The organism is Candidatus Portiera aleyrodidarum (assembly GCF_902713745.1).
GTDB classification, from domain to species: domain Bacteria; phylum Pseudomonadota; class Gammaproteobacteria; order Johnevansiales; family Johnevansiaceae; genus Portiera; species Portiera aleyrodidarum_D.
Genome location: NZ_CACTJB010000001.1, coordinates 1 through 115343, shown reverse-complemented (window position 1 = coordinate 115343; position 115343 = coordinate 1). Strand labels below are relative to the sequence as shown.

General features: G+C 27.2%; 71 protein-coding genes, 6 tRNA genes, 3 rRNA genes, 1 other RNA gene and 1 pseudogene. 43 read left to right on the top strand and 39 right to left on the bottom strand.

Annotation, left to right across the window (positions count from 1 at the left end):
* Positions 1 to 2250 precede the first annotated feature (2250 nt).
* The 8 genes and pseudogenes from ilvC (at position 2251) to lysS (ending at position 16913) form a co-directional block, all read left to right on the top strand.
* Complete coding sequence (gene ilvC / locus H7S46_RS00410) at positions 2251 to 3267, top strand: ketol-acid reductoisomerase (RefSeq protein WP_183042930.1); 1017 nt, start codon at positions 2251 to 2253, stop codon at positions 3265 to 3267.
* A gap of 13 nt (positions 3268 to 3280) precedes the next feature.
* Entirely contained in the window at positions 3281 to 3529 is a 249-nt protein-coding gene (rpsP, locus tag H7S46_RS00405) for a 30S ribosomal protein S16 (protein ID WP_183042929.1), read from the top strand.
* Positions 3526 to 3795 (top strand): ribosome maturation factor RimM, encoded by a 270-nt coding sequence (locus H7S46_RS00400; protein WP_259645829.1) that lies wholly within the window; start codon positions 3526 to 3528, stop codon positions 3793 to 3795. The genes rpsP and H7S46_RS00400 overlap by 4 nt, the downstream gene beginning before the upstream one ends.
* A gap of 7225 nt (positions 3796 to 11020) precedes the next feature.
* Entirely contained in the window at positions 11021 to 11380 is a 360-nt protein-coding gene (gene rplS / locus H7S46_RS00395) for a 50S ribosomal protein L19 (RefSeq protein WP_183042876.1), read from the top strand.
* Between the two features lie 5 nt (positions 11381 to 11385).
* Positions 11386 to 12666: a homoserine dehydrogenase gene (locus H7S46_RS00390; protein ID WP_183042875.1), complete on the top strand. Its 1281-nt coding sequence runs from the start codon at positions 11386 to 11388 to the stop codon at positions 12664 to 12666.
* A 22-nt stretch (positions 12667 to 12688) separates the two neighbouring features.
* Entirely contained in the window at positions 12689 to 14077 is a 1389-nt protein-coding gene (gene thrC, locus H7S46_RS00385; RefSeq protein ID WP_183042874.1) for a threonine synthase, read from the top strand.
* Between the two features lie 451 nt (positions 14078 to 14528).
* Positions 14529 to 15419, top strand: a pseudogene (gene prfB / locus H7S46_RS00380) (peptide chain release factor 2); the annotation flags it as partial.
* A complete protein-coding gene (gene lysS, locus H7S46_RS00375) occupies positions 15420 to 16913 on the top strand; it encodes a lysine--tRNA ligase (protein ID WP_183042872.1) in 1494 nt (497 codons plus the stop codon).
* Here the strand turns inward: lysS and rsmD are convergent.
* A complete protein-coding gene (gene rsmD / locus H7S46_RS00370; protein WP_183042871.1) occupies positions 16863 to 17483 on the bottom strand; it encodes a 16S rRNA (guanine(966)-N(2))-methyltransferase RsmD in 621 nt (206 codons plus the stop codon). The genes lysS and rsmD overlap by 51 nt on opposite strands.
* A gap of 61 nt (positions 17484 to 17544) precedes the next feature.
* On the opposite strand from rsmD, the gene rpoH reads away from it, so the two are divergent.
* The 18 genes from rpoH (at position 17545) to H7S46_RS00280 (ending at position 45571) form a co-directional block, all read left to right on the top strand.
* Positions 17545 to 18375, top strand: a complete 831-nt coding sequence (gene rpoH / locus H7S46_RS00365) for an RNA polymerase sigma factor RpoH (protein ID WP_183042870.1) — start codon at positions 17545 to 17547, stop codon at positions 18373 to 18375.
* Positions 18376 to 18397: 22 nt separating this feature from the next.
* A complete protein-coding gene (gene rpmB, locus H7S46_RS00360; protein ID WP_183042869.1) occupies positions 18398 to 18613 on the top strand; it encodes a 50S ribosomal protein L28 in 216 nt (71 codons plus the stop codon).
* A 19-nt stretch (positions 18614 to 18632) separates the two neighbouring features.
* The gene (gene rpmG / locus H7S46_RS00355; protein ID WP_183042868.1) at positions 18633 to 18782 is read left to right on the top strand and encodes a 50S ribosomal protein L33; all 150 of its coding nucleotides are present in this window, start codon (positions 18633 to 18635) and stop codon (positions 18780 to 18782) included.
* 3854 nt (positions 18783 to 22636) lie between these two features.
* Positions 22637 to 24177 (top strand): 16S ribosomal RNA (locus H7S46_RS00350).
* 42 nt (positions 24178 to 24219) lie between these two features.
* A tRNA-Ile gene (locus tag H7S46_RS00345) sits at positions 24220 to 24292 on the top strand.
* 20 nt (positions 24293 to 24312) lie between these two features.
* Positions 24313 to 27189 (top strand): 23S ribosomal RNA (locus H7S46_RS00340).
* 25 nt (positions 27190 to 27214) lie between these two features.
* Positions 27215 to 27331 (top strand): 5S ribosomal RNA (gene rrf, locus H7S46_RS00335).
* Together the 16S, 23S and 5S rRNA genes with 1 tRNA gene alongside form the textbook arrangement of a ribosomal RNA operon.
* A 2533-nt stretch (positions 27332 to 29864) precedes the next feature.
* Entirely contained in the window at positions 29865 to 30077 is a 213-nt protein-coding gene (locus tag H7S46_RS00330; RefSeq protein ID WP_183042867.1) for a hypothetical protein, read from the top strand.
* Entirely contained in the window at positions 30052 to 30279 is a 228-nt protein-coding gene (locus H7S46_RS00325; protein WP_183042866.1) for a hypothetical protein, read from the top strand. The genes H7S46_RS00330 and H7S46_RS00325 overlap by 26 nt, the downstream gene beginning before the upstream one ends.
* Positions 30280 to 30297: 18 nt before the next feature.
* Complete coding sequence (gltX, locus tag H7S46_RS00320; RefSeq protein ID WP_183042865.1) at positions 30298 to 31764, top strand: glutamate--tRNA ligase; 1467 nt, start codon at positions 30298 to 30300, stop codon at positions 31762 to 31764.
* Positions 31761 to 34457: a 2-oxoglutarate dehydrogenase E1 component gene (locus tag H7S46_RS00315; RefSeq protein WP_183042864.1), complete on the top strand. Its 2697-nt coding sequence runs from the start codon at positions 31761 to 31763 to the stop codon at positions 34455 to 34457. The genes gltX and H7S46_RS00315 overlap by 4 nt, the downstream gene beginning before the upstream one ends.
* Positions 34458 to 35561: 1104 nt before the next feature.
* Entirely contained in the window at positions 35562 to 36845 is a 1284-nt protein-coding gene (sucB, locus tag H7S46_RS00310; RefSeq protein ID WP_310888250.1) for a dihydrolipoyllysine-residue succinyltransferase, read from the top strand.
* 20 nt (positions 36846 to 36865) lie between these two features.
* A complete protein-coding gene (gene lpdA, locus H7S46_RS00305; protein WP_183042863.1) occupies positions 36866 to 38281 on the top strand; it encodes a dihydrolipoyl dehydrogenase in 1416 nt (471 codons plus the stop codon).
* A 1645-nt stretch (positions 38282 to 39926) separates the two neighbouring features.
* Positions 39927 to 40070, top strand: a complete 144-nt coding sequence (locus H7S46_RS00300; RefSeq protein WP_183042862.1) for a hypothetical protein — start codon at positions 39927 to 39929, stop codon at positions 40068 to 40070.
* An 809-nt stretch (positions 40071 to 40879) separates the two neighbouring features.
* Complete coding sequence (locus tag H7S46_RS00295) at positions 40880 to 41482, top strand: LysE/ArgO family amino acid transporter (protein WP_183042861.1); 603 nt, start codon at positions 40880 to 40882, stop codon at positions 41480 to 41482.
* Positions 41483 to 41496: 14 nt separating this feature from the next.
* Positions 41497 to 42759 carry a serine--tRNA ligase gene (gene serS, locus H7S46_RS00290; RefSeq protein ID WP_183042860.1) on the top strand — a complete coding sequence of 421 codons (1263 nt, stop codon included), beginning with the start codon at positions 41497 to 41499 and terminating at the stop codon, positions 42757 to 42759.
* A 22-nt stretch (positions 42760 to 42781) separates the two neighbouring features.
* Positions 42782 to 42867: transfer RNA gene (locus tag H7S46_RS00285), tRNA-Leu, on the top strand.
* Between the two features lie 2401 nt (positions 42868 to 45268).
* On the top strand, positions 45269 to 45571 hold the full coding sequence (locus H7S46_RS00280; protein ID WP_183042926.1) for a TusE/DsrC/DsvC family sulfur relay protein: 303 nt from the start codon (positions 45269 to 45271) through the stop codon (positions 45569 to 45571).
* A 5006-nt stretch (positions 45572 to 50577) separates the two neighbouring features.
* On the opposite strand, the gene dnaJ is transcribed toward H7S46_RS00280, so the two are convergent.
* The 3 genes from dnaJ to H7S46_RS00265 form a co-directional block, all read right to left on the bottom strand.
* A complete protein-coding gene (dnaJ, locus tag H7S46_RS00275; protein ID WP_183042859.1) occupies positions 50578 to 51642 on the bottom strand; it encodes a molecular chaperone DnaJ in 1065 nt (354 codons plus the stop codon).
* 21 nt (positions 51643 to 51663) lie between these two features.
* Complete coding sequence (dnaK, locus tag H7S46_RS00270; protein ID WP_183042858.1) at positions 51664 to 53598, bottom strand: molecular chaperone DnaK; 1935 nt, start codon at positions 53596 to 53598, stop codon at positions 51664 to 51666.
* Between the two features lie 564 nt (positions 53599 to 54162).
* Positions 54163 to 54690 carry a nucleotide exchange factor GrpE gene (locus tag H7S46_RS00265; protein ID WP_183042857.1) on the bottom strand — a complete coding sequence of 176 codons (528 nt, stop codon included), beginning with the start codon at positions 54688 to 54690 and terminating at the stop codon, positions 54163 to 54165.
* 104 nt (positions 54691 to 54794) lie between these two features.
* Between H7S46_RS00265 and smpB the strand changes: the two genes are divergently transcribed.
* Entirely contained in the window at positions 54795 to 55244 is a 450-nt protein-coding gene (gene smpB, locus H7S46_RS00260) for an SsrA-binding protein SmpB (RefSeq protein WP_183042856.1), read from the top strand.
* A gap of 12 nt (positions 55245 to 55256) precedes the next feature.
* Positions 55257 to 55629: a transfer-messenger RNA gene (gene ssrA, locus H7S46_RS00255) on the top strand.
* An 11-nt stretch (positions 55630 to 55640) separates the two neighbouring features.
* Here the strand turns inward: ssrA and H7S46_RS00250 are convergent.
* The 3 genes from H7S46_RS00250 to H7S46_RS00240 form a co-directional block, all read right to left on the bottom strand.
* Positions 55641 to 55713: transfer RNA gene (locus H7S46_RS00250), tRNA-Thr, on the bottom strand.
* 11 nt (positions 55714 to 55724) lie between these two features.
* Positions 55725 to 55795, bottom strand: a tRNA-Gln gene (locus tag H7S46_RS00245).
* Positions 55796 to 55812: 17 nt separating this feature from the next.
* Positions 55813 to 55885: transfer RNA gene (locus H7S46_RS00240), tRNA-Phe, on the bottom strand.
* A gap of 55 nt (positions 55886 to 55940) precedes the next feature.
* Between H7S46_RS00240 and H7S46_RS00235 the strand changes: the two genes are divergently transcribed.
* The 6 genes from H7S46_RS00235 (at position 55941) to H7S46_RS00210 (ending at position 64370) form a co-directional block, all read left to right on the top strand.
* On the top strand, positions 55941 to 56534 hold the full coding sequence (locus H7S46_RS00235; protein ID WP_183042855.1) for an imidazoleglycerol-phosphate dehydratase: 594 nt from the start codon (positions 55941 to 55943) through the stop codon (positions 56532 to 56534).
* A gap of 11 nt (positions 56535 to 56545) precedes the next feature.
* The gene (gene hisH, locus H7S46_RS00230; RefSeq protein ID WP_183042854.1) at positions 56546 to 57172 is read left to right on the top strand and encodes an imidazole glycerol phosphate synthase subunit HisH; all 627 of its coding nucleotides are present in this window, start codon (positions 56546 to 56548) and stop codon (positions 57170 to 57172) included.
* 3105 nt (positions 57173 to 60277) lie between these two features.
* Positions 60278 to 61051 carry an imidazole glycerol phosphate synthase subunit HisF gene (gene hisF, locus H7S46_RS00225; protein WP_183042853.1) on the top strand — a complete coding sequence of 258 codons (774 nt, stop codon included), beginning with the start codon at positions 60278 to 60280 and terminating at the stop codon, positions 61049 to 61051.
* A gap of 11 nt (positions 61052 to 61062) precedes the next feature.
* Positions 61063 to 62145, top strand: a complete 1083-nt coding sequence (gene hisC / locus H7S46_RS00220) for a histidinol-phosphate transaminase (RefSeq protein ID WP_183042852.1) — start codon at positions 61063 to 61065, stop codon at positions 62143 to 62145.
* A gap of 73 nt (positions 62146 to 62218) precedes the next feature.
* Positions 62219 to 63334: a phosphotransferase gene (locus H7S46_RS01515; RefSeq protein ID WP_333782459.1), complete on the top strand. Its 1116-nt coding sequence runs from the start codon at positions 62219 to 62221 to the stop codon at positions 63332 to 63334.
* A gap of 31 nt (positions 63335 to 63365) precedes the next feature.
* Positions 63366 to 64370: an AI-2E family transporter gene (locus tag H7S46_RS00210; protein ID WP_183042850.1), complete on the top strand. Its 1005-nt coding sequence runs from the start codon at positions 63366 to 63368 to the stop codon at positions 64368 to 64370.
* A gap of 28 nt (positions 64371 to 64398) precedes the next feature.
* Here H7S46_RS00210 and H7S46_RS00205 read toward each other — a convergent pair.
* Positions 64399 to 64472, bottom strand: a tRNA-Thr gene (locus tag H7S46_RS00205).
* A gap of 38 nt (positions 64473 to 64510) precedes the next feature.
* Here H7S46_RS00205 and H7S46_RS00200 point away from each other — a divergent pair.
* Positions 64511 to 66157, top strand: coding sequence for an argininosuccinate lyase (locus H7S46_RS00200; RefSeq protein WP_183042849.1), 1647 nt, complete (start codon positions 64511 to 64513; stop codon positions 66155 to 66157).
* Positions 66158 to 68646: 2489 nt separating this feature from the next.
* On the opposite strand, the gene H7S46_RS00195 is transcribed toward H7S46_RS00200, so the two are convergent.
* The 16 genes from H7S46_RS00195 to yidC all read right to left on the bottom strand — a co-directional run bounded on the left by H7S46_RS00195 (position 68647) and on the right by yidC (position 86849).
* Positions 68647 to 70038 carry an NADH-quinone oxidoreductase subunit N gene (locus H7S46_RS00195; protein WP_183042848.1) on the bottom strand — a complete coding sequence of 464 codons (1392 nt, stop codon included), beginning with the start codon at positions 70036 to 70038 and terminating at the stop codon, positions 68647 to 68649.
* Between the two features lie 3 nt (positions 70039 to 70041).
* The gene (locus H7S46_RS00190) at positions 70042 to 71523 is read right to left on the bottom strand and encodes a complex I subunit 4 family protein (protein ID WP_183042847.1); all 1482 of its coding nucleotides are present in this window, start codon (positions 71521 to 71523) and stop codon (positions 70042 to 70044) included.
* Complete coding sequence (gene nuoL / locus H7S46_RS00185; protein WP_183042846.1) at positions 71520 to 73409, bottom strand: NADH-quinone oxidoreductase subunit L; 1890 nt, start codon at positions 73407 to 73409, stop codon at positions 71520 to 71522. The genes H7S46_RS00190 and nuoL overlap by 4 nt, the downstream gene beginning before the upstream one ends.
* Complete coding sequence (gene nuoK / locus H7S46_RS00180) at positions 73406 to 73714, bottom strand: NADH-quinone oxidoreductase subunit NuoK (RefSeq protein WP_183042845.1); 309 nt, start codon at positions 73712 to 73714, stop codon at positions 73406 to 73408. The genes nuoL and nuoK overlap by 4 nt, the downstream gene beginning before the upstream one ends.
* Positions 73714 to 74199, bottom strand: coding sequence for an NADH-quinone oxidoreductase subunit J family protein (locus H7S46_RS00175; RefSeq protein ID WP_183042844.1), 486 nt, complete (start codon positions 74197 to 74199; stop codon positions 73714 to 73716). The genes nuoK and H7S46_RS00175 overlap by 1 nt, the downstream gene beginning before the upstream one ends.
* 18 nt (positions 74200 to 74217) lie before the next feature.
* A complete protein-coding gene (nuoI, locus tag H7S46_RS00170; RefSeq protein ID WP_183042843.1) occupies positions 74218 to 74757 on the bottom strand; it encodes an NADH-quinone oxidoreductase subunit NuoI in 540 nt (179 codons plus the stop codon).
* Positions 74758 to 74764: 7 nt separating this feature from the next.
* A complete protein-coding gene (gene nuoH / locus H7S46_RS00165; protein ID WP_183042842.1) occupies positions 74765 to 75709 on the bottom strand; it encodes an NADH-quinone oxidoreductase subunit NuoH in 945 nt (314 codons plus the stop codon).
* Between the two features lie 5 nt (positions 75710 to 75714).
* Positions 75715 to 78396 carry an NADH-quinone oxidoreductase subunit NuoG gene (nuoG, locus tag H7S46_RS00160; RefSeq protein ID WP_183042841.1) on the bottom strand — a complete coding sequence of 894 codons (2682 nt, stop codon included), beginning with the start codon at positions 78394 to 78396 and terminating at the stop codon, positions 75715 to 75717.
* A 2-nt stretch (positions 78397 to 78398) separates the two neighbouring features.
* Positions 78399 to 79703 carry an NADH-quinone oxidoreductase subunit NuoF gene (gene nuoF, locus H7S46_RS00155; RefSeq protein WP_183042840.1) on the bottom strand — a complete coding sequence of 435 codons (1305 nt, stop codon included), beginning with the start codon at positions 79701 to 79703 and terminating at the stop codon, positions 78399 to 78401.
* A complete protein-coding gene (gene nuoE, locus H7S46_RS00150) occupies positions 79703 to 80182 on the bottom strand; it encodes an NADH-quinone oxidoreductase subunit NuoE (RefSeq protein WP_183042925.1) in 480 nt (159 codons plus the stop codon). The genes nuoF and nuoE overlap by 1 nt, the downstream gene beginning before the upstream one ends.
* 35 nt (positions 80183 to 80217) lie before the next feature.
* Positions 80218 to 81999 (bottom strand): NADH-quinone oxidoreductase subunit C/D, encoded by a 1782-nt coding sequence (gene nuoC / locus H7S46_RS00145; RefSeq protein ID WP_416354234.1) that lies wholly within the window; start codon positions 81997 to 81999, stop codon positions 80218 to 80220.
* Positions 81974 to 82615, bottom strand: a complete 642-nt coding sequence (locus tag H7S46_RS00140; protein ID WP_183042839.1) for an NADH-quinone oxidoreductase subunit B — start codon at positions 82613 to 82615, stop codon at positions 81974 to 81976. The genes nuoC and H7S46_RS00140 overlap by 26 nt, the downstream gene beginning before the upstream one ends.
* Before the next feature lie 23 nt (positions 82616 to 82638).
* Positions 82639 to 82980 (bottom strand): NADH-quinone oxidoreductase subunit A, encoded by a 342-nt coding sequence (gene ndhC, locus H7S46_RS00135; protein ID WP_183042838.1) that lies wholly within the window; start codon positions 82978 to 82980, stop codon positions 82639 to 82641.
* Positions 82981 to 83151: 171 nt separating this feature from the next.
* Entirely contained in the window at positions 83152 to 84864 is a 1713-nt protein-coding gene (gene mnmG / locus H7S46_RS00130) for a tRNA uridine-5-carboxymethylaminomethyl(34) synthesis enzyme MnmG (RefSeq protein WP_183042837.1), read from the bottom strand.
* Positions 84865 to 84868: 4 nt separating this feature from the next.
* Positions 84869 to 86227: a tRNA uridine-5-carboxymethylaminomethyl(34) synthesis GTPase MnmE gene (mnmE, locus tag H7S46_RS00125; protein WP_183042836.1), complete on the bottom strand. Its 1359-nt coding sequence runs from the start codon at positions 86225 to 86227 to the stop codon at positions 84869 to 84871.
* Positions 86214 to 86849: a membrane protein insertase YidC gene (yidC, locus tag H7S46_RS00120; protein ID WP_183042835.1), complete on the bottom strand. Its 636-nt coding sequence runs from the start codon at positions 86847 to 86849 to the stop codon at positions 86214 to 86216. Before yidC ends, mnmE begins: the two co-directional genes overlap by 14 nt.
* Positions 86850 to 87679: 830 nt before the next feature.
* On the opposite strand from yidC, the gene rpmH reads away from it, so the two are divergent.
* The 8 genes from rpmH (at position 87680) to H7S46_RS00080 (ending at position 98716) form a co-directional block, all read left to right on the top strand.
* Positions 87680 to 87814: a 50S ribosomal protein L34 gene (gene rpmH, locus H7S46_RS00115; RefSeq protein ID WP_183042923.1), complete on the top strand. Its 135-nt coding sequence runs from the start codon at positions 87680 to 87682 to the stop codon at positions 87812 to 87814.
* 9 nt (positions 87815 to 87823) lie between these two features.
* Positions 87824 to 88162: a ribonuclease P protein component gene (locus tag H7S46_RS00110; protein WP_183042834.1), complete on the top strand. Its 339-nt coding sequence runs from the start codon at positions 87824 to 87826 to the stop codon at positions 88160 to 88162.
* Between the two features lie 524 nt (positions 88163 to 88686).
* The gene (locus tag H7S46_RS00105; protein ID WP_183042833.1) at positions 88687 to 90951 is read left to right on the top strand and encodes a DNA gyrase subunit B; all 2265 of its coding nucleotides are present in this window, start codon (positions 88687 to 88689) and stop codon (positions 90949 to 90951) included.
* 86 nt (positions 90952 to 91037) lie between these two features.
* Positions 91038 to 91382 (top strand): 30S ribosome-binding factor RbfA, encoded by a 345-nt coding sequence (gene rbfA / locus H7S46_RS00100; protein WP_183042832.1) that lies wholly within the window; start codon positions 91038 to 91040, stop codon positions 91380 to 91382.
* 39 nt (positions 91383 to 91421) lie between these two features.
* Complete coding sequence (gene rpsO, locus H7S46_RS00095) at positions 91422 to 91694, top strand: 30S ribosomal protein S15 (protein ID WP_183042831.1); 273 nt, start codon at positions 91422 to 91424, stop codon at positions 91692 to 91694.
* Between the two features lie 25 nt (positions 91695 to 91719).
* A complete protein-coding gene (gene pnp / locus H7S46_RS00090; RefSeq protein WP_183042830.1) occupies positions 91720 to 93840 on the top strand; it encodes a polyribonucleotide nucleotidyltransferase in 2121 nt (706 codons plus the stop codon).
* A gap of 68 nt (positions 93841 to 93908) precedes the next feature.
* Complete coding sequence (locus tag H7S46_RS00085; protein ID WP_259645827.1) at positions 93909 to 94499, top strand: NifU family protein; 591 nt, start codon at positions 93909 to 93911, stop codon at positions 94497 to 94499.
* Between the two features lie 3797 nt (positions 94500 to 98296).
* The gene (locus tag H7S46_RS00080; RefSeq protein WP_183042828.1) at positions 98297 to 98716 is read left to right on the top strand and encodes a SufE family protein; all 420 of its coding nucleotides are present in this window, start codon (positions 98297 to 98299) and stop codon (positions 98714 to 98716) included.
* Here the strand turns inward: H7S46_RS00080 and hisI are convergent.
* The 15 genes from hisI to atpE form a co-directional block, all read right to left on the bottom strand.
* A complete protein-coding gene (gene hisI / locus H7S46_RS00075; RefSeq protein WP_259645826.1) occupies positions 98697 to 99134 on the bottom strand; it encodes a phosphoribosyl-AMP cyclohydrolase in 438 nt (145 codons plus the stop codon). The two genes, H7S46_RS00080 and hisI, sit on opposite strands and share 20 nt — an antisense overlap.
* Positions 99131 to 100033: a protease SohB gene (gene sohB / locus H7S46_RS00070; RefSeq protein ID WP_183042827.1), complete on the bottom strand. Its 903-nt coding sequence runs from the start codon at positions 100031 to 100033 to the stop codon at positions 99131 to 99133. Before sohB ends, hisI begins: the two co-directional genes overlap by 4 nt.
* Positions 100034 to 101975: 1942 nt before the next feature.
* On the bottom strand, positions 101976 to 102137 hold the full coding sequence (locus H7S46_RS00065; protein ID WP_183042826.1) for a hypothetical protein: 162 nt from the start codon (positions 102135 to 102137) through the stop codon (positions 101976 to 101978).
* Entirely contained in the window at positions 102109 to 102942 is an 834-nt protein-coding gene (gene truA / locus H7S46_RS00060; protein WP_183042825.1) for a tRNA pseudouridine(38-40) synthase TruA, read from the bottom strand. The genes H7S46_RS00065 and truA overlap by 29 nt, the downstream gene beginning before the upstream one ends.
* A 3-nt stretch (positions 102943 to 102945) precedes the next feature.
* Positions 102946 to 104037 (bottom strand): aspartate-semialdehyde dehydrogenase, encoded by a 1092-nt coding sequence (gene asd / locus H7S46_RS00055; protein ID WP_183042824.1) that lies wholly within the window; start codon positions 104035 to 104037, stop codon positions 102946 to 102948.
* 36 nt (positions 104038 to 104073) lie between these two features.
* Complete coding sequence (leuB, locus tag H7S46_RS00050; RefSeq protein WP_183042823.1) at positions 104074 to 105159, bottom strand: 3-isopropylmalate dehydrogenase; 1086 nt, start codon at positions 105157 to 105159, stop codon at positions 104074 to 104076.
* A 6-nt stretch (positions 105160 to 105165) separates the two neighbouring features.
* Positions 105166 to 105792: a 3-isopropylmalate dehydratase small subunit gene (leuD, locus tag H7S46_RS00045; protein WP_183042822.1), complete on the bottom strand. Its 627-nt coding sequence runs from the start codon at positions 105790 to 105792 to the stop codon at positions 105166 to 105168.
* 2572 nt (positions 105793 to 108364) lie between these two features.
* Positions 108365 to 109384, bottom strand: a complete 1020-nt coding sequence (gene argF, locus H7S46_RS00040) for an ornithine carbamoyltransferase (RefSeq protein WP_183042821.1) — start codon at positions 109382 to 109384, stop codon at positions 108365 to 108367.
* 14 nt (positions 109385 to 109398) lie between these two features.
* Positions 109399 to 109821 carry an ATP synthase F1 subunit epsilon gene (gene atpC / locus H7S46_RS00035; RefSeq protein WP_183042820.1) on the bottom strand — a complete coding sequence of 141 codons (423 nt, stop codon included), beginning with the start codon at positions 109819 to 109821 and terminating at the stop codon, positions 109399 to 109401.
* A 21-nt stretch (positions 109822 to 109842) separates the two neighbouring features.
* Positions 109843 to 111207, bottom strand: coding sequence for a F0F1 ATP synthase subunit beta (atpD, locus tag H7S46_RS00030; RefSeq protein ID WP_183042819.1), 1365 nt, complete (start codon positions 111205 to 111207; stop codon positions 109843 to 109845).
* Between the two features lie 19 nt (positions 111208 to 111226).
* On the bottom strand, positions 111227 to 112078 hold the full coding sequence (atpG, locus tag H7S46_RS00025) for an ATP synthase F1 subunit gamma (RefSeq protein ID WP_183042818.1): 852 nt from the start codon (positions 112076 to 112078) through the stop codon (positions 111227 to 111229).
* A 4-nt stretch (positions 112079 to 112082) separates the two neighbouring features.
* Positions 112083 to 113615 carry a F0F1 ATP synthase subunit alpha gene (gene atpA / locus H7S46_RS00020; protein ID WP_183042817.1) on the bottom strand — a complete coding sequence of 511 codons (1533 nt, stop codon included), beginning with the start codon at positions 113613 to 113615 and terminating at the stop codon, positions 112083 to 112085.
* Positions 113616 to 113622: 7 nt separating this feature from the next.
* Complete coding sequence (atpH, locus tag H7S46_RS00015) at positions 113623 to 114147, bottom strand: ATP synthase F1 subunit delta (protein ID WP_183042816.1); 525 nt, start codon at positions 114145 to 114147, stop codon at positions 113623 to 113625.
* Positions 114144 to 114614: a F0F1 ATP synthase subunit B gene (gene atpF / locus H7S46_RS00010; protein WP_183042815.1), complete on the bottom strand. Its 471-nt coding sequence runs from the start codon at positions 114612 to 114614 to the stop codon at positions 114144 to 114146. Before atpF ends, atpH begins: the two co-directional genes overlap by 4 nt.
* Before the next feature lie 74 nt (positions 114615 to 114688).
* A complete protein-coding gene (atpE, locus tag H7S46_RS00005) occupies positions 114689 to 114913 on the bottom strand; it encodes a F0F1 ATP synthase subunit C (RefSeq protein WP_014894946.1) in 225 nt (74 codons plus the stop codon).
* Positions 114914 to 115343: the final 430 nt, after the last annotated feature.

The window sequence follows — 115343 nt, the reverse complement described above, 5'->3', positions numbered from 1 at the left end:
TGTTGTGTTGAGATGAGATGAAGTGTGTTGTTGTTGTTGATTTGATTTGAAACGATTTTATTTTATTTTATTTGTTTTAAGTTGTTTTAAATTGTGTTGATATGTTTTGAAACGAATTGTTTTTATTTGTAATGATTTGTTCTGTTCTTTGATTTGTTTTTATTTTATTTTATTTGAAACGTTCAGTGCTGTTATGTTATGTTCTTTTATGTTATTTGAATTGATATGATTTGAAGTGTTGTTATTTGTTGTGTTGTGAAGTGTTCTGAAGTGAAGTGTTGTGTTGTGTTGAAGTGTTATGTGTTGTGTTCTTTGTTCTTTTATTTCTTTTGTTTTGAGTTGTTGTTGAGTTGTTGTTGTTTTGAAGTGTTTTAAATTGTTTTGTAATGTTTTTATTTGTTTTAAGTTATGCTTTAAGTTAAGTTGTTCTGTTCTGTTCTGTTCTGAAGTGTTATGTTATGTTATGTTCTGTTATGTTCTTTGTTCTTTTATTTTATTTGTTTTGAATTGTTGTTGATGTTGTTGTTGATTTGAATTGAGGTTTAGTTGTTTTGTTGAGTTGAGATGATTTAATTTATTTTAATATAAGTTGTTGTGTTCTGTTCTTTGTTCTTTTATTTTATTTGTTGTTGTAGTTGATTTAATTTGTGTTGTGTTGATATGATTTAAGTTGTTTTTATTTGAAGTGTTATGTTATGTGTTAATGTAAGTTTATATAAGTTTGTATTGTATTGTATTGTATTGGGTTTGAATTGTTTTTACATTACATTAAGTTATGTTAGGTTAATGTAAAACACTTCAATTCATTACAAAAAAAAAACAATCAAACACATAAAATAACATAACAACTTAAAAACAAACTCAAACTTACATTGTATTGTATTAAATTACATGTTGTTTAAGTTAGTGTATTTTATTTGTTTTAGTTTAGTGTAAGGTGTTGTGTAAGGTTAAGTTTAAGTTAAGTTATGTTGTGTTGTAATGGTTTACATTAAGTTGGTTTAATTTAATATGTTGAGGTGTTAAGTTTGAGTTGTTATATGTTGAGGTGTTGTTTTTTTGTAATGAATTGAAGTGTTTTAAGTGGTTTGTGTTTTTTTAAGTTGTATTGGTTTAAATTAAAACAAATTACACTACACATAACTAACTTGAATTACAAAACAATTTAAAACACTTCAAAACATATCAATTTAAAACATCACAACTTATTACATTAATCAAAACCTAACCACATTACATTAACTTAATGTTGTGTAAATTAGTGTGTTGTGTTTTGGGTTTGTTTTTGTAATGGATTGTAATGTAATGTAATGTAATGTAATTTAATGATTGGATTGTTTTAAATTAAATTAACTTAACTTGTTATGTAATGTAATGTTTTGAGTTGAATTGTATTAACTTAATGTTGTAGTTAAGTTTTTAAAGTTGTGGTTTTTTAAGTTATGTGGTTTGTGTAATGGTTTGTGTTGTGTTGTGTTGAAGTGTGTTGCTTTGGATTAGTGTAGTGTGTTTGTGTAATGTAATGTGTTTTAAATTGTGTGGTGTTTAAGTTGTTTTGGATTAATTTAATGTAAGTCAACTTAAGTTAGTGTAAGTTAAATTAATGTAATGTGGTGTAATGTAATGTAATGTAATGTAATGTAAGGTTAATATAATATAAGTTGTATATGTTTAGGATTAGTTATGTGTAGTGTAATATAAGGTTAGGTTTGTGTAAGGTTGTTTTAAATTGTTTTAGGTTAATGTAAGTGTGTTTTAAGTTGTTTTGATTGTTTTATGTTGTATTGGTTTGTAATAGTTTAGTTTAGTTTAGTGTAGTGTAATTTATTTTAAGTTGCTTTTAATATAAGTTGTGGTGTGGTGTAATGTGTTGCTTTAATTTAATATAATATAAGTTGTATTTTTTGCTTTGTAATGAGGTGTAATGCTTTAATATAAGTTATGAGGTAAGTTGTTATGTTATGTGTGTTGAATTGTTGTTGAGATGAGATGATATGAATTGAATTGATGTTGTAGTTGATTTGAAGTGTTGTTGAGGTGTTGTGTTATGTTAAGTGTGGGGTTGTTTTAAGTTTGGTTTGTAATGGTTTAGTTATTTTAAGTTGTAATGAGATGAGATGTAAGTTTAATATAAGTTGTTATGTTATGTGTTGAAGTCTTTTGTAATGTAATGTTTTTGGTGTTATGTTTTTGTAATGCTTTGATATGCTTTAGTATAATGATAAGGAAATTTATAAAAGGTAAATGAAAATGAAAATATATTACGACAAAGATTGTAATAGCTCTTTAATTAAACAAAAAAAAGTAGTGGTTTTAGGTTATGGATCACAAGGGAATGCTCACGCTAATAATTTAAAAGATTCAGGAGTAAATATAAAGGTAGCGTTGTATAAAGGCTCACATTCATGGAAAAAAGCTGAAGTAGCTAAATTAAAGGTAGAAGTAATAGCAAAAGCTATTATAGATGCAGATATTGTAGTTATGTTAGTTCCAGATGAATTGCAAAAAAAAATTTATTATCGTTATTTAGAGAAGAATTTAAAAAGTGGTGCAGTCTTAATTTTTGCTCATGGTTTTAATATTCATTATCAACAAATAGAACCTAGGAAAGATTTAGATGTTATTTTAGTAGCACCAAAAGCGCCAGGACATACAGTGCGTACAACCTATAAGCAAGGTGGTGGCGTACCTAGTCTTATTGCTGTTTATAATGATAAATCAGGTAAGGCCAAAGATATAGCTTTATCTTATGCAAGTGCTATTGGAAGTGGTAAAGCAGGTATTATTCAGACTACATTTAAAGAAGAGACTGAAACAGATTTATTTGGAGAACAAGCTGTATTGTGTGGTGGAGTATCATCATTAATATTAGCTGGATTTGAGGTTTTAGTAGAAGCTGGATATTCAGCAGAAATGGCTTATTTTGAGTGTTTGCATGAATTAAAACTTATAGTTGATTTAATATATGAAGGTGGATTGGGGGATATGCGCTATTCTATTTCCAATACCGCAGAATATGGTGATTATGTGACAGGACCCAAAATAATTAATAATGACACTAAAAAAGTTATGAAAAAAGTGTTGGAAGATATACAAAATGGGAAATTTGCTAAAAATTTTATTTTAGAAAAAAAATCAGGATTTACATTGCTTAAAACAAAACGTCGTATTGATTCGGAGCATAAGATTGAAAGAATTGGAAAGAAATTACGTAGTATGATGTCATGGATTTACAAAAATAAAATAATAGATAAGAATAAAAATTAATGGAGTGTGGGTGATGGTTAAAATACGGCTGTCCCGGTGTGGATGTAAAAATAGGCCATTTTATCAGATTTATGTTAAAGATTCTAGAAGTTCTAGAGACGGAAAGTTCATTGAAAAAATAGGTTATTTTAATCCCTTAGTTTTAGATTCTAAAAGATTTAGTGTTAATAGAATTAGATTATATTATTGGAGAAATAAAGGGGCAAAAATTTCAGATAGGGTTTTATCTTTATTAAAACAAAATAAGAAAGATAAAAAGTGAATATAATTATGGGAAGTATATCTAAGTCGTATGGTGTTAAAGGGTGGATAAAAATATCCTCTTATACAAATCCAAGATGCAACATAATTGATTATAGCAGAGTGTGGATTTTAGAATTAAAAGGAAAAAATATTTATTTTAAAGTAAAGCGTATACGATTAGTTAATAGATTTATTATTGTGCAACTGTATGGCATTAAAACATGTGAAAAAGCTAAAGAACTTATTGGATCTTTAATAAAATTACCCCAAAAATATATTACCTAAATTTCCAAAAGCAAAAGAGGAGTATTATTTGTTTCACATTGGTTTAATTTAATTTAAGTTGTGGTGTAATGTAATGTAATGTAATGGTTTTGTTTTACATTAAGTTAATATAAGTTATTTCATTTCAAGTTGTATTGTATTGTATTGTATTGGTTTAATGTAAATTACATTAAATGTGGTTTACAAAACAAAACAAAAAATTAAATTAAGTGTTGTTAAGTTGTGGGGGTTGGTTTGTATTGGTTTGTGTAATGGTTTAATATAAGTTGTAATAGTTTAGTGTGGAAGTGTTTTGGATTGATTGTTTTGTTTGTTTTGTGGTGTTATGTTATGTGGTTTTGATTAAGTTGTTATGAATTGTGTTGGTTTGTAATGGTTTGGAATTGTTTAAGTTAAGTTAATTTAATTTATTTTATTTTATTTTAAGTTGTAATAGTTTAGTTTAGTTTGTAATGGTGTGGTTTACATTAAGTGTGAAGTGAATTGATGTTGTTGTTGAATTTAATGTAAGAGTTTTAATTTAAACAAAGAAAAAATATTTAGGGACGGAAGTATATTTTTGTAAGATCTTAAAAAGATGTTTGTTTTAGTCGTTAAAAATAATATCTGTGTTTTTTTTAACTAAATAGTGTTGTTAATAATGTAAATATAAAAAGGCATACAGAAGAGTTAATGTAATGTTGTTTAAGTTGGATTAGTGTAGTGTAAGGTTAGGTTTGTGTAGTGTAATGTAAGTTGACTTTAAGTTAATGTGGAAGTGTTTAGTTTAGTGGTGTGTAATGGTTTAGTTATGTGGTTTTGAATTGAATTGATTGGTTTGTTTTTTTGTTTGTGGTGTTGTGTTAGTTAATGTAATGTTGGTTTTAACTTAACTTAACTTGTTATGTTATGTGGTATGTAATAGTTTGGTGTAATGTAATGTGGTGTAATGTAATGTAATTTAATTTATATTAATTTAATGTTGTTTAAGTTAGTGTAGTTGTTGTAAGGTTATGAGGTGTTGTTATGTTATGTTATGTGTTAATTTAATTTATTTTGTATTAAGTTGTGTAATGTTAAGTTAATGTGGTGTAATGTGGTTAGGTTTTGTAAGTTGTTGTAAGTTAATTTAATTTTTTTTAATGTTGTGTTGTGTTGTGTTGTGTTGTGTTGAAGTGTGTTAATTTACACTAATTTGTTTTAATTTATTTTATTTTATTTTATTTTAAGTTTGTTTGTTTGTGTTGTGTAGTGTAGTTTGTGTAATGTAATGGTTTGTGTTTGTTTAATGTGTTATGTTTTGTAATGTTGTTTAATATAATATAAGGTTATGTTGTTAGAGGTGTATTAATATTAAGTTAGTTATGTGTAAGTTGTTGTGTTGTAGTGTAAGGTTAAGTTTTTTAAAGTTAATGTAATGGTTTAGTGTGTTGTTTTGTAAGTTGGGTTAAGTTGTGTTAGTTAATGCTTTGTGGTTGTGTAATGTTGGTTTTAACTTAACTTAACTTGTTATGTTATGTGGTTTGTAATGGTTTAATGTAATAAGTTGTGATGTTTTAAATTGTTTTGTTTTGTTTTGTTTTATGTTATGTTGTTTTGAATTGTTTTTGAAGTGGTATGTTTTGGATTGTTTTTGTAATGGTTTAGTTTGTGTATTAGGTTAGTTAGTGTAGTGTTGTAAGTTAGTGTAGGTTAATGTGAGTTGTTATGTTATGTTATGTGTTTGAGTTGAGTTTTCTTTCTTTTGAGTTGAGTTGAGTTGTTGTTGAGTTTGAAGTCTTTTGAATTGATTTGATTGTTTTTTACATTAATGTTGTTTAAGTTAGTGTAGTTTGGTAGTTTGGGTATTTTATTTTGTTTGTGTAGTGCTTTGTAAGGTTAGGTTAAGTTAATGGTGTTTGAGTTGGTGTGGTATGTTTAGTGGGGTGAGTTGTATTGTTTTAATATAAGTTTGAATTGTTTTTGTGGTTTGTTTTAATTTAGTTGTGTTAATGTAATTTAATTTGTATTAAGTTAGTTATTTTGTGTTAGTTTGTATTAAGTTAATGTAATGGTGTGTAAGTTAATGTAATATAAGTTTTGTGGTGTAATGTAAGTTTAGTTTAGTTGTTTTAGTTTAGTTTAGTGTAGTGTGTTTGTTAATGTAATGTAAAACACTTCAAATCAATCCAACTTATGTAGTGTGTTTGTGTAAGGTTAAGTTGTTGTTGTGTAAGTTAGTGTGAGTTACTTTAAGTTGTTTTAGTTATGTGTAGTGTAGTGTAAGTTACACTAATTTAATGTTGTTATGGGTTGTTTTAAGTTAGTGTAGTGTGTTGTAAGTGTAAGTTTATGAAATGTTGTTTAATTTATTTTAAGTTGTTGTTGTTATTTGTTGTGCTGGATTAATTTAAATTAATTTAATGTAAAACAAGTTTAGTGTGTGGTTTATTTTAATGTAATGTGTTGCTTTGTGGTGTTATGTTATGTGGTTTATTTTATGTTTGATTTGAATTGATATCATTTGTTATGTAATGGTATGTTTTGTAATGAATTGTTTTGAATTGAAACGATTTGATTTAAATTGTTTTGTTTTGTTTTGTTTTAAGTTGTTTTGAATTGTTTTTGAAGTGTTTTAAATTAAATTAAGTTGTTTTAAATTGTTTTGTAGTATGTTTTGATTTGAATTGATGTGATTTGAAACGATACGATACGATTTGAAGTGTTTTAAGTTATGCTTTAATATAAGTTAAGTTATGTTATGTTATGTTATGTTGTTCTGTTCTGTTCTGTTATGTTCTGAAGTGTTTTGAAGTGTTATGTTATGTTATGTTATGTTATGTTCTTTGTTCTTTTATTTGATTTTATTTCTTTTGTTTTAAATTGTTTTGATATGTTTTGTTTTGAAGTGTTTTGTAATGGTATGTTTTGTAATGATTGTTTTTGTAATGGATTAATTTGTTTTAAATTGTGTGGTAGTATGTTTTGGATTAACTAAACATACCACAACTTACACTAACTTAACTTGTGTAATGTAATGTAATGTTGTGTTGTTTAATATAATTAAAGTTGTTATGTGTTGAAGTGTGATGAGATGAAGTGTTATGTTATGTTATGTTATGTTATTTTATGTTATGTGGTATGTTGTGTGGTTTTGATTAAGTTGTTTTTGATTGTTATGTTTTGTAGTATGTTTGGTGTAATGTGTTATTTTTTTTAATGTAATGGTTTTATTAAGTTTGTGTAGTGGTGTGTAAGTTAAGTTAATGTTTTGTAAGTTGTGGTTTTTTAAGTTAATGTAATGTTGTGTTGTTATGTGTTTTTTTGTTTTGTTTTAAGTTAGTGTAAAATGTAATGTTGTTATGGTTTAGTTTAAGTTAATGTGGTGTTGTGTTAGTTAATGTAATGTTGGTTTTAACTTAACTTAACTTGTTATGTTATGTGGTATGTAATAGTTTGGTGTAATGTAATTTAATGTAAGTTAAGGTTAGTGTAAGTTGTATTGTGTTAATGTAATTTAATTTAAGTTAGTGTATTTTGTGTAGGTTGTTGTAAGGTAATGTAATGTAATATTGTGTTAATTTAATCAAAAACAAGTTAATTTTTTATTAATTAAATGTGTTATGGTCTATTTTGTAATGGATTAATTAAATTAATGTAATGTAAAACAAATTAAAACAAAACAAAACAATTTAAAACAAAACAAAACAAAACAATTCAATTCAATTCAATTTAATTTAATTTAATTTAAGTAGTGTGTTGTAATGTAAGTTTGTGTAGGTTAAGTTGTGGTGTTATTGTATTAGTGTAGTGTGTTGTAAGTTAATGTGGTTTACATTAAGTTGTTGTAAGTTAATGTAAGTTATTTCATTTCATTTCATTTCAAGTTTTTAAATGTAGTGTAAGTTGTTGTGTAATGGTGTGTAAGTTTTTAATATCAGTTGTGTTATGTTATGTTATGTTGTGTTGTGTTGTGTTGTGTTGTTATGTGTTTAGTTTTTGTTGTTTTGTTTTAAGTTATGTAATGTATTTTAATGTAAGTTTAGTTGTTATGGTCTATGGAAGTGTGTGGTTTTGTAAGTTAATGTGGTATGTTTATTTTATTTTGTTTTGTTTTGTGGTGTGGTAGTGGTGTTGTGTTGTGTTATGTGGTTTTGATTAAGTTGTTTAATTAATGCTTTGTGGTATGTTTGGATTGAAGTGTTTTGTAATGTAATGTTTTTAAATGTAATGTTGTTATGTAATGTTATGTGTTGAAGTCTTTTGTTTTGTTTTGTTTTGTTTTGTTTTAATGGTTTGATGTTGTTATGTGTTATTTTAATTATTTTAAGTTATTTTATTTTGCTTTAAGTTGCTTTGAAGTGTGTTGCTTTGCTTTAAGTTGCTTTGAGTGCTTTAATAAAATATAAGTTGGATTAGTTATGTGTAGTTTGTGTAGTAAGTTGTATTATTTTAATTGAGTTGTGTTAGTGTAGTGTATTTGAGTTAATGTGGTTTTGGTTTGTTTAAATTGTTTGGTTTAATGTAATGTAAGTTGTGGTGTGTGTATTAGTGTAATGTTGTGTTAAGTTTAGTTTTTTTAACTTAAGTTAGTTATGTGTAGTGTAGTTTGTGTAATGTAATGTAATGTAAGGTTAAAGTTGTTGTAATGTAATGCTTTGTTGAGATGAATTGAAGTGTGTTAAGTTGTTGTGATTTAATGTAATGTTTTGTAAGTTAATGTAATGCTTTGAAGTCATTTGTGGTGTAATTTAATGTGGTGTTATGGTTTAATGTTATGTTATGTGGTTTTGATTAAGTTGTTTAATTAATGCTTTGTGGTATGTTTGAAACGAATTGAGATGATTTTATTTTATTTGTTTTAAATTGATATGTTTTGGATTAATGTAATGTTGTGTGTTTTAAATTTTTTTAAGTTGATATAAGTTGTGGTGTGGTGTAATAAGTTGTTGTTGTTTTGATATGTTTTGAAGTGTTTTAAATTGTTTTAATGTGGTGTAATGAGATGAGATGAGATGTAATGGTGTGTAAGTTGTTCTGTTCTGTTCTGTTCTGAAGTGTTATGTTATGTTATGTTATGTTCTTTGTTCTTTTATTTTATTTGTTATGTTATGTTATTGAGGTGTTATGTTTTTGATTTGTTTTTATTTTATTTAAGTTGATATGTTTTTGTAATGAATTGATTTGAAGTGTTTTAATTTGTTTTAACTTAACTTGTTATGTTATGTGGTTTTAAATTGTATTGTAGTATGTTTTGATTACATTAAGTTGTGGTGTTGTGTAATGATATGTTTTTGTAATGGTTTAGTGGTGTTATGTGGTTTATTTTAGTGGTGTAATGTTGTGTAATGAGATGTAAGTTTAGTTTAGTTGTTTAGTTTTTTTTAGTTAGGTTTAGTTAATGTAAGTTTGTGTAGTTGTGTTAAGTTAGTGTAATGCTTTGTAAGGTTAGGTTAAGTTAATATAATATAAGTTAATGCTTTGTAAGTTGTTTTAGTTTGTGTAGTGGAAGGGAAGGTAAGGTTTTTTGTAATGGTTTAAGTTTGTGTAGTGTAAGTTGTGGTTTATAGTTTGTGTAATGTAAGTTTTTAAAGTTAATGTGGTGTATTAAGTTAAGTTAAGTTAAGTTGAGTTGAGTTGAGTTGTGTTAGTGTAGTGTGTTTGAGTTAATGTGTTTGAGTTTGTTTTAAATTGTTTTGAAGTGTTTTTACATTACATTACATTACATTAGGTTAATGTTGTTTAAGTTGTGGTGTTATTGTATTAGTGTAGTGTAATTTAATGTGGTTTAAATTAAAACAATTTGGTTTACAAAACAAAACAAAACAAAACAAAAAATTACATTAATTTAATTTAGTTTGAGGTGTTATGATTATTTTGTAATGGATTAATTTGTTTTGAGTTGCTTTAATAAAATATAAGTTGTGGGGAGTTAATGTAATTGTAGTGTAATGGTTGTAAGTTTTTAAAGTTGTATTGTATTGTATTGGTTTGTGTATTAGTGTAAGTTATTTCATTTCATTTCATTTCATTTCAAGTTGTGGTGTTATGGTTTGAGTTTCTTTGAGTTGGTGTGGTGTGGGGTGAGTTGTTGTTGAGTTGAATTGTTTTTGTATTTTGTTTTTATTTTTGAGTTGTTGTAAGGTTGAGTTGAGTTACTTTGGTTTGAGTTAGTGTAGTGTAATGTAATGTAAGTTGTTATGTTTTTGATTTGTGTTAAATTGTGTTAGTTTAGTTTAGTTTAGTTTGGTTTACATTACAAAAAAACAATTAAAAAAAATTACATTACATTAATATAAATTAAATTACATTACATTACACCACATTACATTACATTACAAAGCATTACATTAAATTACACTAACTTAACTTAAGTTGAGTTGTTGTTTTGTGTAGTGTGTTTTGTAATGTGTTTGTTTGTATTGGATTACATTACACTATTACAACTAAACTTACATTAACTTGTTTTAATTTACATTACATTAAAATTTTGCTTTGTATTAAGTAAGTTGAGGTGCTTTGTTATGTTATGTTATGTTATGTGTTGCTTTGTATTGAGGTTTAGTTAAGTTAATGTTGTGTAATGGTTTTAAATTGTTTAGTTTAGTTTAGTTTGGTTTGTAATGGTTTAATTTAATGTGTTTTTTAAGTTGTGGTGTTGTGTAATGATATGTTTTGTAATGTGTTAGTTTGTGTACTGTTGTAATGCTTTGAGGTGTTGTATTATGTGTTGCTTTGTATTGAGGTGTAGTGTAGTGTAGTGTAGGTTTGTTTTAAGTTGTGGTGTTGTGTAATGGTTTGTTTTTTAAGTTAAGTTTTGTATTTGATTAAGTGGAGTTGTTTTGTAATGGATTACATTACTTTAATATAAGTTGTGTAATGTTGTGTTGTTATGTTATGTTATGTGTTGTAAGTTTTGTTTAAGGTATGTTATTTTATTTTGTAATGGTTTAGTTTTAACTTACACTAACTTAAGTTGTGATTGAGTTGTAATGCTTGACTTTTGTGTTGTGTTGTTGTTGATTTGAGTTAGTGTGTTTTACATTAAGTTAAGTTAAGTTGAGTAGAGTTTAATTTTGGTTTTTTTTTTATCCTTTCCTTAGTTTAGTGGCAGTATCGCATCGTTCTGTTTTGTGGTGTGTTATGTGTGGTTGTTTTCTTTTTTATTACAACATAACAAACCAAAAGACCTCAAAACATAACACCACAAAAAAAGAAACCAACACAAAACGGATAGCGGCAAAAATTTTAAGGAGTGTAAATTAAAATGAGTAAGAATCAATTGATTCAAGCAATAGAATTAACACAAATGAAAAATAAAATAAATCCAAATTTTATAAAGGGAGATACAGTCATTGTACAAGTAAAAGTTATTGAAGGTTCAATTGAGCGGTTACAAGCCTTTGAAGGAATAGTTATTTGCAAACGCAATCGGGGGTTAAATTCTTCTTTTACAGTGCGTAAAACAACTAATGGAATAGGCATCGAACGTACATTTAAGACTTATTCAACAAGTATATTTAGTGTTAAAATTAATCGGAAAGGTAATGTTCGTAAATCTAAACTTTACTATCTTCGGGATCGCAAAGGTAAATCGGCACGTATTAAAGAAAAAATACTAAGGTAAGGAATATGAAATTGATACGTATTGGCATTTGTGGTTTAGGCACTGTAGGTGGTGGGACATTCAATATCTTAAAAAGAAATTATAAAGAAATATTTCGTAGAATAGGTCGTCCAATTATTATAGAGCAGATTGGTACACGCAGTGATAATCCATGCTGTAATTTAAAAGGTGTTAAGGTCACGAGAAATATTTTTGAAGTAGCACGTAATCATAATGTTGATGTAATCGTTGAATTAATAGGGGGATGTAAGGTAGCTAAAAAACTTGTGTTAGAAGCTATTCACAATAAAAAACATGTGGTTACAGCAAATAAAGCAATGATTGCACTATTTGGTGAAGAAATTTTTTGTGCTGCTTCTAAAAGAGGGGTAATGGTATCTTTTGAGGCAGCAGTTGCAGGTGGGATACCCATTGTTAAATGTATACGAGAAGGGTTATGTGCAAATCGCATTAAGAGTATAGCTGGAATTATTAATGGTACGGTAAATTATATACTTACAAATTTGAAAAAGGGGATATCTTGTAAACAAATACTAAATAAAGCTAAATTATTAGGATATGCGGAAGAAGATCCAACATTAGATATAGAAGGGATTGATACTGCACATAAATTAACAATTTTAGCTACTATAGCTTATGGTATTCCTTTACAATTTAAAAAAATTTATATTGAAGGTATTAAATGTATAACTCTAGATGATGTAAAACAAGCAGATAATTTAGGATATAATATAAAACATTTAGGTATTTCTAAACGTACTAAAAAGGGAATAGAATTAAGAGTACATCCTGTGTTGATACCAAAAAAAAGATTAATAGCTAATGTAAATGGAGTAAAAAACGCAATAGAAATAAATGGGGATGCTGTAGGATCGACATTATATTATGGGGTCGGTGCAGGTGCAGAACCCACAGCTTCTGCTATTGTGGCAGATTTATTAGATGTCTCTAAAAATAGTCTTACAAAATATAATTATCGTACTCCTTATTTAGCTTTTAGGAATATTGAAACGTTACCTATTTTACCAATAAATCAAATTATTACAGAATATTATTTGAGATTTATGCTTATTAGTTTTAATATGATAGGACAGGTAGCAAATATTTTTTATAAACAAGGAATTAGAATTAAGCATTTAATCAAAACAAAAACGGTAAGTTCAATTGTTATTATTGTATTAACTTATAGTACAAAAGAATCAAATATGAATTTAACAGTAGGAAAAATAGAATCTACAAATGGGATGCTAGGACATATAAATAGAATTAGGGTTGAAAAATTTTAAAATTAAAATGGGATGGTAAATAATGCGTTACATTAGTACTCGCGGTTTAGCCCCTGTACTTTCTTTTGAAGAAACCGTATTAACTGGTTTAGCAAGTGATGGTGGTTTGTATCTTCCAGAAAGAATACCTAAACTATCTCATAAAGAATTAATAGAATTAAATAATTGTTCATATGCTGATTCAGCATATCGTATAATGCGTCTTTTTATTGATGATATTGAAGAGAAGCCATTAAAAGATTTAATAAAAAAAAGTTATACAAGGTTTTGTAATGATTCAATAGTGCCGATTAAACAAATAAGTAACAATCATTTTTTATTAGATTTATTTACTGGTCCTACATTTGCATTTAAAGATATAGCTTTACAATTAATGGGTAATTTAATTGATTATTTGTTAAAAAAACGTTGTGAAAAAGCAGTTATTATGGGCGCAACGTCAGGAGATACAGGATCAGCTGCAATATCTGGATTTTGTGATTGTAAGAATTTAGACATATTCATTTTACATCCTCATAATATGATATCAGACATTCAAAGAAGACAGATGACTACAATAAAAAAAGATAATATACACAACATAGCAATAAAAGGAACTTTTGATGATGCACAAGCGATAGTTAAAGAAAGTTTTAATAAACGTGGTTTTTTTTTTAAAGGAAGAAGGTTAATTGCTATAAACTCAATAAATTGGGCACGTATTTTAGCACAAACAGTGTATTATATTGTGTCAGCCATTTCAGTTGGTGCTCCATACAGAGAAATAAGTTTTACTGTCCCTTCTGCTAATTTTGGGAATATTTTTGCAGGATACATAGCTTATAAAATGGGTTTACCTATTAAACAATTAGTCGTTGCAAGTAATGTTAATAATATACTTCATCGTATTATAGAATATAATGATTTTTCTAGACGGCAATTGATTAATACTATAGCTCCAGCTATGGACATAGTTGTTTCTTCTAATTTTGAACGTTTATTATTTTATGCTTATGAAAAAGATTCAAATGCTATCAAACATTTATTTGATAAGTTTCATAAGGAACATTACGCTATAATAGACAAAAAACCTTTAAATAAAATAAGAAATTTATTTTATAGTACAAGTGTGCATGATAAAACTATTTTGTCTATAATAAGTCAGATTTATAAACGTAATGGAATTGTAGTAGACCCGCATACAGCTATTGGTTTAATGGCAGCAGAAAGATGTAATAATTCTCCAGAAATACCTATGATAACATTAGCTACAGCTCATCCAGCGAAATTTTATGATACAATTATAAAAGCTGGAATTGAACTACAAATGCCTAATTCACTTAAAGAATTATTACAAAAAGAAGAGAGATACTGTATTTTACCTGCCACGATTAATAAGGTGCATAGTTATATGATTAGTGTGTGTCATTAACAAAAAACATTTTTACATTACATTAATTTAAGTTGATTTAATATCCTGATGTGAAGTCATGAGGTGAATTGAATAGGTATGTAGTAATGATGTTAATATAAAATGAAAAGTATTGAGGATGAAGGAAAGGGAAAAGGCGTTGCGGAGTTAAAATAGTTGAAAAGGAATGGAAAAAGGCTCTAAAGATTGAGAAGGGATGTATAGTCTTGTCTCGTAGATAGAGAGAGGGATTGTGTTGGTGTGGGGTTTAGTTTTTTGTAGGGGTAGGAGTTTACTTATTTTTTATTTCTTAAGCAAAAAAAAAGGGTAAGTTAAGGATAAAATATATTTATGTTGCGATATTATGAAAATGATAAATTACAACTAATAAAAATTAAATTAAAATCTTTATATGACAGTTTTTCTAAAGTTAAGGAATATTTTTGAGGAATATAATTTAAAAAAATTTGTTATAAAAAAATTTAATAAGGAAATATTTAATAATACTGAGTTACTTCAATTAGCTATTATGGAATCAGATAAAAAAACGTTAAGTATAATAAAAGAAGAAATAATAAGATTAGAAAAAGAATTATCGCACTTAGAAAGTATTCGTTTATTTTCAGGAAAAATGGATAAAAATAATGCTTATGTTGAAATTCAAGCTGGATCTGGTGGTATAGAAGCACAAGATTGGTCAAATATGTTAGTACGTATGTATATACGATGGGCTTTAACACATAACTTAAAAACAGAAATAGTAAATTTAAATCTTGGTGAAATAGCTGGTATAAAATCTGCAACCATTCATATCAAAGGGAAATATGCATTTGGTTGGTTACGAACTGAAAAAGGAATTCATCGGTTAGTACGTAAAAGTCCTTTTGATTCAAGTAAACGACGTCACACTTCCTTTTCTTCAGTATTTATTTATCCCGAACTTAAAAAAGCTTTAAATCTTAAAATAAATATAGAAGATTTAAGAATAGATACTTATAGATCGAGTGGTGCAGGGGGTCAGCACGTAAATACAACTGATTCTGCTGTTAGAATAACGCATTTACCTACAAATATAGTAGTGGAATGTCAAACTGAACGGTCTCAACACAGTAACAAAGAACGTGCAATGAAATTATTAAAAACAAAAATATATGAATTTGAAAAACAAAAAAGTGAAAGTGAAAGAAATAAAATAGAAAAAAACAAAGCAGGAATAGGTTGGGGTAATCAAATTAGATCATATATATTAGATGCTCAGAGAATTAAAGATTTACGAACTGGAATAAAAAATAATAAGTGTGAAAAAGTATTAGATGGTGATTTAGATTTATTTCTAGAGGCAAGTATAAAGCAAGGTTTATGAATGATTATAAAAAATTACTTAATAAAAGAGCGTGTTAATAAACTAAAAGTATTGATGGAAAAAGCGAAAAAAAATGGGACAAGAAGTGCATTTCCTAATGATTTTCGTCGGGCTAGTATATCAAGTAATTTGAAAAAACAGTTTGGAAAAAAAAAAAAAGAAGAATTAGTAAAATTAAAATATACAACGTCAGTTGCTGGACGTATAATGCGTAAAAGGGGGCCATTTATAGTTATACAAGATGCAAGTGGTCACATTCAGCTTTATATAACTAAAAAAATAAGTTCTAATGAATTGCATAAAACTATAAAAGATTGGGATATAGGAGACATAATTGGAGTGATAGGGGTAATAAATAAATCTAAAACGGGGGAGCTTTATTTAATAGTAAAAGAAGCCTTTATATTAGTTAAAAACATAAGACCTTTACCAAATAAATTTCATGGTATAAAGGACCCAGAAATTAGATATAGGCGCAGATATTTAGATTTAATTATGAACAAAGAAGTACGTAAAATATTTAAAATTCGTACTTGTGTTATATCGTCAGTTAGAAAATTTTTAAAGGAACTTGATTTTATGGAAGTAGAGACTCCTATCTTACATTCAATTCCAGGGGGAGCATTAGCCAAACCCTTTGTAACTTATAATAATTCGTTAAATATAAAAATGTATTTACGTATTGCGCCTGAACTTTATTTAAAACGTTTGGTTGTGGGTGGCTTGGAGCGTATATTTGAAATCAATAAAAATTTTCGTAACGAAGGTCTTTCAACGTGGCATAATCCTGAGTTTACTATGTTAGAGTTTTATTGGGCTTTTGCAAATTATAAGGACTTGATGGAAATTACAGAAAATATGATTAGATTTGTCGTGAATGAAACTTTAGGTACAACTAAAATTAAAATAGGAAAAAAAATAAATATTGATTTTTCAGAACCTTTTGAAATTTTAAGTATGAGAGAATCTCTCATAAAGCACGGTAAAAACTTTTCAATTATAAACTCTGATTTGGAAAATTTAGAAAACTTGCGGTTTTTATCTAAACGAATTGGGATTATCGTAGATAACTATAATAATTATGGTTTATTACTTAATAAAATTTTTGAATTAATTGTAGAACGTAAATTAATAAAACCAACTTTTATCACTGAATATCCTATTGAAGTTAGTCCTTTAGCACGATGTAAAGATAAAAATCCAAAAATAACAGAAAGATTTGAATTATTTATAGGGGGTAGAGAAATAGCTAATGGGTTTTCTGAATTAAATGATTATGTAGAACAATCTAAAAGATTTAAATTACAAATGAACAAAAAAGATATTAATGATTTGATTTATTATGATAATGAATATATACGTGCCTTAGAATATGGCATGCCCCCTTCAGCTGGACAAGGAATAGGTATTGATCGTCTTATTATGATTCTTGCAAATAAAGATTCAATTCGAGATGTATTGTTTTTTCCTTTGATGCGTAGTCGTATTTTTTAAAAACCGCCTATAAAGAAATATATGAGATTTTCCAAAAGAAAGTTCTTTGTATAAGATCCATGTATTTGGTATAAAGAAGAGGTCTAACTTAGCTTCTACTTCCAAATATATAAAGGAATTATTATTAAGCCAACCATTTGATTCTAATAAGTTAATGCTAGGATATACTAAACCCTTATAAAAAGGTGGATCTATAAAAATTATATCAAATGATTTAAAGGCCAAATTATTAATGTAATTAATCGAATTAGTTTTTATAATATTTACAGAATTTAAAAGTTTTAGTTTGTTTTTATTAATGTATAAGTTTTTAACTAAATATTTTTTGTTTTCAACAAAATATACATGTTTTGCCCCTCTTGATAAAGTTTCAAACCCTAGACACCCACTTCCCGCATATAAATCTAAAATATTTTTATTTTTTATATCATTTGCAATCCAATTAAATAAAGTGTCTCGCGCATTACTTATCGTTGGTCTTACCCCAGACATAGTTATAGATGGAAAGCTAAGGATACTACGTTTTTTACTACCTCCAATTATTCTAATCATAATAAAATAATTAATCATAAATATGATATAATTTCAACTATTATATGTGTGGTGTAAAAATTATTGGAATGAGTAGGCTATGATAAAAATTTATCCAGAAAATAATATAGATGGTTATATTCAAACAGTATTAGGAATACCTTTACTAACATTACAAGAAGAGCATAATTTAGCCATGAAATTAAGAAAGAAAGGAGATTTAGAAGCAGCTCGTTCCTTAGTAATGTCAAATTTACGTTTTGTTGTTCATATAGCTAGTAGTTATTCAGGATATGGGTTACAGAAATCTGATATAATTCAAGAAGGTAATGTAGGTTTAATGAAAGCAGTAAAACGATTTAATCCTGCTCATGGTGTTCGTTTAGTTTCTTTTGCTATACATTGGATTAAAGCTGAAATACATGAATATGTTTTAAGAAATTGGAGAATTATAAAAGTAGCTACTACGAAATCTCAAAGGAAATTATTTTTTAATTTAAGAAGAACTAAAAACAGTTTTAATTGGTTAAATAATGATGAAATCAAATCAATAGCAAACGAGCTTAATGTTAATCCTAATTTAGTTAGAGAAATGGAAGGTAGATTATCATCAATTGATTATGGATTTGATAATAAGTACGCTGAAGAAAAAAATAATTATAAAAATCCTTCTAATTATATAGAAGATTCAAAAATTGATCCTGCTATTCAATTAGAAAAATATGATTTTGAAAGATATTCTTATAGACGTTTATATATCGCTTTAAATAAACTTGATGAACGAGTAAGAGATATTTTAAAGCAACGTTGGTTAAATGAACCAAAAGCAACATTACATGAATTAGCTGATATTTATGGTATATCAGCTGAAAGGATTCGTCAAATTGAAAAAAGTGCAATAAAAAAAATTAAAAATTATATTAACATATAAAAATGCAAATAAGGAATTTCAAATGGCTAAAAGATGTCAAGTAACATATAAAAAGCCAATGCAAGGCAATAATGTTTCTCATTCACATAGAAAAACAAGTAGAAGATTTATGCCAAATTTACAAAAACATAGGTTTTGGATCAAAAATGAGAAACGGTATATAAAATTGCATATTTCTGCTAAAGGCATGCGTATAATAGATAAATATGGTATAGAAAAATTTTTAATTAAAAGATGATTCTTTTGGAGACTTTGTGGTGAAAAAGAAAATAAAGTTAGTTTCTACAAAAGGTACAGGACATTGTTATTCAACTTATAAAAATAAAAGAACTAATCCGAAAAACTTAGAATTAAAAAAATATGATCCAATAATACGTAAACATGTGCTCTATCGGGAATCTAAATGAATAGTGTCATTAATATAGTGTAAAAATTCAAAAAACAAAGCACTACACCAATTACATCACTACAATAACTAAATAAAGGGGTTTTGTTTTATAAAGTTATCCTTACTTTACTTATGGTATGGTAGATAAATCTGATATTTACTATTTAATGCAAATTTGTTTTAGTTTAAAAGTCAACTTCAAATTCATCTCAATACACAACATCTCACATCAAAGCTCAAAACAAAATACAACAACACAAAGCATAACTAAACCTCAACTTAATACAAACCATAACACATTAAACCAATCCAACACATAACAAATTCAACACAACTAAACTTATATTACACTAAAATACACAAACTAACTCAAACCAATTTAAATTAATCCAACACTTCATCTTATATTTTATTAACTTAAAGCAGCATCGAAAACCACAACATAAGTAAAGCTAAGCTCACAACATCGGGGCCGGGGCGGTTATTTACTTTACTTAGTAGCATCACATCAAAGCTCAATTCATTTCAAAACATATCATTACAACATAACTTAAAAAAAAACAATTTAAATCAAAACACTTCAAAACACTTCAAAACATATCAAGTCAAGTCAAAAAAAGTCAAAACAACATAACTTAAAACAAAACAACTTAAAACAATCAAAACAAAACAAATAAAATAAAATCATCTCAAATCGTTTCAAATCAAATAAAAGAACAAATCACTTCAACATCATATCAACAACAACAACTCAAATCAATTCAATTCACACTTAATGTAAACCACACCATTACAAAATAATCCATTACAAAACATAACAAATGACTTCAAATAACAGAACAAATCAACTACAACATCACATCAATTCATATCATCTCAACAAGACCTCATATCAACTCAAAAGAACAACTTAAAACAACAACAACTCAACTCAACTCAAACCATTACAAAGTAACTCAAGTCAATCCAAAAAACAATACAAACTCAACACCAAAACAAACAATTTAAAACATTACACTAAAAAAAACAACAAACTCAACTCAACAACAACTCAATTCAATCCATTACAAAAAACATAACAAACTCAACACCACACCAAAACATTACAACTTAACTTACACCTTACATTAATGTAATCCAAATTAGTGTAAATTAATCAAAATTAATGTAAAAAAAACCCCAAAAAACAAAACCACAATTCAAAACAATCAAATCAATTCAAAAGACTTCAATTCAATTCAACAACAATTCAAACCCAACTTAACTTAAAAAACAAACCCAACCCAAAAACACTTCAAAACAATTCAAAACAATCAATTCAACAACAATTCAAACCCAACCAAACCAAACCCAACCCAACTTAACTTAACCCAAACTAAACTTGAAATAACTTAAAAAAACTAACTTAATACAACTTAAAGCAAACCATTACACTACAACACACTTACAAAAAATCACAACTTATTACATTAATCCAAAACTTAAACCCAACCCCAAAAAAAACAAACAAACAAACAAAACAAAACAAAACAAAACCATTACATTACAACACAATCCAAACAATTTAAACATTACAAACCACATTACAACACACTACACTACACTACACTAAAACAATTCAAAACCATTACATAACACCACAAAAAAAAAACAAGTCAAAACACTTCAAACCACATAACTAAACCAAACATTACAACTTGAATTACAAAACAACTTATTACATTAATCCAAAGCAACACATAACAAAATAACACATAACAACATTACATTACCTTAACTCATTACAACAAAAACAACACCATTACATTAAATTAACTCAACAACATCTCAATTCAATACAACTTACAAAAAACAACACCCAAACATTAATTTAAAACACATTACACCACATTAACACAACTAAACTATTACAAACCTAACTTACACTACACTAACTTAAGTTAACTTAACTTAACTTAACCTTACATTACATAACACAACACAACAACTTATATTAACTTAAAACATTAAACAAACCACACCACAAACATTAACACAAGTCAACACAAAGAAAAAAAACTCAACAACATCTCAACACAACACAAAGCAACTCATTACAACTAAAAGAAACTCAATCCAAAAACAATCCAATCCAAAGTAAAATCCAAAACATTACAACTAACCTAAAACTAAACTCATTTCAAGAACAAAGTAACTCAATTTGAAATTTAAAGAAAAGACAAGAGATATTGCTTTAAAAATTAATAGTATGTTTAAAATATTTTAATAACCAAAAAATAAAAACAAATAAAAGAATATAAAAGGAATATAAATGGCTGAGATTGACAAAATGTATAAAATTATGGCTAAGCTAAACATAACAAAACTATTCCTTTTTTTTACAAAAAACATAATCTGATTTAATGTGTTAACTTAGTTTGTGTTGTAAAGAGGTGTGGGTAGTTTGACTGGATTTGCAGTGCTGTGATTTGAGGCGGTAATATAAGTTATGTTGTAATGTTTTGAGGGAGTTTGAATTGTTTTAATATAAGTTAAATGGGTGGTGTAAGTTAATGTAATGCTTTGTTATTGAGGTGTGTTAAGTTGTGGTGTGGAAGTGTTTAGTGGTGTGGTGTAATGTAATGTAATGTTATGTGTTATTTTGTTATGTGTTTTAATTGAGGTTTAGACTAGACTAGTTTAGTTTAGTTTAGTTGTGTTATTTAAGTTTAGTTTTTTTAACTTAAGTTAGTGTGGTTTAGTTATGTGTTGTAGTGTTTTGTAATGGATTATTTTGTTTTAAATTTTTTTAAGTTGTTTTAATGTAATGTTGTGTGTTTTAGAGTAAGTTGTAATAGTTTGTTTTAAATTGTTTTGTTTTGTTTTGAAGTGTTTTAAATTAATGTGGAAGTGTTTAGTGGTTTGTAATGTAATGAGATGTAATGTAAGTTGTAATTTTTTGTTTTTTAGGTGTTTTGACTTGTTTTGTGTTGTACTGGATTGGTTTTGAATTGTTTTAAATTAGTGTAGTGTAGTGTGTTGTAATGTAATTTAAATTAGTGTTATGTAATGGTTTTTACATTACATTAACTTAAGTTAGTGTAAGTTGGAGTTTTTGAGTTGTGTTGTAGTGTAATGGTTTGTAATGTAATGGTGTGGATTGTTTTTAAGTTGTTTTTGGTTTACAAAACAAAACAAAACAAAAAAAAACATTAATTTAAATTAAAGTTGGTTTGATTGTTTTGAAATGAATTGTTTTAAATTAATATAAGTTATTTCATTTCATTTCATTTCATTTCAAGTTTAGTTGTTATGGTTTGAGGTCTTGTGTGTTGTTGAGTTATGTGGTTGGTGTTGGTGTTGTTGTTGTGTTTTGTTTTTTAATTGAGGTTTAGTTGTGTAATGTAATAAGTGTAGTTGTTATGCTTTGTTATGTGTTGTAATGTTTTGTTATTTTGTTTTAATATAAGTTGGATTAGTTATGTGTAGTGTAGTTTAGTTTGTGTGTTGTAAGTTTAGTGTTGTTGTTTTAATATAAGTTATGTTGAGGTGATTTGTAATGTTTGGTTTTACATTAAATTGTTTTTGATTGTTTTGAGTTTCTTTTAGTTGTAATGGTGTTGCTTTGCATTGTTTTAATATAACTTTTTGAATGCTTTGTATTGAGTTGTTGTGTAGTGTTGTTGAGGTGTAATGTGTTGCTTTGTTATGTTTAGTTGTAATGTTGTGTTGTTGTATTGAGTTGCTTTTAGTTTAGTTTGGTGCTGCTGATTAGAGTTTATGCTTTGAACTTGCGTTGACAAAAATCTATATTAAACATATACTACTTCTTATATAACTTTCACTAAGTGGGTACTTTTTTCTTCATAAAAAAAAATAAAGACCAAAAGGATAAAATTAAAGAGTTTGATCATGGCTCAGATTGAACGCTGGCGGCAGACCTTACACATGCAAGTCGAGCGGCATCATCAAGTTGTGCAAGCGGCGAACTGGTGAGTATAACATGGAAATTTACCTAAAAGAGGGGAATAACGTGTAGAAATGCACGCTAATACCACATAATTCTTACGAGATAAAGCAGGGGATTGATTCAAATCAACCTTGCGCTTTTAGATGATTCCATGCCGGATTAGCTAGTTGGTAGAGTAATAGCCTACCAAGGCAACGATCCGTAGCTGTTCTGAGAGGATGATCAGCCACACTGGGACTGAGATACGGCCCAGACTCCTACGGGAGGCAGCAGTGGGGAATATTGGACAATGGGGGAAACCCTGATCCAGTCATGCCGCGTGTGTGAAGAAGGCCTTTGGGTTGTAAAGCACTTTTAGTGAGGAAGAAAACTTATAAAAGAAAAAGTTATAAATATGACGGTACTCACAGAAGAAGCACCGGCTAACTCCGTGCCAGCAGCCGCGGTAAAACGGAGGGTGCAAGCGTTAATCGGAATTACTGGGCGTAAAGGGCATGTAGGCGGTTTGTTAAGCATTATGTGAAAGCCCTATGCTTAACATAGGAACTGGATAAAGAACTGACAAACTAGAGTGCAGAAGAGGAAGGTAGAATTCCAGGTGTAGCGGTGAAATGCGTAGATATCTGGAGGAATACCAGTGGCGAAGGCGACCTTCTGGTCTGAAACTGACGCTGAGATGCGAAAGCGTGGGGAGCAAACAGGATTAGATACCCTGGTAGTCCACGCTGTAAACGATATCAACTAGCCGTTTGATTCTTAAAGAATTTTGTGGCGTAGTTAACGCGATAAGTTGATCGCCTGGGGAGTACGGTCGCAAGGCTAAAACTCAAATGAATTGACGGGGGCCCGCACAAGCGGTGGAGCATGTGGTTTAATTCGATGCAACGCGAAGAACCTTACCTACTCTTGACATCCAAAGTACTTTCCAGAGATGGAAGGGTGCCTTAGGGAACTTTGAGACAGGTGCTGCATGGCTGTCGTCAGCTCGTGTTGTGAAATGTTGGGTTAAGTCCCGTAACGAGCGCAACCCTTATCCTTAGTTGCCAACGTATAAAGACGGGAACTTTAAGGAGACTGCTGGTGATAAACCGGAGGAAGGTAGGGACGACGTCAAGTCATCATGGCCCTTAAGGGTAGGGCGACACACGTGCTACAATGGCAAATACAAAGGGTCGCAAAATGGTAACATGAAGCTAATCCCAAAAAAATTGTCTAAGTTCGGATTGGAGTCTGAAACTCGACTCCATAAAGTCGGAATCGCTAGTAATCGCGAATCAGAATGTCGCGGTGAATACGTTCTCGGGCCTTGTACACACCGCCCGTCACACCATGGAAGTGAAAGGCACCAGAAGTGGCTAGTTTAACCTGCAGATTACGGAGAACGGTTACTACGGTGTGTTTCATGACTGGGGTGAAGTCGTAACAAGGTAGCTGTAGGGGAACCTGTGGCTGGATCACCTCCTTAAAATACAGTCTTTATGATGAAAGAAGTACTTAAAAAGGTATGGGGTCTGTAGCTCAGGTGGAAGAGCACACCCCTGATAAGGGTGAGGACGGTAGTTCAAGACTACCCAGACCCAAAAGAAAAATAGTATTATATGATAAAGCAAATAAGCGCATATGGTGGATGCCTAGGCAGTCAGAGGCGAAGAAAGACGTGACAGCCTGCGAAAAGCGTCGGGGAAGTGGCAAGTAACTTAGAAGCCGGCGATGTCTGAATAGGGGAACCTACTGAAGGAAAAAAAATTCAGTGTCTGTAAGTGAATATATAAGTTACAGAAGCTAACCAAGGGAACTGAAACATCTAAGTACCTTGAGGAAAAGAAATCAAATGAGATTCCCTCAGTAGTGGCGAGCGAACAGGGACAAGCCCAGAAAGCAATTATATAAGTTAGATTAAACAGATGGAAAGCTGTACCATAGTAGGTGATAGTCCTGTAATTAAAAACTAATTAATTGTGAAATAGATTAGGTCGGGGCACGAGAAACCTTGACTGAATAAGGGGGGACCATCCTCCAAGGCTAAATACTATTGACTGACCGATAGTGAACAAGTACCGTGAGGGAAAGGTGAAAAGAACCCTAGCAAAAGGGAGTGAAATAGATCCTGAAACCATATGCGTACAAGCAGTGGAAGCCTAACAGGTAACTGCGTACCTTTTGTATAATGGGTCAGCGAGTTATTTTCGGTAGCAAGCTTAACCGGATAGGGGAGGCGTAGGGAAACCGAGTCTAAAATGGGCGTTATATAGTTGCCGGGAATAGACCCGAAACCGAGCGATCTATCCATGAGCAGGTTGAAAAATTAAGTAACATTAATTGAAGGACCGAACCGGGGTCTGTTGAAAAAGACTCGGATGACTTGTGGATCGGAGTGAAAGGCTAATCAAGCTCGGAGATAGCTGGTTCTCCTCGAAAGCTATTTAGGTAGCGCCTTATGTATCACCATTGGGGGTAGAGCACTGTTTCGGATATGGAGTCATATAGACTTACTAAACCGATGCAAACTACGAATACCAATGAGTGCAGCATAAGAGACACACTATGGGTGCTAACATCCATAGTGGAAAGGGAAACAACCCAGACCGTCAGATAAGGCCCCAAAATCTTAGTTAAGTGGAAAACGAGGTGGGAAGACTAAGACAGCTAGGAGGTTGGCTTAGAAGCAGCCATCCTTTAAAGAAAGCGTAACAGCTCACTAGTCTAGTTCACCTGCGCGGAAAATATAACGGGGCTAAACTAAGTGCCGAAGCTACGGGTTTATACATACAAAATATAAGCGGTAGAGGAGCGTTGTGTAAGTCTGTGAAGGGATATTGTAAGGTATGCTGGAGATATCACAAGTGCGAATGCTGACATGAGTAACGATAAGGGATGTGAGAAACATCCCCGCCGAAAAACTAAGGTTTTCTGTTCAACGATAATCGGAGCAGAGTTAGTCGGTCCTAAGGTGAGGCTGAAAAGCGTAATCGATGGAAAATGGGTTAATATTCCCGTACCATATGTAATTGCGATGGGGGGACGGAGAAGGCTAGACGAGCCCAGCGTTGGTAGTCTGGGTGAAAGTATGTAGGTTTAGAAATTAGGTAAATCCGATTTCTTAAGAAAACTAAGGTATGAGACGAAATATTGAAGTCGTTGATGTCATGCTTCCAGGAAAAGCCTCTAAGCTTCAGATTACATATGACCGTACCATAAACCGACACAGGTGGTTAGGTAGAGCATACTAAGGCGTTTGAGAGAACTCGGGTGAAGGAACTAGGCAAAATGGCACCGTAACTTCGGGAGAAGGTGCGCCGAATTATTGTATAACCTAGAACAGGGAAAGCAAGAATCGGCCTCAGATACCAGGTGGCTGCAACTGTTTATTAAAAACACAGCACTCTGCTAACGCGCAAGCGGACGTATAGGGTGTGACGCCTGCCCGGTGCTGGAAGGTCAAAAGGAGATGTGCAAGCATTGAATTGAAGCCCCAGTAAACGGCGGCCGTAACTATAACGGTCCTAAGGTAGCGAAATTCCTTGTCGGGTAAGTTCCGACCTGCACGAATGGCGTAATGATGGCCACACTGTCTCCACCCGAGACTCAGTGAAATTGAAATTGCTGTGAAGATGCAGTATACCCGCGGCTAGACGGAAAGACCCCGTGAACCTTTACTATAGCTTCATATTGAAAGTGGGTATTATTTGTGTAGAATAGCTGGGAGACAATGAAGTACAAACGCAAGTTTGTATGGAGTCAGCATTGAAATACCAGCCTAATATTATTTACTTTCTAACTTAATACCGTTATCCGGTGTAAGGACAGTGTGTGGTGGGTAGTTTGACTGGGGCGGTCTCCTCCTAAAGAGTAACGGAGGAGCGCAAAGGTACCCTAAGTACGGTCGGAAATCGTAATTATAGTGTAAGAGCAAAAGGGTGCTTAACTGCGAGACAAACAAGTCGAGCAGATACGAAAGTAGGTTCTAGTGATCCGGTGGTTCTGTATGGAATGGCCATCGCTCAACGAATAAAAGGTACTCCGGGGATAACAGGCTAATACCGCCCAAGAGTTCACATCGACGGCGGTGTTTGGCACCTCGATGTCGGCTCATCACATCCTGGGGCTGAAGCAGGTCCCAAGGGTATGGCTGTTCGCCATTTAAAGTGGTACGCGAGCTGGGTTTAGAACGTCGTGAGACAGTTCGGTCCCTATCTACCGTGGGCGTTGGAAGTTTGAGAAGAGCTGCTCTTAGTACGAGAGGACCGGAGTGGACGAACCTCTGGTGTTCCGGTTGTCATGCCAATGGCATAGCCGGGTAGCTAAGTTCGGAAAGGATAACTGCTGAAAGCATATAAGCGGGAAACCAACTTCAAGACAAGACTTCCCAGGGAAACCCTAAAGGATCCTCGAAGAAGACGAGGTTGATAGGCACGATGTGGAAGAGTGGGAAACACTTTAAGCTAACGTGTACTAATAATCCGTGAGGCTTTATCATACGATTAGTTAAAAAAAAGAAAAAGCTTGACGATTATAGTTGGTGGGACCAACCTGAAAACATTCAGAACTCAGAAGTTAAATCACCTAACGCCTAGGGTAGTATAAGGTTCTCCTTATGTGAGAGTAGGTTATCGTCAGGCTAGATAATATAGTTAAGAATGTGTAGTGTTGTAAAAAAAAGTTTAAAGTAAAAGGTCTAGGTCTTTTAAGTTTTTTTTTTATTATTTCAGCGGTTTGTTTTATTTAAGTTCGGAGCGTGGAAGTACAGTTCAGTGTTAGTAAAACTAAAACAATCCCAAACGTACATGAAATGATGTGGAACAGCTAAGCTAAAGGGTTGTTATGTTGTAGTGTAATATAAGTTAGTGTAGTTTAGTGTTGAGTTAATGTTGTGTAATGAGGTGTTAGTTAGTGTAAGTAAATGTAAGTTAGTTTGAGGGGTTATGTTTTTGGTGTGGTTAAAAAAGTTAATGCTGTTGTTTTTTGAGGTTTTTTGTTTTTGGAATGGTATGTGTTGGATTGTAATAGAAGGTAATGTAATGTGGGGTGGTTTGTAATAGTTTAGTGGTGTAATGTAATATAAGTAAGATGTGATTTTTTGTTTTGTTTTTTTTTTGTGATGTAGAGGTGTTAAGTTGTTATATGTAGAGGTGTGTTGTTGTGTAATGGTTTTGAATTGTTTTATAGTGTAGTGTATTGTATTTTGTAAGAGAAGGGTAGTTAAAAAAGAAGCAGTGACGTACGTTAGGTTCGTTGTGTAGAGGTGTTATGCTTTGAGTTTATTTTATGGGGTGTCGACTTTAAGTTAGTGTGGTGCTGGGATTGGGGTGTTGTTGTGTAATGGTGTGGTTTTGTTGAGGGGAGGTTAGTGTAATGGTTTAGTTTTTTTTTAAGTTGTTGTTATGTGTTGATATGCTTTGTATTGAGGTTTAGTTATGGTATGTGTTGTTATTTTGTTTTAATAAAATATAAGTAAGTTGTGGTATGTTTAGTTTGTTTGTGTTATGGTTTAAAAAATGTAAGTTAGTGTGAGTTGTGTAAGGTTTTGATTGTTTTAAGTTTAGTTGTTATGTAATGTTGAGGTGCTTTGGGTTGCTTTAATGGTTTGTTTTGAATTGTTTTGTATTGTATATAAGTTGTAATGGTTTGTAATGGTTTGTGTTGGTTTGTAATGGTTTATAAGTTGTTATGTTTTAAATGGTTTGTAATGGTTTGGTTTGGTTTGGTTTTGTTTTGTTTTGTTTGGTTTGGTTTGGTTTGGTCTGGTCTGGTCTGTTTGTTTGTTTGGGGTTGAGTTTGTTATGTTTTTTGTAATGGTGTGGTATGTTTAGTGGTATGGTATGGTATGGTGTGGTTTGTTTTATGTTGTTTTGTTTAATATAATATAAGTTTATGCTTTTAGTTTAGTGGTGTTAATTTAATGTAATGGTTTGTAATGTAATTGTTTTTTGTTTGTGTAGTGTAGTGTAAGTTGACTTTAACTTAATAGTGTAGTTTAGTGTTGTAGTGTAAGTGTTATTATTAAGTTAGTTATGTGTAATATAAGTTGTTGTTGTGTTGAATTGTTTTTATTTTATTTTATTTTATTTGTTTTAAATTTTTTTAAGTTGTTTTAAATTGTTTTTGTTTTGGTTTTTGTTTTGATATGATTTGAGGTGTTATGTTTTGTAATGGTGTGGGTTGTGTTGAGGTGTTTGTATTGGTTTGTGTAATGGTTTATGTAGTGTAAAGTTGTAATGTTTTTGGTAACTTAGTGTAGTGTAGTGTAGTGTAGGGTGGTGGGTTTTGTTTTAAGTGTTGTTGTATTGTTTTAAATTATTAACTTAACTTAATGTGGTATGTTTATTTTGTTTAGTGGGGTGGGGTGGGGTTGTGTTGTGTTATGTGGTATGTTTGAATTGATGTGATTTGAAACGATACGATACGATACGATTTAATGTAAGTTGATTTGATTTGTGTTGTTTTTATTTGAAGTCATTTGTTTTGTAATGTAATGTAATGGTTTATGTTTTTGATTGTTAAGTTGTGTTAAGTTAGTGTGGGGCAGTGCTGTGCTTTGTTATGTAATGGTTTAATGTAATGTAATGTAATGTAATTTAATCCAAAACAAGTTAAGTTAGTTTGTGTAAGTTAAGTTGTTGTGTTGTAGTGTGTTGGAAGGGGTTGTGTTGTTATTTGTTGTGTAAGGTTAGGTTAATCCAAAACAAGTTAATGTAATGTAAGTGGTTAGTTAGTGTAGTGTAGTGTAATGTTATGTTGTTTTGTTATGTGTTAAGTTAATAATGTAAGTTGTGGTATGTTTAGTTTTTTGTAATAGTTTAGTTGTTATTAATGTGGTGTAAATTAAAACAAGTTGTATTAGTGTATTTTGTTTTAATGTAATGTAAGTTGTGGTTTGTTTAATGTAATGTAAGTTGTGGAAGTGTTTGGTGGTTTGTTTGTTTTGTGGTTTGTGTATTAAGTTATGTTATTTAAAAGGGATGTTAAATTTTGTTAAAAAGTTTTTAAATTAAAGGTCTAATAAAGTTAAAGGGTTATGAAAATCATTCTACTGTAAACTGAAGAACAACAAATGTGTATGTATGTATGTGGTGTAGTGTGTTTGTTGTTAATTAATTAATTGATTGATTTATTTACCTAGTATTACTCATGTAATTAATAATGATATACCAAATGATAAAGAAGCATACATTTATCGTAGGTACAGGTACAGAGACAGAGACAGAGAAAGAGAAAGAAATCAGGACGACAAAAAAAAGGTACAGCGTCTTATTAGCATTTGAAAAACAAAGAAGTGAAATACGAAAAAATAAAATGTTAGAAAAGAAAAAGGCAAAGCTATTTATTTATTGGACAAAAGATGGAAATAATGGAAATACCAAATGAAAAGGCATTAAGAAATCAGAGGCAGAGTGTTTTTAATAATCGTGTAAATGCAGCAGCTTATAGAAATTATATTCAAAGGGAACGGTATTGGTATTTCATAGTAAAAGAAGAACCTTTGGTAGATAAAGGTTTTAATGGTTCAGAAGTAGAATTAGAAGCAGTAGCAGTAGCAGTATTTTCTTTTTTTACATTTAATTCGTGAAAAGCTCTTCATAACCTTATGAAGAATATACGCACACGTTTTGCTCCCTCACCTACTGGTTTTCCTCATATAGGGACAGCATATATTGCTTTATTAAATTTTTATTTTGCTCGTATAAATAATGGAAAATTAATTCTTCGAATTGAAGATACAGATAGAATGCGATCAAAAAGTAAATTTGAAAAAAAAATTTTAGATTTATTACATTGGTTAGGTATTCAATGGAATGAAGGGCCAGATATTGGAGGAAAATTCGGACCTTATCGGCAAAGTGAACGCCAATATATTTATAATAAATATGTTGAGAAATTAATTAAGTCAGGTAAGGTATTTAAATGTTATCGTACTAGTGAAGAGCTAGAAAAATTGCGGAAATGTAAAGTTGATAAAGCATTAAAAGAAAAAGATTTACAGTTAGATTATAAAGAATTAAAATTTCGTAAAAAAAACAATTGGCCTTATGCAATAAGACTTAAAGTTCCTAAAAAAGGAAAATGCGTATTTTATGATGTATTAAGGGGTAGTATTAAAATGAATTGGGATCAGGTTGATTCACAAATTTTAATAAAATCTGACGGAACACCTACTTATCATTTAGCTAATGTAGTAGACGATTATTTGATGGGAATTACTAATGTAATAAGAGGTGAAGAATGGATAAACTCTACTCCAAAACATAAGTTGATTTATGAATTTTTAGGCTGGAAAACTCCAAATTTTTGTCACTTACCATTGTTACGTAATCCAGATAGATCAAAACTATCTAAGCGCAAACAAAATAATTCAATTGAATATTATCGGAAAATGGGTTATTTGCCCCAAACAATAATCAAGTACTTAGGCAGTTTAGGTGGTGTTAAAACGACTAAGTTTCCTTTTATAAACAAAAAAACTATGAAAGCTAAATTTGATATTAAGAGTATATATTTAGGAGGTCCAATATTTGATTTAGACAAATTGACTTGGTTAAATGGTATTTATATACGCTCAATGAAAAATGAGTCTTTAATTAAAATTATGTATGAATGGGTTAAAGACTATATACACAAGATTTTACCATCAATTAAACCTCGTATAAAAATTTTAACTGATATTATTTCTATATCTGAACAATTTTTTTCTGGATTACCTAAATTAAAAGCAGAAGATTTTGAAGTTATTGGTTTGAAAATCACAATGCAAATTAAAGTACTTAAATTTTTATGGTTGCAGTTAGAATATATAGAAAAATGGGACAAGGCAACTATACTATATAAGGTTAAACAATTATCTAACCATTTTAAAATAAAAATGAAAACAATAATAGCTCCAATTTTTATTGCAATAAATGGAAGATTAATTTCTACATCTGTTATTAACACGATAGCAATAATAGGTAAAGATTTAACGCGAGTACGCCTAAAGCAGGCAATAAATATTTTAGGGGGATTACTTAACACAAGAACAAGAACAAGAACAGGAACAGGAAAGGAAAATAATAAATGAATATTTTTACAATAAGGAATCAAACAAATACGCAAATAGCATTAGATAATGTTAGTTATTTAGAAGAAATATACGAACAATATCATAATAAAGGCAATGTTACTGAAGAATGGCGTCAATATTTTGACTATTTTAAAAAAAAAGAATGCTTGTTTAAAACAAAAGAAACTTCTGAACAAATTCTAAAAGCTCAAATAAGCGTTTTGCAACTTATTAACGATTATCGGTATAGTAGTGGGCATAGAAAGGCAAAGATAGATCCAATAAGCGGTAACAATAAGGTTAAGGCGCTTCAAATGGCATTATACGAATTGAAAAAAGAAGATTTAAATAAAGTCTTTAACGTTGGAGTGGGGAAAAATAAAGCAACATTAAAAGAAATTATTGAAGTTTTGGAGATAACTTACTGCGGAACAATAGGATGTGAAATTAGGCATCTTTGTAATAATGAAGAGAAAGTGTGGTTAGAGCAAAGTTTGGAATCTGTACGTAATAAATATTCACCAACTAAAAAAATAAGTTTGCAGATATTAAAAATAATTACTGCAGCTGAAGAATTAGAAACTTATTTATCTAGCAAATTTCCTGGTACTAAACGTTTTGGTATAGAGGGTGGAGAAACTTTAATTCCTATGTTATATGAATTAATTCAACGTTCTGGTAATTATGGTATTAAAGAAATTTTTATGGGTATGGCTCACAGAGGACGTATAAATGTATTAGTTAATATTTTGAGGAAGAGCCCCGCTGATATAATTAAGGAGTTTGAAGGAAAACAAATATATGAATCATATTCTGGCGACGTTAAATATCATCAGGGTTTTAATTCAAAAATACTGACAAAAGGTGGTGTAGTAAAGTTAAAATTAGCATTTAATCCATCACATCTAGAAATTATTTATCCCATTGTAGAAGGCGCTGTTCGTGCAAGACAAGATTATATGAAGGATATGACAAAAGTAATACCTATTGTTATACATGGGGATACAGCATTTTCTGGACAAGGTGTGGTAATGGAAACATTACAAATGTCAAAAATAAAGGAATATAATACGGGGGGTACTTTACATATTATAATTAATAATCAGATAGGTTTTACTACTTATAGACACAATGCACGATCTACTAAATATTGTAGTGATATTGCTAAAATGTTTCATTATCCTGTTTTCCATGTAAATGGAGATGATCCAGAAGCTGTTCACCATGTAACCAAAATAGCGGTGGATTTTAGGAATAAATTCAAAAAAGATGTGGTAATTGATATGATATGTTATCGGCGTAGGGGCCATAATGAATCAGATGAACCTTCAATAACACAACCAATTATGTACCAAAAAATAAAAAATCATCCAACATTATGGGAAATTTATTCAAAATATTTATTTAAAAAAGGTTTAATATCAAAGAATGAGGTTAAAAATATGGTGGGTTTATATCGCCATAAATTAAAATATGATGCTAATAAGTCATATAAAAAATCAAGTGTAATGTTGTACAAATTTTATGATGATGAATACGATAACACATCCTTTGAGATGAAACGGCTGCGGGAATTAGCTATCAAAATATGCAATGTTGGTGAAATGGAAGTTCAAAGTAATGTTGCTAAAATTTACTCAGATCGTCGTAACATGGTAAGTAGTAATAGTAGAAGTAGGAATATAAATTGGGGCTTTGCGGAAATGTTGTCATATGCTACTTTATTAGATGAAGGCTATGCCATTCGTATAACAGGGCAGGATACAGTAAGAGGAACTTTCTCTCATCGTATGGCAGTAATACATAATCAAAAAGATGGATCTGTTTGGAAACCTATGCAACATATAAAAAAAGGGCAACCAAAGTTCACAATAGTAGATTCTATTCTTTCTGAAGAAGCTGTGCTTGCTTTTGAATATGGTTATTCTATCTCATCACAAAATATGTTCGTTGCATGGGAGGCTCAGTTCGGGGATTTTGCTAATGGAGCCCAGGTAGTTATTGATCAATTTATATCCTCTGGGGAAACTAAGTGGGGAAGTTTATGTGGTCTAACTTTATTGTTGCCGCATGGGTATGAAGGTCAAGGTCCAGAACATTCTTCTGCACGTATTGAACGATTTATTCAGTTATGTGCGGAACAAAATATGCAAGTCTGTGTTCCTACAAATCCTTCACAATTTTTTCATTTAATACGTAGCCAGGTAAAACGCAAAATCCGTAAACCATTAATATTGATGCAACCCAAAAGTTTATTGCGACATAAATATGCTAAGTCAAGTTTGGAAGAATTAGCTAATGGAAGTTTTAAAACGGTGATTGAAGAAACGGAGAATATTGAGCGAGATATAGTGAAAAGAGTTATACTTACATCTGGTAAATTATATTACGATTTAGTTGATTATCGTACAGCAAATAATATTAATGAAACTGCTATATTAAGAATAGAACAGCTTTATCCTTTTCCCTTTAAAAAAATAATAGAAAAATTATCTAGTTACTCTAAGTGTGAATATATTATATGGTGTCAAGAAGAACCTAAAAATCAAGGAGCTTGGTATCAAATTAAGTACTATTTAAATAAGAAGCTTAATCTTAAGTTACAGTTTGTAGGTCGCACTTCATCAGCAGCACCAGCATCAGGTTATTTTGATGTACATTTGAAGCAGCAAGCTAATCTAATAAAAGAAGCCTTTATTACACCAATATAAAGAAAAGAAATAAAAAACATATCAAATAAAAGAACAAATAAAATAACATAACATAACATAACAGAACAACAACACAACACATATCAACACAACTTATATTAAACAACAGAACAAATAAAATAACAGAACAGAACACTTCAAAACACTTCAGAACAGAACAACAACGTTTCAATTCAATTCAAAACAAATAAAATAAAATAAAAACACTTCAAAACAAAACAAATCAAATCATCTCAATTCGTTTCAAATAAAATAAAATAAAAACAAATCAAAACAAATAAAATAAAATAAAAGAACAAATAAAAACAAATCGTTTCAAAACATAACAACTTAATGTAAAAACAAACCAAATCGTTTCAAATCATATCAACTTCAAATAAAATAAAATAAAATAAAATAAAATAAAAGAACAACTTAAAACAAATCGTTTCAATTCAATTCAAAACAAATAAAATAAAATAAAATAAAATCAATTCAATTCATATCAATTCAAAGTAAAGTAAACTCAATTTCACAACATCACATCAATACAACAACAAAGCTCAACTCAACTCACCCCACTAAACTAAACTAAACTAAACTAAACCACACTAAACTATTACAAACCACACCAACTCAAATACAACGTAACGTAACTCAACAACAATCCAATCCAAAAAATAAAAAAAACAACTCAATACAAAACACCAACAACTCAACAACAACTCACCCCACTAAACTAAACTAAACCACACTAAACTATTACAAACCACACCAACTCAAATACAACGTAACGTAACTCCCCAACAACTTAAAGCAACACATTACAACTCATATCAAATCATCTCAACAACAAAGTAAAATCCAAAATATAATAACTTAATACAAATTAATGTAATGTAATGTAATGTAATTTAATTTAATTGTTTTTTTGTAATTTAATTTAAACCACAACTTAAAACAAAACAATTTAAAACAACTCAAATTAATTTAAATTAAGTTAGTTATGTGTAAGTTAATGTAATAATGTAAAACATAACACATTAATCCAACAACACTAAACTTAATCCAAACAAACCAAAACATTACAACACATAACATAACAACTAAACCAAAAACAATCAAATCCAATCCATTACAAAAACACCTCAATCCAAAGCATTACACCTCAACACATCTCAACAACAAAGTAACCAAAGCATCTCAACAGCAGCCTCAAATAATTTAAAAAGGATAATTAAGATTAAATATAAAGAAATAAAAGCTCCTAGCTTTCCTGAATCTGTAAATGAAGGTACGGTTGCTACTTGGCATAAAAAACCTGGTGATAAAATTTTACCATATGAACTTATTGTTGAAGTAGAAACTGATAAAGTATTGCTAGAGGTGATGTCACCATTTGAAGGTATTCTTAAAGAAATAAAAATACAAGAAGGTAAGCCATGCAAATCAGAGCAGTTGCTAGGTATTATTGTTGTAGTAGATAAAGGTTTTAATGGTTCAGAAGTAAAAAAAAAAGTAGGACAAAAAATAAAAATAGAGACAGAAGCAGAAGCAGAAGTAAAAGCAAAAGTAAAAGAAGATATTTATTCACCATCTGTACGTAAAATGATGGCTTCTAAGAATATAGATGTTAAAGCTAAAGCAGCACTTAGTGGTACTGGTGGAGGATGTTTACTAAAAGAAGATGTTTTACGTAGTATTAAGGAAGTCGGAGAAAAAAGGGTACCATTGAGTCGATTACGTCAGACAATGGCTAAACGTATAGTAAAAGCTCAAAAAAAGGCCGCAATGTTAACTACTTTTAATGAAATAGATATGAATCATATAATAGAAATACGAGCACAATATAGAGAGCTATTTAAAAAAATACATGGAACTAAGCTAGGATTAATGGGTTTTTTTGTAAAAGCTTGTACTGTGGCTCTAAAACATTTTAAGAAAGTTAATGCTTTTATTGATGCTAAAGAAATTATTTATCATAATTATCAAGATATAGGAATAGCAGTTTCTACAAAAAGAGGTTTAGTTGTTCCTATATTAAGGAATACTGATTCTATAAAAATCGAAGAAATAGAGAAACAAATTATGGATTTCAGACAACGTGGTATTAACGGTAAATTAACTATTAAAGAACTCACAGGAGGTACTTTTACTATAACTAACGGAGGGATTTTTGGATCTCTTTTCTCTACTCCTATTATTAATCCTCCTCAAACTGCTATTCTGGGAATGCATAAAATTCAAAAACGGCCTGTGGTTTTAAATGGAGAAATAGTTATACGTCCTATGATGTATTTAGCGTTATCTTATGACCATCGGATACTTGATGGCAAGGATGCAGTACAATTTTTAAATTTAATTAAGGAGCTGTTAGAAAACCCTATACGATTTATATTAAACATTTAAATGTAACGAGAGAAATAAATATGGAAGCTAATTTTGATGTAATTGTTATAGGTGCTGGTCCAGCTGGTTACGTTGCAGCTATAAGAGCGGCGCAATTAGGACTAAAAACTGCTTGTGTTGAAAAATGGATTAAAGATGGAAGAATGATTTATGGGGGTACTTGTTTAAATGTTGGGTGTATACCTTCAAAAACATTGTTAGAAATATCACATAATTTTATTGAGGCTAGGGATAAGTTCGAAGAAGTAGGTATAAAAATTGATAAAATTAGTGTCGATGTAAAAAATATGATAAGGCATAAAAATAAAATTGTTTCAAGTTTAATTGATGGAATTGCGGCTTTATTCAGAACTAATGGTGTTAGAGTATTGAAAGGAACTGGTAAGATTTTAAAGGAAAAAAAAGTAGAAGTTTCACACCAAGGTAATAAGAGTATTTTTAAAGCTAATAACATTATTATTGCTTCAGGTTCTCTTCCTTGTTACCTTAAGCATGTACCATTAAATGGAGATACAATAATAGACTCTGCATCTGCATTAAATTTACTGGAGATACCTAATCGATTAGGTATCATAGGAGCAGGTATTATTGGGATCGAATTAGGCTCAGTTTGGTGCAGACTAGGTAGTAAGGTCACTATATTTGAAGCTTTAGATAATTTATTTCCAAGTGTTGATGAAACTTTATCTAAAGAAATATCAGTTATACTAACAAAGCAAGGGTTAAATATTAAATTTAATGTGCGTATTTTAGGTAGCGTAATTAAAAATAAAGAAGTTAAAGTTAATTTTATGGATCAATTTGGTGAGCACAGCTTAAATTTTGATAAGTTGATCATTTGTATAGGCAGGAAACCTTATACACAAAAGCTAATAGAGAAAGAGAGCGGGATAGAATTTGATGACAAAGGTTTTATCAAAGTTGACAATCAATGCAAAACAAGCGTGTCAGGAATTTATGCTGTTGGAGACGTTGTGAGAGGGCCTATGCTAGCACATAAGGCATCGCAAGAAGGTATTATGGTAGCTGAAATTATAGCAGGTAATAATGTACAGTTAAATTATGATACAATTCCTTGGGTCATTTATACAAAACCAGAAATAGCGTGGGTGGGTAAGACTGAACAGCAGCTTAAATTATCAGGTATTAATTATAAAATAGGTGTTTTTCCATTTGCTAACTGTGGAAGAGCTAGGGCAAATAATGCAATACAAGGTCTGGTTAAAATAATTGCAGATGTTAATGATAGAATTTTGGGAGTGCATATAATGGGACAAAATGCTAGTGAATTAATTGCTCAGGGGGTTATTGCAATGGAATTTAGTGCGAGTGCCGAGGATTTGGCTTTAACATGTTTTGCTCATCCTACACTTTCGGAAGCAGTACATGAAGCAGCTTGTGCTACATCTTTAGGAACTACGATTCATAAGATTTAAGATTTAAGATTTAAGATTTACATTGTTTAATTTTCTTTCTCTTGATGCTTTACTTTTTGTTGCTTTGTATTGTTTTAATATAAGTTGTTATATGTTGAGGTGTGTTTAAGTTGTTGATTTGTTCTTTTATTTGTTGTGTTGTGTTGAAGTGAAGTGTGTTGTTATGTTATGTTATGTTATGTGTTGTTGTAGTTGTTCTTTTATTTTATTTGAAGTGTTCTGTTCTGTTATTTGAGTTGTTGTTGTTGTTGTTTTGTTCTTTTATTTGAGGTGTAATGTTTTTTGTATTGAGGTGTTTTTGTAATGTTTTTGATTGTTTTAAGTTGTTGTGTTTTAATATCAGTTGTTTTGTTTTTGATTGTTTTGTAATGGTATGGTATGGTATGGGGTGGTATGTTTAGTGGTATGTTTTGATTAATGTGGTATGGTATGGTATGGTATGGTATGTTTGTTTTGTGGTATGTAATGGTTTTAAATGGTTTGTAATGTTTTTGATTGTTTTAATGTTGTTTTTGAATTGAATTTAACTTCTTTGATATGAATTGATGTTGTAGTTGATTTGGTCTGTTTGTTTGTTTGGTGTTGATTTTTTTGTAATGGTGTGGTTTACATTAAGTTGTTGTGTTATGTTATGTGGTATGTTTGTGTAATGTAATGGTTTATGCTTTATGCTTTGTAATGGTTTAATTTATTTTATGGTGTAATGTAATGTAATGTAATGGTATGGTATGGTTTTGATTAAGTTGTTATGTTCTTTTATTTTATGTGTTATTTTATTTTATTTTAGAGTAAGTTTAGTTGTATTGAATTATTAAGTTAGTGTAGTTTGTGTAATGGTTTATGTAATGGTGTGTAAGGGGTTGTGTTGGTTAAGGTTAGGTTAAGTTGTATTGATTTGAAGTGTGTTAATGTATTTTGAAGTGTTTTAAGTTTGAGTTTGTTTTTTAAGTTAGTTTAAGTTATGGTTTGAAGTGTTTTGTTTTGTTTTGTTTTGTTTTTGATTAAGTTAATGTGGTTTTAAATTGTTTTAACTTAACTTAACTTGTTATGTTATGTGGTTTATTTTAAGTTAGTTATGTGTAGTGTGTTGTGTTGTGTTGTGTTGCTTTGTAATGTATTTTAAGTTGTTATTAGTGCTTTGTAAGGGGTTGTGCTTTGTAAGGTTAAGGTTGTTTTAAATTGTTTTAATGTGTTTTAGGTTAGGTTAAGTTAATATAAGTTAATGTGGTGTAATGTAATGTAATGTAATTTTTTTTAATGGTTTTTTTGTTTGTGTTGAATTTGTTATGTTATGTGTTGAGATGAGATGAGATGAAGTGTGTTGTTATGTTATGTTATTTGTTGTGTTGTTTTAATAAAATATAAGTTAGTTATGTGTTGTGTAGTGTGTTATTTTGTGTTTTGTTTTAGTGTTGTAAGTATTTGTAATGGTTTTGAATTGTTTTTTTGAGGTGTTGTTTTAAGTTTGTTTTGTTTTGTTTTGTTTTGTTTTAATGTTGTTGTTGTTTTTGGTCTGTTTTGAGGTAAGTTGTTATGTTTTTAAGTTGTAATGTTTTGTATTTGATTTGAAATGAAACGAAATGCTTTATTAGATGCTGAAATTTTATCATAAATTCATTTATAAAGACAAAGACAGGATAAAAAATTGAAACAAAAAAAAGAAGAGAAATTTAAAAAAAGTAATTTAAAAATATTATATCCAGTTAATAAAGAATTATTAGCACATAGAGAGAATATAAAGGAACTTAGAAAAAATATAGGTTTTTGTTTATGGGATCGTATAACTTAAAACACATTAACTTACCTAAAAATAAAATAACACAACTTAAAAGACCTCAATCAAAAACAAACAAACTACACATAACAAAGTAACACAACTTAAATTAATCCAAAAAATTTAAAACACTTCAACACAACTTATTAATCAAACCAAACCATTACAAACCATACCAAAACATTACAAACCAAACCAAACCAAAAAACAAAACAACTTAAAACAAAACAAAACAAAACAAACAATTCAAAACCATTACAAACAAAACCAACACAACTTAAATTATATTAAACAACACAACAAATAACATAACATAACAACACTAATACACTTCATCTCATCTCATCTCAACACAATTCATAACAACTTAATCAAAACCATACCATAACATAACATAACATAACACTTCATCTCATCTCAACTCAACACACTTCAACACAACACAACACAACACAAACCATTACACAACACCACAAAAAAAAAACTAAAAGCACAAAGCATTACATTACACCTACACTTAAATTAATGTAATTTAATCCAATCCAAAGCAACACAAACATTACATAACTAAACCTCACAGCACTGCATTACATTAACTCAAAGCAAAAAAAAGTAACACAAAATCATTTACTAATAAGTTAAAAGCATCTCAATTTCACATCATCGAATCATCAAAGCTATAAAAATAGTTTCACATTATGAGTATGCTGTAGTGTTTTATAGAGATATCATAAGGTATACTTTTATTTTTGCTGTAATGGTAATGTAACAAAGCAAATATATTGTTTTATTATGTAATTTAAATAAATAATAGGATATACAAAATGGGATTATTATCTGGATGCAATGGTTTAATATTAGGTGGCGCTTTAATTGTAGTAATAGGAGCGCAAAATGCATTTGTTTTAAATCAAGGGTTTCGTGGTAAATATCCTTGGATGGTGGCTTCAATATGTGCATTATGTGATTTAATATTAATTTCAACAGGTGTTGCAGGATTATCAGTTTTTATTCAAAAACATAAAGATTTTATTGTTATAGCACGTTGTATAGGTATAATATTTTTACTATTTCAATCTATAAAAGCTTTTTTACGTATTCGTAAATCAGAACAATTAAAAGTTATGAAATATTGTTCCAAAGGAAGATTAAGTATTATTTTAAGTACCCTTGCTATTACATTACTTAATCCACATGTTTATTTTGATACGTTATTAATGCTAGGTACTATTGGGGCTTCTCAGGCATGTCCGTATATGTTTGTATTAGGCGCTGGATTAGCTTCTTTTTTATGGTTTTTTAGTTTAATTTTTATAGCGAGAAGGTTGAAAATCTTACTATCATCTTCTAAAATGTGGAGATTCATAGATTTAATTACGGGCATAATTTTGTTAATTGTAGCTTGGCAATTAATAATACCTTTTTAATTTAATTACAATATATGTTAGATCTTAAATTAATTTGTAAGAAATTTAATAATTTTGTAAACAGATTAACAAAACGTGGTTTCGATTTAGATATAAATCACTTTAAAAGTTTGCTAGAATTACGCAATAAAATTAAAAATAAGACTGAAAAGTTACAGAATAAACGTAATTTTATATCTAAAACTATAGGTAATATTAAAAAAACAGGTGGTGGTGGTAATACTAAACATCTAATTTTAGAAGTGAATAAACTAAATAATAAACTTCATAAAAATATTTTTTATTTAGAAGCAACAAACAAGAAAATTTTAAAGTTTTTATTTAAAATACCAAATTTACCACATAAGAGTGTACCAAAGAAAAAAAATATAGAAATAATACGTTGGGGAAATCCTAAAACATTTAATTTTTCACTGCGTGATCATATTAAAATAGGATTAATAAATGGTGATCTTGATTTTGAATTAGCAACTAAACTAACTGGGTCTAGATTTACTTTAATACGTGGCAAATTAGCTAAATTACATCGTGCTTTAATACAATTTATGTTAGATAAGCAAGTTAATATTCATGGTTATGAAGAAATGTATGTGCCATATATAATAAATAGAAATTCTTTGTTAGGCACAGGTCAATTGCCTCAATTTAATAAAAATATTTTTGAACTTGAAGGAGTAAATGAATATTTTCTAATTCCAACAGCTGAAGTTCCTTTAATTAATAGTGTAAGTGGAAAAATTTTAAGCAAAAATGATTTACCAATTAAATTAACAGCACATTCTCCTTGTTTTAGAAATGAACCAGTATCTTATGGAAATGATTCTCGTGGTATTATGAGACAACATCAATTTGATAAAATAGAATTAGTACAAATAGTACATCCTGATAAATCTTATGTTGTGTTAGAAGATATGACAAAACATGCTGAAGAAATTTTAAAAGCATTAAAATTACCATATAGAGTTATGCTTTTATGTGCTGAAGAAATAAGTTTTTGTGCTTCTAAAACCTATGATATAGAGGTGTGGATTCCCAGTCTTAGTAAATATTTAGAAATTTCTTCAATATCTAATTGTGAAGATTTTCAATCAAGAAGAATAAAGACTAGATTTCGTCAATTTAAAGAAAAACCTACTTTGGTACATACACTTAATGGATCTGGATTAGCAGTAGGTCGTTGTTTGTTAGCCATTATGGAAAATTATCAAAACGAAGATGGTTCTATCACAATACCAGACATTTTACAGTCATATATGAGCGGAACTCAGCGTATTTAAATGTAATTATTAATGTACTTGTGCCGAGCTGGTGAAATTGGTATACACGCAGGTTTTAGGTGTCTGTGTCATGCTAATGACTTGGGGGTTCGACTCCCCCGCTCGGTCAATGATAAAAGTTATTTTACGTTACGTTATGTTATGTTATGTTATGTTCAGCTTAGTTATGTAAACTGACACTAAAAAAAACAACAACAGCAACTCAAACCAAAGCACCTCAACAACAACACAAAGCAACACATTACAACTTATATTAAAACAACTCAACAACAACTCACCCCACTAAACTAAACTAAACTAAACTAAACCACACTAAACTATTACAAACCACACCAACTCAAATACAACGTAACGTAACTCAACAACAATCCAATCCCCAACAACTTAAAGCAACACATAAACACAACTTATATTATATTAAAAACATTACACTTAACACCTCAAAACAGACCAATCAAAAACAACTAAACAAAACTTAATACAAAATAAAATAACTAAACTTAACTTAACTTAAAATAACATAACAATTTAAAACCATTACAAAGCATTAACTTAACTTAACTTAACCTAACCTAAACTAAACTAAAACACTTCAAAACATACCACTTCAAAAACAATTCAAAACAACTTAAAACAAAACAAAACAAAACAAAACAACCTTAACACAAAATCAAACCAACTTAATACTAATACACCACAACTTATTAATGTAAACCAATTTAATTTAATGTAATGTAATGTAATTTAATTTATATTAATGTAATTTTTTTTAATTGTTTTTTTGTAATGTAAACCAAACTAAACTAACACAATTTAATTTAATTTAATTTAAACCACATTTAACTTAACACAACTAAACTTACACATAACACAAAGTTAATCCAAAAAAACAACACCCAAACATTAATACAAAACACATTAACCTAACTTACACTACACTACACTACAACACACTACAAAAGCAAAATAACACAACTTTAAAAAAAAAACTTAACTTAAACCAAACCATTACAAACAATTTAATGTAAAACCAATTCAAATCAACTTAAATCACATTAAATCAACATCAACATCAACAACACATAACATAACATAACATAACAACACAACTTAAAACAAAACAAAACAATTTAAAACAAAACAAATTAAATTAAATTAAACAACACTTCAAAAACAAAACAATTCAAACTTCAAATAACAAATAAAAGAACAGAACATAACATAACATAACAGAACAATTCAAAACATATCAAAACATATCATTACAACTAAACTTAAAACAACACAACACATATCAACACAAATCAATTCAATTCAAATAACACTTCAAAACAAATCAACTACAACATCACATCAATTCAAAGCAAAGCAACAACAAAGCTACTCAACTCATATCATATCAACTCACACGAAAATTCAAATTAGTGTAAATTAACACAAATTAAATCAACTACACAACAACATCAATTTAATGTAATTTAAATTAATTTAAACCAAAACAATTTAATCCAAAACATACCATTACATAACAAATGACTTCAAATAAAATAACAGAACACAACACAACACAACACTTCAGAACAGAACAAAACAAATAAAAACAAATCAAATCATATCATCTCATCTCATCTCAACAACAAATAAAAACAATTTAAATCAAATAAAAGAACACAACAGAACACAACACTTCAAAACACTTCAGAACAGAACAAATAACACAACTTAAAAAAATTTAAAACAAATTAAATTAAACAACACATAACATAACATAACATACCATAACAAACCATACCATAACATAACACTTCATCTCATCTCAACAAATAACATATCATAACAAAGCAACACCTTTACAACACTAATACACTCAAACTCAAACTCAAAGCCAAAGCCAAAGCAACACACTTCATCTCATCTCAACACAACATAACATAACAGAACAACAACGTTTCAAATCATTTCAAAAGACTTCAAATCATTTCAAAACATAAAAGAAAATAACAGAACACAACAGAACAGAACACTTCAAAACACTTCAGAACACTTCAGAACAGAACAGAACAGAACAGAACAAATAAAATAAAAACACTTCAAAACATAACATAACATAACATATCAATTTAATTTAAAACAACTTAAATCAATTCAATTCAAATCAAATCAAACATTAAACAACTTAATCAAAACCACACAACAACTTACAACACAACACAACACAACACCACATAACATAACACCACTAAACAATCAAATCAAAAACATTACAAAATAAACATACCACATTAAATGTAAATTAACACACCAAAACAACAACACAAACCATTACAACAACTAAATCAAAAAAAACAACACATTAACAAACTTATATTACAAAACAACTTAATTCAAACCATTACAAAAAACATAACAAACTCAACCCCAAAAAAAACAAACAGACCAAACCAAAACTTATTACATTACACAACAACTCATCAACAACATTACAAAAAGCTTAGGAGTGAGAGTGAAAATGAAAATGAAAATGAAGATGAAGCCTTCTGTAGGGCATTTTTTAGCTTATAAAGAAGGGCGTATTCACAACCATTGCCATTGGGAAATAATATTATTGTTACGTAAATTTTACTGTAAATATAAAATTTCACCTACTATGCTTCCTTTAATTAATGAACTTAAATATTTAAGTTATAAAAAAGGAAATTCTATGTATTTACTTAATTTATTTAACTCTTTATCTTTAGAAAGTCCTGCTATGGTTGCAGTAAGATTAGCAGGATTGCCCAAGCCAAAGTATTGTAATGCTGTTGTGATGTAATCTAATGTACTTTCATATAATGTAATTTATTCTAATGATAAATAAGAAAAAAAAACTTATTCAATAACAGACCGACCTCAAAAACAAAACAAAACAAAACAAAACAAAACCGAACCTCAACAGTACAACCCAAAAAGACCTCAAAACACAACACATTAATGTAAACCAGACCAACTTACACTAATCCAAACCACACCAAAACTTACAACACACTACACTACACTACACTAATTTAATTAATCCACAACTTGAATTACAAAACAAACATTACATTAATACAAAACATATCAACTTATATTAAAACAATTTAAAACACATTAACTTATATTAACTTAACCTAACCTTACAACACACAACACAACACAACACCTTAACCTAAACCTAACCTTACACAACACCTCTACAACACAACAACTTAACTCAACACAACACAACTTAAACAACAAATAACAACACATTACATTACATTACATTACAACACAACAACTTACAACACACTTCATCTCAACACAAAATAACACAACTAAACTCAACAACAAAGCATATCAACACATAACATAACATAACATAACAACTTATATTAAAATACAACACACTAAATTAAGTTAGTGTAATCAAAAACACTTCAAAAAACAATCAAAAACACCTCAATCCAAAACAAACTACACATAACTAACTTAAAACAAATCAACACAATTCATAACAACTTAATCAAAACCATACCATACCATAACATAACATAACATAACACTTCATCTCATCTCACACTCAAACTCAAAGCAACTTAAACAACACCTTACAACACTAATACACTTCATCTCATCTCATCTCATCTCAACACATTACAACTCAACTTAACTTAACTTAACCCAACTTATATTAAAGTAACCTTACACTACACTACACTACAACACACTACACTAACTTAACCACCACAACTCATTAACTTACAAAAACAAAATACACTAACTTGATGTAAACAACACAACATTAATGTAATGTAATTTAAATTAATCCAATCAAACACATTAAAACAATTTAAAACACTTCAAAACTAACTTAAAAAAAAACTTAACTTAACTTAAAGCAAACCATTACAAAAACAACATTACAAACCATACCAAAACATTACATTAAATTAATATAATATAAATTAAATTACATTACATTACATTACATTACAAAGCATTACATTAACTTACACCAAACAATACAAACCACATAACATAACAAGTTAAGTTAAGTTAATCCAAAACAATTTAAAACCACATTAATCAAAAACAACATAAACCACACCACACCACATTAAATGTACATTACAAAGCATTACATTAACTCAACCTAACTTACACTACAACACTAAACTACACTAATTAAAACCTTACACTTAAGTTAAGTTAACAACATTAATTTAAACCAATACAAAACACATACACTAACTTATATTAAAGTCAACTTACACTACACTACACAAACACACTACAACACTTTACATTACACCACATTAACTTTAAAAAACTTAACTACACTAATACAAATTAATCCATTACAAATTAGTGTAAATTACATTAAACAACTTAAACCACACAAAATAACACCACTAAACAACATAACATAACATAACATTAAACCACACCACAAACTACACAACATCTCAACACTAATACACTTCATCTCATCTCATAACAACACACTTCAACACAACATATAACAAAATAACACAACTTATATTATATTAAACAAAACAACACAACATTACATTACATTACATTACACAAGTTAAGTTAGTGTAAGTTGTGGTATGTTTAGTTAATCCAAAAAACACCAAAACAAAGCACTTCAAAGCATATCAATTTAAAACAATTTAATGTAAAACACACAACAACATAACTTACAACACACTTCATCTCATCTCAACACAACATTAAAACAATCAAATAAAAGAACAAATCAAAACAAAACAAAACAAAACCATACCATTACATTACAAAACACTTCAAAAACAATTCAAAACAACTTAAAACAAAACAAAACAAAACAAAACAATTTAAAACAAAAGAAATAAAAGAACAAAGAACATAACATAACATAACATAACACTTCAAAACACTTCAGAACACTTCAGAACAGAACAGAACAGAACAACATAACATAACATAACATAACTTAACTTAACTTAACTTATATTAAAGCATAACTTAAAACAAATCAAATCATTTCAAAACATAACAAAACATTACAAACCAAATGACTTCAAAAGACTTCAAATCATTTCAAAACATAAAAGAAAATAACAGAACACAACAGAACAGAACACTTCAAAACACTTCAGAACAGAACAGAACAGATCAAATAAAATAAAAACAAATCAAATCAATTCAAAACACTTCAAAACAATTTAAAACAACTTAAAACACATTAAAACAATTTAAATCATTTCAAAACACTTCAAAACAAAACAAAACAAAACAACAACAACTTATTACACAACACCACAACTTATTACAACTTAAGTCAAAAGAAATAAAAGAACAGAACACAACACAACAACTTACAACACTAATACACTTCATCTCATCTCAACACAACAGAACACAACACTTCACTTCACTTCACTTCACTTCAGAACAGAACAGAACAGAACAGAACAAATCAACTTACATTAAATCAAATCGTTTCAATTCATTACAAAACATATCAACTTCAAAACACTTCAAAACAAAACAAAACAAACCAAATAAAAGAACAAAACATATCATATCATATCATTACAACTTACATTAAAACAACTTAAATCATATCAATTCAAATCAACAGCAACTACAACATCAAATAAAAGAACAAATCAACTACAACAACACAACTTAAACAACACAACAACTTACAACAAATAACATATCATAACAAAGCAACACCTTTACAACACTAATACACTTCATCTCATCTCACACTCAAACTCAAAGCCAAAGCAACACATAACAACAAACTTAAAACAAAACAAATCAAATAAAATAAAAGAACAAATCAACTACAACAACACATAACATAACATAACAACACAACTTAAAACAAAACAAAACAATTTAAAACAAAACAAATTAAATTAAATTAAACAACACTTCAAAAACAAAACAATTCAAAACAACATAACATAACATAAAACAAAACAAAACAAATCAAAACAATTTAAAACAACTTAAAAAAATTTAAAACACTTCAAAACAAAACAATTTAAAACAAAACAAAACAAAACAAAACAAAACAATTTAAATCAACTCAAATCATCTCAACTCAACTCAATTCGTTTCAAAAACAATTCAAATGACTTCAAAAAATATCAAGTCAAAACAAAAGACTTCATAACATAACAACATAACATAACATAACATAACATAACTTAAAACAAAACAATTCAAAACAATTTAAATCATTTCAAAACACTTCAAAAAATATCAAGTCAAAACAAAAGACTTCATAACAACATAACATAACATAACTTAAAACAAAACAAAACAAATCGTATCGTTTCAAAACATATCATTACAACAACAACTTAAAACAAATCGTTTCAAATCAACAACAACAAATAAAATAAAAGAACATATCAATTCAAATCAACAACAACATCAACATCAATTCGTTTCAATTCAAAACATTACACTTCAACTCACACTCAAAGAAAAGCAACTCACACAAACACAAACACCAACACCAACACCAACATCAATTCAATTCATATCATCTCATCTCAACAACAATTCATATCAATTCACACTTAATGTAAACCACACCAATACAACTCAAACCAAAGCAACTCAAATACAATTCATATCAAAGCAACTCAACTCAACTCAAATACAACTCAAAGAAAAAAAACTCAACTACAACTCACACCACACCACACCACACCACACCAAAGTAACTCAACAAATACAAACAAACAACTTAAATTAAACCATTACAATTCAACAACAACATCAACATCATATCACTTCATATCAACTCAAACATACTACAAAACACTCAAAGCAACTCAAATACAATTCATATCAAACCACAACTTAATGTAAACCAATTCAACTCAAAATAACACCACTAAACTAAACAAAACAAACATACCACACTAAACTAAACTAAACCATTACAAACAACACAATTTAAAACCATTACATAACACCACAAAAACAAACCAACATCAACAACAATTCAAACCATTACAAACCAAACAAAACCAAACTAAACCAAACCATAACACCTAAAAACAATTCAAAACCATTACAAACCACACCAACTTAAAATAACTTAAACCAAAAACAATACAAACTCAACCCCAAAAAAAACAAACAAACAGACCAAACACTTCAAAACATAACAACATAACTTAAAACAAAACAAAACAAAACAAAACAAAACAAACTTAATGTAAACCATAAACACACCACAAAACATAACAAACATTAAACAACTTAATCAAAACCACATAACATAACATAAACCATAACACCACAAGTTAAAACACTTCCACACCACACACATAACAACACAACTTAACATAACACAACACCTCAACAACACAACAACTCAAATACAACGTAACTCAACAACAACACAAAGCAACTCATTACAACTCAACACAACACAACACAACACATAACATAACTTACACTACACTACACTAACCTAACCTAACTTAACTTACACCACATTAAGTAACACAAAGCATAAACCAAAACAATCAAAACACTTCAAACCATAAAACACTTCAAAAAACCAAAACACATTACAACAAATAACAACACCTTACAACACTAATACACTTCATCTCATCTCAACACAAAATAACACAACATCTCAACACTAATACACTTCATCTCAACACACTTCAACACATAACAACTTAAACAACACAACTAAACTAATACATAACACACTAACTCAAACCAGTACAAACTATTACAACACACAGTGTAATACTACAGACAAGAACCGAACCAGACCGGTACAAACTAAAAATATTTTTGATCAAAACTTAAACTTTTTTTAAATTTACGTAATAATTCTTTTTGAGTTTTATTCAGATTGATAGGTGTTTCTATAATTACTTTACACATTAAATCTCCTGGGTAAATACTACGTAGTGATTTAACTCCTTTACCTTTAATTCTAAATTGTTTTCCTGTTTGTGTTTCAGCTGGAATTTTTAATAGAACTTTATTTCCTTCAAGAGTAGGCACTTCTAATATACCTCCTAATGCTGCATCTACAAAATTAATTGGTAATTCACAGTATAAATTCTTGCCTTCTCTAGTAAAAAATTTGTGTGGCTTAATAGATATTTGAACATATAAGTCTCCAGAGGGGCCTCCATTAATACCACCTTCTCCCTCTCCGATAATTCTTATACGATCCCCATTATCTACACCTTGTGGAATTTTAATAGATAATTTTTTTTTGTGATTTATACGACCTTCCCCATTGCATTCACTACAATATTTTTCTATAATTTCACCATTACCATTACAATTGTGGCATGTTTGTTGTATAGAAAAGAAACCTTGGTGCATACGTATCTGACCTACTCCTTTACAACTATGACAATACTTATTTTTATACCCAGGCTCTGATCTATTCCCATTACATCTATTACATTTTACTAATTTTTTTAAATTAATATTTAATTTTGTGCCATAAATAGCTTCTTCAAGTTTAATATTTAAACTATAACGTAAATCAGAACCTTTTTTTGGGGTATTGTTGTTATCTCCAAAAATATCTCCAAAAACATCTCCAAAAATATCACTAAAACCTGTATTAAAATTATTATTTGAAGTTTGACTTTGACTCCCATCTATTCCTGAATGTCCAAATTTATCATAAGCCTTTCTTTTTTCTTTAACGGAGAGTATTTCATGCGCTTCAGAAACTTCACGAAAAACTTTTTCTGCTTGTTTATCGTTAGGATTTCTATCAGGATGATATTTTTGAGCTAATCTACGATATGCTTTTTTTATTTCTTTTTGATCAGCATTTCTATTAACACCTAATACTTCATAATAATCACGTTTGGACATTATTAAATCAAGCCTTTTCCTTTATTTAGTTTTAGTTTTCTTTTTCTTATTAACTTCTTCGTATTCAGCATCCACAACATCTCCTTCTTTTTTATTAGAAGAATCTTCTGGTTCTTTTTGTTGTTGTTCTGAAGGTTTTTCTGTTTTTTTAGCTGAATATATTGTTTGATAAATTTTACTATATTCTTCAGTAAGTTTATTTAGATCCTCTTTGATTTTTTTTATATCATCACTTTTTAATGTTTCTTCTAAATTATTAATTAAAGATTCAATTTTGTTTTTTTCATCTTTATTTTTTATTTCTTTTGAGGTTTTACGGATCGAATGAATCATACCATCCGCTTGATTTCTTATTTGAACTAACTCTTCAAATTTTTTATCTTCTTCTTTATTTGATTCTGCATCTTGAATCATCTTATTTATTTCATTTTCCGAAAGACCGCTAGAAGATTTAATTACTATGGATTGTTCTTTTCCAGTTGCTTTATCTTTTGCTGTAATATTTAATATCCCATTAGCATCTAAATCAAACGCTACTTCTATTTGTGGAGTACCTCTAGGTGCAGGCGGTATATCAGTCAAATCGAAACGACCTAATGATTTATTTTGTAAAGCTTTTTTTCTTTCTCCTTGCAAAGCATGAATAGTAACAGCTGTTTGATTATCTTCTGCAGTTGAAAAAATTTGTGTTTTTTTAGTAGGTATTGTAGTGTTTTTTTCTATTAATGGGGTCATTACACCACCCATAGTTTCTATTCCTAAAGTTAAAGGAGTTACATCTAATAAAAGAACATCTTTAACATCTCCACCTAATACGCCTCCTTGAATTGCTGCGCCCATTGCTACAGCTTCATCTGGATTTACATCTTTTCTAGCTTCTTTACCAAAAAATTCTGCCACTTTTGTTTGAACTAAAGGCATACGGGTTTGACCCCCAACTAATATTATCTCATCAATCTCCTTAGTTGTTAATTTAGCATCATCTATAGCTTTTTTACAAGGTAAAAGCGATCTTTTAATTAAATCTTCAACTAATGACTCTAATTTAGCTCTAGTAATTTTTAGATTAAGATGTTTAGGACCTGTTTTATCTGCAGTTATATAAGGTAAATTAATATCTGTTTGTTGAGAACTAGAAAGTTCTATTTTTCCTTTTTCAGCAGCTTCTTTTAAACGTTGCATTGCTAAAGAATCTCCTGATAAATCAACCCCACTTTCTAATTTAAATTGTTTGACTATATAATTTATTAATTTTAGGTCAAAATCTTCTCCTCCTAAAAAAGTATCCCCATTCGTAGCCATTACCTCAAACTGAGTTTCCCCGTCAACATCAGCAATTTCTATGATTGATATATCAAATGTTCCACCACCTAAATCATAAACAGCTATTTTTTTATCACCTCTATTTTTATCCATGCCATAAGCTAAAGCAGCAGCTGTAGGTTCATTAATTATACGTTTTACTTTAAGCCCTGCGATACGTCCAGCATCTTTAGTGGCTTGTCTTTGTGAATCATTAAAGTAAGCTGGTACTGTAATTACAGCTTCATTTATTTTTTCACCTAAATAATCTTCTGCTGTTTTTTTCATTTTTTTTAATATTTCTGCACTAATTTGAGGGGGTGCTAATTTTTTATTTTTTATTTTTACCCATGCATCTCCATTTTCAGCACTTACAATTTTATATGGCACCATGTTTATATCTTTTTGTACTATATCATCATTAAATTTACGTCCAATAAGACGTTTAATTGCATATAAAGTATTAGAAGGGTTAGTTACAGCTTGCCGTTTTGCGGATTGCCCAACTAATATTTCATTATCATCAGTATATGCAATTATAGAAGGGGTAGTGCGGGCCCCTTCGGAATTTTCTATAACACGACTTTTTCCATTTTCTAACACTGCCACACAAGAGTTAGTAGTGCCTAAATCAATACCTATAATTCTTATCATATTAACTACCTCATAAATCTATTCTATAAAATATGAAAAATCTCATCTATTCCAATTTAATTAATTGGATCCATTAAACACAAACCCCAAAAACTCCAACTCAAAAATAAAAACACACCTTCACAATAATCCACTCCAAAATCTGCACATCCTATCATATACAACACTGCACTTTTACAAAATACAATAATCACTTCACTTTCTTTCTTTCTTTCTTTCTTTGATGTACTGCTACTGACTTTTTTGTTTATACTGCGTTGCGTTGCGTTGCGGTCATACTAACATCTTACCACAAACACCATTAATACAGTAATCATATTTTGTGCACAGCATCTCAAAACAAAAAAGTCAGTTCCAATAAAATAAAGTCAACGCTACAAAGCACAATATAAGCTTAAACATAAACAGCAGAACTTATAAACATCAAAAGAAAAGCAACAAGTCAACACAACAAAGCACAAAATAAAGCGTAGCACAACAAAACAACAAAGAAAATAAAACAAAAGCGTAAGCAATAAAAAACAAGCCAAACATAACGCCATAACACCAAACAAAGCATAAGTTTTAATGATTTTTACTAACTATAACCATAGCAGGCCGTATTAATCGGTCATTAAGAAAATATCCTTTTTGTAAAACGTCTATAATAGTGTTGTTATTCTTATTTAAAGATTTTACAGTAGCAATTGCTTCATGACATAATGGATTAAAAATTTTTCCTATGGGATTAAATTGAATCACACCGAATTTTTTAATAATATTTAATTGCATTTTTAATGTCATTTTTAAACCTTCTATATGATAATTATTTATTTTTTCTTTTTTCATAAGTTCCAAAGCTTTTTCTATTCCATCAAAAGATGGTATTAATTCTTTAATAAATTTTTCTATAGCAAATTTACGTGTTTTTTCAATTTCTTTATCCGCTCTACGTATGTAGTTTTTTGTATCTGCTTTATATTTTAAGTTTTTATTTTTATAAATTTCTAGTTTAATTTCAAGATAAACTATACGTGCTTTTAATTTATCTGTAATTTGTTGTTCTTGAAAAATTAACTTCTTATTTTTTGAATAAATTTTTTCTATAAACATAATTATATTCCTAACATTAACATACCCATATTTTACATATCCGTTAGTTTATGTTAAACTTTAATTAAGTGCGTATATTTAAATTTTCAAGTTAATAAAAAGTTATGCAATTAATATATTTAAATAATAAAGCAAACCATAAATTTTTTGTTTTTGACAAAATTGAAGCAGGAATATCTTTTTTGGGTTGGGAAATAAAAAGTATACGTGGTAAAAAATTTAATTTAAATAATACTTATGTTACAATAAAATATAATGAAGCTTGGTTATTAGGTGCAAAATTTATCCCAATAAATACTACAAATAAATTAAAAAAAAGAAAAAATATAAAAAAACTGTTAATGAAATCAAAAGAAATTTCATATATAAAATCCTATATAAAAATTAAACGATATTCTTGTGTACCTTTAAAGTTTTATTGGAAAAAACACCTTATAAAATGTGAAATAGCCTTAGTTAAAGGTAAGAATTTAATTGATAAACGTGAAATAGAAAAAAAAAGAGATAAAAACAAATTATTTTTAACATTTGACATAAATAATAAGTTTGATTAGTATAATATTTATGGGGGCGTTATGGATTCGACATAAATAAGACTTTTTAAGTTCATGTCGAGATTAACTTCTCTCGTTAATCAAAAGTTAATATATATTATTTGCCAATAATAAACTTTGTTGTGCTCAGAATTTTAGCTTAGCTGCATAATTCAAATTCATATTTTATGTTTACTATTTCATAATAATTGAATTTTGAGCTCTAAATAATAGTATAGTGCTCATTAACGTCTTAGTATTGAGCGTTGATAATATAATAAGACTTAATTTAATAAATCTTGCTCATCAGGTTTGTTAACAAAGTTTTTTAAAGATGAAGCTAAACATGTATAAACTTACTAATTATAGTTTATGGACGTGGGTTCAAATCCCACCGCCTCCAATAAAACTTTTATATGCCGATATCAGGAGTCGAACCTGAGACAACCTGTTTACAAAGCAGATGCTCTACCAACTGAGCTATATCGACTTAATATAATACTGGGGCACCAGGATTCGAACCTGGGATGCCGATACCAAAAACCGGTGCCTTACCACTTGGCTATGCCCCAAAACAAAACAAAAGTAGTGGATAGAGGCGGAATTGAACCGCCGACACAAGGATTTTCAGTCCTCTGCTCTACCAACTGAGCTATCTAACCTAGAATATTTATTATAAAGATATAGAAAAAAAATACAAGAATAGGAATTATTATTATGTCGTTTTATAAGAAAAAAAAATATCGTACGGCTAGTGTATATAGAGAAACAAATGAAACTAAAATTAGGATTTATCTAAACTTAGATGGTCAAGGTAAATTAAATATTAAGTGTGGAATTGAATTATTAGAACATATGCTGGAGCAAATAACTAACAATGGACAAATAGATATAACGATAAGAACAAAAGTATTTTCACCCATAGATAATCATCATACAATAGAAGATATAGGAATAGCGATGGGTAAAGCATTTAAAAAGGCTTTAGGAAAAAAAATTGGAATAAAAAGGTATGGTTTTGCTTATGTACCTATGGACGAATCGTTATCCAGGGTAGTTATTGATTTTTCTGGTAGACCTTCATTACATATGACTAAATTAGGTAAAGGTCAGTTCGATCTTTTTAGAGAATTTTTTCAAGGTTGGGTTAATAATTGCAAAAGCACATTACATATTGACAATTTAAAAGGATTTAATTCACATCATCAAATTGAAAGTATATTTAAAGCTTTTGGGATTGCTATACGTATGGCAATATCATTAGATAAACGTATAAAAAATAAATTATACTCAACTAAAGGTATATTATAAACAAATATATTATGGCAATAATTATTATTGATTATGGAGTTGGTAATTTATATTCTGTAGCAAATGCAATAAAAAAAGTTACAAAGGAAAAGATTTTCATTAGTAACAATGCTAAAAAAATAAAAAATTCTAATCGTATTATATTACCAGGTCAAGGCGCTATAAAGGATTGTATAAAGGAACTAAAAAAAAAAGAATTATATTGGTTAATAAAAGATTTGATATATACAAAAAATATACCCGTTTTAGGAATTTGTATTGGTCAGCATTTATTAATGGAATCGAGTGAAGAAAATAATAGTGTATTTGGTATGAATTATATTCAAGGTGTGGTAAAAAAATATAAGAATAAAAAATATAAATTTAAAATACCCCAAATTGGATGGAATGTTGTTTATAAACATAAGGAACATCCTTTATGGAATGGAATAAAAAGTGGTTCAAGATTTTATTTTGTACATAGTTATTATGTAAAAACCAACTTAAAAAATAATATTTTGGGCATTACTGAGTATGGTGGAAAACGTGCTGATGTTATTACATATTATAATTCAGTAATAACAGTTCAATTTCATCCTGAAAAGAGTTCATTTATTGGTCTTAGATTTTTAAAAAATTTTATTAATTGGTTACCTTAAAATTTAAAAGAGATATTTTATTATTTATTTTATGTTAATAAATCAAATCAAAAGACCTCAAAACATAACTAAAACATAACACACCAAAACCAAAAACAAAAACAAAAAAAAAACAAAGACTCCTCAAACCATAACACCTAAAAACAAAACCAAAACCAAAAAACAAAAGACTTCAAACCAAACCAAAACCATTACAAAACAACTTAACTTAACTTAAACCAATCAAAACCAAACCATAACACAAAAAAACAACACCCAAACCAAAAAACACCAAAACAAAACAACTTAAACCAAACCAACACAAAGCTACTCAAACCATTACAAACCAAACCAACCCATAACTTATATTTTATTAATCCAAAAACAAACATAACACCTAAAAACAAAACCAATTCAAACCAACACAACACAACATAACATAACATAACTTAACTTAAAATAAATTAAAGCACCTCAAATCAATTCAACAACAAAAAAAATCCAAACACAACACAAATTAAACCAAACTTAACTTACAACAACTAACTTAATTTAATGTTTTTTTTTGTAAACCAAAACATTACAACTTAAAACCAACCCAAAAAAAAACACACCAAAACATACCAAACCAACACAACACAACACAACACAACACAACAAATAACAACACATAATAACACAACTTAAAAAAAAACCAACTAATACAACATTACATTACATTATATTAAATTAAAACAAAACAAAACAAAACAAAAACAAAAACAAAAACAAAAACAAACCATACCATTACAAACAAAAAAAAACCAAAACATTACCCCTCAACTTAATTTAACACAACTTTTAACTCAACACAACTTACACTAACTTAATGTAAACCAAAAAACACAACAACAACTTACAAAACATTACACTAATAACAACTTATATTAACTTACAAAACATTAAAACAAAACACATTACATTAATAACCTAACTTACACTAACTTAAGTTAACTTACATTAACTTAATCCCAACACCAAACATTAAAACAAAAACATAACACATCAATCCAAAAACAAAAACAAACACCAAACCAAAAAACACCAAAACAAAACAACACAACACAACACAACAAATAACAACACAACTTAAACAACATTACATTAACTTAAAACAAAACAACAAATAACAACTTAACACAAAACATTACAACTTAATCCAAAAAAACAACACCAAAAAAAAACAAACAAACCAAACCAAAACTTAACACAACTTACACAAACTAAAACAACTTACATTAATCCAAAAAAACAATTCAAATCCAAAAACATAACACCTCAAAACAAAAACAAAAACAACTAAACTTAAAACAACACATTACAAAACAACATAACTTAAAAGACCTCAATCCATTACAAAAACATTACACCACAACTTAACACCTCAACACATAACATTACAAAGCAACACCATTACAACTAAAAGAAACTCAATCCAAAAACAAACAATCCAAAACATTACAACTTAATCCAAAACATACCACTTCAACACAACTTAAACCAAAAACTTAAAACAAAACAACACACCTCAACAACAACATAACACAACTTACTTACACTACACTAAAACATATACAACTTAACTAAAGTTAGTTATGTGTAATGTTGTTATGTTATGTTAATTTAATTTATTTTTTTTTAAGTTAGTGTAAAACATAACAACATAAAACAAAACAAACAAACAATTTAAACAATTCAATCCAAAAAAAAAACAAACAAACAAACCAACAAACCAACCAACCAAACCAAACCAAACACACTTCATCTCATCTCAACACAACAAATAACAACACATCTCAACACAATACAATACATAACAACTTATATTATATTAAAGCACCTCAACTTAACATAACACCACTAAACTATTACAAACCATTACACACCACACCACATAATAACACAACTTAAAACAAAACAACACACCTCAACTTAACATAACACAACAACTAAACTAGTCTAGTCTAAACTTACAAAACATTAAGTTAAAACAAAAACATAACAACTTACCTCAATCCAAAAACAACAAAACTTAATCCAAAAACATAACCTTCTATAGATTTAAAAATTTGTCGATGTGTTAGATTAAAACAAGGACGTATTATTCTTATGTATCATTAACCGATTATGTAATCATTTAAAGGTTATAAAAAATTGTAAAAAATTAGGTATAAAAGATTGCATTAATAGATTTAAATTAAATGGTGCTGTTTTAGTAAATAAATATGTTATTAACAAACTTATAAAAATATCCTAATTTAATTATACAAGCAGGTGGGGGTGCATTATAAGCTTTGATATAATAAAAAATAGTGGTAGCTTTTCTTTTAGGTATAAAAATTATAATAGGTACTTTAGTAATTAAAAACCCACAGATAATATATAATTTATGTAAACAATTTAATTTTAATTTGGTAACATATTATTTTAAGTATAGATTCATACACAGCAACTTATCACAGCAACTCAAAAAAACTAAACTCATCATCAAATCAAAAATCAACGCCAATGCATAACACAGAACAGAAAATAAAGAACACATAAAGTAAAGTCATTAATATCACAGCAAATAAAGAAATTATAACTTCAAAAACATTCAAATAAAGTTAACGCACTACAACGAAAAGGCACCACAATACAAGACAAAAAAAAGAAACGAAAGATAACGAAAAGAAGGCAAGATAAAGAAACAAACACAACGCAAAATTAAAAAGGGTATGAGGTGTTAAGGTTTAAAAAATAGCAAAGATTCATGCTTATAAAGGTTTTGGTTTTAGCAAAAAACTTTTTACTTGTGATATAAGTTCAATAATATATACTGACATTTATAGAGATGGTCAAGGATTAAATCTTAAAAATACAATAAAATTAGCTAAGTGCGAGAATATACCAAAGAATTATTACAACAGGAGATTAAATAATATTTTGATTGATTTAGTGTAATATTTATAAAAAAACATATAAAAAATTATAATAGGTACTTTTATTTAGGTAGTGCTTTTGCTTTTATGAACGTTAAATAGATTTGTTAAAAGCAAAAGCACTATTAATTTTAAATAATTAAAAAAAATTAGGTTGTTATTTTATATGAGTTTATCTAAACGCATTATTCCATGCTTGGATATTGATTGTGGTAAAGTAGTAAAAGGCATTAACTTTGAAAATATTCGCTGTGCAGGCGATCCTTTAGAAATTGCTAAATTTTATAACGAACAAAATGCAGATGAAATTGCATTATTAGATATTAATGCAAGTTATAGTGGGAAAAATAATATACTCGAAATAGTCAATAAAATAGCAAAGGAAATTTTTATACCTTTAACTGTTGGAGGTGGAATAAAAAATTGTAAAAATATAAGAGATTTACTTAATGCAGGCGCAGATAAAGTTTCAATAAATACTGAAGCTGTGTTAAATCCTAATATAGTACGAGAAGCATCTGATAAATTTGGAAGTCAATGTATAGTAGTTGCGTTAGATGCTAAAAGAAAAAGAAAAAGAAAAAAAAAAGAATATTGGGAAATATTAACATATGGAGGAAGAAAATCTAGTGGGCTTAGTGCAATTGATTGGGCTTGTAAAATGGTAAAATATGGAGCAGGTGAATTGTTAATAACTAGCATTGATAGAGATGGAACTAAAAGTGGCTTTGATATTAAACTTATTAAAAATATTAGCTCAAAAGTAAATATACCAATTATTGCTTCAGGAGGAGTTGGTAATTTAAATCATTTTGTTGATGGTATAAAAAAAGGTAAAGCAGATGCTGTTTTAGCTGCTAGTATATTTCATTTTGGGGATTATACTATTCAGAAAGCTAAAAAGTATATGGCAAAAAAAGGAATTTCTGTTAGATTTTAAGGTAATATAAAATGAGAATGAGTTATAAAATTAAGAAATTAAACCCATATATACCAGGCGAACAACCATATAAAAAAATGATAAAATTAAATACAAATGAAAATCCTTACCCTCCTACTCCTAAAATAAATAATTTATTAAAAACTTTTAATTATTATAATTTAAGACTTTATCCTGATCCATCAACTAGTAAACTTAGAAAAGCTATTGCAAAAATATATAATGTTAAATATGAACAAATTTTCATTGGGAATGGTTCAGATGAAGTATTAGCTTTAGCTTTTATGACTTTTTTTAATCAAAAAATACCATTAATAATGCCGGCACTAACTTATAGCTTTTATCCAGTTTATTGTAAATTGTATAATATCAATTATAAAACAATACCCTTGCAAAAAAATTTAGAAATAAATTTAAATAAAATGAATGTACGTAATGGAGGTGTAATATTTGCTAACCCTAACACACCTACGGGTCATGCAATCTCTTATATAGAAGTTACTAAGTTTCTTGATTTACATAAGGAATATGTAGTTTTGATTGATGAAGCATATATTAATTTTGGTTCGGAAAGTGCTATCCCATTGATAAAAAAATATAAAAATTTATTAATTGTAAATACTTTATCAAAAGCTTATAGTTTAGCTGGGATAAGAATTGGTTTTGCCATAGGTTCTACTTATTTAATAAAAGGATTAGAAAAAGTAAAAAATTCATTTAATTCATATCCTGTTGATGTTATTAGTGAATTAATAGCTATTGAAGCAATTAAAGACATTAATTATTTAAAACAAAATTGTAATTTTATTATTTATATACGTGAAAAGTTATCAAAACAATTAAAAGACTTTGGTTTTACCGTTTTACCATCTAAAGCTAATTTTATTTTAGTTAAACCAAAACCAAAGCATAAACAAAAGAAACCCCAAACAAATATAACAGCAAAAAAAATGTTTAGTAAATTACGCAAGCATGGGATCTTATTAAGGTATTTTAATCATATTAAAAAATATATACGCATTTCTATAGGTACTATTCAACAAATGAATTATTTAATTGAAACTATTAAATTTATAGCAAAAAAAATAGATTAGGGGTATGTATGGCGGTATTAAATGAAATAAAAAACCACAAGTAAGTTTATTTTTAAAAAGTTTTAAGGGAAAAATAAGAAGACTTAAAAAAGTAAAAAAAGGTACAGAAAATTCAACTTATTTTATTAAAAGAGAAAAGGAGACAGAAGCAGAGCAGGAGAAAAAGAAAAAGAAAACGAAAACAGTAAAGGTATTAACATTATTTGAACAAGGCACATACAAGGAAGTAAATTATTATATAGATTTATTAAGTTTTCTTTATGTACATTGTTTTACAGTTACAATTACTTTAAATTCTAAAAATAAGAAAATAATAAAAAACTTATCTGGTAAAAATGTTTTATTTTCTCATAAATTAGGTGGTGTACATCCTACAATTTATAATGTGGAACAATGTTCTATAATTGGTAAAACTTTAGGTAGAATACATTCAAGTTCTAAAAATTTTAAAAAAAAACAAAATTTAAGAGATAATAATTGGATTATTTTAAATTATTATAAAGTGATCTCTTTTTTAAATAAAAAAGATCAAAAGTTAATGTTTTATCAAGTATATTTATTAAAAAAAAAATCAAAAACACCTCAAAAACAGAAACATTTAGTAAAAAAATTACCACAAGGACAAGGTATTATTCATAGTGATTTATTCAGAGATAACACATTATTTTATGGTAACAAACTTTGTGGTTTAATCGATTTTTATAATGGATGCACAGTGGCAGTGGCAGTGGATTGGGATTTAATATTTGATTTATCAATTTTATTAAATGATTGGGGTAGGGAAAAATATGGTGATATTATAGAAGACAAATATAAAGCAATATTAAATAATTATATTATTGAAATTGAACGGCATTTTTTGCATTTGCATTTGCCTTTTGCTTTTGTGTTTGTGTTTGTGTTTCCTTTTAGAAATGAAGAATTATATATTTGTATTTGGCTTTGGCCTTTGTATTTTCATTTTCATTTTCATTTTCCTTTTCCTTTTCCTTTTCCTTTGTCTTTGTCTTTTTCTTTTTCTTTTTCTTTTTCTTTTGTGTTACGTGTAACAGCTTTGAGATATTGGATTACTCGTTTATTAGTCACAAAGATTTTTATTTTTAATTTAATACCTAAACATAAAGTGCCTAAAAATTTCAGAAATATTTTAGTTTCTCTTTATAAGAAAAAATTACCCTCTTTATTTTAAAGTTTAACTATTTAGATTTAGGAACATTTATATGTTTAAAATTAGTAAAATTACTGTTACAAGTTTGTTATTTTTTTTTATGGGTTTGTTATTAATCTTTCCTTTGCATCTTTTACCATGTTTATTATCTGGTTTATTTGTATTTGAATTAGTTAATGCCATTACACCTGTTTTACAAAAAATAATCCCAGTAAATAAAGCAAGATTTATTTCAGTGGTTTTATTAGGAACCACTATAATTAGTATTTTAAGTATATTTTTTTTTACAGTTATTAGTTTAATTTTACAGGAAATTAAAACACCTGATAAATTTCTTCAAAGATTTATGTTAATTTTTGATAACGCTAGACATCAATTACCACATAATATTGTAATTTATTTTCCAGAAAGTGCAGACGAATTAAGTCAAATTTTAAATAAATGGCTATATAAACATGTGAACGAACTTCAAATATTTTGTAGAGGAGCTATACATATTTTTTTTACATTATTATCAGGTATGGTTTTAGGTGCTATTATTGCGGTACAAGATATTCATGATATAAAATCCCTTACTCCTTTTACTAATGCTTTATTACAAAGATCTATGATTTTAAGTAACGCTTTTCATAATGTAGTTTTTGCACAACTTAAAATATCTTTAGTTAATACGTTATTAAGTGCTATTTTTTTGTTATTTTGTGTCCCATTTTTTAATGTTTACATACCTTTAACAAAAACGTTAATATTGATTACATTTATAATAGGGTTAATTCCTTTAATTGGAAATCTTATTTCTAATATATTAATTTTTATTGTATCACTTTCAGTATCTTTTTGGGTGGCTGTACTAGTACTGACTTATTTAATAGCCATTCATAAATTAGAATATTTTTTAAATGCTCGTATTATAGGTTTTCGTATTAATTCAAATTCGTGGGAATTATTATTTGCTATGTTATTTTTTGATGCTGCATTTGGTTTTTCAGGTTTAATAGCAGCTCCTATGTATTATGCTTATTTAAAAAGTGAACTGATAAAGGAAAAAGTAATTTAATTTACACCTCCACCTAAAATAAATAATTTACCGAAGATAGGAATTGAACCTATTACCTTCGCATTACGAATGCGATGCTCTACCAACTTGAGCTACTCCGGCTAATTAAATTAATTTTATATTATAAAAAAAGGAAAAACATGAAAAACTTTAATAACTTAAAAAAACCATGGAGTGGACAATTAAAAAAATCCACGGATACTAAAACTAAATTAGTAAAAAACTTTTCTATTTCAAGAGATTTAGATTTAAATTTTGATTTTGATTTTGATTTTGATTTTCGTCTTCGTCTTTGTCTTTGTCTTTATTTGCATGATATCAAAGTTTCTATAGCATATACAAAAATGTTAGAAATTGTAGGAATATTAAATTTCAAAGAAAGCAAATTAATGATTAAAGGATTAAAAAAAATTGAAAAAGATAAAAACAATAAAAAAATAAATTGGTTTATTAATTTTGAAGATATTCACTTAAACATAGAAACAAATTTAATCAACAAAATAGGAAATATTGGAAAAAAACTATATAATAGTAGGTCACGCAATAATCAAATTTCTATAGCTATTCGTCTTTATTTAAGATATAAAATAGATAAAATTAAACTAAAAATAACTAAATTAAGAAAAATTTTAATAAACTTAGCTATTAGTGAATCAGATACTATCATGCCTGGATTTACTAACGTACAGATAGCACAACCTATTACAACTTTTGGACATCATATATTAGCTTGGCATGACATGATATTGAGAGATCATTTACGTATTTTAGAATGTCGTAAAAGAATTAATGTATTACCTTTAGCTTTAAAAAAAAAAGTAGGACAAAAAATAAAAATAGTAGAAGCAGAAGCAGCGGTTTTTATTGGAACTACATATTCAATTAACCATGAGATAATTAAAGACTTGTTAGGTTTTGATCATATAACAGATAATTCTTTAGATGCAGATGCAATAAGTGATAGAGATTTTGCAATTGAATTTACATCATTTTCAAGTATTTTATTAATGCATTTATCTAGAATGTGTGAAAAATTAATGCTATGGACAAGTTTACATTTTGACTTTATAGAATTACCAGATTATTTATGTACAGGTTTAGTTTCAGGTTTACCAAAGGTGTTAGGTTTAGTAAAAGTTTCTGGTTCTGGTTCTGGTTCTGGTTCTTGTTCTTGTTCTTACTCTTCTACTTCTTCAATTATGCCTCAAAAAAAAATTTTTAATAATATTCCTGAATACATTAAAGTTAAAACTGGTCGTATATTTGGAAATTTATTAAATCTATTGATGTCAATGAAATCACAACCATTATTAGCCTTAGCCTATAATAAAGATAATAAAGACGAAGACTATAACGATAAAGAACCTTTATTTGATACTGCTAAAACAGTAATAAATTGTATTGAGTATTTTCTTAAAAGCCTTAAAAGTTTAATAATTAAACCACAAAAAATGTATTTATCAGCTTTATGTAATTATTCAACAGCCACAGAATTTGCTGATTATTTAGTAAAACGTGGAGTTCCTCTTCGTGATGCTCATTCTATCGTTGGTCATGAAGTTTATTATTATGGACTAAAAAACAAAAACAAAAACAACTTTTTTTCTAAATATATAGAAAAATTACGGCAATTTTCTTCTAAAATTAAAATTGATGAAGAAATTTTAGAAGTATTCACCTTAGAAGGTTCTGTTAATGCACGGAATCATATTGGTGACACATCTCCTAATCAAGTAAGATCTGCAGCATTACGTGCTAAAAAATATCTTAAAAGATTAATAGGATAAAAATGACATTTAATTTAATTTAAAAGATATAAAGGTATTTCTATATATTAGTTATTTGAAACTATCAACCCCAAAAAAAACACACTACAAAACAGACCATAACAACACAACTTAAACAACACAACACAACACCTTACAACATTAAATTAAATTAATATAATATAAATTAAATTACATTACATTACATTACATTACAATCCATTACATTACAAAGCATTACATTAACTTAACATAACACCACTAAACTATTACAAACCATTACACACCACACAAAATAACACCACTAAACACTTCTACACCATTACAAAACATTACATTACATTACATTACATTACAAAATAACTTAATCCCAACTAACACAATACAATACTAACTTAAAGTAACTCACACCAACACTAACTCAAATAAAAAACAAAACAAAACAAAGAAAAGAAAATAACATATCGTTTCAAATCAAATCAAATCAAAACACTTCAAAAAAAGTCAAAAAAAGTCAAAACAACATAACTTAAAACATTTCAAAACAATTTAAAACAACTTAAAAAAATTTAATTTAATTTAAAACATATCAAAACATATCAAGTCAAAAAAAGTCAAGTCAAGTCAAGTCAAAACAATTTAAAACAATTTAAATCAACTCAACTCAACTCAATTCGTTTCAATTCATTACAAAACATACCACTTCATATCAACTTAAAACAACTTAAAACAATTTAAAACACTTCAAAACAATTTAATTTAATTTAATTTAAAACATATCAAAACATATCAAGTCAAAAAAAGTCAAGTCAAGTCAAAACAATTTAAAACAAATAAAAGAAAATAAAAGAACAGAACATAACATAACATAACATAACATAACACTTCAGAACAGAACAGAACAGAACAAATAAAAACAATTTAAAACATCACAACTTAAGTTAAAACAATTTAATTTAAAACACTTCATATCAAGTCAAGTCAAGTCAAAACAACTTAAAACAATTTAATTTAATTTAAAACATATCAAAACATATCAAGTCAATTCATAACAACATAACTTAAAACAAGTCAAGTCAAAACAATTTAAATCAAATTAAATCAACTCAACTCAACTCAACTCAATTCATTTCATTTCATTTCAAAAGAATTCAAATCATTACAAATCACTTCACTTCAAAACAAAAGACTTCATAACAACATAACATAACATAACATAACATAACATAACTTAAAACAAAACAAAACAAAACAAAACAAAACAAAACAATTTAAAACAAATAAAATAAAATAAAATAAAATCAAATCATCTCATCTCAATTCAATTCAAAAGACTTCAATTCATATCATATCAATTCAATTCGTTTCAATTCAATTCAACAACAACAACAACTTACAACATATCATATCATCTCAAAAGAACAACAATTCATCTCAACATCAACTCAAAAGAACACCAACTTATATTATATTATATTAAAGCAACTCACACATTACATAACATAACACAACACAAGAAAAAAAACGTAACTCAAACTCACACTCACACTCACACTCAAAGAAAAGAAAACAAAACAAAACAAAACAATTTAAAACTCAAAGAAAAGAAATTCAATTCAACATCAACATCAACATCAACTACAACTACAACTACAATTCATCTCAACATCAACTCAAAAGAAAAGAAAAGAACAGAACATAACATAACATAACACTTCAGAACAGAACACCAACTTATATTATATTATATTAAAGCAACTCACACATTACAAAACATAACACCAACTCATCTCATCTCAACACTCAAAAGAAAAGAAAAGAAACTCACACATTACATAACATAACACAACACAAAAAACGTAACTTCAACTCACACTCACACTCACACTCAAACTCAAAGTCAAAGTCAAAGTCAAAGAAAAGAAAAGAAAAGAAAACTCAAACTCACACTCACACTCACACTCAAAGAAAAGAAACTAACACAACAACTTACACTACAACACATAACATAACATAACATAACATAACACTTCAACACAACACAATACAATACAATACAATACTAACTCAACTTAACTTAACTTAACTTAACCTTAACCTTACACATAATAACACAACACAACACAACACCTTAACATAACATAACATTACACAACACCTTACACAACACATAACATAACACTTCATCTCAACTCATCTCATCTCATCTCAACACATAATAACACAACACACTTCACTTCACTTCACTTCAACACATCTCATCTCAACACAACATTACATTACATAACAACTTATATTATATTATATTAAAGCAACTCAAATACAACTCAAAGAAAAGCAACTCACACCACACCACACCAACACTAACACTAACTCAATACAAACAAACTTAAATTTTATTAAAGCAACAACTTATATTATATTAATCAAAATACCCAAAACAATCTTGACTTAGATTTAGATTTAGATTTAGCTTTAGCTTTAGCTTTAGCTTAGTAGCATTTCTTCTCTTAACTAAAGATTCTTATTAAAGATATTAAATTTTGTGGCATTATTCCAAATAATAATATAATTAATGATAAAAATATAACAAAATAATAAACAAAAGATTTTTTATAGGCATTAAAATTTGTACTGTTTACATTCATAAATAAATAAGAAATAATTCTTAAATAATAATAAATTCCTATAGAATTTCCTAAAAATATAGAAATAAGTATAAACCATAATTGATAATTTATTGCAGTTAAAATTATATAAACTTTTCCTATAAAGCCCACGGTTAAAGGCAAACCCGCTAAAGATAAAAGCATAATAGTTAAAATAATCGTTAAATCTGGCTTAATCCAAAATAAACCTTTATAATAAGATAAATTTTCATTATTTATTATGCTTATCGCACCAAAAATCCCTAAAGTTGTTAAAGTATAACTTAATAAGTAAATATTTATTGTTTCAAGTATAAATTTACTATGATGCATTTGCATTGCTATAATAACTGTAAGCAAATACCCAAAATTAGCTATTGATGAATAACCTAATATACGTTTAAAATTAGTTTGTTTAAGCGCCAAAATATTACCAAATATTATTGTAATACTAGAAATTATAGTAATTACATTATTCAAAAAATTATTTAACGTGGGTAAAATCATTAACAAACGTAGTAAGGCTACAAACACGGAAATTTTAGTAACAGTAGCAATAAAAGCTGTGATTGGGGCAATAGCACCTTCAAAAAGATCTGGCGTATATATGTGAAACGGTATAATAGATAATTTAAAACCTAAACTAATTAAAATTAATACAATTCCTATTATTGTCCATATTGCAATGTTATTATCTATTTTAAAATAATAATTAGTAAACGATAAATTTCCATAATAAAAATATAATAAAGCCATACCAAATAATAAAAAACAAGATGCCATAGAAGAAAGGACCATATATTTTATTCCTGACTCCAAAACTTTTGAATCATTATCAGGAACATTGCATAAATAAACTATTAAACCATATAAAGCGATAGACATTAATTCTAAACCAATAAATAAAGTTGTCATATGGATGCTAAAAACTAATAATATAGCGCCAATAGTTGAACACACTAATAACATATAAACTTCTTCATGCTTATTAAAATATGTATAATAAAAAATCGAACAATATAAAGCTGAAATTAAAATTAAAAACGTATAAAATAATGAATAATTATCCATTAATATTAAGGGATAAATTAAAGTAGGTTTAATACATAAAATAGATAATAATGAAATTAATAACCCTATTATAGTAATTAAAAATATAATAAAATTTTTACGATAAACTGATATAGTAATAATTAATATTATTAATGTTATAAATAAAAAAAGAATAGGTAATATTTGTAAATTCTTAATCATTTTTTAATAAAAAAACATTGTTTTTTGTGCAATTTTTGTTATAGATTTAATTGATATATCAAAAAATATTTGTGGATACAAACCAATAATAAATATTATGAACAAAATTATACTTAAAATATTTACTTCGCTTATGCTTAAGAATATATTTATTTTTCTTTTTCTTTTTCTTTTTCTTTTTCCATAATATACTTTGTGTATTAAATTTAACGAATATATAGCTGTTAATATTAAACCTAAACTAGAAAATATAGTTAATTTTGGAAAAAATTTAAAATTACCTAATAAAATTAAAAATTCCCCAATAAAATTGCCAGTTCCAGGTAAACCCAAAAGCGCTAGCGTTAATACTAATGCAAAACCTGGAATAGCTCCTATTTTACCAAATAATCCTCCCATAAAACGTATATCAAATGTATTTAGTCGTTCATAAAGTAATCCACTTATTATTATTAAACCTGCAGAAGTTAAGGTATTTGAAATAACAAATATAATAGCGCCTTGTAATGATAAAATATTACTTGAAAAAATAGCTAGTAAAACATATCCCATATGACTTATGCTAGAATAAGCCATTAATCTTTTAATATTTATTTGAGAAAAAGCCAAAATTGCACCATAATATATGCTAATAATACCAAGTATCATTGCGTAAGGTGCAAATAAAAGTGATTGTTTGGGGAATAAACATAAATTAAATCTTAATAATCCATAAGCTGCTGTTTTTATCAAAATACCTATTAAATCCAAGCTCCCATATTTAGGATTTTTTGCCATAACATCTGGTAACCAATTATGTAAAGGAACGACGGGTAATTTTATTGCGAAAGAGATAAAAAAACCTAACATTAATATAAATCCTAACTTGTCCTCTATTTGTGTATTTACTAATTGCTGAAAATCAAAAATAAAATTGCCAGTAACATAAAAATTACTAACTACTAAAGTTAATATTGTAATGATTAACACTAACCCTGAAAGTTGAGAATAAATAAAAAATTTAATAGCTATTTTTTCTTTATATGCATTTCCCCAGATATACATTATAAAATACATTGGAAAGATCATTATTTCCCAAAAAAATAAAAATAAAAAAAGATCCATTGCAAGAAACACACCAATAACTGAACCTAATATCCAAAATAAATTAAAATAAAATAATCCAATACATTTATTAATTTCTTTAAATGAACAAAGAATTGATAATAAACCTAAAAATACTGTTAATAACACCATACTTAAAGATATACCATCTACTGCTAAATTAAGAGAGATACCAAATCTCTCAATCCATAATGTCCGGTATTTTACTATAACTATATTGTTTGTATTAAAATTTAAAAAATAAAAGTATATGGAGAAAACTAACAGTATAATCATAGTAAAAAGAGCTGAAAAACGTGAGTATTTTCTATTAATTTTTTCCAAACTTAAAGATACTAACCCACCTAAAAAAGGTAATAATAAAAACCATAACAATATCATAAAATATTACTCATTAATAATGTAATTATTATAAAATTAATACCAACAATACAGATTGTTAAATAAAAACTTAATTTGCCATTCTGTAGTTTTGTTATTACCGTATAAAAAAATAAAATTACTTTAATTATATTATCAATTATTAAAGTAATACAATCAAATTTATTTATCCTAACTAAATATACATAAGGTTTAATTAAGAAATTAATATATACCCAATCAAACCCTCCAATATCATAAATAATATTTCGAACTAATTTTCCTAAAATAACTTCAATTATATCCATGTAATAAATATTAGAAAATAAAAATATTTTAGCCGCTATGGTTATACCATAAATGACAATTATTGAAGAAATAATATTAAAACCTATTTCTATTTCTATATTATACATTTTAAATTCATTTTGCATAGGCATTTTTATTAAAGAACCTAAATAAGTAGATAATGTTATGAAAATTAATAATGGTAAATTATGTGATAAATTATATATTACTTTTTTTTGGTTATTAAAATAAAAAATAAACTTATTTTTATTTTTATTAAAAATGATAAATATAGTACGAAATGTATAAATAGATGTTAGAAACGCACCAAATAAACCTAATATCCAAAAGATATTGCAGAAACTAATAAAAGATAACAAAATAATTGTTTCTTTTGAATAAAAACCAGCAGTAACAAGAGGCAATGCTGATAAAGCTGAACCACCTATAATAAAACAAAAATAATATTTTATTCTTATTTTTTTAGATAAAGATAAAAATCTTGTTCTAATTTTAAATATATTTTGTTCGTGTTTACAACTAATTATTAAAGAACCAGCTGATATAAATAATAAAGCTTTAAAAAAAGCATGTGTCATAACATGAAATATAGCAGCATGCCATGCTTTAAGTCCTATAGCTAAAAACATATAACCTACTTGACTCAGAGTGGAACAAGCCAAAATACGTTTAATATTGTTTTGAGTTAACGCAGAGATACCTGCTAATAATAAAGTAATTGTTCCAATAATGCCGATTGTATTAAGGGTTATTGGTGCAATTTCAAATAATAAATGTGTTCTAATTATTAAATACACACCAGAAGTGATCATAGTTGCTGCATGAATTAATGCAGAAACAGGAGTGGGTCCTGCCATAGCATCAAGCAACCAAGTATGTAAAGGAATTTGTGCTGATTTACTTATTGCACCAAGCATAAACATAAAAGCAATAACTTCATATATAAAAAATTTACTATTATTTAATAAAGATACTTTATTTAAAAGTTTTTGAATGTCTAAAGTATTAAATTGATTCCATATTAAAAATATACCTATTAAAAAAAATAAATCTCCTATTCTTGTAATAATAAAAGCTTTAAACCCAGAAATAACATTATTATTGAGACGATAATAATAACTAATTAATAAATATGAACATAAACCTACACCTTCCCACCCTAATAATAATAAAATTAAATTATCTCCTAAAATTAAGATCAACATATTAAACATAAAGAAATTCATATACACAAAAAATCTAGACAATAAATAATCTTTCTTATATTTTAAGCTTTCTTGCATATACCAAGTAGAAAATAAATGAATTAATAATCCTATTCCATTTACTATACAAATCATTATTATTGACAAACCGTCAATATAAAAATTAACATTAATTGTTAAATCATATATACTAATCCAATTATATAAATGTTCTAAAAAAGGATTAGGTTTTAAATAATAATTAAATGCTAGTAATATTGTAAATATTGTAGAAACACCTATTGATCCAACCCCAATAATAAGAACCAATATTCTTGACATTTTTCTAAAAATAGCTAGTATTATTGTACTAATTAAAGGAAAGAAACAAATAAAAAATAATATCTTATTCATCCTTTTAACCTACTAATTTTGTCTATATCTAAACTTTTAAAATATTTTTGTATTTGAATTAATAAAGCCAGTCCAATACTTATTTCAGATGCTGCTAATGTCATAATTAAAATAAACATAATTTGCCCATCGGGCTGTCCCCAAAATTCGCCAGATATAACAAAAACAAAAGCGGCAGAATTTAACATTATTTCTAAACACATAAATATAAAAATTATATTACGACGAATTAAAATGCCTAAGACACCTATTAAAAATAAAATAAAAGATAATATTAAAACATAATCTGTTGGAATTAAAATCATTATTTACGTCCTAAATAAGAAGTAATAATTAAAGCTGTTAATAAAATTGTAGCTGATAGTTCGACAGTAATTAAATAAGTAGTAAATAATAAAACACTAAAAGGATGTGGTGTGTGGGGTATATTACTCACTACTAACATATTACGATTATTTAAACCATATTTTATAATAGTTATTAACAATAAACCTAATAAAGTTATTGTAATTATAGATGGAATTATCCAATTTTTACACTTAATAAAACTTAAATTATTTTTTATAGGGTTAAGTAACATCATTACTATAAATACAAATAAGACCATTATCGCCCCCGCATAAATAATAATTTCTAATACTCCAGCAAAATTTGCTCCAATCAAAAAAAATATCATAGAAATAGTAATCAATGATATAATAAAATTTAATAAAGCGTGTATAATATTTTTACTGCTAATAACGTTTAATGTGGAAAATATTGCAATTATTGCTGAGATATAAAATAACACAACTAAACAAACCTTTTTTTAAATTATTAATGATTTTACATTAATTGGTTTTTTTTCTTTTTTACCAAATCCTTTGCCTTTACCAAAAATAGATATTCCTGTAACTTCAGAGAAATTATAATAATGATCTTTTCCTGAACCGAAAATTAATAAATCTTCTTTCTCATAAACTAAATCTTTACGTTTATATTCTCCTAACTCAAAATCCGGAGTTAATTGTATTGCTGAAGTTGGACAAGCTTCTTCGCATAATCCACAAAAAATACACCGTGAAAAATTAATTCTAAAAAATAAAGGATACCAGCTTCCATCTTTACGTTCACCTTTTTGTAAACATATACAATCAACAGGACATACCACAGCACAAAGATTGCAAGCCACACATCGTTCTTTACCTTTCTTATCTCTAGTTAATACAATACGACCTCTATAACGCGGTGAGAGATATACAGTTTCTTCCGGATATTGTAATGTAGCTCTTTTTTTAAAAGAATGTAAAAATATTATATAAACAGTACGAAAAATGCTAAAAATTGAAGTTATTAATTTTCTTATCATATTATTATTATGTATTGTACAATAAAATTATTATACCGGTTAATAGTAAATTTATTAAATTCAAAGGTAAACAATATTGCCATCCAAATTTCATTACTTGATAATATTTTGGTCTTGGTTGAGAAGCACGAATAATAAGAAATAAAATAATAAAGAAGAAGGTTTTAATAATAAACAAAAATAATAAATATAAACTTGAGCCAATATAATACCCACCAAAAAAGAAATTTACAATTAAAATAGAAATAAAAATAATATTAACATATTCGCTAATAAAAAACATGCCCCATTTCATTCCTGAATATTCTATATGATAACCATCTGACAATTCTTGTTCTGCTTCTGGTTGATCAAAAGGATGTCTATGAGTTAAACAAATACCTGAAATAAAAAAAGTAATAAAACCTATTGTTTGAGACATTAAAAACCAGAAATGAACCTTTTGATACTCAATTATATTTATAATATTAAATGATCCTGAAATAGAAACTATACCCATTAAAGAAAGACCTATAAACACCTCATAAGAAATTGATTGAGCTGAAGCTCTAATAGCTCCTATTAAAGCATATTTATTACAACTTGAATATCCAGAAAACAGAATCGAATACACATTAATACCACCCATCGCTAAAAAAAATAATATTCCTACATTATTTATATCAGTTTCATTATTGAATGGTAATATAATAAAAGACAAAATTATTGTAATTAAAGAAATAATAGGTGATAAAAAAAACAATATATTATCTGAAAAAGGTGGAATCCAATCTTCTTTAAATATAATCTTAATAACATCAGCTAGAAATTGAAAAAGTCCAAAATACCCCACTCGATTAGGACCATATCTATCTTGCCATAAACCTAAAGCCCTACGCTCTATAAAACTCATAAAAGCTCCACTTATAAATATTAAAACTATAACTATAAGATTTTTTATTATATATTTCATTTTAATTATTTTATTATTAAATATTTAAAACACATACCAAAAACTTCTGCTGGTATCCCATTAATTCCACACGGAAAACCTATAATACCATTACGCATTTTATTAGTGCTTTTAATTATAATATTTAATTCATTGTTATTTACAATTGCTTTAATTTTAGAACCTGGAGTTAATTTTAGCAAATTTATATCATGTTTATTTATCCTTATATAAGGCTTTGTCGTACATTTTTTTATAGAATTTGTTAATGCACTATTTTCTTCACTACCTAATAAATGATATATAGGAATGATTTGCCAGCTTTTATTTTTTTCACACTTAACATTATTGTAATATGATAATTCTTTGTTCTTTTTACAATTGTTTATTAACCTAATTCCTGGATTCCCTGCATATAAATTTACACCAATTTCCTTTTGAAATTTATTCCATGCTTGAGGCGAGTTCCAACCAGGATACCAAGCAAATGCTATTTCCGAACAATTATAACCTTTAGTTGAAAACGTAAATTTTGAAGCAATATCTTTAGGACTTTTTTTTTCATTCAGTTGAATATTTGAATTAATAGCAGTGCGCCCACTAAATCTGTTAGGTAACCGTGCTAATTTTATTTGAAATTGTGTTAAGTTTAATATCTTATTGAAAATAGGATTATATTTAGAACATACTTTGAGTACATCATTTAGATGTACCCATTTTAACCTACCATTTGTTTTTGCTATACTTAAAGCATGCAACCATCTCCAACTTTCTTTTGTTAAATTTCCTATACAATAATAACTTGGTTCATAAATTTTAAAAAATCTTTGTGCTCTACCTTCATAATTAATTAAGGTCCCATTTCCTTCCGCATTGGTTGCTGCAGGTAAAACAACATTAGCATTATCAACTGTTGTATTTCTTTGATAATCAATCAAAATAATTTTTTTATTTTTTAAAGCATTAAAAACTAAAGAGGATTTGTTGCGACGATAAATATTATTTTCTAAGATTATTACTGCATCTGCTTTATTTTTAATTAGTTTATTTAAGGCCCAATCTAATGATTTACCGCCTAACATAGTAACTCCAATACTATTAGATTCATTACTATTTAAAATTATAGAACCTTTTTTTTCTAAAAATTTAAAGGCAAGAGATATATTATAAGCAGCTTTTAAAATTAAAGAATATTTAAGTGAACAACCGCTAATAATTAAGGGTCTTTTTGAACAACGTAATTTATTTAAAATTTTTAATAAAATTTTTTTATTTTTAAATTTAAAAGATTTTAACTTAATTTTTGGGGATTTATGATCCACACAATTAGCTAATGCAAATCCAAATTTTGTAATTTCTTCTTTGGTGCATAGAATCAATTGATAAGCAACATCATCTAATATTGTTTTATTTGTTGTAAACATATAAATAGGATTTTTATTTTCATTATAAATATTATTTACAGAATTAATGTCCCATTCATAAATTTTATATTTTTTTGCAATATTAAACGAACATTTTTGAGCGGCTTGCCTTACTGCTAATGCAATTCTTGCTGAAACTTGAGTAATATCTTCACCTAAAATAATGATAATATCATGAGCTTCAATATCAACAATTGAAGAAGAAGGTAAAGCACCTTCAGATAAAACATCTAAATTTAATTTTAGACACTCTAATTCATTCTTTTCAATACCATTGGAAAAATTTTTTTTTCCAACTAACTTGCATAATGCAAAATTACTTTCTATGCTAGCTCTTGGAGAACCTATTCCAATGATTCTATTAGCTGTGTTTAACAAATCAACACTATAATCAATTGCTATATCTATTGATTTAATAGGATTGTTGTTGATAAAAGGTATACGATTACGATTTGAACTATTTATATAACCATAACCAAAACGTCCTCTATCACATATAAAATAATTATTAATTTTTCTATTAAAACGATTTTCTATTTTACGAATTTTACCATAACGTTCTCCTATATTTAAATTACAACCGCAAGCACATCCTGTGCATATGCTTGGAGCATATTGTAAATCCCATTTTCGTGCATAATGCATAGAATATGGTTTGTCTGTAAAAACTCCAGTTGGACATATTTCTATTAAATTTCCAGAAAATTCATTTTCTAATTTTCCATTCATAAGTCTACCAAAATATATATTATTGCTGCTACCAAAAACTCCTAAATCTTTACCCCCTGCATAATCTTTATAAAATCTTATACAACGATAACACGAAATACATCTATTCATTTCGTGATTTATAAAAGGTCCTAAATATTGGTTTTTATGAGTTCTTTTATTAAAATTATATCTTCGGCTATTGTGTTTCAGCATAACGGTCATATCTTGCAGATGACAGTGTCCACCTTCTTCACACACTGGGCAATCATGAGGATGATTAACCATAAATAATTCAATTATTTTAGAGCGGCAATTTAAAGATTCTTCGTCTTTTGTAGCTATAAAATCAAAATTTCTTACTCTTGTTATACAAGAAATAATCAGATGTCCTATTGTATCATCTCTATTATTATATCTTTTAATTATACATTGCCTGCAAGACCCTACACTTCCTAAGATAGGGTGCCAACAAAAATAAGGAATGTCAACCCCAAAAGATAAACATATCTCTAATAAATTTTTATAATTATTTTTTATTTCATAATCTTTATTATCTACATTTATAATTGTCATAATTAAACCATTAACTTATCAAAATCAATACGAAAATATTTTATGGCACTACGTAAAGGTTCTATTGCTCCAGGTGCAAGAGCACAAAAAGTTTTTCCATTAGTTAATTGGTTTGTTAAATCTATTAAAATATCTAAATCTTTATATTTACCTTTATTATTTTCTAAATTTTTTAATATATTTACAATCCATGGTAATCCTTCTCTACACGGAGTGCACCAACCACATGATTCTCTATAAAAAAATTTTTCTATATTTTTTAATAAAGAGACTATGTTAATAGTATCATCAATAGCCAATAAACTAGCCGTACCAATTCTGGTGCCTAATTTCCTTATTCCATTTGAGCACATTTTAACTTGTAAATGTTTTGGTAATAAAATTCCTGTGCTTGACCCACCTGGCTGCCAAGCTTTTAATTTATAACCATTAATCATTCCTCCAGCAAAATCTTCAAAAATTTCCCTAGCTGTTATTCCCATTGGAAATTCCCACAATCCAGGATTCTTTACTTTACCTGAACAACCCATAAGCTTAGTACCATAATCTTCTGATCCAGGTAAACATAAATTCTGATACCAATTAAGACCATAATTTATAATAGCAGGAATATTACAAAATGTTTCTACATTATTTATTACTGTGGGTTTACCCCAAGCACCTATTTGACCTGGAAAAGGTGGCTTTCTTCTTGGATTTGCTCTATGTCCTTCTAATGAATTAATTAATGCAGTTTCTTCACCACAAATATATCTTCCAGCTCCTGAATGCACACATATATCAAAAGAAAACTCAGAATTTAAAATATTCTTTCCTAAAAACTTTTTTTTACGAGCTTCTTTTATAGCAACATTAATAATATTTATTGCATCAATATATTCTCCTCTTATAAAAATATACCCCTTTTTAGAATTATTTGCGTAAGCTGCAATTATCATACCTTCTATTAACAAATGAGGTTCTTGTTCTAAAAATAATCTATCTTTATATGTATTAGGTTCCATTTCATCAGCATTACATAATAACAAACTTTTTTCATTTGTTAAACTCCATTTTATTCCAGTTATAAACCCAGCACCTCCTCGACCTTTTAAACCAGATTCTTTTATTTTTGTTATTACTTCATTTGGTGACAATTTATTTAAAGTGCGTTTCACAGCATTATATCCATCTTTTTGTATGTATTCATTTAACAAAATTGCATTACCTTCTTTATTTAAGCGCCAAGTCAAAGGATGAGTTTCTTTTGATTTTTTGATTAAATTAGCTGTACAAAAAGAAGTAAGGCGTTTGCGTTTATTAATCATTATTTGTAAAACTCCAATATGTTAAAAATATTTTTTTTAATTAAATTATAATAAATCTCATTATTTATCATCATATTTGGAGCTTTATCACAATTACCTAAACAACATACTGTCAATAATGTAAAACGTTTATCCTTAGTAGTTTCTCCCATACTTATTCCTAACAAATTTTTTAAAATTTTATAAATCTTTTTATATCCATTTATATAGCACGTAATACTATTACATAATAAAATTCTATTTGTTCCAATAGGTTTTCTGTAAATTAAATTATAAAAGGTGGCTATACTATCGAGCTCCGTTGGATTTATTCCTATTATATTTGCAATTTCATTTATAACAAGATCTGATACCCAACCTCTATATTTTTGTATTATTTTCAAAGCGCAAATTGAAGCTGCTTTACTATTTTCATAGTTATTTTTTTCAATAATAATTTCTGTTTTTTCTTCTTTGGTTAAAATATTTATTTTCTTAATAAAACATTTTCCCATAATTTATTCCATTATTTAAATTAACGATCAACATCTGCCATTACAAAATCAATACTTGCAATATGTGCTATCATGTCTGAAATATATACTCCTTTCAGAATTGTAGATAGATGCTGTAAGTTAGGATAACTAGGAGTACGAATGCGAGTGCGATAACTTGTTGTATTGCCGTCAGATACTAAATAATAACTATTAAGTCCCTTAGTTGCTTCTATCATTTGAAAAGTTTCATTTGGTTCTAAAATATTACCCCAAGAAATTTGTAAAAAATGCGTAATTAATGTTTCTATATTATTTAACATATTTTTTCTATTAGGAGGTGTAACTAAAGGATGTTCGAGTGTTATATCCCCTTCTGGGACGTTATTTATACATTGGTTAATGATACGTAGACTTTGATACATTTCTTCAATTCTTATTTGCGCTCTATCAAATACATCTCCATTATTACCAATTGGTATATCAAATTCTAAATTTTCATATCCTGAATAAGGTCTATTTTTTCTTACATCAAAGTCAAAACCTGTAGCTCTTAAATTTGGCCCTGTAATACCCCATTCAAACGCTTCTTTAGTATTATAAGAAGCAATAAATTTAGTACGTTTTCGTAATATGTAATTATTCATCATTGCTTTATTATATTCTTTAAGCCTTTTATTTATCCAGTTAATAAAATTCTTGATTAATTTATACCATCCTTTTGGCAAATCATGAGCTATACCTCCAATACGAAACCAAGCAGGGTGCATGCGAAAACCAGTAATAGCTTCTATTATTTCATAACATTTTTGTCTGTCTGTAAATGTAAAAAACACTGTACTCATTGCGCCTAAATCTTGTAAAAAAGTCCCTAAAAATAACATATGTGAGTTTATTCTAAAAATTTCCATTAAAATAATACGTATTATTTTGGTTCTTTCAGAAACTTTTATATTTGCGATTTTTTCAATTGCTAGTATATAAGGGATATTATTTATGACACCTCCTGTATAATCAATTCTGTCTGTATAAGGTATATAACTATGCCATGTTTGTCTTTCTCCCATTTTTTCTGCTCCACGATGATGGTATCCTATATCTGGCACACATTTTAATATTTTTTCTCCATAAATTTGTAAAAGTATTCTAAAAGCACCGTGTGCTGATGGATGATTTGGACCAAAATTTAAAAACATATTATTCTTATTATTTGAAAAACCCCATTCTTCAGGAATAAAACATAATGAATATTGTTCTTTGTATTGATTATATCTATCAATATTAAAAATTTTAAATTCAGTTGCTCTTGATGGATAATCTTTACGCAATGGATATCCTTTCCAATTTAAAGGCATTAATATTCTTCTTAAATTAGGGTGGCCATAAAATTTTATTCCAAACATATCATATACCTCACGTTCATACCAATTTGCATTTTTCCAAATATTAACAATTGATGGCAATAATAACGTTGGTTCAATTAAAGCAACCTTTATTATTAAATCATATTTATTTTTAAATGATAATAAATGGTAAAATACTGTAAAATCTGCCTTTGGTAAATTGTTTCTGTTATTTCTTAAACGTTCATCTATGCAATGTAAATCATATAACATATCAAACATATATTCTTTCTTACCATAACGAAAAAATTTAATTATATCAAACAATTTATAAGGATTTACCCAAATAACTGGCATGTCCATAAAAGTTTGTTGAGAATACAAAATATTTTTTTTTCCAAAATTTTTATATAATAATTTTAAAACAAATTGTTCTTGTTTTTTTAATTTTTTGTTAAACATTATTTGGTTTTCGTAAATTTTTTGTTTTAAGCCGTTTAATATATTTTTTTTGTTTTTGATTTGGCATATCATTCCTAAAAATAGTCTGGTTTCCGACCATCCAAGACAAAGGTCGTCTTTCTTTATGCATTGAATTTTGTAATAATTGTAATCCTTGTAAAAAAGCTTCTGGTCTTGGAGGGCATCCTGGTATATACACATCTACAGGTAAAAATTTATCAACTCCTTGTACTACTGAATAACTATCATACATTCCACCTGAATTTGCGCAAGAACCCATTGAAATAACCCATTTTGGATCTAACATTTGATCATATAAATGTTGTATAATTGGTGCCATTTTGATAAAACAAGTTCCAGCAATTACCATTAAATCTGATTGACGGGGCGAAGATCTAATAACTTCTGATCCAAATCTAGATATGTCATGTGGCGATGTAAATGAAGTTGTCATTTCTACATAACAACATGATAATCCAAAATTGAAAGGCCATAAAGAATTTTTACGTCCCCAGTTAATTAATAATTTAGAAATATTTTTTAGTTTGCATAACCAAATATTATTTCGTATTTGTTCAACGACTTTGTCTTTATTTATTTTGTTCAAATATATTTTTTTAAATATGTATTTCATTATGTTCTCCAATTTAATTTGTTTTACTCAAACACTCCATTACATATGTCATATATTAACCCTATTAACAATATAAAAATAAATATAACTATTCCTATGAACCCAGGCCATCCTATTTCTCTAATTGCAATCGCCCAACTAAATAAATAAATAGCTTCTAAATCAAAAATCACAAATAAAATCGCTAAAATATAAAATTTAGCAAAGTAATTAATTTTTTTTATAGAATCACTAGAAATTATTCCAGATTCAAAAGGAATATCTTTATTGGGCGACCAACTGTAAGTACCTAGAAAATAAGATATAATACTTATGATAAATAAAAATATTAATGTAATAATAAAAAAAAGAAATAAATTATTCATTTTTATATTTTGTTGTTGTGTGGTTGTTTTAAGTTTTTGTTTATTTAGTTATTTTGTTTTAAGTTTTTGGTTTGTGTTTTAATTATTTAAAATCTTTTTTGTATTTGTTTTAAATAAAATAATATGCTGGATATAGCAGCTTGAGTAACTCATACTCATTAAACCTTTTTGCTAATGTTTTATATATTTCTTTTGCAATGCCAAGACACTTCCAATCATATTTAATAGGTAACAATATTTTTTCATATTTTTTACTTCTTTTTTTTGACGTTCAATATATCCTTTATATTGTATCTGTATTTTTATTTGTTTTATTATTTCATTTGGTAATAACTTATCAAAACATTTTATATATCTTACTAAATCAATAAATTTCAGTTTTTTTATGTTAATTATACCATTGTTTTTTAATTTATTTTTTATATTTTTATGTGAAATGAAAAACATTTTTTTTAATCTATTAATTTCTTGTTCTATTTTTTTACTTTTCTTTATATAATGAACATAACGATATTTTTTTATTAGACCTAATTTATAACCTATTTCAGTTAAGCGTAAATCTGCATTATCTTCTCGTAATAATAATCTATATTCTGCTCTTGAAGTAAACATCCTATATGGTTCATTTGTTCCTTTGTTGATTAAATCATCTATCATAACCCCAATATAAGAATTATTACGTTTAGGACACCATTCTTCTAATCCTTTTATATTTATTGAAGCATTTATTCCTGCTATTAATCCTTGTGCAGCTGCTTCTTCATATCCGGTTGTACCATTTATTTGGCCAGCAAAATATAAATTTTTTATAAATTTTGTTTCTAATGTAGGGTTTAAATTGCGTGGATCTATATAAAAATATTCTATTGCATAACCTGGTCTGGTTATATAAGATTTTTCTAAACCGGAGATACTTTTGATAAGTTTTTTTTGTAAATTAAAAGGTAAAATAGTAGAAATTCCATTCGGATAAACTTCCTTAAAATTCAAATTTTCTGGTTCTAAAAATATTTGATGTCTTTTTCTATTTGAAAACCTATAAATTTTATCTTCAATAGAAGGACAATATCGAGGGCCAATACCTTTTATTTGGCCAGCAAATATAGGTGATTTATATATATTATTTACTAAAATTTCATGGGTATATTTATTTGTATATGTGATAAAACAATTTACTTGTTTTCTTTGTTTTTTTTTTATATAAAACAAAGACATATTAGGTATAGGAACAATGCCTGCTTGTTTTTCTAATTTACAAATGTTAATACTTTTAGCATCTATTCTTGGGGGCGTACCTGTTTTTAATCTAGAAACTTTAAAGGGTAATTCTTTTATCTTTTTTGCTAAAATATTTGAATTATTATCATTTATTCTACCACCTATAAATTTATTTAATCCTATATAAATTTTTCCTCCTAAAAAGGTGCCATTGCACAATATTACTTTTTTGCTATAAAAACATATACCTTCCGACGTTATAACACCTTTAACTTTATTATTTTTTATTATTAAATCTATAACGGTCTGTTGTATGACTTTTAAATTTTTTTGCTTTTTTATTACTTTTTTTATAAATTTTTTATATAAATTACGATCTATTTGAACCCTTGTAGATCTTACTGCAGGTCCTTTACTATCATTTAATATCCTACACTGTATTCCAGAATAATCTGTTGCCATTGCCATTATACCTCCTAATGCATCTATTTCTTTTACTATTTGACTTTTTCCTATGCCACCTATCGACGGATTACAAGAAAAATTACCTAGTGTTTCTACATTATCAGTTAAAAGTAACGTTTTTACACCTATTTTGGATGCTGCTAAACTAGCTTCAACTCCGGAATGTCCTCCCCCTACTACTATTATTTCATAAATGTTCATACTATTATTTGCCTATACAAAAGTTGTTAAAAATTTTTTTTAAAATATTTTTTTTTAAATTAAAACCAACAATTTCTTCTAAATATTTTTGTAATATATATAGGTTTTCAGCTAATCTTTCATTTATATCATTGCAAATATTTCTTATATAATAATTAATGGTTTTTTCTAAAAAATAAAATTGACGGTGTTTTACACAAAATACATTTTCATCTTTTATTTTATTTTTAATGGTTTTTTTTAAAATTGTTTTTTTTATATTTTGTTTTAATTTTTTTATTCCTTGTTGTGTTTTTGTTGAAATATTTATAATTTTTTTATCTTGTTTTATTTCTTTATTTTTTATTAAATCTATTTTATTCCTTAAAACAAGTGCATTTTTTTTTAAATATTTTTTAAATATATCTATATTATTTTCCTTATTATCTAATAATATTAAAAGTAAATCTGCTGTTTTTATTTCTTCAATTGCACGTTTTATTCCTATTTTTTCTATTACATTTATATTTTTTTCATCTTGTCTTATTCCTGCTGTATCAATTAATATGATAGGTATGCCATATAAAAATATATTTACTTTTAATAAATCTCTTGTCGTTCCTTTAATATTTGTAATTATTGCATTATCCTTTTTCGTTAAACAATTAAATAAACTTGATTTTCCTACATTTGGTTTACCTACAATTACTATTTTAAATTTAGTATTAATTAAATAGCCTTTAAAAGCTTTTTTTTTTAATGTCATTAATAAATAAAATATTTTTTTTATTTTGTTTAAAATATTTGTTTTTGTTATTGTTTTTTTTATTATTATTTCTTCTTTAAACTCATTTGGAAAATTTATCATAGCTTCGACATTTATACGCAAAATTATTATTTCTTTAATTATTTTTTTTATATTTTTAGAAAAAACTCCTTCAAACGAATTAATAGCGGTTTTTAAAGTTAATTTAGAATTTGCTTTTATTATATCAAATACTGACTCAGCTTGTATTAAATCTATTTTATTATTTAAAAACGCTCTTTCTGTAAATTCTCCTGGTTTTGCTAACCTAGCACCTAAATTTATTACATATCTTACAATAAGATCTAAAATTATTGGGCCTCCATGAGTTTGTATTTCAAGTATATTTTCTCCAGTATAAGACTTAGGAGATTTAAAAAATAAGGCTATCCCTTTATCAATTATTTTTTTATTTATATCCAAAAAAGGTGTATAATATGCATGTCTAGATTTAGGAATAAATCCTAATAATTGTTTAGAAATTCTATTTACTTTATCATCACCTGAAATTCTAATAATGCCAACACTTGAATGACCATATAATGTGGCTTTTGCGCAGATAATATCATTTTTTTTCATAATTTTTTAATATCAAATATTGTTGTATGATTGACATAATATTATTAGTTATCCAATAAATTAATAAACAAGAAGGAAACCATAAAAAAAACAAAGTAAATATTATAGGCAGTATTTTTATTATGTTATTTTTTTTATTTTCTTTGTTATTTATCTTTTGTTGAATTAATATAGACAAGCCCATTGCTATAGGCAAAATAAAATATGGATCCATTAATGATAAATCTTTAATCCATAAAATAAACGGAGAATTTTTTAATTCTATTGATGTGGTTAAAGTCCAATATAAAGAAATAAAAATAGGGGTTTGCATTATTACAGGCAAACAACTATTAAATGGATTTATTTTTTCTTTTGTATATATTTTTATTAGTTCTTCGGTTATTTTTTTTTTATCTTGTTTTTGATTTTCTAGATTATGTAATTTAGGTTTGATTTTGCGTATTTTAATTATTGTTTTATAAGAAATATATGATAATGGTAATAACATAAACTTTATAAAAATTGTTAAAATTATTATAGAAAAACCCCAATTAATAATAACCAAATTAATTTTACAAAGTATCCACTTTATAGGGGCAGATATAACTCTGCCATTACCATAATTTATAATGTTTTCCATTTTTTTTCTTTTATTTTGTATATTGTGGGTTTGTTGTGCTTTTATTAATGGTTTTGTGTTGTTCTGAGCTTGGTTTTGTGTTTTCTGCTGTGCCTTTTATTTAAATTGAGATGCTTTGAGTTTAGTTAAAATTTTTTGATTTGAGTTACGCTAAACTTGAACTAAACTGAACCGCTGTTGTGAAATTGAACTTAACTTACACTTCAAACTACACTTTAATTTAATGTAATGTAAAACCAATTTAATTTAAACCAATCAAACCACAAACCATAAACCAACCCAACTTACACTAATGTAATGTAATTTAAATTAATGTAATTTTTTTTAAACCACACAACACAACACCATTACACATACCACAACTTAAATAACACAACATTAACTCAACTTTAAAAAAATTAACTTACAAAACATTAAAACATAACACATTACATTACACTACACTAACTTCGAGTCGATGTTGTAATTTGAGATGCTTATCTTGTGATGTTGAGATTTTGATGTTGTTTTTTGAATTGAGAAGCTTTTAACTTCTTTATATTTGATTTTGTATTTTTAGATGATGTGCTATGATGTTTGTTTTTTGGTTTTGTTTAGATGCTTTGCTTTTTGTGATTTGAATTTTATGTGCATTTATTCTATGTGCAGTGCTTTTAACTGTTGATTTTATTTTTTTACATTTGATATGATTTGTTGAATGTGGAATAATCCTACTTATACTTAATAAAATAAGTGATTTAATTAAAATAACTCTATAAAATATAAATTTAATTATATGAATTTCATAAATTATGTGTTATATAATTTATATTAAAGGAGATTATATATTAATGAAACGGACTTTTCAACCTAGTAAAATTAAATTAAAACGTGTTAATGGTTTCAGAAGGCGGATGTCTACAAAAAATGGAATAAAAATTCTTTCCAATCGTAGAAAAAAAAACCGTAACATTATTTGTAAATAATGAAATGAAATGAAATATAAAATAAAAAATTTTTTAAAAATAAAAACTATACACAACAAAATAAAACAAACAAAGTTTTATAATTTTAAGTTATTTAATAAAAATTTTATTTGTTTTGGATTACTTCCAACTAATAAAAAATATTTTAGATTTATTTTTTTTATAAAAAACAAGGTTAATAAATCAGTAAATCGTAATTTCTTTAAAAGATTATTTAAAGAATATGTAAGAGTATTTCAATGTAATTTGATTAATTTATATATTTCATTATATATTATTAAATGTATTTTTAATATACTTAGTTATATTTTTTTTAATAACTTATTAATAAAACTAATTTCTTTTTAAGATTTTAAATAAATAAAACAAATAGAATTAAAAACACAAGAAATAAAAATATATTGAAACTTTTCTTTTAATTAAAACATCCTTCAGAAAAATAAGAAGAAATACTTAAGTAAGTAATTTATATTATTATTTTACAAAGTTAGTTTTTTACTAGATCATTAAGTTCATTTTTCTTTTCCAAATAATTTATACCTAACTTATATAAAGTACGTTAATTTTTAATAGATAGTTCTGTTTTTAAAAGAAAAAATAAATGTAAAGTTCAAAAAATAGTTGTGGGGGCGTAGGGGTTGTTGTTGTTTAAATGGGTTATGTTGTTTATATTTTATGTGTTTATAACATAGATATTTTAATTGAATGTGAGAGAAATTAGTTATATATTTTATATAAATCAAACAATAAAATAATATTACTAGAGCCAAGCTTAGCATTTAATTACAAAAAATAAAATAATTAATTTTAAATTAATAAATGAAACTATAATTTTTTTTTATAATGCCTATTATTTATTTAATAAATACGTTATGTACAACTCATCTAATATAAAAATCTTAAAGGGCTTAGATCCAGTAAAAAAAAGACCAGGAATGTATATAGGTAATACAGATGATGGTACTGGTTTGCATCATCTTTTATTTGAAACCGTTGATAATTCTATTGATGAACATTTATCTGGTTATTGTACTGAACTCATACTTGAAATTAGGAACTATAAGATAATAACAATTGAAGACAATGGAAGAGGGATCCCTATAGATGTACATTCCGAAGGAATATCAGCTGCCGAAATCCTTATGACTGTATTACACTCAGGCGGTAAATTTGATAATCAATCTTATAAAGTTTCTGGAGGTTTACATGGTGTAGGTTTATCTGTAGTAAATGCTTTATCCGAGTTTATGAACTTATACATTTATAGAAACACTCAAATTTATAATCAACTATATTTTAATGGCATACCTTTAACTCCATTAAAACTAGCTGGAAAAACAAAAACAAAAACCAAAACTAAAACTAAAACAACAACAACAACAACAACAGGTACCAAACTAATTTTTAAACCTTCAAAAAAGGTTTTTAAAAACACACAATTTAATTATAAAATAATTTATAAAAGATTACAAGAATTATCTTTTTTAAATAAAAAATTAAAAATATTTTTAATTAACAACAAAAAAAAAATATTATTGTGTAACAAAGGTGGAATACAAGCGTATATTATGCTCCTTAATAAAAATAAAACTACAATATGTCCTATATTTTATTTACACTCAAACAAACATAATATTTTCATTGAGATAGCAGTTCAATGGAATAATTCTTATAAAGAACTATTAAAATGCTATACAAACAACATACCACAAAAAGATGGTGGTACTCATTTAATTGGATTTCGTACAGCCTTAACAAAAACCATAAAAACGTATATTCTTAAGGAAAAAATAAAAAATAAATATCAAATAAATAGTGATGATATAAAGGAAGGAATCACCGCAATTATAGCTATAAAAATGCAAAATCCCAAATTTTCTTCTCAAACTAAAAATAAATTAATTTCATCAGAAATAAAACAAGCAGTAGAAAAAGAATTAAATAAAAAGTTTTATCATTATTTATTAGAAAATCCTAAAGAATCAAAAAACCTTGTAAATAAAATTATTAATTCTGCAAAATTAAGAGCTTCTTCTCGTAAAGCAAGAGAAATAGCTAGAAAAAGAATTGCTTTAGATATTGCTAATTTGCCAGGTAAATTATCAGAATGTCAAGAAAGCAATCCCGCAAAATCTGAATTATATATTGTAGAGGGCGATTCAGCTGGGGGGTCAGCCAAACAAGGTAGAGATAGACGTACTCAAGCTATTTTAGCTTTAAAAGGAAAAATAATTAATGTAGAAAAATCAGGAATTGAAAAAATACTTTTATCAAGTGAAATCGGCATTTTAATAACCGCATTAGGTTGCGGAATAGGAAAGAAAGAATTTAATATAAAAAACTTACGATATCATACCATAATAATTATGACTGATGCAGATGTCGATGGATCGCACATTAGAACTTTATTATTAACATTTTTCTTTAGATATATGCCCAAACTTGTTGAAAAAGGCTTTGTATATATTGCGCAACCACCTTTATTTAAAATTAAACATAAAAAAAAAGAAATTTATATAAAAAATGAAAAAGAATTAAATAAACATACAATCAAAATATGTTTAAAAGAAAAAAAACTTTTAGTTAATGAAACAAAAATAAATATAAAAAATTTACTTTTTAATTATATAAGTGTTTATAATATTTCAAACAAATTGCAAATAAGTGCTTTAAAATTAGAAAAAAATTATTTGAATGATGTTTTTTATTTACAAAAAATAAATGAAAATCAATTAAAAAATAATAAATATTTATTAAGTTATAAAACTTATTTAGAAATTATAAAAATAAATAAACAAATAAATAAATTAAATAATTTTAATCATCACATTAAGTTATTATTAAATAATCAATTATTAACAACGTGTTTGAAATTTTATGATTTATTGGAGTTTTTCATTAACATTTTTTTAGATAAAACTTTTAATTTACAAAGATATAAAGGATTAGGAGAAATGAATCCTAATCAATTATGGGAAACCACAATGAACCCCTTAAAACGAAGAATGTTCAAAATAAAGATACAAGACATTTTTAAAGCAAATTTAATTTTTAATATATTGATGGGGGATAACGTAAAACCTAGAAGAAAATTTATCCAAAACAATGCCTTAATTGCTAATATTAAGGACCTTTAATATTTAGCTTTATTTTTATAGCACCAACATCACAAACAAACAAACAAACCAATAAACTAAAACGTTAAAACAATTCAAAACATATTATGAGGAAATATCGCATTACAAAAATTTCTGAACAAATAAAAAAAGATTTAGCTTATTTAATAAATTTTAAATTAAAAGATCCAAGAATAAAAAAAATAATAATAATACATTCTATAATACTTAGTAAAGATATTAATTTTGTAGATATATATTGGACTGTAATTAATGAAAATAAAAAAAATAATATTTATGCAAGTATTTTAAAAATAGCTTCAGGATATTTACGATATAAACTTGCTAGAAATATAAAAGTATATCAGATACCAACTTTAAGGTTTCATTATTATGAAAGTATTAATAACAATTATAAATTAAACAAATTAATTAATAAAATTATTATATAATTTATTGTAAATAAGAAATTTTTGGAGATAATATATAAAATGGCTGATAATAAAAAAAATAAAGCTGCCATTATAAAAAATTTTGGTAAAAATAAATTTGATACAGGTTATACTGAAGTTCAAATAGCTTTATTAACTAATTATATATATAAATTACAAATTCATTTAAAACAAAATAAATATGATTTTCATTCGAAAATAGGATTGATTCGTATGGTAAATAAACGTAGAAAATTGTTAAATTATTTAAAACATAAAAAGCTTGCCCGTTATAAATTTTTAATAAAAAAACTTAAATTACGTCATAAATAATGTACATAAAAAAGGAAAAGAAATATTGAGTTTATATTTAAAAAAAACCTTTAAATATGGTGGAAAATATATTAGCTTAGAAACAGGTAAAATAGCTAAAAATAGTAATGGCAGTGTAGTTATTCAAATTGATAATACTGTTGTTTTATGCACTGTCGTTGTAAATAAAAATATAAAAAATACCGAGTGTTTTCCTTTGTCAGTAACTTATCAAGAAAAAATTTATGCAGCGGGTAAAATTCCAGGTGGATTTTTTAAAAGAGAAGGCCGTCCTACAGAAAAAGAAATTTTAACTTCAAGACTCATTGATAGACCTATCAGACCTAACATAAAAAATTTTTATAAAAATGAAGTACAAATAATATGTACTGTATTATCTGCTGAAAATAATCCAGATATAGCAGCTATGATTGGGGCATACGCAGCAATAGGTATCTCTGAAATACCTTTACTTTACACCATGGGAGTAGCTAGAGTAGGTTTTAATAAAGAAATTGGTTATTGGCTTAATATAACTCATGAAATAAATTCTGAAATAGATATAGTTGTAGCTGGCACAAAAAATTCAGTATTGATGGTAGAAGCTGAAGCAAAAGAAAAAACAGAAGCAATCATTTTAGGCGCTATTTGTTATGCTCATAAAAAAATGCAAGTAGTTATTAAAAGTATAAATGAATTTGTTGAAGATTTAAAAAAAAACAAGAAGAAAACAACTTCTAAAAATAATAAAAAAAAAGTAAATATATTTTTAAAAAATAAATTAATTAAGGACTTTATTTTTAATATAAAAGATACTTTTTATATTATGGAAACTTTTAAAAGAAAAGAAGCATTAATAATAACAATAAATCAAGTTTTAGAAAAGTTTAACAATGACTTTAAAAATGATAAAATTAATGACATTTTGAATTTAATAATAAAAAAAATCTTTAGAAATAAAATATTTAAAACAAACAAACGTATGGATGGACGTAATTTAAAAACAATACGTTCATTATCTATTGAATTAGGCATTTTACCTAAAACACATGGTTCTGCTTTATTTAGTAGGGGAGATACTCAAGCAATAACTACTATTACTTTAGGACGTTTGCGTGATGCTCAAGTAATAGAAGGATTAGAAGAAGAACGTTATGAGAAAATAATGTTTCATTATAATTTTACGCCTTATAGTGTAGGTGAAATAGGTTTTTTAGGGATACCAAAACGTCGTGAAATTGGTCATGGTAATCTTGCTAAAAGAGCTATCATTGGTGTGTTATCTAAAAAAGCTTTTCCTTATTCAATAAGAATAGTCTCAGAAATAACTGAATCTAATGGGTCAAGTTCTATGGCATCTGTATGTGGTGCTTCGTTAGCATTAATGGATGCAGGAGTGCCTTTAAGTTCAACAGTTGCAGGTGTGGCTATGGGTTTGATAACAAAAAAAGAACAATTTTTAATACTCACAGATATAGTAGGTGAAGAAGATAAGTTTGGTGACATGGATCTTAAAGTTGCAGGCACTAACAAAGGTATAACTGCTTTACAAATGGATATAAAAAAACAACAAGGTAAAGAGATAGATCATAAAGAAATTATACAATTAACGTTAAATCAAGCTAAAGAAGCCATAAAAAAGATTAGTCAGAAAATGAATGTAGTAATAAGTCAAAGTAGAAAAAAAATTTCTAATAAAGCACCTAGTAATAAAATATTTAAAATAGAAACAGAAAAGTTACGTAATGTAATAGGGAAAGGTGGTGCAATTATAAAAAAGATTTGTGAGAGTACAAATTCAAAAATAGATATTTTTGATGATGGTAAAATACATGTTTCTGCTAATAATAAAATTAATTCACAAAAGGCAATAGAGGCTATTAAGATTATAACTGAAGAAGCTAAACTAAACAAAATATATAGAGGTAAAGTAATACGTATTATGGATTTTGGTGCTTTTGTTAATTTAAAGCCTGGAACAGATGGCTTAGTTCATATTTCACAAATTAGTTCAGGACATGTAAAAAATATAAGAGATTTTCTTAATGTAGGAGATATTGTAACCGTAAAAGTTTTAGACAAAGATAATAAAGGAAAAATTAAATTGTCTATCAAGGACATAGATCCTATGGAAAAAGCTGAGTTTGAAGCTAAAATCAGTAATTAATGTAATTATTTAAGAGAAGAAATGAAAACAAAACGTAAAGTAAATAAATAATTTTATTAATGAATAATATGAAAAAATCAAAGTTTATTATTACTAGACGTGCACAAAATTATTTGGCTAACCTTTTATATAATCATAATATAGCAACTGGCGTTAGAATTTTTCTAAATAAAAAATATGCAAAACCTAGTATAGAATTTTGTTATAAATTAACAGATAATGATGTAAAAATAAAATATACAAAATTAAATGTATTCTTAGATAAAGAAAGTTTGCCTTTTATAAAGAATGCTGTAATAGATTTTATTATGGACAGATTAGGTGGTAAATTAACAATTAAAATACCTGTACCTAAAACTAAAACTGAACTATTACCTAACTCTAAGTATGACTATTATTTGGTAAATAAAGTTCATTTTATAATTGATACTGAGCTTAATCCTATTTTAGCATTTCATGGCGGTTTTATTAGATTAATAAAAATTACAAATAAAAAAATTGCTATATTTCAATTTGAGGGGGGATGTAAAGGATGTGTCTCCGTCTCTTTGACTTTAAAAAAGCATGTTAAAAGAATTTTGTTAGAGCGTGTACCAGAATTAACAGAAATTATTGATTTAACAGATCATTCGGATAATAATAAAGCTTATTACAAATAACTTACATCTCATTACACCACATTAAATTAAACAACATTACACCACATTAAATTACATTACATTAACTTGTTTTAAATTAATTTAACACATAACAAAATAATCAAAACACCTCATACAACTTAAACCAAAGCACAGTCAACTTATTCCAAAACATTACATACCACAAACCAACTTAATACAACTTAAAGCAAACCATTACACATACAACACATAACACAACACCTCAATCAAACCATTACAACCCAAACAACTTAAAAAAAACTTAACATAACACAAAACAAGACCTCAACTCAACAACTTATAACACAAAAGAAAAAACATAATCCAACTTAAACAACACATTACACAACACCACAACTTTAATCAACTTAAATTAAAGCACCTCAAAATAATCCAAAACTTAACACAAAACAACCATAACTTTAAAAAACTTAACACAAACCCAAAATATAATAACTTAATCCAAAAAATATAAAAAACATAACACATCAAATAAAAACAAATCAAATCAAATCCAAATCCAAATCCAACAACATTACAAACAAAACCAAAAACAACTCAAACCAACTTGTTTTAAATTAATCCAAACTATTACAACTTTAAACAAACCAAACCATTACAAAAGACCTCAACATAAACCAAAACATTAAACCAACTCAACTTACACCACATTATACATTAAAGCAAAATAACATAACTTATATTAATTTAATGTTTTTTTTTGTTTTGTTTTGTTTTGTTTTGTAAACCAATCCAACTTAATACAAAGCATAACACATTACAACAAATAACATAACAACACTAATACACTTCACTTCATCTCATCTCATCTCAACACACTTCAACACAACACAACACAACACAACTAAACTAGTCTAGTCTAAACCTCAATACAATCCAAAGCATCAACAAATACAAACCATTACAACATAACTTATATTAATAACACATAACATAACATTACAAAACAACACACTAACTCAAATCAACAAAGCATTATAACACATAACATAACATAACAACTCAAATACAACGTAACTCAATCCATTACAAAACACAACAACATCTCATCTCAACAACAAAGCAACTTAAAATAACAACACAAAAAACAAAACCAAACTCATTAACTTAAACAACTAAACTTAAAACCAAATTAATACAAATCATAGCACCTCAATAACAAAACTTAAAACAATTCAAAACATAACACCTCAATAACAATAACAAAGCATTACAACAGTACACAAACTAACACATTACAAAACATTACATAACACCTCAAAGCATTACAACACACCAAACTAACACATTACAAAACAATCAAAAACAACACCCAAACATAAACCACACCACATTAAGTTAACACAACTTAAGTTAATCCAAAAACAAAAACAATTCAAAACCCAACTAATACATTACACAAACTAACTCAACTCAACTCAACTCAACCCAACCCATTTAAAACCATTACAAACCAAAAGAAAAGAACACCAACCCATTACAAAACAATTCAACAACAACTTATTACACAACACCACAACTTATTACAACATAAAACAAAACAACCCAAAAAACAAAACCACAATTCAAAACAATCAAATCAATTCAAAACCCAAATTAAATTAAATTAAAACCCAAGCCTAAACACAACAACAAAGCATATCAACACATAAAATAAAATAAAAGAAAATAAAATAACAGAACATAACATAACATAACATAACATACCATACCATACCATACCATAACACTTCATCACACTCAAACTCAAAGCCAAAGCCAAAGCAACACAATACAATACAACACAACATATAACAACTTAAAAAAATTTAAAACAAATTAAATTAAACAACACATAACATAACACCACAACAAATAACAACACAACACATAAAAAAACATAACATAACATAACACTTCATCTCATCTCACACTCAAACTCAAAGCAACACATAATCAAAACCATACAACAAATAACACTTCATCTCATCTCAAAAGAACACATAACATTACATAACAACTTATATTATATTAAAGCAACTCAAAGCAACACAAAATAACACAACTAAACTTAAACAACACTAATACACTTCATCTCATCTCAACACACTTCAACACAACTTAAACAACATTACACACCATTACATTACACAAACAAAATACACTTCAAAACAAAACAATTTAAAACAACTCAAAACAAATCAAATCAAAACAAACTCAAATACAACTCAACTCAACTCAACAACAACTCACCCCACTAAACTATTACAAACCATTACACACCACACAAAATAACACCACTAAACTAAACTAAACTAAACCACACCAACTCAACTTAAAACAATTAAAAAAACTTACATTAAATTACATTACATTACATTACATTACAAAAAAACAATTACATTAAATTAACTTAACAACACCTTACACAACTTAAACAACACATAACAACACAAAACTTACAACACTAATACACTTCACTTCATCTCATCTCACTTCAACACACTAAACTAAACTACACTACACATAACTAATACAACTTAAAAAAAACCCAAACTAAACTAAACTAAACTAACCTAACCTAACCTAACCTAACACAACCCAACCCAACTTAACTTAACTTAACTTAACCCCTTACAACCCAACTTAACTTAAAAAACAAACCAAAAAACAAAACCACAATTCAAAACAATCAAATCAATTCAAAACCCAACACATAACACTTCAACACAACACAACACAACACAATACAATACAATACAACACAACACAACACAACAAATAACAACACATAAAATAAAAGAAAATAAAATAACATAACATAACATAACACTTCATCTCATCTCATCTCACACTCACACCAACACAAAATAACACATAACAACTGATAACATAACAAAGCATAACAACTTAAACAACACAACTTGAAATGAAATAACTTAACTTAATAATGTAAACCAACTTAACCTAACCTAAAACACATTAAAACAATTTAATTTAATTTAAAACAACCTTAACCTTACAAAGCATAGCACAACATTACAAAGCATTACATCTCATTACATTACAAACCACTAAACTAAACACTTCCACATTAACTTAACTTAAATTAAATTAACTTAACTTAACTTAACTTAACCTAACTTAACCTTACACAACATTAACCTAACCTAAACTAAAACTAAAACTAAAACACTTCATATCAAAACAATTTAAATTAAAACACTTCAAATCATATCAAGTCAAAACAAAAAAAGTCAAAACATAACATAACATAAAACAAATTAAAACAACATAACATAAAACACTTCAAAAACAAAAAAAGTCAAAACAATTTAATTTAAAACACTTCAAAACATATCAAGTCAAAAAAAGTCAAATCAAGTCAATTTAAATCAAAACAACTTAAAACATATCAAAACAATTTAATTTAATTTAAAACAACCTTAACCTTACAAAGCATAGCACAACACAAAACTTACAACACATACCATAACACTTCATCTCATCTCACTTCAACACACTACACATAACTAACTTAAAACACACCACAAAACACTTCCACACCACACCACATTACAAAGCATTACATTACCCCACATTACATTATAACTTACACTACACTTAAATTAAATTAAATTAATGTAATGTAAAAACAAACACATAACACATAACATAACATAACATAACACTACACATAACTAATCCTAAACATATACAACTTACAAAAACACTAAACTTATATTTTATTAACTTAAAGCACTCAAAGCAAAATTAAAACCAAAAAGACCTCAAACATGAATAACATTGAAAATATTCAAAAAAAAATTATAAAGGAATTAAAGTTTTTTAATAACTGGATAGATCGTTATAAATATATACTTGATTTAGGCAAAAAGTTACCTAAAATGCCAGCCAAATGGAAAAAGCCTAAATATCTTCTTTCCGGATGTCAATCTAATGTATGGATCTATCATAAATTTTTTGATGATAAAATTCATTTTATTGCTACTTCTGATGCAGCTATAGTTTTAGGCTTAATTGCTATTATATTAAGAATTTATAATTATAGAAAGCCAAGAGAAATTTTATCTACGCCATTAAATTTAACAAAATTTGTAGGTTTAGAACAACATTTAACATTAAATAGACACAATGGATTAAATGCTATGTTATCACACATTTATTATATAGCATCTAATTATATAAGAACTTAGGTGATATTATTGAGTTTTTTACTATTTTAGCATTAGTTAATAACTTGTTATAAAAACAACTTAGACACCCAGAATGACAAGAAGGGCCATATTGATTTACTTTAAATAAAAGAGTATCGCCGTCACAATCTAGATAGATTTCTTTTAATAACTGTATTTTTCCTGATTTTTCTCCTTTTTGCCATTTTTTACATCTCGATCTAGACCAATAAGAAACATAATATCCAAGTTTGGTATCTAACAAAATATTTTTATTTATCCAAGCTAACATTAATACTTCCCCACTATCATATTGTTGAGTAATTACTGGAATCAAACCTTCTTTATTCCATTTTATAGATTCAATAACAATCTTATTTGAGTATTTGTCATCAAATATATAAAATTCTATTAATTTAAAAAACCTTTGTTTTATCATATTTTTAAAATTCTAGATAAAGTTTTTTTTATTATTTCAAAATGTGTTCCATTTTTATTTTTTACTACTTTAAAGATTTTTGCTTTTTTAGAACGTAATTCCAAATATTCGTCACTTGTAATAACTTTATCTATTAATCCTTCTTTTTTAGCTTTTATACCATACCAAACATCTCCTTTTGACACTTTTTTTATGTTAATTTTAGGACGTCTATTTAAAACATAATGTTTAAATAAATCATGAGTTTCTTTTAGTTCTTTTAGAAATTTAACCTTATCTTCCTTAGTATTTTCACCTAAGGACGTTAAAGGTCGTTTATTTTTTCCTGATGTTAAAATGTCTACGTCTATCTTATGTTGTTTTAATAGTCTATGAATATTTGCTACTTGTGCTACAACACCTATTGAACCTATTATAGAAAACGGTGCTGCAAACAGTTTATCCGCACAACAAGCCATCATATAACCTCCACTTGCTGCAACTTGATCAACACATATAGTTAATTTTATACTAGCTTTACGTAATCTCTCTAATTGAGCTGCAGCTAATCCGTAAGAATGTATAATCCCACCACATGATTCTAATCTTAATACTACCTCATCATTATTTTTTGCACAACTTAAAATGCTAGTTATTAATTCAGTTAATTTTGGAGTGTAACTAGCCTTTATATCCCCATAAAAATCTATTAACCAAACTACAGGCAAATCTTTCTTATTCTTTTTAAGAGTATTAACTAAAGCAATACCACATGTTTTAAAATATTCGCCCCAATCTATTAGTTTAATTTGTTTTAAACTAACCTTTTTAGGTTTAAAAAAAAATAAAAGAATAATAGCTATTAAAATAGTAAAGATTTTCGAAAAAAATAATACATAATCATAAAACCAATTCGTCATATTAAAGTTCCAAGTAAAGTAAACTCAATTTCACCTAATTTAATTTAACATCACCACTTAAAATAAAATAACATAACTTATATTATATAACACATAACATAACAACTTAAGTTAAAACAAAAACAAAAACAATTCAAAAACAAACTAACTCCCCACAACTTACACAACATTAACCTAACTTAAAGTAACCTTACACAACACTACACTAAAACAACTAAACTTACACACCACAAACAAAAACTTACAATTCAAACATACCACTAAACTAAACAAAACAAACATACCACAACTTGAAATAACCTTAACCTTACACTAACTTAACTTAAATTAAATTAAAAAAACTTACACTACACAAACTTAAAATACATTACAAAGCAACTCATTACAACTCAACACATACCATAACTAAACCTCAATACAAAGCAACACACTACACTAAAACACACTCACACTTACACTTACATTAAAACAAACCACACTACACAAACTAACTTAATTAAATTAATGTAATGTTTTGTAATGTAATTTTCTTTAATTGTTTTTTTGTAATGTAAATTAATCCATAACAATAACACACCTCAATCCAAAGCAACTTAAAGCACACATAACTCAAAAGAAAACAAAACAAAACAAAACAAAACAATTTAAAACTCAAAGAAAAGAAACTCACACAAACACAAACACCAACACCAACACCAACTCAAACTCAAACTCAAACACAAAAAAACTCAACTCAACAACAAAGCATATCAACACATAAAATAAAATAAAAGAAAATAAAATAACAGAACATAACATAACATAACATAACATACCATACCATACCATACCATAACACTTCATCTCATCTCACACTCAAACTCAAAGCCAAAGCAACACAATACAACAAATAACAACACATCTCATCTCAACACATAACATAACATAACATAACAACTGATATTAAAACATTACAAAACAGACCACAAAACCACACACTTCCACACCTCAAATTAAATCAACTACAACAACAAATAAAATAAAAGAACAAATAACAGAACATAACATAACATAACATAACACTTCAAAACACTTCAGAACAGAACAGAACAGAACAGAACAACTCAACAACAACTCAAAGAAACTCAAACACATAACATAACACTAACTTGAAATAACTAAACTTACACACCATTACATAAACCACATAACATTACATAACACAACAACTTATATTATATTAAACCACAAAACACTTCTACACCACATAAACTAAACCTAACCTACATTAACTTAACTTAACCTTACACAAACTACACTAACTTAATGTAAACAACATTACATCTCATCTCATTACACCAAACATTACATACCACATTAACTTATATTATATTAACTTAACTTAACTTAACCTTACACAACACAACACCTTACAAAGCAACACAACACACTTCACTTCAACACAACTTAAACAACACAACACAACACAACAACACAACTTACATTACCTTACACTACACTAAACTAAACTACACATAACTAAAACAACTTAAATTAAATTAATTTAAACTATTACAACTTAAATTAACACATAACAACTTAATTTAAAACACATTAATGTAATGTAAAAAACATAACACTTCAAAAACAAAACAAAACAAAACAAACTAAACTAAACTAAACACATAACATAACATAACATAACAACTCAAATACAACTCAATTCAATCCATTACAAAAAGCAACACATAACATAACATAACATAACAACATTAACCACATTAACTTACAACACACTACACAACACCCCTCAATCCAATAACAAAGCATATCAACACATAACATTACATTACATCACATAACACAACATAACAACTTATATTATATTATATTAAAGCATAACCCCACAACAACAAAGCAACTAATAACATCTCATCTCAACTTATATTTTATTAAAACTAAACTAGTCTAAACGAAAACGAACACTAATACTAATGATAATGATAATGCTAAGGAAAGGCGAAGCTAAAAATAAAACTAAGCTATAAAGTAAAGCTAAGGCTAAGGCTAAACCTAAACTCAAACTCCATTTATTTTTAAAAATAAAATAACTGATGTGGCCCAATAATAGAATTAGGTTCGTGTGGTAATTGAGTTTGGAATTCTTTATTAAACAGAACATCAACCAAATATAATCCTTTTGCTTTAGCTGTTTTTCCTGCTTCGTTGCGATTTTTTTTAAATAAAATTTTTTTACACCAATTAACTGAATGACGACCATTTCCTATCTCTAATAATGCTCCAACAATATTTCTTACCATATTATGTAAAAATGAATTTGCTTGTATATCGATTATTATTATTGGACCATAACTTCGTACTTCAACAAAATGTAAAGTTTTAATTGAACTTATTGATTTACAATTGGAAGAACAATAAGATAGGAAGTCATGTTTACCTACCAAACTTTGAGCAGCAATATGCATTTGTTTTATATTTAGAGGTGTTTTGTGGCAACTCATAGTATTCCTTATTAAGGCTGAATCTATAAACTTATTATATATTAAATATTTATATCTTCTAGCTATTGCTTTACGAGAATTAAACTTATCTGATATTTTAACGGCCCAACGAATTCGTACATCGCTAGGTAAATTAGAGTTAAGACCTAACACCCATGATTTTTGACTACGACATATAAATGAATCAAACTGTGCTATTTGTCGTATTGCATGAACCCCAGAATCTGTGCGAGAACTAGCTTTTAAAGTAATTGCGTGTCCTGTAAAAATTTTTAAAGCTTCTTCTAATGTTTGTTGTATGGTATTATATTGTTTAAGCCTTTGCCACCCAAAATATTCAAAACCAATATATTCAACCCCTAAAACTATACGTCCATAAATAAAATTTAAGTTATAAAAAAAATTCATACCTTATCTATTAACGAGTATTTTTAGCATTCTTCTTATAGGTTCAGCAGCACCCCATAATAATTGATCGCCTACAGTAAATGCAGTTATATATTTTTTCCCAAAAGATAATTTACGTAATCTCCCTATTGGAATTGACATAGTGCCAGACACAGCTGCTGGTGTTAATTTTTTTAAACTAGAATTACTATCATTTTTTATAACTTTGACCCATGGATTATGCTCTTTAATTATTGATTCTATGTCATATAGAGGGATATCTTTTTTCAACTTAATAATAAATGCTTGAGAATGACAGCGCATAGCACCTATTCTTACACATATACCATCTATTTTAATAGTATTAGGAGAAAAACCTAAAATTTTATTAGTTTCTACATTTCCTTTCCATTCTTCTTTACTTTGTCCATTATCCATCTTTTGGTCTATCCAAGGAATTAAACTACCAGCAATTGGCGCCCCAAAATTTTTTATAGGTAAACTGCCCATATATTTAGTAATTTTAGAATCAATCTCTAAAATTGATTTGGCATGGTTATTTTTTTTAACGAGATTACCAAGTATACGCATTTGATTTAATAACTCTATCATATGCTTAGAACCTGCTCCTGAGGCTGCTTGATATGTCATAGAAGTAATCCATTCTATAAGGTTATTTTTAAATAAACCACCTAAACTTAACAACATCAAACTAACAGTACAGTTTCCTCCAATAAAATTTTTAATGCCTAAATCTAAACTTTGTTCTATAATTTTAAGATTTATAGGATCTAAAATAATAATTGAATTACTATCCATTCTAAGTTTACTTGATGAATCAATCCAATAACCTTTCCAACCAGAATTACGTAAACTCTTATAAATCCTTTTTGTATAATCTCCTCCTTGACATGTTATAATCACATTTAATTTTTTAAGTTTATTTAAATCATAGGCATTTTGTATCTTTGCATCAAAAATAGGACAAGTTTTACCAGCTTTAGAAGTAGAAAAAAAAATAGGTTCAATTGAATTAAAATCATTTTCTTCAATCATACGTTGTATTAAAACTGAACCAACCATACCTCTCCATCCAACGAAACCCATTTTAAGCATAAATTAATTTTCCTAATTATTTTGTTTATATTTTTATTAAATTAATTTTTCAAATTCTTCAATAATTAAATTTCCCATTTCTTTTGTAGATACTAAATTTTTCCCAGTATAATTTATATCTGCTGTTCGAAAGCCTTTTTTTAAAACATTTATTATAGCAACATTTAAAAATTTAGATAATAAAGGTTTTTGTAAAGAATAATGTAACATCATTGAAACTGATAAAATTGTAGCAATAGGATTAGCAACTCCTTTATTAGCAATATCTGGAGCACTTCCATGGCAAGGTTCAAATAAACCTTGTCCTATTGAATTTATAGAAGCTGAAGGTAACATACCTATTGATCCTGTTAAATTAGCAGCTTCATCCGATAGAATATCTCCAAACATATTTCCAGTAACAATTACATCAAAGATGTTTGGTGATAATATAAGTTGCATAGCAGCATTATCTATATATAGGTGAGTTACCCTTACATCTGGATATGAATTGGATAATTCAGTAATAATTTTTCGCCATAACATCGAAACTTCTATAACATTTGCTTTATCTACAGAACAAAGTTGTTTTTTACGTTTTTTGGCAAGTTCAAAAGCTATTATACCAATTCTTCGTATAGCTTTTTCATCTAAATTTGATGAATTAAAACCATAACGTAAAAAATATTCATTGTATACAACCCCTCTAGGTTTACCAAAATAAATACCCTGACTTAATTCTCTTACAATCATAATATTTACATTTGATAGTATTTCTGATTTAATGCTTGATGATAAAAGTTGTGGATAAAAAATAGTATTTCTTAAATTAGCAAAAAATTTTAATGATTTACGTAGTTTTAATAAACCATATTCCGGACGTTTCTTAAAGTCTTTTATATTATCCCACTTTTTTCCACCTACAGCTCCTAATAAAATTGCACGAGATGATTTGGCTGCTTTTAATGTATCAGTTGGTAGAGGTAAACCTACTTTTTCTATAGCATTACCTCCAATCTTAGCATAACGAATAACTGAATTAATTAATTTCTTTTTTTTTAAAAGTTGTATAACTTTAACTGCTTCATTTATTACTTCAGGACCAATACCATCACCTGGTAATATTAAAATTTCATTTTTCATATTATTTTATAACCAAGGATTATTTTTTTTATGAATATTTTCAAAACTTTTAATAGTATTTATTTCTTTTAAAGTAATACCTATATCATCTAAACCATTTTTTAAGCAATATTTACTAAAAGGATCTATGGAAAACTTAATTTGCTTTCCACTTTGTTTATATATTATTTGTTTTTGCAAATTTACATCTAACATATAACCTTTTGTGTTGTATACAGCTAAAAATAGTTCATCAATTAAATTTTTCTTTAACGTTATAATTAGAATACCATTTTTTAAAGCATTATTATAAAATATCTCTGCAAAACTTTGTGCTATAATTACTTTAAACCCATATTCTTTAAGAGCCCAAACTGCATGTTCTCTTGAACTTCCACATCCAAAATTATTATGTGTTAATAATATACTAGCTCCTTTATATCTAGATTTATTTAAAATAAAATCTTTATTTATTAACCTGTTTATTTTTCCTGGATATCCTTCATCAATATAACGTAATCCATCAAATAAATTAAAACCAAAACCAATACGATTAATTGTTTTTAAAAATTGTTTAGGGATAATCAAATCAGTATCTACGTTAGATCTATTAAAAGGTACAACTAAACCTTTGTGTTTAATATATTTATCCATTTATTATTTCCTAACATTTACAAAGACAAAACATTACATTACATTACATTACATTACAAAATAACTTAATCCCAACTAACACAATACAATACTAACTCAACTACAACGTAACGTAACTCATATCATATCATATCAACTCAACTCATCTCATCTCATCTCAAAAGAAAACAAAACTCAAAGAAAAAAAACTCAACACCTCAACAGCAACTCAAACCAAAGCACCTCAACAACAACAACAATTCAACAACAACTCAACTCACACCAACACTAACTCAATACAAAGTAACTCATATCATATCAACTCAAAAGAAAAGAACACCACAACCACTCTAAGTTTTACCTCTCCTTTAAATCTTTTTTTTCTTTAAACTTACACCTCAACAGCACAGCACAGCACTGCACCTCAATCCATTACATTAACTTAAAAAAAAATACACAACGTAACACCACTCCTCTACTCTAAAACCACATTACATTAACTTACATCTCATACATAACAAAGCAACACAACTACACTAACTTAATACAAAAAACAATTCAAATTCAAACCAAAAAACAAAACAAACCAAACTAAACTAAACTAAACTACACTACACTACACATAACTAAAACAAAACATTAACACATATCATAACAACACATAAAATAACATTACATAACACTTCATCTCATCTCATCTCAACACAACACAACATTATTACAAAACATAACACATTACACTAACTCACACTAAATTAACTTAACACAATACAACTTAAACAACACAACACAACATTACACAACAACACCACACCACTAAACATACCACACTAACTTAATACATAACAACACAACTTACATTACATTACACTACACATAACTAATACAACACAACTTAATACAAACCATTACAACTAAACTTACAAACTACACTTAAACACTTCAACTTAGGATAGGAGTAAAAACAATTCAAAACACTTCAATCCATTACATCTCACTTCAACACATTACAAAAACAACTTAAGTTAGTTATGTGTAGTGTAAAGTTAATGTAATGCTTTGTGGTGTAGAAGTGTTTTGTTTGTGGTATGTTTATTTTGTTTAGTGTTGTAATGTAATGTAATTTAAAACAACTCAACAACAACTCAAAAATAAAAACTCAACCCAAACAATCAAAAACAACTCAAAATAAAATAACAAACACATAACATAACATAACAAAGCATAACATAACACCTCAATTCATATCAAAACAATTTAATTTAATTTAAAACAAATAAAATAAAAGAACAAATCAAATAACAATAACAAATAACATAACAGAACGTTTCAAATCATATCAATTCGTTTCAAAACAAAAGAATTCAAATCAAATCATTACAAATCGTATCGTATCGTATCGTTTCAAAACAACAACAACAACAACTTAAATAAAAACACTTCAAAACATAACAACACAATTCATAACAAATAAAAACAAATAAAATAAAATAAAAACAACTTAAATCACATCACATCAAATCAAATAACAAATCATCTCAATTCGTTTCAAACATACCACAAAGCATTAATTAAACAACTTAATCAAAACCACATAACATAACATAACACCACTAAACCAATACAACTTTAAAATAACTTAACTTAACTTAAACCACATTAATTTAATTTAATGTTTTTTTTTGTTTTGTTTTGTTTTGTAAACCACTAAACATACCATACCATACCATACCACCCCACATAACAAAGCATTACATTACACTAACTTAAAGTAACCTTACACTACACCTCAACACAACAACTAACTTATAACCTTACATTACATTAACTAAACCTTACATTACATTACATTACATTACATTACATTACATTACACTACACATAACTAATACAACACAACTTAATACAAACCATTACAACCCATTACAACTTTAATCCATTACAAAAAATCACAACTTAAATTAAATTACATTACATTACATTACACCACAAGTTAAGTTAAGTTAAAACACCACATTACATTACATTACATTACAAAGCATTACATTAACTTACACTACACATAACTAACTTAAATTAAAAAAACTACACTAAACTAAAACACTTCAATACAACTTAAAGTAACCTTACATTACAAAGCATTAAATTACATTACATTACACTACACATAACTAATACAACACAACTTAATACAAACCATTACAACCCATTACACTAAACATACCACAAACAAAATACAATATCCAAACTATTACAAACCACATAACATAACAAGTTAAGTTAAAACAATTTAAAACCACATAACATAACACCACAACTTTAAAAACTTACAATACACAAACTAAACTACACAACACAACACAAACCATTACATTACATAACAACTTAAACAACATTACATTAAATTACACCACAACTAAATCAAAAAACAAACTCAAACACTAACTTAAATAACACATAACATAACAACATCAAACTAACTTAACTGCACTAATTCTTCTTACATTAAGTTTTAATATAAGTTGTTATGTTTTATTAAAGTTTTTTCTATTTTAAATTACATTAAATTATATACGGCTAAGCTTTACATTACTTAACTAAACGTTGCTACCATAATTGATTTGATTGTATGTATTCTATTTTCAACTTGTTCAAAAGATATATTAAATGCCGATTCAAAGATTTCCTCAGTAATTTCCAAACCATTAACTAAATTATTATTATTTTTTATAAACTCATTTTTTTTGAATAAGTTTTTTATAATTAAGGTTTCATTATTATGAAAGGAAGGCAAACAATGCATTACTTTTACTTTATAATTATTACTAGCTTTTATAATTTCTTTATTTATTTGATATTTTGAAAGACTTTTAATTCTTTCACACCATACCTCTTCACTTTCTCCCATTGAAACCCAAACATCCGTGTATATAAAATCTACATTCTTTACGGCTAAAAAAGGATCTTCAACTAAAAGTATTTTTGCATTATTTTTTTTTGCTATGTTATTACAAAATATAAAAAATTTTTCTTCTGGCCATAATTGTTTAGGAGCCGCTATTCGTACGTCCATACCCATTTTGGCTCCGATTAATAATAAGGATCTTCCAATATTATAACGAGCATCACCTAAATAAGAATATTTTATTTTATTCAAAGGTTTATTATTACAATGCTCTAACATCGTTAGTATATCAGCTAAAACTTGTGTTGGATGAAATTCATTTGTTAAGCCATTAAAAACAGGAATACCTGAATTTTTTGCCAATTCTTCTATTATTTTTTGACTATATCCTCTGTATTGTATTGCATCAAACATACGACCTAATACTTTAGCTGTATCTTTAATCGTTTCTTTAATTCCAATTTGTGAAGATTTAGAATCAATATAAGTTACATTTGCCCCTTGATCCTTAGCTGCTATTTCAAAAGCACAACGGGTTCTTGTGGAAGGTTTTTCAAAAATCAATGCTATATTTTTACCCTTTAATCTAGGATATTCATTTCCTATATATTTTGACTGTTTTAAATAACGTGCTAGACTTATTAAATAATTAATTTCTTCTTTTGTATGATTAATTAAACTTAAAAGATTTCTATTACGTAAATTCATTTGTTTATTTCCTTTTATTTTATTTTTAATTTTTTAAACACTTTTAATGTATGTAACCGAGCATTGGCTAAGGCTATATCTGCAACTGCCCGTGTATAATTTATTTTTGATGATTTTTCTTTAATTAAATTTTTAGCTTCATTAATACTTTTATTTATTTCATATTCCTTAATATCATTTGCTTTTATAATTGTATAAGCTAAACATGAAATCATATTTGATTCTACTTCCATTACACCACCATCTAAATAAAAAATTTCTTTATTATTATTAATATGTGTTATTATTAAAGGACCTGAATTTAATTGTGTTATAATTGGGGCATGTCCTGATAAAATTCCTAATTCACCTTCAGTGCCAATTGCTGTTATTTGTTTTATTCTTTTTGAAAAAATTAAACAGTCAATACTCATAATATCACATTGAATGCTGTTCATATAAATTCCAATTATATTTATTTAATGTTTATTTTTTAATTCTTCAATTTTGCCAATCATATAAAAAGCTTGCTCTGGAATATTATCAAATTCTCCTTTTAAAATACCATTAACCCCCTTAATAGTATCTTCTATTTTTACATATTTACCTATTTTGCCTGTAAATATCTCTGCAACAAAAAAAGGTTGTGATAAAAAATTTTGAATTTTTCGAGCTCTATTTACAATATTTTTATCTTCCTCTGTTAATTCATCTAAACCTAAAATAGCTATTATATCTTTCAATTCTTTATAACGTTGTAAAATCTTTCGTACTTTTAAAGAAATTTTATAATGAGTTTTACTTATAACTAAAGGATCTAATTGCCTAGAGTTTGATTCTAAAGGATCAATCGCAGGATAAATGCCTAACTCTGCGATTTTACGAGATAAGACTATTGTAGCATCTAAATGAGAAAAAATCGCAGATGGAGATGGATCTGTTAAATCATCAGCTGGCACATACACTGCTTGTATAGATGTAATTGACCCGTTTTTAGTTGAAGTAATTCTTTCTTGTAACATCCCAACTTCTTCAGCTAATGTCGGTTGATAACCAACAGCCGAAGGCATTCTACCTAATAATGCTGATATTTCCGTTCCAGCTAATGTAAATCTATAGATGTTGTCAATAAATAATAACACATCTCTACCTTCATCTCTAAAGTACTCTGCAATAGTTAATCCTGTTAATGCTGTACGAAATCTATTACCCGATGGTTCATTCATTTGACCATAAATTAAAGATACTTTGTCAAGAACTTTAGATACTTTCATCTCATTATAAAAATCATTTCCTTCTCGAGTTCTTTCTCCAACACCTGCGAATACGGAAAATCCTGAGTGTTCGATTGCTATATTACGAATTAACTCCATCATATTAACAGTTTTACCCACACCAGCTCCTCCAAAAAGTCCTATTTTTCCTCCTTTAATTAATGGACACATTAAATCAATGACTTTAATACCCGTTTCTAAAATTTCATTGTTGATAGATTGTTCTATATATTTAGGGGATTTCTTGTGAATTGACATAATTTTATTTTCATTTATTGGGCCTTTTTCATCTATAGCTTCACCTAAAACATTCATTATTCTACCTAAAGTTTGAATCCCTACAGGAACTTTGATAGGAGACTTTGTATTAATCACTTTTAAATTACGTTTTATTCCTTCAGTTGATCCCATAGCTATAGTTCTTACTATATAATCGCCTATATGCTGTTGAACTTCTAAAATTAAATTTATTTTTTCTACTTTTAATGCATAATAAATTTTAGGTAATTTATTGTTTTTAAATTCTACGTCAATTACTGCACCAATTATTTGAACAATTTTTCCTTTCATTTTATTTCCTTTATTATTATTATACTAATGCTGCTCCATTTATTATTTCCGTAATTTCTTGCGTTATATTTTCTTGTCTTAATTTATTATAAATATTATTTAAATCTATTATTAAATTATTAGCATTTTCTGTTGCTTTTTTCATTGACATCATTCGAGCTGATTGTTCACAAGTTATATTTTCTAACACAGAGTGATAAATTTGAGCTTCAATATATTTAGTTAGTATATTGTTTAATAACTTCTTAAAATCATAAGCTTCATAAATATAAACTATTTTATTTATGCTTTCTTTTTTTATTTTTATAGTTAACGGAAAAATCTTTTTAATTTTAGGCAACGAATTGATTGAATTGATTGATTTATTGTATATGATATTAATGCAATCAATATAATTATTATCAAACTCTTTAATTATTACTTTTATTAAATTATAAAACTCAATTATTCTTGGATAATCCCCTACATTATTTAAATAATAAATTATTTCTCCACCATATTTTTTTATAAATTTATTTCCAATTCTTCCTATTGTGCAAAAACAATATTTGTTCTTATTTTTTTTTATATCTTTTAATAATTTTCTAAATAAATTTATATTCAAACCTCCACATAAACCCTTATCGCTCGTAATTAAAATATAACAAATTTTTTTTATTTTTTTGTTTAGATTTTTATCATTTATATTTTCATCAATAATAATGCGAGTACATATCTCTTTTATTTTTTTTGTATAATACCTACTTAATAACATTCTATTTTGTAATTTCCGCATCTTAGATGCTGAAACCATTTCCATTGCACTAGTTATTTTTTTTGTATTATTTATGATTTCAATTTGTACTTTTATTTCTTTTGTCGCTAAAATCAACTTATTACCTATATTTTTCTTTAAAATTTTTTAATATTTGTTTAAATTTTTCTATATACTCTTCTTTACCATTATTATTTATCAGATTTCTTAAGGTTTTATAATTTAAATTAAAATAATTTAAAAATTCTTTTTCAAAAGAACAAATTTTATTTATGTCTATGTCAAATAAATAATCTTTATTTGCAGCATACAATAAGATTGATATTTCAGCAACACTCATTGTATTAAATTGTTTTTGTTTCATTATTTCTGTTATACGCTTACCTTTTTCTATTTGTTTTTTAGTTAGTTCATCTAATTCTGAGCTAAATTGTGCAAATGATTCTAATTCTCTATATTTAGCTAAAGATAAACGTATGCCTGAAGCTAATTTTTTTATAATTTTAGTTTGTGCCGAACCCCCAACTCGTGAAACGGATAACCCTACATTTATTGCAGGTCTCACTCCCGCATTAAATAAATTCGTTACTAAAAATATTTGCCCATCTGTTATAGAAATAACATTTGTAGGAATAAACTCTGAAACATCGCCACCTCTTGTTTCTATAATTGGTAAAGCTGTTAATGACCCTGTTTGTTTTCTTTTACCTTTCGTTTTTTTACTAACATAATTTTCATTAACCCTGCAAGCTCTTTCTAATAATTTTGAATGGATATAAAAAATATCCCCCGGATAAGCTTCACGACCAGGAGGTCGTTTTAATAACAAAGATATTTGTCTATATGCCCAAGCTTGTTTTGTTAAATCATCATATACAATCAATGCATTTTTCCCTCTGTCACGAAAATATTCCCCAATCGTACAGCCTGTATATGGAGCTAAATATTGCATTATAGCTGGTTCTGACGCTGAAGCAACAACTACTATTGTATAGTTCATAGCTCCATATTTTTCAAATATTTTTACATTTTTTACAATATTAGATTTTTTTTGACCTATAGCAACATAAATACATATTATATCTTTGTTTTTTTGATTTATAATTACATCCAAACCTAGAGACGTTTTACCTACGTTCCTATCCCCAATAATTAATTCTCTTTGCCCCAAACCTATTGGGATCATTGAATCAATAGCTTTTATCCCTGTATTTAACGGTTGATTTACAGTTTTTCTAAACACAACCCCTGGCGCTATTTTTTCTATATAATCAGTTTTTTTTGTTTTTATTTTTCCTTTACCATCTATAGCCTTTCCTAATGAATCTACCACTCTACCAATTAATTCTAAACCGACCGGTACTTTTAATAAGCTGCCTGTACATTTGCATTTCATTCCTTCTGAAAGATTCTTATAATCCCCTAATATAACTATACCTACATTAGTGCGCTCAATGTTAAAGACTAAACCAATAAGACTATCAACAAATTCTATTATTTCACCGTACATAGCCTCATATAATCCATACACCCGAACAATGCCATCAAATACATTAAAAATTATTCCTTCATTTTTTAACTCTACTTTTAAATTAATATTTTTAATTTCTTTTTTTATTATATTACTAAGTTCAGAAAATTTTAATTGTTTCATAATTACATTACCCTACTAATTTTTTTTTTAATTTATTTAATCTACCGATTATAGAACAGTCTATTATAATGTTTTTTCTTTTTATTTTTATAATTACACCACCCATTAAATTTTTTTTAATTTTGATCTTTTTAATAAAGATTTTTTTCTTAAAATTTAAACTTAAAATATTTATTATTTGTTTTTTTTGCTTTTTATTTAGTATAAAAGCACTATTAATTCTAATATATAAAATATTATATTGTTTTAATATATTGTGTTCATAATATAACATAATAAAATTAATTTTATTAATTTGATTATTTTTTAATAATAACTTTATAAAAGACAAACTTTCTTTATCTAAAATTTTTTTTATTTTTCTGTTAAAAACAAAATATTTACATACATTATTCTTTTTATAAAAATTTAAAATAAATTCAATTTTTTTTATTCTATTTTTCCATTTATCTAAATCTTTTGATAACACTGATAAGTCCCATATTGCTTTAATATATGGGTTATTATTTTCTAAATTTGAATAAATTTTCATATTTTGTTTACTAATTTTTTTAAAAATTCTTTGTTTATGTTTATATCTATTGAATTTTTTAATATTTTTTCTAAACCTATTAAAGATACAGTAATTAGTTTTTCATGTAAAACTTTTTTTATATTTAACATTTCTTCTTCAAAATCTTTTTTTCTATTTTTAATTAATACTTCACTTTCTTTTTTTGATCTTTTTCTTACTTTTTCAATTACTTCATTGTAATGTATTCTCGCTTTTACTATTATTAAATCTGCTTCATCTCTTGCTTTACTCAAAATATATTTTGATTCTTTTTTTGCTTTATATAACTCTTTTTTTGCTATATTAGCAGCATTTAAAGCATTATTAATTGTTTTTTCTCTGTCTAATATGTTTTTTTTTATTGGCGGCCAAATGAATTTTTTACAACACCAAATTAAAATAGCAAAGTTTATAACTTCACATAAAATTGTTAAATTAATATTCACAAATATTACCTTACCTTACCTTAATGTCTATGTCTAATTTAATGTTTAATTTAAGTAAGTGTTTCAACTCCAACTCAACCTGCTACTACAAAAATTAAATATAAAGCAATACCCACCCCAATCATTGGAACTGCATCTATTAATCCCGTCATTAAAAATGTACGAGTTAATAATAAATTACTTAATTCAGGTTGTCTTGCAGTTGATTCTAACAATCTACCCCCTATAATTCCAAAACCTATCCCTGTACCCACTGCACCTAAACCGATCATAATAGCAGCAGCTATATAAATTTCCATTTTTCTTGTCTCCATTTCATTAAACTTTACTTGATTTTCTTAAACTATCATTACCGTTAATTATTTTATTATGTAATGTTTGGTTTTTTGAGTTGTATTAAGTTAATATAAGTTGTATTGATTTGATGGGTTATGTTATGCTTTGGTTTAAATTGGATTGTATTGAGTTGAGGTTTAGTTGTTATGTTATGTTATGTTATGTTATGTGTTGTTATAAGTTATTTTTCTTTAAGTAGTGTAGTCATGTCACTTAACTTATATTACATTAAGTTTTGTTAAGTTTTTTTTTTCGTTATTTTATTCGTTACGTAATACTGTATAAATTAGAATAAAGAAGTTAATTACCTCCACTCCCTACAACTACACCTCTCATCATTACTTAACAACATAACACTTAAACCAAACCAAAAAACAAGTCAAAAGACTTCAA

What these genes read in the sequence shown, in the direction of transcription:
- H7S46_RS00200 (WP_183042849.1), top strand. Translation starts at nt 64,511, where the DNA reads ATGAAAAACTTTAATAACTTAAAAAAACCATGGAGTGGACAATTAAAA.
- H7S46_RS00085 (WP_259645827.1), top strand. Translation starts at nt 93,909, where the DNA reads ATGAAAAAATCAAAGTTTATTATTACTAGACGTGCACAAAATTATTTG.
- H7S46_RS00330 (WP_183042867.1), top strand. Translation starts at nt 29,865, where the DNA reads ATGATAAAGAAGCATACATTTATCGTAGGTACAGGTACAGAGACAGAG.
- serS (WP_183042860.1), top strand. Translation starts at nt 41,497, where the DNA reads ATGTTAGATCTTAAATTAATTTGTAAGAAATTTAATAATTTTGTAAAC.
- H7S46_RS00105 (WP_183042833.1), top strand. Translation starts at nt 88,687, where the DNA reads ATGTACAACTCATCTAATATAAAAATCTTAAAGGGCTTAGATCCAGTA.
- H7S46_RS00210 (WP_183042850.1), top strand. Translation starts at nt 63,366, where the DNA reads ATGTTTAAAATTAGTAAAATTACTGTTACAAGTTTGTTATTTTTTTTT.
- smpB (WP_183042856.1), top strand. Translation starts at nt 54,795, where the DNA reads ATGCAATTAATATATTTAAATAATAAAGCAAACCATAAATTTTTTGTT.
- argF (WP_183042821.1), bottom strand. Translation starts at nt 109,384, where the DNA reads ATGAATTTACGTAATAGAAATCTTTTAAGTTTAATTAATCATACAAAA.
- mnmG (WP_183042837.1), bottom strand. Translation starts at nt 84,864, where the DNA reads ATGAACATTTATGAAATAATAGTAGTAGGGGGAGGACATTCCGGAGTT.
- H7S46_RS00080 (WP_183042828.1), top strand. Translation starts at nt 98,297, where the DNA reads ATGAATAACATTGAAAATATTCAAAAAAAAATTATAAAGGAATTAAAG.
- nuoG (WP_183042841.1), bottom strand. Translation starts at nt 78,396, where the DNA reads ATGACAATTATAAATGTAGATAATAAAGATTATGAAATAAAAAATAAT.
- H7S46_RS00295 (WP_183042861.1), top strand. Translation starts at nt 40,880, where the DNA reads ATGGGATTATTATCTGGATGCAATGGTTTAATATTAGGTGGCGCTTTA.
- H7S46_RS00140 (WP_183042839.1), bottom strand. Translation starts at nt 82,615, where the DNA reads ATGAAATACATATTTAAAAAAATATATTTGAACAAAATAAATAAAGAC.
- rpsP (WP_183042929.1), top strand. Translation starts at nt 3,281, where the DNA reads ATGGTTAAAATACGGCTGTCCCGGTGTGGATGTAAAAATAGGCCATTT.
- nuoK (WP_183042845.1), bottom strand. Translation starts at nt 73,714, where the DNA reads ATGATTTTAATTCCAACAGATTATGTTTTAATATTATCTTTTATTTTA.
- H7S46_RS00280 (WP_183042926.1), top strand. Translation starts at nt 45,269, where the DNA reads ATGAAAATGAAAATGAAGATGAAGCCTTCTGTAGGGCATTTTTTAGCT.
- lpdA (WP_183042863.1), top strand. Translation starts at nt 36,866, where the DNA reads ATGGAAGCTAATTTTGATGTAATTGTTATAGGTGCTGGTCCAGCTGGT.
- gltX (WP_183042865.1), top strand. Translation starts at nt 30,298, where the DNA reads ATGAAGAATATACGCACACGTTTTGCTCCCTCACCTACTGGTTTTCCT.
- dnaJ (WP_183042859.1), bottom strand. Translation starts at nt 51,642, where the DNA reads ATGTCCAAACGTGATTATTATGAAGTATTAGGTGTTAATAGAAATGCT.
- rpmB (WP_183042869.1), top strand. Translation starts at nt 18,398, where the DNA reads ATGGCTAAAAGATGTCAAGTAACATATAAAAAGCCAATGCAAGGCAAT.
- leuD (WP_183042822.1), bottom strand. Translation starts at nt 105,792, where the DNA reads ATGGATAAATATATTAAACACAAAGGTTTAGTTGTACCTTTTAATAGA.
- asd (WP_183042824.1), bottom strand. Translation starts at nt 104,037, where the DNA reads ATGCTTAAAATGGGTTTCGTTGGATGGAGAGGTATGGTTGGTTCAGTT.
- thrC (WP_183042874.1), top strand. Translation starts at nt 12,689, where the DNA reads ATGCGTTACATTAGTACTCGCGGTTTAGCCCCTGTACTTTCTTTTGAA.
- yidC (WP_183042835.1), bottom strand. Translation starts at nt 86,849, where the DNA reads ATGGAAAACATTATAAATTATGGTAATGGCAGAGTTATATCTGCCCCT.
- H7S46_RS00265 (WP_183042857.1), bottom strand. Translation starts at nt 54,690, where the DNA reads ATGTTTATAGAAAAAATTTATTCAAAAAATAAGAAGTTAATTTTTCAA.
- rplS (WP_183042876.1), top strand. Translation starts at nt 11,021, where the DNA reads ATGAGTAAGAATCAATTGATTCAAGCAATAGAATTAACACAAATGAAA.
- atpC (WP_183042820.1), bottom strand. Translation starts at nt 109,821, where the DNA reads ATGAACAGCATTCAATGTGATATTATGAGTATTGACTGTTTAATTTTT.
- hisI (WP_259645826.1), bottom strand. Translation starts at nt 99,134, where the DNA reads ATGATAAAACAAAGGTTTTTTAAATTAATAGAATTTTATATATTTGAT.
- rpmH (WP_183042923.1), top strand. Translation starts at nt 87,680, where the DNA reads ATGAAACGGACTTTTCAACCTAGTAAAATTAAATTAAAACGTGTTAAT.
- H7S46_RS00190 (WP_183042847.1), bottom strand. Translation starts at nt 71,523, where the DNA reads ATGATATTGTTATGGTTTTTATTATTACCTTTTTTAGGTGGGTTAGTA.
- truA (WP_183042825.1), bottom strand. Translation starts at nt 102,942, where the DNA reads ATGAATTTTTTTTATAACTTAAATTTTATTTATGGACGTATAGTTTTA.
- rpoH (WP_183042870.1), top strand. Translation starts at nt 17,545, where the DNA reads ATGATAAAAATTTATCCAGAAAATAATATAGATGGTTATATTCAAACA.
- nuoH (WP_183042842.1), bottom strand. Translation starts at nt 75,709, where the DNA reads ATGAAATATATAATAAAAAATCTTATAGTTATAGTTTTAATATTTATA.
- H7S46_RS00110 (WP_183042834.1), top strand. Translation starts at nt 87,824, where the DNA reads ATGAAATATAAAATAAAAAATTTTTTAAAAATAAAAACTATACACAAC.
- ilvC (WP_183042930.1), top strand. Translation starts at nt 2,251, where the DNA reads ATGAAAATATATTACGACAAAGATTGTAATAGCTCTTTAATTAAACAA.
- atpD (WP_183042819.1), bottom strand. Translation starts at nt 111,207, where the DNA reads ATGAAAGGAAAAATTGTTCAAATAATTGGTGCAGTAATTGACGTAGAA.
- H7S46_RS00195 (WP_183042848.1), bottom strand. Translation starts at nt 70,038, where the DNA reads ATGATTAAGAATTTACAAATATTACCTATTCTTTTTTTATTTATAACA.
- ndhC (WP_183042838.1), bottom strand. Translation starts at nt 82,980, where the DNA reads ATGAATAATTTATTTCTTTTTTTTATTATTACATTAATATTTTTATTT.
- lysS (WP_183042872.1), top strand. Translation starts at nt 15,420, where the DNA reads ATGATTATAAAAAATTACTTAATAAAAGAGCGTGTTAATAAACTAAAA.
- H7S46_RS00315 (WP_183042864.1), top strand. Translation starts at nt 31,761, where the DNA reads ATGAATATTTTTACAATAAGGAATCAAACAAATACGCAAATAGCATTA.
- rpsO (WP_183042831.1), top strand. Translation starts at nt 91,422, where the DNA reads ATGGCTGATAATAAAAAAAATAAAGCTGCCATTATAAAAAATTTTGGT.
- H7S46_RS00325 (WP_183042866.1), top strand. Translation starts at nt 30,052, where the DNA reads ATGGAAATAATGGAAATACCAAATGAAAAGGCATTAAGAAATCAGAGG.
- nuoF (WP_183042840.1), bottom strand. Translation starts at nt 79,703, where the DNA reads ATGATTAATAAACGCAAACGCCTTACTTCTTTTTGTACAGCTAATTTA.
- hisF (WP_183042853.1), top strand. Translation starts at nt 60,278, where the DNA reads ATGAGTTTATCTAAACGCATTATTCCATGCTTGGATATTGATTGTGGT.
- sohB (WP_183042827.1), bottom strand. Translation starts at nt 100,033, where the DNA reads ATGACGAATTGGTTTTATGATTATGTATTATTTTTTTCGAAAATCTTT.
- mnmE (WP_183042836.1), bottom strand. Translation starts at nt 86,227, where the DNA reads ATGAAAAAAAATGATATTATCTGCGCAAAAGCCACATTATATGGTCAT.
- rsmD (WP_183042871.1), bottom strand. Translation starts at nt 17,483, where the DNA reads ATGATTAATTATTTTATTATGATTAGAATAATTGGAGGTAGTAAAAAA.
- hisH (WP_183042854.1), top strand. Translation starts at nt 56,546, where the DNA reads ATGGCAATAATTATTATTGATTATGGAGTTGGTAATTTATATTCTGTA.
- H7S46_RS00235 (WP_183042855.1), top strand. Translation starts at nt 55,941, where the DNA reads ATGTCGTTTTATAAGAAAAAAAAATATCGTACGGCTAGTGTATATAGA.
- hisC (WP_183042852.1), top strand. Translation starts at nt 61,063, where the DNA reads ATGAGAATGAGTTATAAAATTAAGAAATTAAACCCATATATACCAGGC.
- nuoI (WP_183042843.1), bottom strand. Translation starts at nt 74,757, where the DNA reads ATGATAAGAAAATTAATAACTTCAATTTTTAGCATTTTTCGTACTGTT.
- atpH (WP_183042816.1), bottom strand. Translation starts at nt 114,147, where the DNA reads ATGAAAATTTATTCAAATTTAGAAAATAATAACCCATATATTAAAGCA.
- H7S46_RS00390 (WP_183042875.1), top strand. Translation starts at nt 11,386, where the DNA reads ATGAAATTGATACGTATTGGCATTTGTGGTTTAGGCACTGTAGGTGGT.
- nuoL (WP_183042846.1), bottom strand. Translation starts at nt 73,409, where the DNA reads ATGAATAAGATATTATTTTTTATTTGTTTCTTTCCTTTAATTAGTACA.
- atpE (WP_014894946.1), bottom strand. Translation starts at nt 114,913, where the DNA reads ATGGAAATTTATATAGCTGCTGCTATTATGATCGGTTTAGGTGCAGTG.
- rbfA (WP_183042832.1), top strand. Translation starts at nt 91,038, where the DNA reads ATGAGGAAATATCGCATTACAAAAATTTCTGAACAAATAAAAAAAGAT.
- dnaK (WP_183042858.1), bottom strand. Translation starts at nt 53,598, where the DNA reads ATGATAAGAATTATAGGTATTGATTTAGGCACTACTAACTCTTGTGTG.
- atpA (WP_183042817.1), bottom strand. Translation starts at nt 113,615, where the DNA reads ATGAAACAATTAAAATTTTCTGAACTTAGTAATATAATAAAAAAAGAA.
- leuB (WP_183042823.1), bottom strand. Translation starts at nt 105,159, where the DNA reads ATGAAAAATGAAATTTTAATATTACCAGGTGATGGTATTGGTCCTGAA.